This window comes from Idiomarina sp. 29L (assembly GCF_004123135.1).
Lineage (GTDB): Bacteria > Pseudomonadota > Gammaproteobacteria > Enterobacterales > Alteromonadaceae > Idiomarina.
This window is the reverse complement of record NZ_SDJS01000002.1, coordinates 403,701-516,717: the sequence shown is the minus strand read 5'-3', so window position 1 is coordinate 516,717 and position 113,017 is coordinate 403,701. Positions and strand designations below refer to the sequence as shown.

The 113,017-nt window shown below is 48.2% G+C and carries 120 protein-coding genes and 5 tRNA genes (2 of these 125 only partly in view); 82 read left to right on the top strand and 43 right to left on the bottom strand.

Features of this window, described 5'->3' with window-relative positions; genetic code table 11:
- The 3 genes from EST55_RS06160 to EST55_RS06145 form a co-directional block, all read right to left on the bottom strand.
- Window positions 1-940: the 5' portion of a protein-disulfide reductase DsbD domain-containing protein gene (locus EST55_RS06160; protein WP_129496840.1), read on the bottom strand. Its footprint begins 1,142 nt before the window's first position; the window shows 940 of its 2,082 coding nt (coding positions 1-940); it begins with the start codon at window positions 938-940; the stop codon falls past the left edge of the window.
- 49 nt (window positions 941-989) lie between these two features.
- Window positions 990-1,370, bottom strand: a complete 381-nt coding sequence (locus EST55_RS06155; RefSeq protein WP_129496839.1) for a hypothetical protein — start codon at window positions 1,368-1,370, stop codon at window positions 990-992.
- Between the two features lie 431 nt (window positions 1,371-1,801).
- Window positions 1,802-2,632, bottom strand: coding sequence for a hypothetical protein (locus EST55_RS06145; protein WP_129496838.1), 831 nt, complete (start codon window positions 2,630-2,632; stop codon window positions 1,802-1,804).
- 215 nt (window positions 2,633-2,847) lie between these two features.
- Between EST55_RS06145 and EST55_RS06140 the strand changes: the two genes are divergently transcribed.
- Window positions 2,848-4,386 carry a YifB family Mg chelatase-like AAA ATPase gene (locus tag EST55_RS06140; protein ID WP_129496837.1) on the top strand — a complete coding sequence of 513 codons (1,539 nt, stop codon included), beginning with the start codon at window positions 2,848-2,850 and terminating at the stop codon, window positions 4,384-4,386.
- 102 nt (window positions 4,387-4,488) lie between these two features.
- Here the strand turns inward: EST55_RS06140 and ltaE are convergent, their stop codons facing one another.
- On the bottom strand, window positions 4,489-5,502 hold the full coding sequence (ltaE, locus tag EST55_RS06135; protein WP_129497017.1) for a low-specificity L-threonine aldolase: 1,014 nt from the start codon (window positions 5,500-5,502) through the stop codon (window positions 4,489-4,491).
- 128 nt (window positions 5,503-5,630) lie between these two features.
- On the opposite strand from ltaE, the gene EST55_RS06130 reads away from it, so the two are divergent.
- The 5 genes from EST55_RS06130 (at window position 5,631) to EST55_RS06110 (ending at window position 9,312) form a co-directional block, all read left to right on the top strand.
- Window positions 5,631-6,596: a cysteine synthase family protein gene (locus EST55_RS06130; protein ID WP_126752235.1), complete on the top strand. Its 966-nt coding sequence runs from the start codon at window positions 5,631-5,633 to the stop codon at window positions 6,594-6,596.
- A gap of 29 nt (window positions 6,597-6,625) precedes the next feature.
- Entirely contained in the window at window positions 6,626-7,798 is a 1,173-nt protein-coding gene (locus EST55_RS06125; protein ID WP_129496836.1) for a cystathionine gamma-synthase, read from the top strand.
- A 200-nt stretch (window positions 7,799-7,998) separates the two neighbouring features.
- Window positions 7,999-8,217, top strand: coding sequence for a hypothetical protein (locus EST55_RS06120; RefSeq protein WP_053953218.1), 219 nt, complete (start codon window positions 7,999-8,001; stop codon window positions 8,215-8,217).
- A gap of 21 nt (window positions 8,218-8,238) precedes the next feature.
- Window positions 8,239-8,670, top strand: a complete 432-nt coding sequence (locus tag EST55_RS06115; protein WP_088769165.1) for a VOC family protein — start codon at window positions 8,239-8,241, stop codon at window positions 8,668-8,670.
- A gap of 33 nt (window positions 8,671-8,703) precedes the next feature.
- The gene (locus tag EST55_RS06110; protein WP_129496835.1) at window positions 8,704-9,312 is read left to right on the top strand and encodes a YjaG family protein; all 609 of its coding nucleotides are present in this window, start codon (window positions 8,704-8,706) and stop codon (window positions 9,310-9,312) included.
- On the opposite strand, the gene EST55_RS06105 is transcribed toward EST55_RS06110, so the two are convergent.
- Complete coding sequence (locus EST55_RS06105; protein WP_129496834.1) at window positions 9,278-9,562, bottom strand: DUF1145 domain-containing protein; 285 nt, start codon at window positions 9,560-9,562, stop codon at window positions 9,278-9,280. The two genes, EST55_RS06110 and EST55_RS06105, sit on opposite strands and share 35 nt — an antisense overlap.
- A complete protein-coding gene (rsmD, locus tag EST55_RS06100; RefSeq protein ID WP_240665258.1) occupies window positions 9,559-10,155 on the bottom strand; it encodes a 16S rRNA (guanine(966)-N(2))-methyltransferase RsmD in 597 nt (198 codons plus the stop codon). Before rsmD ends, EST55_RS06105 begins: the two co-directional genes overlap by 4 nt.
- A gap of 101 nt (window positions 10,156-10,256) precedes the next feature.
- Between rsmD and ftsY the strand changes: the two genes are divergently transcribed.
- The 5 genes from ftsY to EST55_RS06075 all read left to right on the top strand — a co-directional run bounded on the left by ftsY (window position 10,257) and on the right by EST55_RS06075 (window position 14,500).
- Window positions 10,257-11,564 (top strand): signal recognition particle-docking protein FtsY, encoded by a 1,308-nt coding sequence (gene ftsY, locus EST55_RS06095; RefSeq protein ID WP_129496832.1) that lies wholly within the window; start codon window positions 10,257-10,259, stop codon window positions 11,562-11,564.
- Window position 11,565: 1 nt separating this feature from the next.
- Window positions 11,566-12,243 carry a cell division ATP-binding protein FtsE gene (ftsE, locus tag EST55_RS06090; RefSeq protein ID WP_129496831.1) on the top strand — a complete coding sequence of 226 codons (678 nt, stop codon included), beginning with the start codon at window positions 11,566-11,568 and terminating at the stop codon, window positions 12,241-12,243.
- A complete protein-coding gene (gene ftsX / locus EST55_RS06085) occupies window positions 12,240-13,229 on the top strand; it encodes a permease-like cell division protein FtsX (protein ID WP_129496830.1) in 990 nt (329 codons plus the stop codon). The genes ftsE and ftsX overlap by 4 nt, the downstream gene beginning before the upstream one ends.
- Before the next feature lie 143 nt (window positions 13,230-13,372).
- Window positions 13,373-14,233: an RNA polymerase sigma factor RpoH gene (rpoH, locus tag EST55_RS06080; RefSeq protein ID WP_088769153.1), complete on the top strand. Its 861-nt coding sequence runs from the start codon at window positions 13,373-13,375 to the stop codon at window positions 14,231-14,233.
- A complete protein-coding gene (locus EST55_RS06075) occupies window positions 14,234-14,500 on the top strand; it encodes a YkgJ family cysteine cluster protein (RefSeq protein WP_129496829.1) in 267 nt (88 codons plus the stop codon).
- On the opposite strand, the gene EST55_RS06070 is transcribed toward EST55_RS06075, so the two are convergent.
- Genes EST55_RS06070 through gpmI form a run of 3 tightly spaced genes read right to left on the bottom strand, consistent with a single transcriptional unit; the run spans window position 14,448 to window position 17,883 of the window.
- The gene (locus EST55_RS06070; RefSeq protein ID WP_129496828.1) at window positions 14,448-15,203 is read right to left on the bottom strand and encodes a divergent polysaccharide deacetylase family protein; all 756 of its coding nucleotides are present in this window, start codon (window positions 15,201-15,203) and stop codon (window positions 14,448-14,450) included. The genes EST55_RS06075 and EST55_RS06070 overlap by 53 nt on opposite strands.
- Complete coding sequence (locus EST55_RS06065) at window positions 15,203-16,351, bottom strand: peptidoglycan DD-metalloendopeptidase family protein (protein ID WP_129496827.1); 1,149 nt, start codon at window positions 16,349-16,351, stop codon at window positions 15,203-15,205. Before EST55_RS06065 ends, EST55_RS06070 begins: the two co-directional genes overlap by 1 nt.
- A complete protein-coding gene (gpmI, locus tag EST55_RS06060) occupies window positions 16,348-17,883 on the bottom strand; it encodes a 2,3-bisphosphoglycerate-independent phosphoglycerate mutase (RefSeq protein WP_129496826.1) in 1,536 nt (511 codons plus the stop codon). Before gpmI ends, EST55_RS06065 begins: the two co-directional genes overlap by 4 nt.
- Window positions 17,884-18,048: 165 nt before the next feature.
- On the opposite strand from gpmI, the gene EST55_RS06055 reads away from it, so the two are divergent.
- Genes EST55_RS06055 through gpsA form a run of 3 tightly spaced genes read left to right on the top strand, consistent with a single transcriptional unit; the run spans window position 18,049 to window position 20,037 of the window.
- Complete coding sequence (locus tag EST55_RS06055; protein ID WP_100690943.1) at window positions 18,049-18,477, top strand: rhodanese-like domain-containing protein; 429 nt, start codon at window positions 18,049-18,051, stop codon at window positions 18,475-18,477.
- 42 nt (window positions 18,478-18,519) lie between these two features.
- Window positions 18,520-19,023, top strand: coding sequence for a protein-export chaperone SecB (gene secB, locus EST55_RS06050; RefSeq protein ID WP_088769143.1), 504 nt, complete (start codon window positions 18,520-18,522; stop codon window positions 19,021-19,023).
- Window positions 19,024-19,035: 12 nt separating this feature from the next.
- Window positions 19,036-20,037, top strand: coding sequence for an NAD(P)H-dependent glycerol-3-phosphate dehydrogenase (gene gpsA / locus EST55_RS06045; protein ID WP_100690942.1), 1,002 nt, complete (start codon window positions 19,036-19,038; stop codon window positions 20,035-20,037).
- A gap of 36 nt (window positions 20,038-20,073) precedes the next feature.
- On the opposite strand, the gene slmA is transcribed toward gpsA, so the two are convergent.
- Genes slmA through coaBC form a run of 3 tightly spaced genes read right to left on the bottom strand, consistent with a single transcriptional unit; the run spans window position 20,074 to window position 22,398 of the window.
- Window positions 20,074-20,664, bottom strand: coding sequence for a nucleoid occlusion factor SlmA (slmA, locus tag EST55_RS06040; RefSeq protein WP_053953203.1), 591 nt, complete (start codon window positions 20,662-20,664; stop codon window positions 20,074-20,076).
- 28 nt (window positions 20,665-20,692) lie between these two features.
- Window positions 20,693-21,148: a dUTP diphosphatase gene (dut, locus tag EST55_RS06035; RefSeq protein ID WP_100690941.1), complete on the bottom strand. Its 456-nt coding sequence runs from the start codon at window positions 21,146-21,148 to the stop codon at window positions 20,693-20,695.
- 11 nt (window positions 21,149-21,159) lie between these two features.
- Complete coding sequence (coaBC, locus tag EST55_RS06030) at window positions 21,160-22,398, bottom strand: bifunctional phosphopantothenoylcysteine decarboxylase/phosphopantothenate--cysteine ligase CoaBC (RefSeq protein ID WP_129496825.1); 1,239 nt, start codon at window positions 22,396-22,398, stop codon at window positions 21,160-21,162.
- A gap of 100 nt (window positions 22,399-22,498) precedes the next feature.
- Here coaBC and radC point away from each other — a divergent pair, with 100 nt between their 5' ends.
- The 3 genes from radC (at window position 22,499) to rpmG (ending at window position 23,759) form a co-directional block, all read left to right on the top strand.
- Entirely contained in the window at window positions 22,499-23,173 is a 675-nt protein-coding gene (radC, locus tag EST55_RS06025; protein ID WP_100690939.1) for a DNA repair protein RadC, read from the top strand.
- A 181-nt stretch (window positions 23,174-23,354) separates the two neighbouring features.
- Entirely contained in the window at window positions 23,355-23,591 is a 237-nt protein-coding gene (gene rpmB, locus EST55_RS06020; protein ID WP_053953199.1) for a 50S ribosomal protein L28, read from the top strand.
- A gap of 12 nt (window positions 23,592-23,603) precedes the next feature.
- Entirely contained in the window at window positions 23,604-23,759 is a 156-nt protein-coding gene (gene rpmG, locus EST55_RS06015) for a 50S ribosomal protein L33 (protein ID WP_008489399.1), read from the top strand.
- A gap of 65 nt (window positions 23,760-23,824) precedes the next feature.
- Here rpmG and EST55_RS06010 read toward each other — a convergent pair whose 3' ends face one another.
- Entirely contained in the window at window positions 23,825-24,442 is a 618-nt protein-coding gene (locus EST55_RS06010; RefSeq protein WP_088769133.1) for a 2OG-Fe(II) oxygenase, read from the bottom strand.
- Window positions 24,443-24,535: 93 nt separating this feature from the next.
- Between EST55_RS06010 and EST55_RS06005 the strand changes: the two genes are divergently transcribed.
- Both EST55_RS06005 and mutM read left to right on the top strand, forming a co-directional pair.
- Window positions 24,536-25,030 carry a hypothetical protein gene (locus EST55_RS06005; RefSeq protein ID WP_129496824.1) on the top strand — a complete coding sequence of 165 codons (495 nt, stop codon included), beginning with the start codon at window positions 24,536-24,538 and terminating at the stop codon, window positions 25,028-25,030.
- A 3-nt stretch (window positions 25,031-25,033) separates the two neighbouring features.
- A complete protein-coding gene (gene mutM / locus EST55_RS06000; RefSeq protein ID WP_129496823.1) occupies window positions 25,034-25,846 on the top strand; it encodes a bifunctional DNA-formamidopyrimidine glycosylase/DNA-(apurinic or apyrimidinic site) lyase in 813 nt (270 codons plus the stop codon).
- On the opposite strand, the gene bioH is transcribed toward mutM, so the two are convergent.
- The gene (gene bioH / locus EST55_RS05995) at window positions 25,843-26,610 is read right to left on the bottom strand and encodes a pimeloyl-ACP methyl ester esterase BioH (protein ID WP_129496822.1); all 768 of its coding nucleotides are present in this window, start codon (window positions 26,608-26,610) and stop codon (window positions 25,843-25,845) included. The two genes, mutM and bioH, sit on opposite strands and share 4 nt — an antisense overlap.
- A 41-nt stretch (window positions 26,611-26,651) precedes the next feature.
- On the opposite strand from bioH, the gene EST55_RS05990 reads away from it, so the two are divergent.
- From EST55_RS05990 to EST55_RS05980, 3 genes are all read left to right on the top strand, one after another.
- Entirely contained in the window at window positions 26,652-27,335 is a 684-nt protein-coding gene (locus tag EST55_RS05990) for a phosphoribosyltransferase family protein (protein ID WP_129496821.1), read from the top strand.
- Window positions 27,336-27,407: 72 nt separating this feature from the next.
- Window positions 27,408-27,986 carry a Fe-S biogenesis protein NfuA gene (nfuA, locus tag EST55_RS05985; RefSeq protein WP_129496820.1) on the top strand — a complete coding sequence of 193 codons (579 nt, stop codon included), beginning with the start codon at window positions 27,408-27,410 and terminating at the stop codon, window positions 27,984-27,986.
- A 118-nt stretch (window positions 27,987-28,104) separates the two neighbouring features.
- The gene (locus EST55_RS05980; protein ID WP_129496819.1) at window positions 28,105-29,493 is read left to right on the top strand and encodes a DUF4397 domain-containing protein; all 1,389 of its coding nucleotides are present in this window, start codon (window positions 28,105-28,107) and stop codon (window positions 29,491-29,493) included.
- Here the strand turns inward: EST55_RS05980 and EST55_RS05975 are convergent.
- A complete protein-coding gene (locus tag EST55_RS05975; protein WP_100690932.1) occupies window positions 29,471-30,787 on the bottom strand; it encodes an MATE family efflux transporter in 1,317 nt (438 codons plus the stop codon). The two genes, EST55_RS05980 and EST55_RS05975, sit on opposite strands and share 23 nt — an antisense overlap.
- Before the next feature lie 60 nt (window positions 30,788-30,847).
- Here EST55_RS05975 and EST55_RS05970 point away from each other — a divergent pair, with 60 nt between their 5' ends.
- On the top strand, window positions 30,848-31,930 hold the full coding sequence (locus EST55_RS05970) for a polysaccharide deacetylase family protein (RefSeq protein WP_129496818.1): 1,083 nt from the start codon (window positions 30,848-30,850) through the stop codon (window positions 31,928-31,930).
- A 13-nt stretch (window positions 31,931-31,943) separates the two neighbouring features.
- Here the strand turns inward: EST55_RS05970 and EST55_RS05965 are convergent, their stop codons facing one another.
- Genes EST55_RS05965 through EST55_RS05945 form a run of 5 tightly spaced genes read right to left on the bottom strand, consistent with a single transcriptional unit; the run spans window position 31,944 to window position 35,775 of the window.
- Window positions 31,944-32,558 (bottom strand): SCO family protein, encoded by a 615-nt coding sequence (locus tag EST55_RS05965; protein ID WP_129496817.1) that lies wholly within the window; start codon window positions 32,556-32,558, stop codon window positions 31,944-31,946.
- Window positions 32,559-32,566: 8 nt separating this feature from the next.
- A complete protein-coding gene (gene cyoE / locus EST55_RS05960) occupies window positions 32,567-33,463 on the bottom strand; it encodes a heme o synthase (RefSeq protein ID WP_100690929.1) in 897 nt (298 codons plus the stop codon).
- A 12-nt stretch (window positions 33,464-33,475) separates the two neighbouring features.
- Window positions 33,476-34,465: a COX15/CtaA family protein gene (locus tag EST55_RS05955; RefSeq protein WP_129496816.1), complete on the bottom strand. Its 990-nt coding sequence runs from the start codon at window positions 34,463-34,465 to the stop codon at window positions 33,476-33,478.
- A gap of 12 nt (window positions 34,466-34,477) precedes the next feature.
- Window positions 34,478-35,023, bottom strand: a complete 546-nt coding sequence (locus tag EST55_RS05950) for a hypothetical protein (RefSeq protein WP_129496815.1) — start codon at window positions 35,021-35,023, stop codon at window positions 34,478-34,480.
- Window positions 35,020-35,775 carry an SURF1 family protein gene (locus EST55_RS05945; protein WP_129496814.1) on the bottom strand — a complete coding sequence of 252 codons (756 nt, stop codon included), beginning with the start codon at window positions 35,773-35,775 and terminating at the stop codon, window positions 35,020-35,022. The genes EST55_RS05950 and EST55_RS05945 overlap by 4 nt, the downstream gene beginning before the upstream one ends.
- Between EST55_RS05945 and EST55_RS05940 the strand changes: the two genes are divergently transcribed.
- Entirely contained in the window at window positions 35,753-35,968 is a 216-nt protein-coding gene (locus EST55_RS05940; protein WP_074668897.1) for a DUF2909 domain-containing protein, read from the top strand. The two genes, EST55_RS05945 and EST55_RS05940, sit on opposite strands and share 23 nt — an antisense overlap.
- A 14-nt stretch (window positions 35,969-35,982) precedes the next feature.
- Here the strand turns inward: EST55_RS05940 and EST55_RS05935 are convergent, their stop codons facing one another.
- The 6 genes from EST55_RS05935 to lexA all read right to left on the bottom strand — a co-directional run bounded on the left by EST55_RS05935 (window position 35,983) and on the right by lexA (window position 41,508).
- A complete protein-coding gene (locus EST55_RS05935) occupies window positions 35,983-36,858 on the bottom strand; it encodes a cytochrome c oxidase subunit 3 (protein ID WP_053953185.1) in 876 nt (291 codons plus the stop codon).
- Window positions 36,859-36,869: 11 nt separating this feature from the next.
- Window positions 36,870-37,439: a cytochrome c oxidase assembly protein gene (locus tag EST55_RS05930; protein WP_053953184.1), complete on the bottom strand. Its 570-nt coding sequence runs from the start codon at window positions 37,437-37,439 to the stop codon at window positions 36,870-36,872.
- A 5-nt stretch (window positions 37,440-37,444) separates the two neighbouring features.
- Entirely contained in the window at window positions 37,445-39,031 is a 1,587-nt protein-coding gene (gene ctaD, locus EST55_RS05925; RefSeq protein WP_129496813.1) for a cytochrome c oxidase subunit I, read from the bottom strand.
- 10 nt (window positions 39,032-39,041) lie between these two features.
- The gene (coxB, locus tag EST55_RS05920) at window positions 39,042-40,163 is read right to left on the bottom strand and encodes a cytochrome c oxidase subunit II (RefSeq protein ID WP_129497016.1); all 1,122 of its coding nucleotides are present in this window, start codon (window positions 40,161-40,163) and stop codon (window positions 39,042-39,044) included.
- 299 nt (window positions 40,164-40,462) lie between these two features.
- Window positions 40,463-40,894 carry an SOS-response cell division inhibitor gene (locus EST55_RS05915; RefSeq protein WP_129496812.1) on the bottom strand — a complete coding sequence of 144 codons (432 nt, stop codon included), beginning with the start codon at window positions 40,892-40,894 and terminating at the stop codon, window positions 40,463-40,465.
- Window positions 40,891-41,508 (bottom strand): transcriptional repressor LexA, encoded by a 618-nt coding sequence (gene lexA / locus EST55_RS05910; protein ID WP_088769100.1) that lies wholly within the window; start codon window positions 41,506-41,508, stop codon window positions 40,891-40,893. Before lexA ends, EST55_RS05915 begins: the two co-directional genes overlap by 4 nt.
- Window positions 41,509-41,640: 132 nt before the next feature.
- On the opposite strand from lexA, the gene plsB reads away from it, so the two are divergent.
- Window positions 41,641-44,094, top strand: a complete 2,454-nt coding sequence (gene plsB / locus EST55_RS05905; RefSeq protein WP_129496811.1) for a glycerol-3-phosphate 1-O-acyltransferase PlsB — start codon at window positions 41,641-41,643, stop codon at window positions 44,092-44,094.
- A gap of 14 nt (window positions 44,095-44,108) precedes the next feature.
- Here the strand turns inward: plsB and ubiA are convergent, their stop codons facing one another.
- Together ubiA and EST55_RS05895 are read right to left on the bottom strand one after the other, a co-directional pair.
- Window positions 44,109-44,966 (bottom strand): 4-hydroxybenzoate octaprenyltransferase, encoded by an 858-nt coding sequence (ubiA, locus tag EST55_RS05900; RefSeq protein ID WP_129496810.1) that lies wholly within the window; start codon window positions 44,964-44,966, stop codon window positions 44,109-44,111.
- Window positions 44,963-45,547, bottom strand: a complete 585-nt coding sequence (locus tag EST55_RS05895) for a chorismate lyase (RefSeq protein ID WP_129496809.1) — start codon at window positions 45,545-45,547, stop codon at window positions 44,963-44,965. Before EST55_RS05895 ends, ubiA begins: the two co-directional genes overlap by 4 nt.
- A 76-nt stretch (window positions 45,548-45,623) precedes the next feature.
- On the opposite strand from EST55_RS05895, the gene EST55_RS05890 reads away from it, so the two are divergent.
- Window positions 45,624-46,022: a flagellar basal body-associated protein FliL gene (locus EST55_RS05890; RefSeq protein WP_088769095.1), complete on the top strand. Its 399-nt coding sequence runs from the start codon at window positions 45,624-45,626 to the stop codon at window positions 46,020-46,022.
- Here EST55_RS05890 and EST55_RS05885 read toward each other — a convergent pair.
- From EST55_RS05885 to EST55_RS05870, 4 genes are read right to left on the bottom strand one after another with little or no spacing between them, the layout of a single operon-like run.
- Window positions 46,016-46,861 (bottom strand): rhomboid family intramembrane serine protease, encoded by an 846-nt coding sequence (locus EST55_RS05885; RefSeq protein WP_129496808.1) that lies wholly within the window; start codon window positions 46,859-46,861, stop codon window positions 46,016-46,018. The two genes, EST55_RS05890 and EST55_RS05885, sit on opposite strands and share 7 nt — an antisense overlap.
- 3 nt (window positions 46,862-46,864) lie before the next feature.
- Entirely contained in the window at window positions 46,865-47,170 is a 306-nt protein-coding gene (gene glpE, locus EST55_RS05880) for a thiosulfate sulfurtransferase GlpE (RefSeq protein ID WP_129497015.1), read from the bottom strand.
- A gap of 36 nt (window positions 47,171-47,206) precedes the next feature.
- Window positions 47,207-48,232, bottom strand: a complete 1,026-nt coding sequence (gene tdh / locus EST55_RS05875; protein ID WP_053953175.1) for an L-threonine 3-dehydrogenase — start codon at window positions 48,230-48,232, stop codon at window positions 47,207-47,209.
- Window positions 48,233-48,243: 11 nt separating this feature from the next.
- Window positions 48,244-49,434, bottom strand: a complete 1,191-nt coding sequence (locus EST55_RS05870) for a glycine C-acetyltransferase (protein WP_058576628.1) — start codon at window positions 49,432-49,434, stop codon at window positions 48,244-48,246.
- 157 nt (window positions 49,435-49,591) lie between these two features.
- Between EST55_RS05870 and coaD the strand changes: the two genes are divergently transcribed.
- Entirely contained in the window at window positions 49,592-50,089 is a 498-nt protein-coding gene (coaD, locus tag EST55_RS05865) for a pantetheine-phosphate adenylyltransferase (RefSeq protein ID WP_088769089.1), read from the top strand.
- A 17-nt stretch (window positions 50,090-50,106) separates the two neighbouring features.
- Here coaD and EST55_RS05860 read toward each other — a convergent pair whose 3' ends face one another.
- Window positions 50,107-51,426 (bottom strand): sodium-dependent transporter, encoded by a 1,320-nt coding sequence (locus EST55_RS05860; RefSeq protein ID WP_129496807.1) that lies wholly within the window; start codon window positions 51,424-51,426, stop codon window positions 50,107-50,109.
- Between the two features lie 210 nt (window positions 51,427-51,636).
- On the opposite strand from EST55_RS05860, the gene pckA reads away from it, so the two are divergent.
- The 3 genes from pckA (at window position 51,637) to EST55_RS05845 (ending at window position 55,451) form a co-directional block, all read left to right on the top strand.
- A complete protein-coding gene (pckA, locus tag EST55_RS05855) occupies window positions 51,637-53,238 on the top strand; it encodes a phosphoenolpyruvate carboxykinase (ATP) (RefSeq protein ID WP_129496806.1) in 1,602 nt (533 codons plus the stop codon).
- A gap of 96 nt (window positions 53,239-53,334) precedes the next feature.
- Complete coding sequence (locus EST55_RS05850; RefSeq protein ID WP_129496805.1) at window positions 53,335-54,258, top strand: ATP-binding cassette domain-containing protein; 924 nt, start codon at window positions 53,335-53,337, stop codon at window positions 54,256-54,258.
- On the top strand, window positions 54,258-55,451 hold the full coding sequence (locus EST55_RS05845; RefSeq protein ID WP_129497014.1) for an ABC transporter permease: 1,194 nt from the start codon (window positions 54,258-54,260) through the stop codon (window positions 55,449-55,451). The genes EST55_RS05850 and EST55_RS05845 overlap by 1 nt, the downstream gene beginning before the upstream one ends.
- An 89-nt stretch (window positions 55,452-55,540) precedes the next feature.
- Here the strand turns inward: EST55_RS05845 and EST55_RS05840 are convergent, their stop codons facing one another.
- The 3 genes from EST55_RS05840 to fabR all read right to left on the bottom strand — a co-directional run bounded on the left by EST55_RS05840 (window position 55,541) and on the right by fabR (window position 58,968).
- Entirely contained in the window at window positions 55,541-56,122 is a 582-nt protein-coding gene (locus EST55_RS05840; protein WP_129496804.1) for a hypothetical protein, read from the bottom strand.
- Between the two features lie 184 nt (window positions 56,123-56,306).
- The gene (locus EST55_RS05835; protein WP_129496803.1) at window positions 56,307-58,325 is read right to left on the bottom strand and encodes a S9 family peptidase; all 2,019 of its coding nucleotides are present in this window, start codon (window positions 58,323-58,325) and stop codon (window positions 56,307-56,309) included.
- 31 nt (window positions 58,326-58,356) lie between these two features.
- Window positions 58,357-58,968: an HTH-type transcriptional repressor FabR gene (fabR, locus tag EST55_RS05830; protein WP_088769082.1), complete on the bottom strand. Its 612-nt coding sequence runs from the start codon at window positions 58,966-58,968 to the stop codon at window positions 58,357-58,359.
- A 152-nt stretch (window positions 58,969-59,120) separates the two neighbouring features.
- On the opposite strand from fabR, the gene EST55_RS05825 reads away from it, so the two are divergent.
- From EST55_RS05825 to EST55_RS05815, 3 genes are all read left to right on the top strand, one after another.
- On the top strand, window positions 59,121-60,260 hold the full coding sequence (locus tag EST55_RS05825) for a fatty acid desaturase (protein ID WP_129496802.1): 1,140 nt from the start codon (window positions 59,121-59,123) through the stop codon (window positions 60,258-60,260).
- A 106-nt stretch (window positions 60,261-60,366) separates the two neighbouring features.
- A complete protein-coding gene (locus tag EST55_RS05820) occupies window positions 60,367-60,678 on the top strand; it encodes a hypothetical protein (RefSeq protein ID WP_129496801.1) in 312 nt (103 codons plus the stop codon).
- Between the two features lie 19 nt (window positions 60,679-60,697).
- The gene (locus EST55_RS05815) at window positions 60,698-61,564 is read left to right on the top strand and encodes a putative metalloprotease CJM1_0395 family protein (protein WP_240665257.1); all 867 of its coding nucleotides are present in this window, start codon (window positions 60,698-60,700) and stop codon (window positions 61,562-61,564) included.
- A gap of 13 nt (window positions 61,565-61,577) precedes the next feature.
- Here the strand turns inward: EST55_RS05815 and EST55_RS05810 are convergent, their stop codons facing one another.
- The 3 genes from EST55_RS05810 to EST55_RS05800 form a co-directional block, all read right to left on the bottom strand.
- Window positions 61,578-63,905, bottom strand: coding sequence for a Tex family protein (locus EST55_RS05810; RefSeq protein WP_129496800.1), 2,328 nt, complete (start codon window positions 63,903-63,905; stop codon window positions 61,578-61,580).
- A 63-nt stretch (window positions 63,906-63,968) separates the two neighbouring features.
- Window positions 63,969-64,448 (bottom strand): transcription elongation factor GreB, encoded by a 480-nt coding sequence (gene greB / locus EST55_RS05805; protein ID WP_129496799.1) that lies wholly within the window; start codon window positions 64,446-64,448, stop codon window positions 63,969-63,971.
- A gap of 30 nt (window positions 64,449-64,478) precedes the next feature.
- Window positions 64,479-65,468, bottom strand: coding sequence for an integron integrase (locus EST55_RS05800; protein WP_129496798.1), 990 nt, complete (start codon window positions 65,466-65,468; stop codon window positions 64,479-64,481).
- 677 nt (window positions 65,469-66,145) lie between these two features.
- Between EST55_RS05800 and EST55_RS12310 the strand changes: the two genes are divergently transcribed.
- From EST55_RS12310 to envZ, 22 genes are all read left to right on the top strand, one after another.
- Entirely contained in the window at window positions 66,146-66,304 is a 159-nt protein-coding gene (locus tag EST55_RS12310) for a hypothetical protein (RefSeq protein ID WP_164976529.1), read from the top strand.
- Between the two features lie 85 nt (window positions 66,305-66,389).
- Window positions 66,390-66,704, top strand: coding sequence for an HNH endonuclease (locus EST55_RS05795; RefSeq protein WP_100690256.1), 315 nt, complete (start codon window positions 66,390-66,392; stop codon window positions 66,702-66,704).
- Between the two features lie 707 nt (window positions 66,705-67,411).
- Window positions 67,412-67,996 (top strand): potassium channel family protein, encoded by a 585-nt coding sequence (locus tag EST55_RS05790; protein ID WP_164976528.1) that lies wholly within the window; start codon window positions 67,412-67,414, stop codon window positions 67,994-67,996.
- 125 nt (window positions 67,997-68,121) lie between these two features.
- Window positions 68,122-68,433 (top strand): cupin, encoded by a 312-nt coding sequence (locus tag EST55_RS05785; protein WP_129496796.1) that lies wholly within the window; start codon window positions 68,122-68,124, stop codon window positions 68,431-68,433.
- A 41-nt stretch (window positions 68,434-68,474) separates the two neighbouring features.
- Entirely contained in the window at window positions 68,475-68,849 is a 375-nt protein-coding gene (locus EST55_RS05780) for a hypothetical protein (RefSeq protein WP_129496795.1), read from the top strand.
- Between the two features lie 95 nt (window positions 68,850-68,944).
- The gene (locus EST55_RS05775) at window positions 68,945-69,757 is read left to right on the top strand and encodes a hypothetical protein (RefSeq protein ID WP_129496794.1); all 813 of its coding nucleotides are present in this window, start codon (window positions 68,945-68,947) and stop codon (window positions 69,755-69,757) included.
- 24 nt (window positions 69,758-69,781) lie between these two features.
- Complete coding sequence (locus EST55_RS05770) at window positions 69,782-70,390, top strand: HAD family hydrolase (RefSeq protein WP_129496793.1); 609 nt, start codon at window positions 69,782-69,784, stop codon at window positions 70,388-70,390.
- 14 nt (window positions 70,391-70,404) lie between these two features.
- Complete coding sequence (locus EST55_RS12345) at window positions 70,405-70,599, top strand: hypothetical protein (protein ID WP_240665256.1); 195 nt, start codon at window positions 70,405-70,407, stop codon at window positions 70,597-70,599.
- Window positions 70,600-70,602: 3 nt separating this feature from the next.
- The gene (locus EST55_RS12340) at window positions 70,603-70,869 is read left to right on the top strand and encodes a GNAT family N-acetyltransferase (protein ID WP_276318894.1); all 267 of its coding nucleotides are present in this window, start codon (window positions 70,603-70,605) and stop codon (window positions 70,867-70,869) included.
- A 28-nt stretch (window positions 70,870-70,897) separates the two neighbouring features.
- Window positions 70,898-71,371: a GFA family protein gene (locus EST55_RS05760; protein ID WP_240665255.1), complete on the top strand. Its 474-nt coding sequence runs from the start codon at window positions 70,898-70,900 to the stop codon at window positions 71,369-71,371.
- A gap of 25 nt (window positions 71,372-71,396) precedes the next feature.
- Window positions 71,397-71,687 (top strand): hypothetical protein, encoded by a 291-nt coding sequence (locus EST55_RS05755; protein ID WP_129496792.1) that lies wholly within the window; start codon window positions 71,397-71,399, stop codon window positions 71,685-71,687.
- 17 nt (window positions 71,688-71,704) lie between these two features.
- Window positions 71,705-72,157, top strand: a complete 453-nt coding sequence (locus EST55_RS05750; protein WP_129496791.1) for an acyltransferase — start codon at window positions 71,705-71,707, stop codon at window positions 72,155-72,157.
- A 110-nt stretch (window positions 72,158-72,267) separates the two neighbouring features.
- Window positions 72,268-73,167 carry a lipid kinase gene (locus EST55_RS05745; protein WP_129496790.1) on the top strand — a complete coding sequence of 300 codons (900 nt, stop codon included), beginning with the start codon at window positions 72,268-72,270 and terminating at the stop codon, window positions 73,165-73,167.
- Between the two features lies 1 nt (window position 73,168).
- The gene (locus EST55_RS05740; protein WP_100690895.1) at window positions 73,169-73,609 is read left to right on the top strand and encodes a DUF2383 domain-containing protein; all 441 of its coding nucleotides are present in this window, start codon (window positions 73,169-73,171) and stop codon (window positions 73,607-73,609) included.
- Window positions 73,610-73,713: 104 nt separating this feature from the next.
- Window positions 73,714-74,898 carry a GGDEF domain-containing protein gene (locus EST55_RS05735; protein ID WP_129496789.1) on the top strand — a complete coding sequence of 395 codons (1,185 nt, stop codon included), beginning with the start codon at window positions 73,714-73,716 and terminating at the stop codon, window positions 74,896-74,898.
- Between the two features lie 15 nt (window positions 74,899-74,913).
- Complete coding sequence (locus EST55_RS05730) at window positions 74,914-75,579, top strand: YoaK family protein (RefSeq protein ID WP_129496788.1); 666 nt, start codon at window positions 74,914-74,916, stop codon at window positions 75,577-75,579.
- Window positions 75,580-75,704: 125 nt separating this feature from the next.
- The gene (locus EST55_RS05725; RefSeq protein ID WP_129496787.1) at window positions 75,705-76,718 is read left to right on the top strand and encodes an efflux RND transporter periplasmic adaptor subunit; all 1,014 of its coding nucleotides are present in this window, start codon (window positions 75,705-75,707) and stop codon (window positions 76,716-76,718) included.
- Window positions 76,711-79,935, top strand: coding sequence for an efflux RND transporter permease subunit (locus EST55_RS05720; RefSeq protein ID WP_129496786.1), 3,225 nt, complete (start codon window positions 76,711-76,713; stop codon window positions 79,933-79,935). Before EST55_RS05725 ends, EST55_RS05720 begins: the two co-directional genes overlap by 8 nt.
- Complete coding sequence (locus EST55_RS05715; RefSeq protein WP_240665254.1) at window positions 79,925-82,516, top strand: EAL domain-containing protein; 2,592 nt, start codon at window positions 79,925-79,927, stop codon at window positions 82,514-82,516. The genes EST55_RS05720 and EST55_RS05715 overlap by 11 nt, the downstream gene beginning before the upstream one ends.
- A complete protein-coding gene (locus tag EST55_RS05710) occupies window positions 82,516-82,938 on the top strand; it encodes a potassium channel family protein (protein WP_088769047.1) in 423 nt (140 codons plus the stop codon). The genes EST55_RS05715 and EST55_RS05710 overlap by 1 nt, the downstream gene beginning before the upstream one ends.
- 102 nt (window positions 82,939-83,040) lie before the next feature.
- A complete protein-coding gene (ompR, locus tag EST55_RS05705) occupies window positions 83,041-83,766 on the top strand; it encodes a two-component system response regulator OmpR (protein WP_157776086.1) in 726 nt (241 codons plus the stop codon).
- Window positions 83,766-85,091: a two-component system sensor histidine kinase EnvZ gene (gene envZ, locus EST55_RS05700; protein WP_129496785.1), complete on the top strand. Its 1,326-nt coding sequence runs from the start codon at window positions 83,766-83,768 to the stop codon at window positions 85,089-85,091. Before ompR ends, envZ begins: the two co-directional genes overlap by 1 nt.
- Here the strand turns inward: envZ and sthA are convergent.
- Window positions 85,072-86,490: a Si-specific NAD(P)(+) transhydrogenase gene (gene sthA, locus EST55_RS05695; protein ID WP_129497010.1), complete on the bottom strand. Its 1,419-nt coding sequence runs from the start codon at window positions 86,488-86,490 to the stop codon at window positions 85,072-85,074. The genes envZ and sthA overlap by 20 nt on opposite strands.
- 126 nt (window positions 86,491-86,616) lie before the next feature.
- On the opposite strand from sthA, the gene nudE reads away from it, so the two are divergent.
- Together nudE and cysQ are read left to right on the top strand one after the other, a co-directional pair.
- Window positions 86,617-87,177, top strand: coding sequence for an ADP compounds hydrolase NudE (nudE, locus tag EST55_RS05690; protein ID WP_088769043.1), 561 nt, complete (start codon window positions 86,617-86,619; stop codon window positions 87,175-87,177).
- Window positions 87,170-87,982: a 3'(2'),5'-bisphosphate nucleotidase CysQ gene (gene cysQ / locus EST55_RS05685; protein WP_129496784.1), complete on the top strand. Its 813-nt coding sequence runs from the start codon at window positions 87,170-87,172 to the stop codon at window positions 87,980-87,982. The genes nudE and cysQ overlap by 8 nt, the downstream gene beginning before the upstream one ends.
- Here the strand turns inward: cysQ and EST55_RS05680 are convergent.
- Both EST55_RS05680 and EST55_RS05675 read right to left on the bottom strand, forming a co-directional pair.
- Window positions 87,954-88,190, bottom strand: a complete 237-nt coding sequence (locus EST55_RS05680; protein ID WP_129496783.1) for a YheU family protein — start codon at window positions 88,188-88,190, stop codon at window positions 87,954-87,956. The two genes, cysQ and EST55_RS05680, sit on opposite strands and share 29 nt — an antisense overlap.
- 14 nt (window positions 88,191-88,204) lie before the next feature.
- Entirely contained in the window at window positions 88,205-90,118 is a 1,914-nt protein-coding gene (locus tag EST55_RS05675) for an ATP-binding cassette domain-containing protein (RefSeq protein WP_129496782.1), read from the bottom strand.
- 57 nt (window positions 90,119-90,175) lie between these two features.
- Between EST55_RS05675 and EST55_RS05670 the strand changes: the two genes are divergently transcribed.
- Window positions 90,176-90,379, top strand: a complete 204-nt coding sequence (locus EST55_RS05670; RefSeq protein WP_053953135.1) for a YheV family putative zinc ribbon protein — start codon at window positions 90,176-90,178, stop codon at window positions 90,377-90,379.
- On the opposite strand, the gene queG is transcribed toward EST55_RS05670, so the two are convergent.
- The gene (gene queG / locus EST55_RS05665) at window positions 90,376-91,503 is read right to left on the bottom strand and encodes a tRNA epoxyqueuosine(34) reductase QueG (RefSeq protein ID WP_088769035.1); all 1,128 of its coding nucleotides are present in this window, start codon (window positions 91,501-91,503) and stop codon (window positions 90,376-90,378) included. The two genes, EST55_RS05670 and queG, sit on opposite strands and share 4 nt — an antisense overlap.
- A 14-nt stretch (window positions 91,504-91,517) precedes the next feature.
- On the opposite strand from queG, the gene EST55_RS05660 reads away from it, so the two are divergent.
- The 24 genes from EST55_RS05660 to rpoC form a co-directional block, all read left to right on the top strand.
- The gene (locus tag EST55_RS05660) at window positions 91,518-93,050 is read left to right on the top strand and encodes an NAD(P)H-hydrate dehydratase (RefSeq protein WP_129496781.1); all 1,533 of its coding nucleotides are present in this window, start codon (window positions 91,518-91,520) and stop codon (window positions 93,048-93,050) included.
- A 1-nt stretch (window position 93,051) separates the two neighbouring features.
- Window positions 93,052-93,510, top strand: a complete 459-nt coding sequence (gene tsaE / locus EST55_RS05655) for a tRNA (adenosine(37)-N6)-threonylcarbamoyltransferase complex ATPase subunit type 1 TsaE (protein WP_088769031.1) — start codon at window positions 93,052-93,054, stop codon at window positions 93,508-93,510.
- Entirely contained in the window at window positions 93,507-94,817 is a 1,311-nt protein-coding gene (locus EST55_RS05650; RefSeq protein ID WP_129496780.1) for an N-acetylmuramoyl-L-alanine amidase, read from the top strand. The genes tsaE and EST55_RS05650 overlap by 4 nt, the downstream gene beginning before the upstream one ends.
- Window positions 94,817-96,595, top strand: coding sequence for a DNA mismatch repair endonuclease MutL (gene mutL / locus EST55_RS05645; RefSeq protein ID WP_129496779.1), 1,779 nt, complete (start codon window positions 94,817-94,819; stop codon window positions 96,593-96,595). The genes EST55_RS05650 and mutL overlap by 1 nt, the downstream gene beginning before the upstream one ends.
- The gene (gene miaA / locus EST55_RS05640) at window positions 96,582-97,532 is read left to right on the top strand and encodes a tRNA (adenosine(37)-N6)-dimethylallyltransferase MiaA (protein ID WP_129496778.1); all 951 of its coding nucleotides are present in this window, start codon (window positions 96,582-96,584) and stop codon (window positions 97,530-97,532) included. The genes mutL and miaA overlap by 14 nt, the downstream gene beginning before the upstream one ends.
- Window positions 97,533-97,709: 177 nt before the next feature.
- Entirely contained in the window at window positions 97,710-97,967 is a 258-nt protein-coding gene (gene hfq / locus EST55_RS05635) for an RNA chaperone Hfq (protein WP_053953128.1), read from the top strand.
- A 28-nt stretch (window positions 97,968-97,995) separates the two neighbouring features.
- A complete protein-coding gene (gene hflX, locus EST55_RS05630; protein WP_129496777.1) occupies window positions 97,996-99,288 on the top strand; it encodes a ribosome rescue GTPase HflX in 1,293 nt (430 codons plus the stop codon).
- Window positions 99,289-99,318: 30 nt separating this feature from the next.
- A complete protein-coding gene (gene hflK / locus EST55_RS05625) occupies window positions 99,319-100,470 on the top strand; it encodes an FtsH protease activity modulator HflK (RefSeq protein WP_129496776.1) in 1,152 nt (383 codons plus the stop codon).
- Complete coding sequence (gene hflC / locus EST55_RS05620) at window positions 100,470-101,363, top strand: protease modulator HflC (RefSeq protein WP_129496775.1); 894 nt, start codon at window positions 100,470-100,472, stop codon at window positions 101,361-101,363. The genes hflK and hflC overlap by 1 nt, the downstream gene beginning before the upstream one ends.
- A gap of 104 nt (window positions 101,364-101,467) precedes the next feature.
- Window positions 101,468-102,763, top strand: a complete 1,296-nt coding sequence (locus tag EST55_RS05615; protein ID WP_088769017.1) for an adenylosuccinate synthase — start codon at window positions 101,468-101,470, stop codon at window positions 102,761-102,763.
- A 133-nt stretch (window positions 102,764-102,896) separates the two neighbouring features.
- Window positions 102,897-102,972 (top strand) — tRNA-Thr (locus EST55_RS05610).
- Window positions 102,973-102,991: 19 nt separating this feature from the next.
- Window positions 102,992-103,076 (top strand) — tRNA-Tyr (locus EST55_RS05605).
- Between the two features lie 45 nt (window positions 103,077-103,121).
- Window positions 103,122-103,196: transfer RNA gene (locus tag EST55_RS05600), tRNA-Gly, on the top strand.
- A 12-nt stretch (window positions 103,197-103,208) separates the two neighbouring features.
- A tRNA-Thr gene (locus EST55_RS05595) sits at window positions 103,209-103,284 on the top strand.
- Window positions 103,285-103,372: 88 nt separating this feature from the next.
- On the top strand, window positions 103,373-104,557 hold the full coding sequence (gene tuf, locus EST55_RS05590; RefSeq protein ID WP_088769004.1) for an elongation factor Tu: 1,185 nt from the start codon (window positions 103,373-103,375) through the stop codon (window positions 104,555-104,557).
- Window positions 104,558-104,687: 130 nt separating this feature from the next.
- Window positions 104,688-104,764, top strand: a tRNA-Trp gene (locus EST55_RS05585).
- A gap of 45 nt (window positions 104,765-104,809) precedes the next feature.
- Window positions 104,810-105,190 carry a preprotein translocase subunit SecE gene (secE, locus tag EST55_RS05580; RefSeq protein WP_088769016.1) on the top strand — a complete coding sequence of 127 codons (381 nt, stop codon included), beginning with the start codon at window positions 104,810-104,812 and terminating at the stop codon, window positions 105,188-105,190.
- 3 nt (window positions 105,191-105,193) lie between these two features.
- A complete protein-coding gene (gene nusG, locus EST55_RS05575; RefSeq protein ID WP_088769014.1) occupies window positions 105,194-105,733 on the top strand; it encodes a transcription termination/antitermination protein NusG in 540 nt (179 codons plus the stop codon).
- Between the two features lie 137 nt (window positions 105,734-105,870).
- On the top strand, window positions 105,871-106,299 hold the full coding sequence (gene rplK, locus EST55_RS05570; protein WP_011233603.1) for a 50S ribosomal protein L11: 429 nt from the start codon (window positions 105,871-105,873) through the stop codon (window positions 106,297-106,299).
- 3 nt (window positions 106,300-106,302) lie between these two features.
- A complete protein-coding gene (rplA, locus tag EST55_RS05565) occupies window positions 106,303-106,998 on the top strand; it encodes a 50S ribosomal protein L1 (RefSeq protein WP_053953120.1) in 696 nt (231 codons plus the stop codon).
- A 248-nt stretch (window positions 106,999-107,246) separates the two neighbouring features.
- Window positions 107,247-107,765, top strand: a complete 519-nt coding sequence (gene rplJ, locus EST55_RS05560; RefSeq protein WP_088769013.1) for a 50S ribosomal protein L10 — start codon at window positions 107,247-107,249, stop codon at window positions 107,763-107,765.
- 53 nt (window positions 107,766-107,818) lie between these two features.
- The gene (gene rplL / locus EST55_RS05555) at window positions 107,819-108,196 is read left to right on the top strand and encodes a 50S ribosomal protein L7/L12 (RefSeq protein WP_053953118.1); all 378 of its coding nucleotides are present in this window, start codon (window positions 107,819-107,821) and stop codon (window positions 108,194-108,196) included.
- A 216-nt stretch (window positions 108,197-108,412) separates the two neighbouring features.
- Complete coding sequence (gene rpoB / locus EST55_RS05550) at window positions 108,413-112,441, top strand: DNA-directed RNA polymerase subunit beta (RefSeq protein WP_129496774.1); 4,029 nt, start codon at window positions 108,413-108,415, stop codon at window positions 112,439-112,441.
- 72 nt (window positions 112,442-112,513) lie between these two features.
- On the top strand, window positions 112,514-113,017 hold the start of the coding sequence (gene rpoC, locus EST55_RS05545; protein WP_129496773.1) for a DNA-directed RNA polymerase subunit beta'. It continues 3,732 nt past the right edge of the window; the window shows 504 of its 4,236 coding nt (coding positions 1-504); the start codon lies at window positions 112,514-112,516; its stop codon lies off the right edge, out of view.

Below are 113,017 nucleotides of genomic sequence, written 5' to 3'. Positions count from 1 at the left end.
AGGGCATAATGTTCAAAATAAGCCCACCCGCTAACGCCATAAGTAAAATGGCCCACAGCGGCGGTGTGTTATTAGCAATGGTGCCTGCGGTTAGCTGGATCTTATATTCGGCGGCGAAATTCTCGTCACTGACCGTCGCGGTAAGTTCTGAATCGCTCAAGTCCGGCAACTCAAGCCAGTGACTGACCTCAATATCTGCCGTTAGCGTATTTCCTTCCACCTGAATATCCGGTGATGAAAACTCTGCATCAGCCAGAGCGTCGTCGTTGCTGTGCATAAACAGTTGAGGATCTTGCCAGCCGTTGTCACGCTCTATGGTCAGTTGAACGCGCTGGTTGGCGTCAGACCAAATCGCTTGTTTCACAGCATTGCTGTTGTATTCGCGAGGCACTTTGCCCATCGCCTGGTTAAAGGCAAAGGCGCGATCGCTGTCGACGGTCAATGTGTCTAAATTAATACGCAGATCAATTGGGTAATCTGTTAACACACAAACGGTGGTACAGGACGACATGGTCAGTGTTCCGCTAATGTGCGCCTGTCGAGTATCCGGGCTCAGTTGTATCATTAACGGAAAGGTCAACGACCCCTGATACCCCACGGTATCAATGCCCTGAATGCTGTAGCGTGAAGGAACCGGCCAGTGCCATTCAATGTTTTCAATATTGGATGATTCGGACGCGTCAAAAGTCGGCGGTATGCCGCCCTCGCCCGGTGAACGCCAATAGGTTTTCCAGCCCTCGTCCAACTCAACATGCAGTAGGGCGGGTAGTAGATTCCGTTCAGCTTCATAGTGGCCGGTGAGCTCCAGCTTCACTGACACTGGCGGATGATCGTCATGACTCAGCCAACCGGTAGACGGCGTTTCTGCTAGGCTTTGCGCGCTGTAAAGCAGCAACGCAGCAATAAGCGATAGCAGCCACAACGGTAAAATTTTATTCATACATTACTCCTGAAGTTAGTATTCCAACGATAAGAATCCGTCGGAAGCGCTACTCCAGAAAACAACAAAATACGGCGTGGGGTCGCCTTTTAAAGGAAAAGAAAAAGAGTGGTGGAGCTAACGGCTTGCGAACAGCTGCATTCAACACCAGCGTCAGAAGAATAAAGAAAGACAGTGCCGCGTAAGTTATGTCGGACTGGAACTGCTGCAATAAATGCGCTGTTTTGTCGCAATCGGCTTTGACGCTTTCGTGTTTTGCATCTAAATCCGTATGGCTTCCTGCGAGCTGCTCAGCCGCTGGCGCGCTCTGATGCTTAGGGCAGCCTTCCAGCCAACCAAAGTTTTGCCCCCAACACAGCATAAAAACCAGTAATAGCAGTGGTGCTATATACCGACCTTTTCGACACTGTTGGTTCAGTTGGTGGAACATGGTTTTTGGTGATCCTTTGATTCTCTAATGTTCTATGTGACGATTATGAGCTTCTTTTACTGATGGAGCCAATAGTAAAAATGCTGCATACCCAAGCCATGAAGTAAATAAAACGAGCAGAGCCCACCCTAACTTCATCTCACCTCTGACTTTCTTTGAGAATAAGGTTAAAAGAAAAGGGAGAAAAACCAAACTAAACAGCACAGCTAGAATTAAAAGCTGCCAGACACTTATACCCATTCGTTCAGTCTTTTTAGAGGCTATTTTGTCAAATTGCCGGTCACAATAAAACCGATGTTTCAACACATCATCTAAAGCACGGCATGATAGATATGTAAATCAATCGCCTAGTTTGCGGAGACTTTTCAAATTAGTAGCCTATGCTCTGCAACTTCCGTTAACTGCTTTGTGATGAAAAGAATGAAACCTGATTATTCGTCATCGTCTGGTTTTTCATCACAGTCTGCACAAGGTCTTATTCTAACAACACCCGTTCTCCTGGAAATATGCAGTTGAAACTTGCTGATAAAAGAGTTGATAGTATCTGCGTGTGATAGCTCAGTCACACGAACGGATAAGTCTTCTAATTTTGACTTATCAAGAGGAACGGTATTTAAGTCTTTATCTACCACTTCTACTATATGGATTAAAACCTCATGAGGGTTTGAATTCATAGTTAACTCAATTAGCACGTAGCCACCATTCTCAAAGTTAACTCGATAACGATTTAATATATTTGTATTTACAAGGTCGAATGCTTGGGCTAGCTCGGATACTGACGTGACTGCACTTGTTAAGGAGCTGTTTAAGGTATTTCGCAAGTATTGTTGTGTTACGTTCTTACAATATGCACAATTTGTAAACTCCCAAGCATTTTTTATTACATTAGTTGGTATCGTCGTGGCGGCGGCATTACTTTTTAGAACTTGCAATGAAGCTTTTAGTGAAGATAGTCTGTTATTAACAGCTAGTGGCACTGCAGTTTCTGAAATTGACACAATATAGCGAGTTGGTTTTGAAGGGCTGTTCATAGCCTGTTTACTGACCATAAACGATTTCGCTCGAGTATTCGTCAAATCAATGACAGTGACTTGAAACTGCTGTCCAGACTCAAATGGCTCTATATTCTGTGTTCCCCATTGAGTAACCTTTGTTTCATACCCAGAAGTAACACAGTCATTGCACTCTAAATACTCTTGTTGGGCGGCATGAGCAAAACTTTGTAAGAATAAAAAAAGTAGCCCTGCGTATACAATTCGCATAGATAATTACCAACTAATTGTTAATTAAATGTAGGCTAGCACGCATATTTTACTTGGTCAATGCGCCCATGTGACTGGAGGTTTCTCCTTAATGTGAAGAGGAGCGTGACTGATTTAATATCGGAAATATCGTTCACTGATTAATGAGTTTAACTTACAGACCGAAACCTACTTTCAATATATAGTTATGCCGTTGTTCAGTCACGGAGAGACAGATGGCATTAGCGCGAGTTTATACCCGGGCCTTGATAGGCATTCATGCACCGGAAATTCGGGTTGAGGTTGATCTGGCAAGGGGAATGCCAGGATTTACTATGGTGGGTATGCCGGCTACCACGGTTAAGGAAGCGCGAGATCGGGTCAAAACTGCCTTAATGAACGCGGGCTTTGAATATCCGCCGGCAACACGTATTACGGTGAATTTAGCACCGGCCGATATACCCAAAACCGGTGCTCGGTATGACCTAGCCATAGCGGTGGGTATATTGGCTGCATCAGGGCAAATACCCGACACGATTTTAGAGCAGGCGGAATTTTACGGGGAATTGGCCTTAACCGGTGAACTGCGTGCTGTGAACGGACTCATTCCAGCACTGTTAGCCTGTCGTGAGAAAAAGCGTCAGGCGTTTGTGCCAATTGCTAATCAGCAGGAAGCGGGATTAGTTCGTGAGCAAAAAAGTTGGTTAGCTGCTGACTTGGTCAGTGTGTACGAGCATTTACATGAACATCAGGTGCTTCGAGAATCCAAGCCAATAGACTGGGGGCAGCAGGACTCGGTTAGTGCGGGTGATTTAGCTGATGTGGTCGGGCAAGAGCAGGCAAAACGCGCTTTGTTATTATCCGCTGCGGGCAAGCATCATTTATTGTTCGTTGGGCCGCCGGGTACGGGTAAAACTATGCTAGCGCAACGCTTGAGTGGGCTATTGCCATCATTGACTGAGAAGGAGGCGATGGAAATAGCCGCGGTGAAATCGGTGTGTTTTGACTATCATGGTACGGAGGCATTGACGCAGCGTGAAGTGCGCTCGCCTCATCACACCTGTTCTTCTGCTGCATTGGTCGGAGGGGGCTCTCCACCTAAACCTGGAGAGGTGAGTTTAGCAACTAGAAGTCTTTTGTTTCTTGATGAAGTCAGTGAGTTTTCGCGTCATACCTTAGACTGTTTGCGAGAACCTTTGGAAAGTGGCGAAATAAGTATCAGTCGAGCCGCTTACCAAGTGAGGTTCCCGGCCAACTTCCAACTTGTTTGCGCATTGAACCCTTCCCCCTGTGGTCAGTTCGACGGGTCGTTAGCTAATTGCCGCTCTACACCCGACCAAATTCTCAAATACCTAAATAAGCTGTCGGGTCCGCTGTTGGACCGTATCGACATTCAGGTCATGGTGCCGCGGGAAACTGAATCTATGCATTTGAATGGCGGCACTAAGCGCGGTAGCCAAATGACGACTGCGCAGGCAAAGAGCTTAGTCGAGAAAGCCCGACAGCGCCAATTAAAGCGGCAGGGCTGTTTGAACAGCGAGTTAAAACCCAAAGTATTGAAGCAGATATGCCTTTTGCCGGAGCAAAGCGAAGCGTTTTTAGCAAAAGCGGCTGAGAAGATGAAACTTTCCCACCGAGCCTATCACCGAACCCTTCGTTTAGCCCGAACCATCGCCGACTTAGCTGAAAGCGACACCTTAGAACAACAGCATTTAGCTGAAGCCCTCAACTATCGGGCCCTCGATCGGCTGATTGATCAGGTGCAAAGCTTGTAGCCTGATGCTATTGCATCAGGTGCGATCTACCCGCCGTCATCTATGTGTAAATAATAATCTGTGGTGGAATGTCCGACACCTCACCTGACGTAAAACGTCAGGCTACTGGAGCCACTGCTTAAACAGCTCGATAAAACGCTTGAGCTGCTCCCGGCTAACATCTAAATGACACACCAGACGTAATTTCTGCCCGCCGGGTAATTTAATATCATGCTCTGCCATAAGCTCCCGTAAGCCGTCTGCCGGTAAACTGTCTGGCAAATCAACAAAGGTCATATTAGTGCCGGAATAGCGAATTTTAGCTTCGGTACCTGCTAGCAGCTCCGAAAGTTGTTCAAACAGCCACTTAGCATTGTCGTGGTCGTCCTGAATGCGCTCAAACTGGTGTGTTAACGCGTAATCAATGGCAACAGCGACAAACCCCGCCTGGCGCATACCGCCGCCGACCATTTTGCGCCAGCGACGGGCGCGGGCAATCAGTTCTTTGGAGCCTGCCAGTAACGATCCGACCGGAGCGCCCAAACCTTTCGAACAACACAAAGACACACTGTCAAAAGGCGCAGCCAATTCCGCCATGCTGCGACCACTGGCAATAGCGGCATTCGGTAAGCGAGCGCCGTCTAAGTGCATGGACAAACCGTTCTGATCCGCCAAAATTCGGGCTTCATCAAAATAGGTCTGGTCAATTAACTGACCGGCGTGGGTATTCTCAAATGCTAGTAAACGAGTAATAGGAAAGTGCGGGTCGTCCGGCTTTATACGCTGCTTAATGGTCTCCAACGACAATGTACCATCAATCTCGACCTCAATGGTTTGTGGTACCACACCGCCTAAAACCGCAGCACCGCCGGCTTCATAACGATAAGTGTGATATTCCTGGCCGACAATATACTCTTCGCCGTTTCGACAATGGCTCATAATACCCAGCAAGTTACTTTGCGTACCGGAACTGCACAGCAGGGCATCTTCTTTACCCAGCAATTCAGCGACACGCTTTTCCAGCGCATTAATGGAAGGGTCTTCGCCATAAACATCATCGCCAACATTGGCTTCTGCAATAGCAGCACGCATGGCGGCGCTTGGAAGGGTAACGGTATCACTGCGTAAATCCAGCATAACAGCCTCATCTGGGTATTGGTTATAACAACTATCATCCGGTTCTAAGCTCATGGTTGTTTAGCGAGCTCAGTCAAGGGATAATGCCCCATTATTGAACCAAACACACGACAACAAAGCGACCCAATATGAAAGTTTTTAATACTGTACTGGAAATGGTCGGCAATACGCCAATGGTGAAAGTAACCAACATGGACACCGGCCCGTGCGAGCTGTATTTGAAATTAGAGCTGCAGAATCCGGGCGGCTCTATTAAAGACCGTATTGCTGTGGAAATGATTGAGCAAGCGGAAAAACAAGGCAAATTAAAGCCTGGCGACACCATTATTGAAGCAACAGCGGGAAATACCGGCTTAGGTTTGGCGCTTGTGGCTGCCAGTAAAGGCTATCCGCTGAAAATTGTTATGCCCGATAAAATGAGCCAGGAAAAAGTCAATAACCTTCGTGCAATGGGCGCTGAAGTCGTGCAAACGCGCTCTGACGTGCAAAAAGGCCACCCAGAATATTATCAGGACATGGCAGCACGCATGGCGGAAGAAAACGGTTACTACTATGTGAACCAGTTTGAGAACCCGGCAAACGTTGATGCTCACTATAAAACCACCGGACCTGAAATTTGGCAGCAAATGGATGGCAAGCTAGACGCCTTTGTTTGTGGTGTCGGCTCGGGCGGCACGTTGACAGGCATTGGCCGTTATTTGCGTGAGCAGAACAGTGACGTGGATCTGGTACTGGCTGACCCGGAAGGCTCTATTCTTGAGCCGCTTGTGAACCGCAACGAAGAAGTGGAAGCAGGCAGCTGGCTGGCAGAAGGTATCGGTGAAGACTTTGTACCGAAAATCTGTGACATCAAATTGGCGAACACGGCATTTGCTATATCGGACAAAGAAGGTCTGACAACCGCACGTAAATTACTGGAAAAAGAAGGTGTTATGGTGGGCTCTTCAAGTGGCTACTTAATTGCCGCAGCGCTGCGCTATTGCCAACAACAAACCGAACCAAAGCGCGTTGTGACTTTAGCTTGCGATACGGGTAACCGTTACTTGTCGAAGCTGTTCAACGACGACTGGATGCGTTCTCAGAACCTGCTGTAATGCTTGTTGTAGATTAAGGAACTTGAATCATGGCAAATGAAAAAACAATGAAATTCGCGACGCGCGCCATTCACGGTGGGCAGTCTCCTGAGCCGGTAACAGGCGCCGTTATGCCGCCAATTTTCACCAGCTCAACTTACGCACAGGAAAGCCCGGGCCAGCACAAAGGTTTTGAATATTCACGCTCACATAACCCAACGCGTTTTGCTTGGGAGCGTTCCGTTGCCTCACTAGAAGGTGGTAAGCAGGGTCTGGCTTTCGCGTCAGGCATGGCAGCAACGTCAACTATTTTAGAGCTGCTGGACAGTGGCGACCATGTTGTTGCAATGGATGACCTATACGGCGGTAGCTTCCGCTTATTTGATAAAGTCCGTGGACGCTCTGCTGGTCTGAAATTCTCTTATGTCGACTTAGCAGACTTAAGTGAAGTCGAAGCCAGCATACAGGACAACACCCGCATGATTTGGGTAGAAACGCCAAGTAACCCTATGCTGAAACTGGTCGACATTGAAGCGATTGTGAAGCTGGCGAAGAAAAAGAACCCGGATATTATTGTGGTGGTGGATAACACCTTTGCTACGCCGTTTAACCAGCGTCCGCTGGAAATGGGCGCAGATATGGTCATGCACTCGGCCACCAAATACCTTAACGGGCATTCTGATATGGTTGGTGGTATCGCAGTGGTTGGTGACAATGACGACTTAGTTGAACGCATGCTGTTTTTGCAAAACTCAGTAGGCGCGGTTGCTGGTCCGTTTGACTCATACCTGGCGCTGCGCGGTGTGAAGACGTTGGCATTGCGTATGCGTCACCACAACGAAGCGGCAATGGAATTGGCCAAATGGCTTGAACAACATCCGAAAGTGGAAAAAGTGATTTATCCGGGGCTTGAAAGCCACCCTCAGCACGAGTTGGCTAAAAAGCAAATGCAAGGCTTTGGCGGCATGATTTCTATTTTGCTGAAAGGCGATTTAGAAGCGGCGCGCAAATTCCTGGAGTCGGTAGAAGTGTTCGCCTTGGCGGAAAGCTTGGGCGGTGTCGAGTCGTTAATTGAGCACCCGGCTATTATGACGCATGCTTCGGTACCGAAAGAAAACCGTGAGAAGTTAGGCATTCTGGATAACTTCGTACGTGTATCGGTGGGTATTGAAGATCTGGATGATCTGAAAGCCGATTTAGACAAGGCACTCAACGCATTTTAATCGCCACGAACGATTAAAAATATAACGTTTAATAAATAAAACCGGCCCTACAGCCGGTTTTTTGCTTTTTAATTCAAGAATTTATACAAAATTTTACACTTTCGTCATAATTCAGTAGAGTTATCTCAGCCGAAAAAATGTCGGCAATAAAAAGAAAAAAACGCAAAAAGCGTTACACACATAACGAGAAGGAAAGACTTATGCTATTGAGCCTAATGGTACTCCAGGGACTCGTAGCCGCATTGTTGTTTTACGTATTAGTGGGCCAACATCAGAAGAAGCCTTTGTGGAATTTACTAGCCGTGCTGACCGCCGGTTTCATTCCACCATTAAATTGGGCGCTACTGGTATTGTCGATTGGTGTCAGAATGTGGCGCCGGTCTCCCGATACAGTTGCGGCAGCAAAACTCAGTCACTAACCGGTAAGGCAAGTTAGCAGTATGTCAGACACCACCAACGTACGACCTTTTCATTTAGCCATTCCTGTTAGTTCGTTGGACAATGCCCGAGCGTTTTACGGTGATGTGCTTGGGCTTCCTCAGGGGCGCAGCAGTGACGACTGGATAGACTGGAACTTCTTCGGTCACCAATTTGTCACTCACGTAGCACCCGACGTTGCAGGCTTAAAAAACCACAGCGGCGTTGATGGGCACTCCGTTCCCGTTCCTCACTTTGGCGTGGTACTATTGCGCGACGACTGGGAAGCATTGGCAGAGCGAGTTAAAGCGGCGGGTATCGAGTTCGTTATCGAGCCTTATATTCGCTTTAAAGGCAAGCCCGGCGAGCAGGGTACGATGTTCTTCTACGATTACTGCGGTAATGCGTTGGAATTCAAAACCTTTAACGACGACAGCCAAATCTTCGCAACCTAAACCCTTCAGCGAACGCACTTTCGGAGTTTCAACGTGAGTCAACTTAATACGTTTCAACGTATTCGCGAGCTGCCTCGCGAACAGCAAATTGTTCTGGCACTTTACTTGTGCGAGCGCATGGTACCTAACTACGACTTTTTCCATCACCTCACTGGCTTTGGCGACAGTAAACCGCTGCACGGCTCACTCAATGCGTGTTGGGACTGGGTAGTAAACCCGAAGAAAACCAAAGTGAATTTTGCCCGTTGGCAGGAAAAGGTCGACGAACAAACACCGAGCGAGCACGGACATGACATGTTGGGCGTGTACCCCGCTATGGACGCCTGCACGGCAATAAGCACCTTACTTCAGGGATTGATGGACGATAACGCCGCTAACTTATTAGATGTTGCAAAAATATCGCAGGCGAGTGTGGCGAAATTTATTGAATTAAACGACGCTGAGGACGTGGGTACTGAAAACTTAAAAGAGCACGTCGATAACCACGAGCTGATGGAGTACGAAATCGCCATTCAGCAGGCCATGCTCAATTTTCTGGAGCAACAGCCTGCAGTAAATAGCGCGCTAGTGAAACAGCTAAAAATGATGCTCAGTGACGAGGGCGTGTCTAACCTTGGTCTTGCTTTGGACGCTGAAGAATAGACAACCAGGCGAAAATACCAAACGCGAGAATTTGCCAACTGTCGCCTTTTTTCCACGGTAAATGCTGCTTCATGGTGGCAACGAATACGCCCAGAAGCAGCAGGTGCATAATGACCAAAACCGCCAACAAGACACTTAAAAGCCCTACCGACTGACTACTCAACTCACCGGTTGCACCGCCTAAAATCGCAAATAGGCCCAGCCAGATAAGTGCAAACACGATTTTTCCGGCAATAATAATAACGTTCATTTGATATCCTTTGTCAGTAAACGAAAACACACTTGGCCGTGTGTCTTCTCTTTTAAAAGCTGCCAACCTTGGGGCAGCTTAAGCTCGTATTCTTTTTCAGTTTCCAAATACACCTGGTTGTCCGGCGCCAACCATGAATGCTCATCGAGCAAAGCTATAGCTGACGTAGCGAGCCCCTGACGAAATGGGGGATCAATAAACACAATGTCATAGCGGCTGCTAGTTGGCGTTTTTAACCAGCTGAGTGCACTAGCGGTAACAACTTCCATACCGGTAGCTTGTAACAGTGATACATTGTCATTCAGTTGTTTGCTGACTTTATTTTCAGACTCAACCAATGTGACTTGGGCTGCACCACGCGAGCTTGCTTCAAAGCCCAGACTGCCGCTGCCGGCAAATAAATCCAACACGTTGGCATCGACAATGTCCCACTGTAGCCAGTTAAATAGAGTTTCACGCACTCGGTCCGTTGTAGGACGCAACCCGGGGCTGTCGGCTATGGGCAAGCGCCTGCCGCGCCACTGTCCACCGATGATGCGGTAGTCGCCGGTTGCTGGAATGGGTCGGGTCTTTCCCGCACGTTTTCTGGCCACAATGAGTTCCTTTATTCAGACCGTCGTCAGTTTATAAACAGCGTGGTAAACTAAAGCCATAAGTTTAACGATTCCTGCGTGTCAGTTCCAAGGAAACCTATATGTCGATGTTTTCGCTGTTTAAAAAGAAGCGTGATAAAAAAGAGTCTGAAGAAGAAAAGGTACAAGACGAAGCCGTTGTTGACGAGCAAGAGTCGTCTGACGGTGAGCAGCAAGCCGAGCCGGAAGCGTCCGATGAAGCGCAGCAAACAGAGGGAGAGCCTGAGAAAGAACCAGCAAAAGCTCCCGAAAAAGCGCCTGAAGAACTGCCAAGTGCTGCAGAAGATTGCGCACAAGTGACAGCTGAGTCTCATGCTCAGCAACAACCCGTGCCAGAAGAATCGGCAACAGAAGAGCTGAAAGAAGTCGAGACCCCGAAAGCCGAACCCGTCGACACAAAAACTCAGGAAAAAGGACAGAAGAAAGGTTTTTGGGCGCGCTTAACGCAGGGGTTGCGTAAAACATCCGGCTCTATTGGCTCGGGTCTTATCGGCGTATTCCGCGGTAAGAAAATTGATGATGATCTGTTTGAGGAGCTCGAAACCCAGTTGCTTATGGCTGACTTAGGCGTGGCAACCACCACGAAAATTATCGACAACCTGACACAGCAAGCGGATCGTAAGCAACTGAAAGACGCTGAAGCGCTTTATGAATTGTTGCAAGAACAGCTCGCGGACATTTTAAAGCCTGTCGATAAGCCATTAGAGATTCCGAACTCTGACTCGCCATACGTTATTCTCATGACAGGTGTAAACGGCGTGGGTAAAACCACTACCATTGGTAAGTTAGCAAAACAATTCAAAGCCGAAGGTAAGTCAGTCATGCTGGCAGCCGGTGATACGTTCAGGGCTGCTGCGGTAGAACAATTGCAAGTCTGGGGAGAGCGTAATGACATACCGGTGATTGCCCAGCATACCGGTGCTGACAGTGCTTCCGTTTTGTATGACGCTTTAGAAGCCGCGAAAGCGCGTGGCACAGACGTCCTTATTGCTGATACGGCAGGGCGTTTGCAGAACAAAGCGAACTTAATGGAAGAGCTTAAAAAGTTAGTTCGGGTGATGAAAAAGCTCGATCCGGAAGCGCCGCATGAAGTCATGCTGACACTGGACGCCGGCACAGGACAAAACGCCATTAGCCAGGCCAAATTGTTTACCGAAGCGGTAGGAGTGTCCGGCATTGTCATGACCAAACTCGACGGCACCGCCAAAGGTGGTGTTATATTTGCGGTTGCAGACCAGTTTGCCATTCCTATTCGTTACATTGGTGTCGGCGAAAGTCTGGAAGATTTACGCCCATTTGTAGCGAAAGACTTTATTGCGGCACTATTTGACCGTAATGTAGAGGCATCAGAAACCACAACGGCGAATTAATATGATCCGCTTTGAGCAAGTCAGTAAAACCTATCGGGGAGGTCATCAGGCGTTAAGCCATGTCGATTTCCACGTAAAACCGGGTGAAATGGCGTTCTTAACCGGCCACTCCGGGGCGGGGAAAAGTACCTTGCTGAAGCTCATTAGTTTGATGGAGCGTCCGACTGCGGGACGCGTGCTGATTAACGGCCATGACCTCAGAAACATTAAGCCATCACAAGTGCCTTATGTGCGCCGCGACATAGGCATGATTTTTCAGGATCACCGATTGCTCATGGACAAAACGGTTTTCGATAATGTTGCTTTACCGCTTATTATTGAAGGCTATAGCGTTCAGGAAGCGCGCAAGCGGGTACTGGCAGCACTGGAAAAAGTTGGTTTGGCCGACAAAGTGAAGCATTATCCACAAATGCTGTCCGGCGGTGAACAGCAGCGTGTTGGAATTGCCCGCGCCATTGTCACGAAACCCCCCTTACTGCTGGCCGATGAGCCTACCGGTAACCTGGACCCTAAGCTATCGATGGAAATTATCCGCTTGTTTGAGGAATTCAATAAAGTGGGGGTTGCGGTACTTATAGCAACGCACGACTTAGGCCTGATTGCGCGATTGCGTTACAGAACGCTGACGTTGAAAGACGGACGCATGATCAACGACGGTTTGGAGGATAACGAGCTATGAGTTTGTTATTTCGCAACCGCAGCGTTGAAAAAGGAGCGAGTAATCGCGGACGTTTACCCTGGTGGCGGCGCGCCATTATGGTACCGGTACATCATGTTCAGCAAGCAATTGCCAGCCTCGGTGAGCTGTGGCGTAACCCTTTCGCGTCGTTAATGACCATGGCCGTGCTGGGCTTAAGTTTAACATTGCCGTCGTCGTTATACGTACTGGTGAAAAATACCAGTAGCATTACTGACAGTTGGCAGCAGGCGTCTGAAGTTACGCTGTTTTTGAAAAAAGACCTACAAACTTCGGAAATTGAAACCTTCAAAACTCAGACGAGCCTGTCTGATAAAGTCGAATCTGTACGCTGGATACCCAAGGACGAAGGGCTGGAGCAGTTTAAAGAGCAGTCCGGCTTTGGCGAAACGCTTGATTATTTGACGATAAACCCGTTACCCGATGTTCTCGTGGTGATACCGGCAGACAATTATCGCACGGTAGAGCAGGCTGAAGCGTTGCTGCTTGAGCTCCAGAATAAGCGCGAAGTCGCGCATGCCAAACTGGACATTGAATGGCTAAACCGGTTGCAGGCAATACTGGACTTAATTGAAGACACCTTAGGTGCATTAGCGTTAGTGTTGTGTTTGTCGGTGGTGTTGATTGTCGGTAATACCATTCGCCTTAATATACTCTCGAAACGCGATGAAATTGTCATTATGAAATTGGTGGGGGCAACGAATGCCTTCATTCAACGCCCATTTTTGTATACCGGTGCCTGGTACGGGTTTATAGGTGGAATTTTTGCCTGGCTAGTGACCATTTTATTGATCTGGTGGATTGAAAGTGCCGTATTAAATGTCACAAATTTATACGACAATCAGTTTCAGTTAGATGGTCTGACATTTGGTGAATTAATCGCTATCTGGGTTATCGCAATTGGCCTTGGGCTGGCAGGCTCGTACCTTGCTGTAAGACGTCACATACAAAGCATCGAACCTGAATAAATTAGAGTTGCGAAAGCTATAGTCTTAGTTATACTAATTCTTCTGATCGCCAATGATCTCAACGGAACTTTTAGGGCGGAATAGGGTCTTAGACACTGACGATTAAGCGGTATTTTGTCGGTTTTTTTATTAGAGGTTGTTAAATGAGTACTGAATTAAGCACCATGGCATTATCGGTTCCCCAAGGGGGAGGACTGGACGGTTATATTCAGTCAGTCAACCGTATACCTATGCTAAGCGCTGAAAAAGAGAAAGACTTAGCAACTCGACTTTATGAAGAAGGCGACTTAGATGCAGCGCGTGAGCTCATCATGTCTCATTTACGTTTCGTTGTGCATGTTGCCCGTAGTTATTCTGGGTACGGTTTGCCGCAAGCCGACTTGATTCAGGAAGGCAACATTGGCTTGATGAAAGCTGTTAAGCGCTTCAATCCGTCTGTTGGTGTCCGTTTGGTTTCTTTTGCCGTTCACTGGATCAAAGCAGAAATTCATGAATATGTTTTGCGTAACTGGCGCGTCGTGAAAGTAGCGACCACCAAAGCGCAACGCAAATTATTCTTCAACCTGCGCAAAATGAAAAAGCGTTTGGGTTGGTTCAGCCAGAAAGAGGTTGAAACGGTTGCTGAAGAACTTGGCGTTAGCACCAAAGAAGTATTGGAAATGGAATCACGAATGAGTGCCCATGACCAAGCTTTTGAGTTAAGTTCAGATGACGATGACTCTAAGGAAGGTAGCACTTATTCTCCGGCAATGTATTTGGAAGATAAGCGCTCAGATTTAGCCGCTGAAATTGAAGCAGAAGACTACGAGTCTCATAACCAACAGAAGCTGCTGACAGCGATGAGTGAGCTTGACGAGCGCAGTCAGGACATTGTGCAGTCACGCTGGTTGTCAGAAGACAAAACCACATTACACGATCTGGCCGCGAAGTATGAAGTGTCTGCCGAGCGCGTTCGCCAACTTGAGCAGAACGCTATGAAGAAGCTTCGCGTTGCTATGAGCTAAATGCAGTGCCGCGTTGGTTGCGGCGCCTGCTGCATAGCTCCATCCATTAGTTCACCTATACCCGGCATGCCAAATGGTAAACCGGCCGGGGTTCGTTGTGTTCAACTCGATGAAAATAACTTGTGCCGGCTATTTGGTAAGCCAGAGCGTCCTGCTGTATGTGAAGCTTTTACGGCGGACTACGATATTTGCAAAGACACCCGCGATGAAGCGCTTATTTTGCTGACGTCACTGGAAGAGGCGACATCGAACGACTCGACACAGTGATGAGCTCAGACGCAAAAACCAACTCAATACCTTGCTCTTCCAGCTCCGGTAAATGCTCTTTTAGAAATGCCAGCGTTTCAGGGTAAGGGTGTCCAATGCCGATAGCCGAACCATGCTTCCTTGCGTGTTTTAGGAGCGTTGTGAATTGCTTGGTCAGGTAAGCGTCGTCTGTCTCGTTATCTAAAAAAACGTGTCGACGACTGGATTTAACGCCCAATGATCTAGCGGTCTCTTCGGCCACACTAAACTCTGTCGTGCGGCTATCCAGAAAGAATAACTGTCGAGAGGACAGGGTTTCCATGACGGCGTGCATAGGAATAGACAACTGCGTGAGTTTACTCCCCATATGGTTATTCATACCTTCGACGTAGGGGATGGATTCTAGCGCATCAGTAAGTTGCAGTTTTATTTGCTGTGCACTCATAACCGACGTGATTTCGCCGGGGCCAGACCAGATATTATCGACGGCTTCCATCGGCATGTGCAGCAAAATTTGCTTCTTTTGGTGATGTGCCCGTAGTGCAAACGAGCGAGCATAAGGTGTATAAGGTAGCACCGCGAAAGAGAGCTTACCGGGCAATAGAGCAGCGTCTAGATGACTTTTGTGGTTACCGATGTCGTCAATCACTATGGCTATTTTTGCGGCCTGAGTGCTACTGGCGACAAAAAACGCCAACGCTATTATCACCTGGAGGTATCTCATTAGCGTATCCAGTGACTTGGATTCTGAGGTTTACCCTGGTGACGAATTTCAAAGTACAGAGACGCCTTGTCGCGAGAGCCCGATTGACCCATAAGCGCTATTTCTTCGTCTTTCTTCACTTTTTCGCCAACGGTTCTAAGCAATGCTTGATTATGCCCGTACAGGCTCATGTAATTTTCGCCGTGGTCAACCACAATAACTAACCCAAAACCGCGTAACCAGTCCGCATAAACAATACGGCCATCGGCAATAGAGCGAACCTCTTGTCCATTACTGCCCTCTATAAGCACCCCTTTCCAGTCAACCGGGCCTTCGCGGCGTTGACCAAACACACGACGAACGTTGCCGTCACTGGGCCACTTTAATTGTGATTTAACGGGTTTTAAGCCAACCAGACGAACATCGGCCTGCCGCTCTAATGCGGCTTCAATGGCTGCTAATACTTGCTCTAATTGCTCGCGGCTTTGCTCTAACTGCTTAATTTTAGCTTTATCGCTACGCTGCTCGGCTTGCAGTTTTGCGAGAGTGTCTTCTTGAGCTCTCTGCTGGCTTTCTAACTGTTTCTTTTGTTCAGCTTGCCGTTCACGAAGTGCAACGACATCCGCCTTTTTGCTCGTCAGTTGTGCTTTGAGCTGCTCTATATCGTTTTGGTTCTGTTTTATTTGCTCGATTTCTTCAATACGAGCATCATTCATGTACTGATAGTAAGTCAGCAACCGTTCAAGCTTCGCAGGAGAACCTTGGTTAAGCAGCATCTTAAGAAAATCGTGATCACCATTGATGTAGGCTGAAGTAATTTGTTCTTCCAGCAAAGAAAGCTGCTGTTTCTGCTCCGCCTGTAAGCGCTCTAACTCTTGTTGTGCCTTGTCAATTTCCTTATTAATGCGGCGAAGCTCTGTTGAGGTTTTTTGAATAGCACCGGCGATTTCGGCGGTTTTTAGTTCTAAGCGTCGCAGCTGACTTTCAATATCAGACAGCTCTTCGTCACGGCTCTCAATGGCTTGCAGATGTTTATTTAATTCTGCGTTTAACGCTTCAATTTCAGCCTGAGTGGCCGCTTTGTCCTCTTCACTGTAAGACTGCGCAAACGCCTGGCCGTTAAGTATCAGCCAGGCGATTGACAGCATTAAAGCAAAGGCTTTTATCATGACTTTTTCAGCGTCATTAAGGTTTGTCCGGTCATTTCTTCCGGCTGCTCCATACCCATTAAATGTAAAATGGTGGGTGCTACGTCTGATAAGCGACCGTCGCGAGCCTGCGCGTTTCGGCCCACGTAAATGAAGGGAACCAACTCGTTGGTGTGCGCTGTATGTGCTTGCCCGGTTTCATTGTCGCTCATTTGCTCCGCATTACCGTGGTCAGCGGTAATCAAACACTCTCCACCAACCGCTTCCAGTGCGGAAACAACGCGGCCTACACTGTGATCAACGGCCTCACAGGCTTTAACTGCAGCGTCAAAATTACCGGTGTGACCGACCATGTCACCGTTCGGATAGTTACAAATGATGACATCAAAGGCTTGTGACTCAATGGCGTTGACGAGTTCATCGGTCAGTTGTTCAGAGCTCATCTCTGGCTGCAAGTCGTAGGTTTTAACCTTCGGTGATGGAATTAATACACGCTTTTCACCTTCAAACTCCTCTTCGCGTCCACCGCTGAAGAAGAACGTCACGTGAGCGTATTTCTCGGTTTCAGAAATTCGCAGCTGGGTTTTGCCATGCTTTTCCAACCACTCGCCGAGTACATTATTGAGTTGCTCAGGTGGAAACGCACAGGAGGTTTTCAGAGTATCTGCGTATTCGGTCAGCATGACGAAGTCAGAGGTGTTTGCACGCGGTCCGCGTTCAAAGCCGTCGAAATCTCCATTAATAAAGGCTTGTGTCATTTCGCGTGCGCGATCCGCGCGGAAGTTCATAAAGAAAATAGCGTCGCCGTCTTTGACCGGTGCGGATTGCGCAATAACCGTAGGCTTTACGAATTCGTCAGTTTCGCCGCGTTCGTAAGCGTCTTCCAGTGCATCTAACGCATTGGGACTGGTTGTACCAGAAACTCCGTGGTAAATCGCCTTGTAAGCTTCTTCTATGCGGTCCCAGCGGTTGTCCCTGTCCATTGCGTAAAAGCGGCCGCTGAGCGTAGCGAAACGGCCTTTCCCTAAACGGGCGAATAGGGCCTCAAATCGCTCAATTGTTGTTTTGGCTGACTTTGGTGGCGTGTCGCGACCGTCTAAAAATGCATGCACATAAACGTCGCTAGCGCCTTGTTCGACTGCCATTTCAACCATTGCAATCAAATGATCTTCGTGACTGTGTACGCCACCTGGTGACAGCAGCCCCATAATATGCACCGCGCCGGATGCATCTTTGGCTTTTGCCAATGCATTGCAAAGCACTGGGTTTTTAAAGAAACTGCGATCAGAAATTGCCTGACTAATGCGCGTAAAATCCTGATAGACGATACGGCCTGCACCTAAATTAACGTGGCCGACTTCTGAGTTGCCCATTTGTCCGTCAGGAAGTCCCACTGCGCCGCCCGAGCCATCGACTAAGCAATGTGGATATTGCTCCCAAAGACGGTCCATCACAGGTGTTTGAGCATTTGAAATGGCATTGTCCGGTGCGTCTTCTCGGTATCCCCAACCGTCAAGAATCAATAGAACCAAAGGTTTAATCGTACGACTCATAAAGGGCCTCTTCGTTTAGCTTTTGCAATGCATTGTTGAGAATTATTCTACTTTATTTCTGGCGCATCCGCATCCATTCAAGATTTTACTGGCAACTGAAATTTGTACAGGTATACTCTTTGCCCGCGAGATTTTTCTGACAACCCTCTGGTAGTGGTAGCTTATATGCAAGAACTGTTAGATTTCATTAGCCGAAACCCCATGATGAGTGGCCTGTGGGTGGTGTTATTGGTTGCGCTAATTATTACTTATGTGCGCTCTGCCATGTCACCTATTAAGAGCCTACAGCCACAAGAAGCGACGGTTTGGGTTAACCGTGGCGATGGCATTTTTGTTGACATTCGTAACCAGGATGAATTCAAAAAAGGCCACATTCACGGTTCAAAGCACTTAAGCATGGACAAAATTAAGCAAAAAAGCTTAACGTCTATTGAAAAATTCAAAGACGCCCCCATTGTGTTAGTCTGTGCAACAGGAATGACGGCAAAAGCAGCCGCATCTCAGTTAACCGCTGAGGGCTTTAAGCAAGTGGCGGTATTACAAGGTGGCATGAACGCCTGGCGTAATGACAAACTGCCGGTTTCGCAGAAATAATAACAACGAATTGAAAACTCATAGTGAATAGGAAGTAAAATCATGGCTGAAGAACAGCAAGCAAACGGCGCAGCAGCCGAAAACCAACAGCAACAAGCACAATTTGCTATCCAGCGTATCTATGCAAAAGATATTTCTTTTGAAACGCCAAATTCTCCAAATGTATTCCGCAAAGAGTGGAAGCCCGATCTGAAACTGGATTTAAACGTTAAGCACGAGAAAATCGAAGACGGCGTTTACGAAGTGGTACTGACGCTGACAGCGACCAATAAAGTTGAAGACGACGTTGCTTTCCTTTGTGAAGTGCATCAAGCCGGTATTTTCTCAATTGGTGAAGAAGTTCAGGAAGGTCAACTGGCACATATGCTGGGTTCTTTCTGTCCGAACATCTTGTTCCCATACGCACGTGAGTGTGTAGCGAGCTTGGTTAACCGTGCAACCTTCCCTCAGTTGAACTTAGCACCAGTTAACTTTGACGCTATCTTTGCGCGTCACATGCAGCAGCAAGCGGAGCAAGCTCAGGGTCAACAGACTGCTGACGCTTAAGCGAACGCGATAATGCAAACACCACAGGTGACGATATTAGGGGCGGGCTCTTATGGGACCGCCCTTGCTATTTGTTTTGCGCGAAAAGGCATCCCGACAATGTTGTGGGGCAGGGACTCTGAGAAAGTCGCGCTAATGAGGTCAGCCAGAGAAAACGCTGCCTACTTACCCGGCTGTCCATTTCCTGAATCTCTGCAAGTGACTGATGACTTAGAGTTGGCGCTAAAAGACGTCGACAACGTGGTTGTGGTCGTGCCAAGTCATTCATTTTCCAGCATGTTAAAGCAAGCGAAGCCGTTGCTGAAAGAGAATGCCCGAGTTGCCTGGGCAACCAAGGGTCTGGAACCTGATACTGGCCGACTTCTGTATGAAGTCGCTGAAGAAATTTTGGCCGACAAGCATCCGTTGGCGGTGTTGTCAGGGCCAACTTTCGCTATTGAAATGGCAAAAGGTCTGCCTACCGCTATTTCCATGTCATCGACCGACCAAACTTTTGTCGACGAACTGTCTGACATGCTGCATTGCGACCGTTCCTTCCGTGTTTACACCAACAATGACTTTATTGGTGTTCAATTAGGTGGGGTGGTGAAAAACGTGATTGCCATTGGCGCAGGTATGGCCGACGGCATAGGCTTTGGCGCGAATGCACGTACCGCACTGATTACTCGTGGCTTAGCTGAGTTAACTCGACTGGGTCTGAAGCTAGGAGCTAAAAGCGATACTTTCACCGGTATGGCAGGGCTGGGTGACCTTATCTTAACCTGTACCGACAACCAGTCGCGAAACCGACGCTTTGGTCTAGCGCTAGGTGAAGGCAAATCGGTCGACCAGGCGTTAAAAGACATTGGTCAGTCCGTAGAAGGGTATCGTAACACCAAAGAGGTGGTCGCACTGGCGTCTCGAAACGGTGTGGAAATGCCCATTGCTGAGCAAATTTACGCGGTCCTTTATGAAGGTAAAGAGCCGCAACAAGCCGCTATCGATTTGTTGAGCCGGGAGCGTAAAACGGAATAACCGTTCTACGCTTCAGGCTTCATTAGCAAGGTTCGCTTAGGCACCTGCTAATTGCTGTTCCATTACCTGCCACTGGGCTGCCAGATGTTCCGTGGGTAAGCGCTTAAAGTTAGAGCGAACAAACTGACTGATTTTACCGTCGGCATAGCTTAGTAGCATATTTGCCAGAACGGCCTCATCGACAATAAACTTCTGTTGTTCCCGCATCGCTTTTTCACGCAGAACCTGCTTAATTGAGCTTTCAATACGGTTAAACAAGTCTTCCATGCGACTGCGCAGGCGGTCATGTTCACCCATGAGTGCGTCGCCTGTCATAACGCGGGTTATGCCTGGGTTACGCTCAGCAAAAGTCAGCAATAGCTGCAAAATCATGTAGCAACGAGACAGCGTATTTTTTTCTTCATTCATAATGAGGTTAATACGCGTCAGCAGGGTGTCCTCTACAAATTCGATAAGGCCTTCAAACATTCGTGCCTTAGAAGGGAAGTGGCGGTACAATGCTGCTTCAGAGACACCAAGGTTGGCGGCTAACTTTGCGGTTGTAATGCGCTGACCCGGGCTGGTTTCCAGCATTGCGGCCAACGCCTGGAGTATTTCTTCACGACGGTTACGTTTTTGTTCTGCCATGAGTGGTTATTTCCTTATGTATGGACAGTTAAGAACGACCAGAGTGACCGAAACCACCTTCGCCACGGTCTGATTCTTCAAATTCGTCGACAATGTTCATGCTGGCTTGTATCACTGGCAAAATCACCAACTGGGCAATGCGGTCGCCCGGCTCAATGGTGTATGCCTTATTGCTGCGGTTCCAGCAGGATACTTTCAATTCGCCCTGGTAGTCCGAATCGATAAGACCCACCAAATTGCCTAAAACTAAACCGTGTTTATGACCGAGGCCTGAGCGTGGCAGAATGGTGGCGGCATAGCCCGGATCACCAATATACATGGCAATGCCAGTGCCAATGAGCTGGGTTTCGCCCGGCTCTATGGTCAGAGGCTCGTCTAAACAAGCACGTAAATCCATGCCGGCAGAGCCGCTGGTCTCATATTTAGGAAGAGGGATAGACTGACCGATACGTTCGTCGAGAATTTTAACGTCCACTTGCGTCATGAGTTGTTCACTTAGCTCCTGTTGGATGTATCAAAATAGCGCTTTGCAATAGCATCGATAATGGCAACAGCCATATCATGCTTGCTCATGGTCGGAAGTGACTGCTCACTGTCCTTGCTTAATATCAACGCACTGTTCTGGTCACTATTGAACCCCTGATGAGACTCACTGACGTCATTGGCGATGATCATTTGCAGTTGCTTACGCTGTAATTTGCTTAAGGCATTTTCTTTTAAATTCTGGGTTTCCGCGGCAAAGCCCACGGTAAAAGGACCGTTGGCAGACTGTGCCACGGTTTTCAAAATGTCAGGGTTTTGCACCAGTGACAGTTTGGGCGGTTCACTGTTTTGTTCTTTCTTAATTTTGTGTTCGGCGACATGCTCTACGCGATAGTCGGAGACCGCAGCACAGCCGATAAAAACATCACAGTTTGCAAGCTGTTGTTGTACTGCTGTCAGCATTTGCTCAGCGGTTTCAACATCAATACGCTGCACGCCTTTCGGTGTGGCAAGCTGGGTGGGGCCGGACACCAATACAACCTTTGCTCCGGCATTAGCCGCTGCCTGAGCTAACGCATAACCCATCTTGCCTGAACTGTGGTTACTGATATACCGCACGGGATCGATAGCTTCGCGCGTCGGACCCGCTGTAATGACAAAAGTTTTACCCTGCCAGGTGCCGGAAGCTGTAGAACCGCTGTCCGGCAACTTATCGTCTAGCAATGCCTTAACAATATCGGTGGGGTCGGTCATGCGGCCATAGCCAATATCGCCACAGGCTTGTTCGCCGCTTTCCGGACCAATAAAGGTAATGCCGCGCTCTCGCAGAGTAGACACATTCGTTTGTACTGCAGTGGCCGCCCACATTTGCTGATTCATTGCCGGCGCAACGCAAACAGGCGCTTTGCTGGCTAAAACCAGCGTACTGAGTAAGTCATCGGCAAAACCGTGAGTAACGCGTGCCAGGGTATTTGCTGTGGCCGGAGCAATAAGAATAAGATCGGCCCATCGTGCTAGCTCGATATGGCCCATTGCGGCTTCTGCTGTGGGATCAAGCAAGTCATCGCTGACCGTAAAACCAGACACAGCCTGTAAGCTAAGTGGGGTTACAAACGCTTTGGCACTTTCGGTCATAACACAGCGTACGACGGCACCTTGTTCACGCAACCGGCGCACCAGGTCAGGTGTTTTATAGGCTGCGATGCCGCCAGTGATACCCAAAAGAATGTTTTTGTTCTGCAGTTGTGTCATGCGAACCCCTCAATGTTAACTCGTGTAAAGATAACACGAGACCCGGAAACACGGTAGATGCTCGTTATACTTATCCGCAGTTCAAACGAAGGAGAGTATAATGAGTGTCAAGGAGTGGCCGGTTGCAGAGCGTCCGCGTGAAAAGTTGCAGTTACAGGGGGCGCAGTTTCTCAGTGATGCGGAGTTATTAGCGGTATTATTGGGCAGTGGCCGACAAGGGCAGGATGTGGTGACCTTTTCCCGCAAGTTACTGCACCATTTTAATGGTATTGGACCGCTGTTAGTCGCTAGCCGTGAGCAACTGCTTGAATGTGATGGTATTGGGCCAGCCCGGGTGAATCAATTGCAGGTTGTTATGGAGTTGTCGCGGCGGTATTTAAAGTGGCAACTGGAGCGCACGGACGGCTTTACTGAGCCAAGTATGGTTAAGGACTATCTCATTTCGAAGCTTAGACACCAAAGTCGGGAGTTGTTTGTCTTGCTCTTGCTTGACAGCCAGCACCGGCTGTTGCACTACGAAGAACTGTTCCAGGGGACCATCAATGCGGCGCCAGTGTACCCGCGTGAAGTGATTAAACTGGTGATGAAATACAATGCAGCCGCGGTTATCTTAGCGCACAATCACCCGTCGGGCGTGGCAGAGCCAAGCCAAGCGGATCAGCGCGTGACTGAACGAGTGAAAAAAGCCCTGAGCTTAATTGATGTTTCTTTACTCGATCATTTTGTTATTGGTGCTGGCGCACCCATTTCATTCGCCGAGCGTGGATTGTTGTAGTTTTATACTGGCAGTTTGGTGAAAAATCACGTAAAATCCGCCCGAACGATCGTTAAGGATCATATTTCCGTCGTATTAGCTTGATTAGAAGGGCAGTTTGCTGTATAAAATGCGCCCTCGGATTTATAGGCAAGGTCACGTTGGGCGACAGGCGAGCTTGCAGCAATTTTGGAGTAAAGACATGTCACAAGTATGCCAAGTTACAGGTAAGCGTCCGGTAGTCGGTAACAACCGCTCGCACGCACGCAATGCGACTAAACGTCGCTTTTTGCCGAACCTTCAATCGCACCGCTTTTGGGTAGAAAGCGAGAAGCGTTGGGTTAAGCTGCGCATTTCTACTAAAGGTATGCGTATCATCGATAAAAACGGTATCGACTCGGTATTAGCGGATCTCCGCGGCCGTGGTATCAAGGTGTAAGGAAAAGATATTATGCGCGATAAGATTCGTTTGGTGTCGTCTGCGGGTACTGGTTACTTCTACACGACAGACAAAAATAAACGCACCATGCCAGAAAAAATGGAAATCAAAAAGTACGACCCAGTGGTTCGTAAACACGTGATTTTCAAAGAAGCTAAAATCAAGTAATTGGTTTTATCGCTTACAAAAAACCCAGCTTCGGCTGGGTTTTTTATTGTCTATTGCTCAACTATTTAGCGCGGTGGGTCAATAATGCCGGAAACACTGGCATTAATACGGAACCAGCCGGTGACACTAAACCTGTCACGTTTTGATGGCAGTACTTCATGCACAAATCGGTCACTTAAAAACACGACTAAGCGGCCTTGTTGGGGTAATACAGTCTCCAACACTTCGCCTTTCGCGCCGTATATCACCAGCTGTCCGCCATCGTCTTCCTGCCACTGCGGGTTTAAATAAAAGACTGTGGTTAGCACTCGATTACTACGCCCTTTAAAGGCGTCTAAGTGCTTTTTATAAAACGCGCCATTAGGGTAGTGTGCCAAGTGGCATTCGTAATCGAACAAGCCCATAAACAGCGACCGGTTAAACTCAACACGCAGCTCTTCCATTATCGCTAAATAATCAGCGTGTTCAGGTTGCTCTGGGGTTAACCAGTAAATACGGTCGTTACGAACCATCGTGTTAATGGTTTGTGACTGCTGGCGACCTATGCCGGCCATATTCCAATATTGTGCCGGCAGTTGCTGCGAATAGTCATACAAGGCTTGCGATTGCTGCTGTGGCAGGAAATTATCGACAATGCAGTATCCGGTGTCGGCAACGGCGTCGATGATAGTAGGTAGCAGCATAGTAGTATGACCATATTCATTTTTTGTCGCGCGAAATATAGGGTATTCTTAACATAGCGACAAGCAAAAAATAACACACTTAGGTGCTCTTTTATGAAGGTTAACGAAAAACGCAAACTGTTTGGCGTAACAATGCGTAAACGCTCCTGGAATAACGTTCTGGTCTACGTCATTCTTATTATTATGTTTGTGTTTTGGTACGTTGCGCCCCCCATGAAAGAAGTTGATGAGACAGTGTCGGAGCCTAGCAGCGAAATTGGTCTGATTCCTGACGACGGTACCTTGGCGACCATAGAAATGCCGGATTTGATGTTGAAACGAGACAACGGTGAATGGCAATGTGCGAACGAATGCAGGCTGACTAACCAGCAAATTAGCGGAGTCGTCACTCACTGGTTATCGATAAAAATGACACCGGTCGATGTGCAGGCTACCGACAAAATTACCGATGTTTTACTGTCGTTCAATGACGGCAATACGGCTCGAGTAGAACTTTATGCGTCACCGTATCTTATTTTAAGGTTACCGAACCAGCAGCAAAACTTTAAAATTGAGAATTTACACGTAAGTCAGTTATTAGGACGTTAATACATGCCTGAATTACCAGAAGTTGAAGTCAGTCGGTTAGGCATATCGCCACACATAGAAGGTCACCAAATACATCACGTTAATGTCCGTGACAGCCGTTTGCGCTGGCCGGTACCCGAGACAGTGAAAGAGGTTGAAGGACAAGCGTTGTTAAGCGTTAAGCGGCGTGCCAAGTACCTGTTGTTAGAGACCCATGCCGGTACGTTAATCTTACATTTAGGTATGTCGGGCAAGTTGCGAGTGGTGCCAGTAGACACGCCGTTTTACAAGCACGATCACATCAGTATTGAATTCGATGACGGCCAAAGTTTGCGTTTGAACGATCCGCGCCGTTTTGGTGCGTTACTTTTTACCAAAGAGCAACCCGAGATTCATGATTTACTAAAGCACTTAGGCCCTGAGCCCCTGACAGATGCGTTCCACGCAGATTATTTGTTCGAACAGTCCCGTAAACGCACACAGCCGGTTAAAACCTTTATTATGGATAACCGAGTGGTGGTTGGCGTCGGTAATATCTACGCGAACGAAGCCTTGTTCAAAGCCGGCATTAATCCCAAACGCGCCGCCGGCAAAATCAGTAAACAGCGTTATGAGAAGCTGGTTCCTATTATTAAAGAAACCTTAGCTCAGGCAATAGAGCAGGGCGGTACGACCCTTCGTGACTTCACCCAAGTAGACGGCGCGCCGGGCTACTTTGCGCAAAAGCTTCAGGTGTACGGCCGTGGCGGAAAATTGTGCATGGTGTGCAGTCGTCGACTGAAAGAAATTCGGCTGGGGCAACGCAGCACTGTGTATTGCACGACCTGCCAGCGTTAATCCTGCGAGAACTCCGAAAGCACGCGGCAAAAATCGTCTGGCTCTGATAAAAATGGCGCATGCGAGCTTTTATTAAAAGTCACTGATTTTGACTGCGGTGCCAGCTCGTCAATTTTTGTAATCGCGCGTTCAGGCACCAAACTGTCGAGGCGACCATAAAGCCGTAGAAAAGGTACCTCTATATTGGCGAGTTGCTCGCGAAGGTCGCATTCTTGTAACAGCTTCAGTGTTTCTTTAAGCACTTTCTGGTCGGGGGTTGGCTTACTAAAAATAAGCTCTCTGACTAATTTTATTTGTGCTTTAGCATCGCTGCTTCCCATAGCTTGTATTGCTAAAAAACGCTCTATGGTTTTCCGGAAATCGGAGTCGAGCTGCTGTTGAAATTGCTCAAGCACACGAGGCTTTATACCCGGCCAGCTGTCAGACTCGACAAAGTGTGGTGAAGACGCCACCGTGGTGAGCGATAGAACTCTATCTGGATGTTTTAGGGTAAACTGTGTCGCGACTAGCCCACCCAAGGACCAACCCATAACATGAAATCTTTCGGGTAATGCAGGTGCCAATGCGTCGACCAAGTCGTCTAAACTCACCGATGCTTCGAACGACCAGGATGAGTCACCAAAACCGGGCAAATCAACACAGTACACCGTGTACTTTTCACTTAAGGAAGGAATAATAGGTTGCCATATATTCGAGTTCATTCCCCAGCCATGGATTACAACTAAAGGCGTTCCTGCCCCGTGGCACTGAATAGATAGGCTCACTATACTTCCTCTATTTGAATAGCAAATGGTTAACGGCACTTATGCTAGCGTTTTTACGAGATATCGCCAACCAGTTTGGTGGTGGCAAGTGTTGGAGTTGTGGTACCAATAGAGCCAGTGGCAGCGGCTTCTGTAATTATTGCGAATGGGCGTTGCCGCGTTGGTATCCGGCTTGCTGTCAGCATTTAGCGGATTTGCGTCACGCGTTAACCGATCGGCCTTGTCGATACTGGTTCGCAAGTCTACGTTGGGAACCCCAAACCCGGCAACTGATGCAGTGTTACAAGTTTCAGCATCGAGCGGAGTTAGCCTCGGTATTTGCAAGGTTGCTGGCCGCCCATATTGTGTTGTGCTATCAAAATAAACCCCTGCCCGACGGCATTATCGCTATGCCGATGACGGAAAAGTCTTGGCATAAACGCGGTTTTCATCAAACGGCGTTAGTTGCCCGGGAGGTGGCTAGCTTGCTAAGTATTCCTTATTTATCCAATGGCTTGAGGATCGTAAGAGCGAAGCCATTGCAACATTTAACCAGCCAGCGAGATCGTTGGCATAATAGTTATAGAAGTCAGTTGGCGCTCGCTAACGTTAAGGGGCAATCGATTGCGGTCATCGATGATGTCATAACAACCGGGGCGACCATGATGGCAGCGGCTGATGCGCTTTACAGAAAAGGTGCTGAACACGTCGACGGTTGGGCCATTGCTTATAATCAGGGTGACTAGAAACTGAGTGGGATGTCAGGTACACTATACCCTAGTAATTTACTCAGGTATAAGCCGTGAGGTAATCAGTTTATGATACGTATTTCAGAAGCCGCGCAGTCACATTTTCAAAAGCTATTGGCCGACCAACCCGACGGCACAAATATTCGTGTATTTGTGGTGAACCCAGGTATGCCAAACGCAGAGTGTGGAGTTTCTTATTGCCCGCCTGACTCAGTAGAGCCAGACGACGAGCGCTTGCCGTTTAATGGTTTCGATGCTGTCGTTGATTCTGGCAGTGCGCCATTTCTGGAAGATGCGGCCATTGACTTTGAAGAGCAGGAATTAGGCTCTCAGTTGACGTTGAAAGCGCCTAACGCGAAAGCACGTAAAGTGGCTGACGACGCACCACTGATTGACCGTGTTGAGTATGTGATTCAAGTGGAAATCAATCCACAGTTGGCCAATCACGGTGGTCAGGTCATGGTGACAGAAATTACCGACAGCGGTGTTGCGGTGCTTCAGTTTGGCGGCGGTTGTAATGGCTGCAGCATGATAGATGTCACACTGAAGAACGGCATTGAAAAGGAGTTGTTAGAACGCTTCCCGGATGAAATAACCGGTGTTCGCGATGTTACCGAACATGAGCACGGTGAACACTCGTACTACTAGGGGTATAGCGTTAGACAACTTTGCGTTGTCTTTACAATATCGTGTTAAATAAATGTGATCCCTTGCAGGTCTGTCCCTCGTAGAGATATTTGCCCTAATCAAAACGAGGAAATTAACCATGCAAGGGATCAAAACGTTGGGGATTATCTCAATCCCTCTGTTATTTCTCACCGGTTGTGACTGGTTTGACAGTGACAACGATGACAATACTACCACACCTCCGCCCGCAGCTGAATCCAGTTACGTGCGAGTTCACCATACCTCTGCCGATGCCCCGGATGTCAATGTTTTGGCAGGTGGCTCAGCACTCATTGAAGGCCTGGCGTACCAAGACTCTTCTGCAGTATTGGAAGTTGATGCCGGCGACTACGATGTGTCTGTTGAAGGTATTTTGGCTGACGGTGAAACCGTAGAAGCCATTGCGCCAACATCGCTGACGTTAGCAGCTGACATGCGTTATGAAGTATTCGCTATTGGTCAGCTAGGCGACGAGTCACTTGAGCCATTAGTTGTTGAGACAGCAGTGTCTGAAATTGCGGCTGGCGAAAGCCGTATTCACGTCGTTCATGCGGCTTATGGTGCGCCAACGGTCGATGTTTACCTTACTGCTCCTGATGCAGCATTAGCGGACGAAGAGGCGGATTTAACACTCGCTTTTGGTGAAGACAGTGGTCAGCTGGATGTACCGGCGGGCGATTACCGTGTTCGTTTAACGGCGGCCGGTGAAAGCACCGCGGTTTATGACTCAGGTACGTTAGCGTTAGCCGACGGTGGTGATTATGTCATCGCTGCTACCAATAATACCGCTGCCAACACCGAAGACTCACCGGTTGCGCTTCAAGTCACTGACGGTACTGATACCTTGGTTGTTTATGACGCCGATACTGGTGCAGATGTACGTGTTGTGCATGCAGTGGCTGACGCACCGAACGTTGATGTGACGCTAAATGACGCGGCAGAACCTCAAATTGCTGACTTACCATTTTTATCAGCAACAGGCTATTTGAATCTGCCGGCCGATGAATATTCAGTCGATGTAGCGGCTGCTGGTGGATCGCCGGAAGTTATCACTGATGAGCCATTGGCCGTGGAAAACGCTATGAGCTATTCGGTGTATGCGGTTGGCGAACTGTCGACTATCGGTTTGCAAGTGATTGCAGAAAACCGTCGTCGTGTTGCGACTGAAGCACAAGTGCAGCTGATTCATGCCGCACCAAATGCGGGCAACGTCGATATCTACGTGACACCAACGACCGATATCAGTGGTGCAGAGCCACAGTTCAGTGATATTCCGTTTGACGCTGAAGCCTTAGTCAGCACGGGGAATGTGTCGTTACCGCCAGGTGACTATGTTGTAACCGTGACGGCAACAGGCACTACAGACATTGCTATTCAAACCGGTGTATTAACACTGGAAGCGGGTGGCTTGTACACTGCAGCGGCAGTTGACGCCGATGGTGGTGGTTTACCTCCTCAGCTATTACTTATGGACGACCTGGCAAATTAATTCGCCATAACCAAATAGCCTGGGTAATACCACGCATTAACAGAAAGCCGCTGAGAGCCAACCACAAACCGTGGTTCTCCAGCGGCAATCCTAACCACCACAGTGGTAGAAACCCAATTAAAGCGGACAGCAGCATGGTATTGCGCATCCCTTTGCTCATAGACAAGCCAATAAACACCCCGTCAAACCAATAGCTCCAGTGAGCGATAACCGGCATAAGAATTATCCATGGAAGATAGTTCATGGCGGTATTCACCACTTCAGGAATGTCTGTAATGAGACGAACAATTTGCTCACCGGCAATGGCAAACACTAAGGTGTAGCTTACGGCAAATAATGATGACCAAAGCAGGGTTATTTTGCACCAATAGCGGATTTTATCGGGCTTTTTTTGCCCTTTAGCGGCACCCGCTAGCGCCTCGACCGCATAGGCAATGCCGTCCAATCCCAAAGATATCAGCATTAAAAACTGCATAAGAACCGCATTAACGGCAACCAGAGTGCTGCCATAGCGGGTGGCGTAGCCAGTCATGGTGGCCATACAAAGCTGTAAAACCAAACTCCGAACAAAGATATTACCGTTAACACCAAGGAAGCGCCGTAACGCCTGCCCGCTTATTGCAAAGTGGGGCAGTGACCATTGCAGTGCACGAGCGGTCCAGTAAAAGCCGACAATGGCGGTGACCCATTCAGCAATCAGCGATGCCCAGGCCGCACCTCTTACATTCAAGTCGAGACCGATAATCAGCACTACGTCCATCACCACGTTAACGGCGTTGGTGATAATAACCAGCAACATGGCTTTGCGGCTATTTTGGCGGCCCAGTAGCACACCCAAAGCCACCAACGTCATAAGAGCGGCAGGGGCTGACCATAAGCGAATACGAATGTACTCGCGTGCGTAGGGCTCTAATTCAGCCGAGGGCGCGACAACCCACATCGCAGCGTCGTTAATCCAGGGGCTGGCAAAGGCAATGGCCAAGCCCAAGATGACCGCAATAATGACCCCGTTGTTAAAGTGCTGGCGCTGTGCACTTAAGTCTTCAGCTCCGAAAGACTGCGCGATATACCCCGTGGTCGCCATACGCAGGAACACCGCCAGCAAATAAATAAAGCTGACGACCATGGCACCGACGGCAACCGCCGATAAGTAGATAGCATCGGGTAAATGACCTATGATGGCCGTATCAACCAAGCCGAGAAGCGGCGCGGCGATATTGGACACAATCATTGGTAGGGCGATGGCAAATACATGCCTGTGATCAACGGTTGGAAACCCCAAAAACGTTCGCATAAACTTTTCGTGACTTTTTAAAGTATTAATTCAAGTACTTATACTGTATCAGGAGTGACTATGAAGGTGTTGAACAAATTACTGGCGGGCAGTTGCGCAGTATTAAGCTTGGGCTGCTCATCAGAAAGCCTGGCGGCCAATGATAGTGTCGTTGTTTTGCAGTACCACCACGTTAGCGACAGTACGCCGGCGGTCACTTCTATTGATCCTGACACGTTTAAAGCGCACTTGGACTACTTAAAAGACAATAATTTTAGCGTCATTGATATTAAGCAGGCCCAAGAAGCTATTGAGGGTAACGGGGAGTTACCTGAAAAAGCGGTTGTTATTACGTTCGATGACGGTTACCAAAATGTGTATGAAAACGCGGCTGACTTGCTAGAGCAATACGAAATGCCGTATACCGTCTTTGTGAACCCAGACTTAATGGCTAAGCACCAGGGTCACTATATGGGCTGGGAAGAGCTGAAAGACATTGAAGCTCGGGGAGCCCGTATTGCTAACCACGGTCAGACTCACGCACACTTAATTCGCCGTGAGCCCGATGAAACCAAAGAGCAGTGGGTTGAGCGTATGCATTACGATGTAGTCAGCGCACAAGAGGCTATCGACGAAAACTTAGGAGAGCAGGAAAAGTATTTCGCGTACCCATATGGAGAGTACGATAACGAACTCAGAGTGCTGCTCGATGACTGGGGCTTTCTGGCGTTTGCTCAGCACTCCGGGCCCTGGTCGGAGTGGAGCGAAGAAACTGCGATTACTCGTTTCCCGGCATCGGGTATTTATGCCAACTTAGACACCCTAAAGACGAAACTGCGTTCCAAGGCGATGCCGGTGGTCAGTTACAAGCCTGAAGAGCCATTGCTCGATTATGAAAACACGCAACCGACACTGGAGGTTACTCTAACGGGTGATGAAGCGTTAAAAGATGTGCGCACGAATCAGCTACGGTGTTTCTCAGGTGGCCAGGTTTTAGAACCTGAATGGCACAGTGACACGCGTTTTTCTGTAGAAGTAACTACTAACTTACCGATAGGCCGTTCGCGGGTTAACTGCACGGCGCCGAGTGCATCCGAGTCACGTTATTATTGGTATTCAATAGCGCTAATTCGACCTGACGCACAAGGTAGCTGGCCAGACTAACAGGATCTAAACGTTAGTCAGCAATAATAGCAAAGTCGCGCTTTAACTGTTCCATGTCGACCACCGGTACTTCTCCGCGCTTGTGGTCGGCATTAAAAATGGCCTTTCGGTGTCCGTTGGGATTCACCAAAATAATGGCGGCGCTGTGATTTACCAGGTAATTTTCTTCACCTTCCTCCGGTATGGAGTACATAAGCCCTAAGTCACGTACGAAGGGAAACAGCGACTTATGCTCAGCGCGCACACCGACAAAGTCTTCGCCAAAATAGCCAACGTATTCTTGCAGCCGTTTTATATTGTCACGCTGAGGATCGACTGAAATCATCCATACCTTGACAGGCGCTTCTGTGGCTTTTTGCAGCTCAGGAAGGGCTTGCTTTAAGTCCGACATGGTTGTGGGGCAAATATCCGGACAGAACGTGTAGCCAGTGAATAATAACGTCCACTGACCTTTTAATGCGTCGTTTGAAACCTCACCGTCATGAGTGCTGGTTAAGGTAAAAGCCTTCAGTGCGCGAGGCGGTTCGTAAATAAGGGCTTCAGGTTTCGCCTGCGGTAAGTTGCTATACACCAGCCAGCCGGCAATTAACGCAATGACAGCAACAATAACGGTAATGAAACGACTCATAAAGGACCCTATACGTAGTGATCAACCAGCAATATGACGAACAGCAACATGAGGTGCCAAATAGAGAAGGCAAACATGTTAAAGGCTGTTTTCTTATTGGGCGCGTATTTCAACTTCCACGCATAAGCCAGGAATATAGCGTTCAGCGCTGTAACACCCACCAGATAAATCATACCGGTCATGCCAATAAGGAATGGCATAAGGCAAACTACGCCCAGCAAAATGGTATAAAGGAAAATACAGGTTTTAGTGAACTCGATACCATGGGTTACCGGTAACATGGGTATTTTGGCACGTGCGTAGTCTTTTGCGCGATGTACCGCCAGTGCCCAGAAGTGCGGCGGCGTCCAGGTGAAAATAATCATGACCAATAAAATAGGAAACGCTGATATTTCATTGGTAACCGAGGTCCAGCCGAGTAGCGGTGGTGCTGCGCCGGCTAAGCCGCCAATAACAATGTTTTGCGGGGTCGCTCGCTTCAGAAACATGGTGTAAATAAAGGCGTAACCGACCATAGACGCAAACGTCAGCCAGGCGGTTAACGGATTCACCCAAGCGTACAAGGTGACAAAACCGATAACACCGATAGTGGTCGCAAAAGTAACGACTTTAGCGGGCGATAAATTCCCCTGAGGCAGTGGACGGCGAAGCGTTCGCGCCATTTTGGCGTCTATGTGGCGATCGACTAAGTGGTTAACCGCAGCGGCAGCGGCAGACATCAAACCAATACCGGTTAAAGCAGGCACTAATACCGACAGCGAAACAAGCTGCTCAGTGGCCAGGCACATGCCAACAACGGCAGTGAGCAGTAATAACGCGACGACACGAGGTTTGGTTAACTCAAGGTAGTCTCGCCAATGTGCGTTGCGCGCTTTTGTTATTTGTTTTGTGGCAACGGATTGCATAACTACGACTCCTTACGCTTTTCTGGACAGGTTGTAATTCAACCCGACCAAAGACAGCAGCAATAATGCCCCGACGGCATTGTGAGCGACCGCATTCCAAAGCGGCAATTGAAAGACTACGTTACTAATACCCAGAGCAATTTGCAAAACTAATAACAAGCCTATAACAGATAGCTTATTTCGGAAAAACTGTGATTTGGCCTTACGCCAGCATTTGAACAGTAAGGTACACAGAACTAAGAAGGTCACAACAGCGCCAATACGATGAACAACATGCATGGTCATGCGGTCATCATAGTCGTGAGCACCAAACTGGTAGGTGTCGGCTTCCGGAATGCTATAGGCACCAGCAAAGTCTAAGTTGGATACCCAGTCGCCTTCGCAAAACGGTAACTCGGTGCAGGCAACGGCGGCGTAGTTCGCTGCGACCCAACCGCCCAGCGCGATTTGGCCAATAACGACTAACATCGCAAAAAAGGCTAAGCCTCGGTAACGCCTTAGCTCAGGATCGCCTCCCGCCAACCTGAAGTCGGACAACCTAAGTGACAGCAGGTAAAGCAGTGATATGACCGAGAACCCTCCCAATAGATGCCCCATGACGATCAGCGGTTGCAGGTTCATGGTGACTGTCCACATACCGAGAGCGGCCTGGAATATAACCAGTCCCAGCAGCAGCGTGGGTAACTTAACCGGTGGCGGGTAGTGGCTTGGCTTGCGGCTGCGTATCCAAGAGGCGATCGCAATCACCAGAATAAGAAGGCCGAGTGTGCCAGCGAAGTACCGATGAATCATTTCATTCCACGCTTTATCCTGCTCAACAGGGGCGTCCGGAAAGCGAAGTTCGGCCTGTACAATATGCTCTTGCTGCGACGGCACTTTTAAAAAACCATAGCAACCAGGCCAGTCGGGGCAGCCAAGCCCCGCTTCGGTCAACCGGGTAAAGGCGCCAAGAACAATAACCACAAAGGCAAAAAAAACGCTAATTTTAACAAGAGTTCTCATCAGTAACGTTCCTTATCCAATTCGGCTCAGCTTCAGCAATTTTCTGAGGTCGGCTAACACGTTTTTGCCCTCTTTGATCATCGCCTCTTTGTCGTTGTGTGTCGGGTAATACAGCATAACGTTGTGCATAGGGTCGATGATAAACAGTGTATTGGCGGGTAAGTCCTGAAGCTCACGAATAATTGCTGGCGCCGTTACCGGTGTTACTTGCGGAGCGTCACGCTCATAATCTGAGAGTTGGTCGTTGTTATCGTGAAAGGTCACTGGCGTTAAACGGTCGGTATCTTTGCCAATAGCAACGTCTACCTGGTTCATCACGTAAAGGGCGTTTTTACAGGTCTGTTCGCAGCTTTCCGGAGGGATATAGCCCAGCTTCCAGCCCTCAGGTAGCGTATCGACTTCGGAGCTTAACGTAATCGGCGGCTGTAATAACGTGCCTTTGTTGGTGCCTGCTTCATACCAGTTCTGTGACAAAATAAGCCAGGCGGCTAAGACCGGTAACAGGAACAGTAGAAATACAGTTAATATGGCCTTTTTTGAGCGATTTGGGGAGCTCATTGGGTCTCCTCTTCTTTTTTTGATTGTTTGTTAAGTTTTATAACAGCAATTACGAAAATCACCAAGCATGCGACCGCAAGAGAGAACCATTGTGTCGCATATCCATAATGTTTTTCTGGTTTCATGACTTGTGGTTCCCAATCTCGTTGCCAGCCGATATTTTCGGGCGTTTCAAGCAATAGTAAGTGAGAGCTGATTGTCGCGTTGAACTCCCGAGCAAGCGCTTTGGGCGCCGCCTCCTGAATACGAACGGAGTCATTATCTGTGGCATATTCGAAGGCGTTTCGGGTGAGCTCGTTCTGACTGGGGAAATACACATAGGCGGTGAGTGTTAACTTGCCTTTAGGCAATTCGACCTCGGGAATATCGCTGCGAAACGTGGGAGCTGGTAACCAGCCCAAATTAACCAGCTGTACTGGCAGCTCGGGCGAATCTGGTTGAAAAAAGCCCAACACATTGTAGCCAACTGTGCTGTCCAGGATTTTATTGTCGAGCAATAACACCGGTGTTGGCTGAAACTGGCCGCTGACTGACACATAAGTAAACCGGTGCTGATCTTCGTTTAAGTCCTTTATCGAGCTTAAGGGCTTCGCTTCACTGGTTTGTTGCGACTCGTAGTCGTCAAACAGCTGCTGCTTTTCCTCGGCTCTATCTAGCTGCCAAAAGCCAAGCTTGACCAACACCCCAATTGCCAGCAAAGTAATGATTGTTGCAACAAGGGGAATTTGTATGTTGGTCGTTTTTAAGGTCATTATTGTTCTACTGCTCGTGTATATGGTGGTGAATTTGTTTCGCGCATTATTTTCGATGCTACGTAACGATCCCAACAAGCCACCAATGTCTTATTATCTGGGGAAACGAGTGGGAATAGCCGCTATTATTTTAATTGCCCTAATAGCGGCCGCTTACGGCGGCTTTTTGCCGTTAAATCCACGCCCCTATTAAACGGGGCGCTTTTCTTACAGTACGTAAACCACTACAAATAAGCATAACCAAACCACGTCAACAAAATGCCAGTACCAGCTGGTGGCCTGGAATGCGAAGTGATTGTCTGGCGTAAAGTGCCCCTTCAGTACTCGCAGGAACATAATAATGAGCATGACGGTACCTAACGTCACGTGCAAACCGTGGAAGCCGGTAAGCATGTAGAAGGTATTACCGTAAATGCCTGAGTCCAGTGTTAAACCCAACTCTTCGTAGGCATGTATGTATTCCGCACCTTGCAAATACAGGAATATCATACCGAGGATAATGGTTACGCCGAGCATTGCGGTTAGCTGCTTGCGTTTACCTTGCTCAAGCCCTGTGTGTGCAAAGTGACAGGTTACCGAACTGACTAACAGTATAATAGTGTTGATAGCCGGCAAGCCGTACCAACCCATAGCCTGTGTCTCAGTTCCGCCCGGGGTGTTCACTAATGGCCAATGTGCGACAAACTCGGGCCAGAGTACTTCATTGGTCATGGCGTTGTTACTGTCGCCGCCTAACCACTGAACCGCAATAACGCGGGCATAAAACAAGGCACCAAAGAAGGCGGCGAAGAACATAACCTCAGAGAAAATAAACCAGCTCATGCCTTGTTTGTAAGAAACGCCTAACTGGTCGCTGTACAAACCTTTCATGGACTCGTTAATTTGATCGCGGAACCAGCCAAATAGCATAACCGCCATAACAATAAGGCCGGCAATAAGTACTGTGCTGCCGTAGCCGTCTTGTTCTTTCGACATATCAATAACGGTGTGGCCTGCGCCCCACGCAATAAGTCCCAGGCCAACCGCGCCGACTATCGGCCAAGGGCTGGAAGCAGGAACATAATAACTTTGTTGTTCTGCCATAACGTCTTTCCTTATTCTGTTTTTAATAACTGAGCCATTTGCTCAGCGGACGTATTGGCTGTCATATCGTACAGCGTGTATGACAGGGTAAAGGTTGTAATGTGGTCTGGAATGTCCGGGTCGACATAAAATTGCATCGGCATTTCGGTATCTGAGTTAGCTGCCAGCGGCTGCTGATTAAAGCAGAAGCATTCCACTTTATTCAAATAGAGAGAGGCCTCAGCCGGCGCTACAGATGGAATTGCCTGGGCAACCATATCGGACTCGGTTGGGTTTGCTGCCAGGAAATTAACGACTTTGGTTTCGCCTGGATGAACACGAACCTCTTTTACTGACGGCTCGAATTTCCAGGGAATGCCTTTAGCATTACGCGTAAGGAATTGAACCTTGATAGTACGTGATTCGTCTACCTCGACCATTTCATAAGTCGCAGCTTCATTACTGGTACGGCCGTTGAAGCCAGTCACTTCACAGAACACGTCATACAACGGCACCAGCGCGAACCCAAACGCAAACATCCCAGCGACTGTCAGTAACAGTCGCTTAACCAGAATGCTGTTATTCGGACGTTCTTCAGACATAGGTCCTAATCCACTTTCGGTGGTTTTTCAAAGGTGTGATACGGAGCCGGAGAAGGTACTGTCCATTCCAGGCCTTCCGCGCCTTCCCACGGCTTAGCTTCTGCTTTTTCGCCGCCTTTCACACATTTGATTACTACCCACAAGAAAATCAGCTGCGACAGACCGAACGCAAAACCACCAATACTGGTAATTTGGTTCACATCCGCAAACTGAGTCGCATAGTCAGGAATACGACGAGGCATACCGGCCAGTCCCGCAAAATGCATTGGGAAGAACAGTACGTTCACTGAAATGACCGACGCCCAAAAATGGGTTTTCGCCAATGTCGAGTCGTACATGTGACCTGTCCACTTAGGTAGCCAGTAATAAGCTGCCGCCATAATCGAGAAAATCGCACCGGACACCAATACATAGTGGAAGTGTGCAACCACAAAATAGGTATCGTGATACTGGAAATCAACAGGTGTAATTGCCAGCATTAGCCCAGAGAACCCGCCGATGGTGAAGAGAATGACGAAGGCCAGTGCGAACAGCATAGGCGTTTCGAACGTCATCGAGCCTTTCCACATGGTGGCGACCCAGTTAAAGACTTTCACCCCGGTTGGCACTGCTATGAGCATGGTGCAGTACATAAAGAACAGCTCAGCGAAGACCGGCATGCCTGTTGTAAACATGTGGTGAGCCCACACCAGGAACGACAGTAATGCAATGGCCGCGGTTGCGTACACCATCGAGGAGTAGCCAAACAGCCGTTTTCGGGTAAATGCAGGAATAATGGCTGAGATAATACCGAAGGACGGCAGAATCATAATGTAGACTTCAGGATGCCCGAAGAACCAGAAAATGTGCTGGAACATAACAGGGTCACCGCCGCCTGCGGCATCAAAGAAGCTGGTACCGAAGTACTTATCGGTCAATACCATGGTGACTGCCCCTGCCAAGACCGGCATCACAGCAATTAGCAAGAATGCGGTAATTAACCAAGTCCAAACAAACAGCGGCATTTTCATGTAATTCATGCCTGGCGCGCGCATGTTCATTATGGTCACAATGACGTTAATAGCACCCATAATGGATGAAATACCCATAATGTGAACCGAAAATACGAACAGTGCGGTAGAGTCTGAACTGTAAGTGGTTGAAAGCGGTGCGTAGAATGTCCAACCGAAGGCAGGACCGCCACCTTCCATAAACAAAGAGCCCAGCAGAATAATGAAAGCAAATGGAAGAATCCAGAAGCTCCAGTTATTCATACGGGGCAATGCCATATCCGGTGCCCCAATCATCATGGGGATCATCCAGTTAGCCAAGCCGGTAAAGGCAGGCATGACGGCACCAAAGACCATGATTAGACCGTGTACCGTGGTCATTTGGTTAAAGAACTGGGGTTCAATTAACTGAAGACCCGGTTGGAATAGCTCTGCGCGGATAACCATTGCCATGGCGCCGCCAGTTAAAAACATAATAAAACTGAACCATAAGTACATTGAACCAATGTCTTTATGGTTGGTTGTAAATAGCCAGCGACCAATACCAGACGGCTTATGATCGTGGTGTGCGTCGTGATGTGTTGCTTCGACTGCTGTGCTCATCACCGTCTCCTTATTGATTCATGACTTCGTTGATATCGGCTGCCTGTACCAGGTCGCCGGTGTCGTTACCCCAGGCATTACGCTCGTAGGTGATAACCGCGGCGAGCTCTTGCATGCTTAACTGTTGTCCGAATGCCTGCATGGCCGTTCCGGATACACCATTAACAACAATGTCGATGTGTTTTGATTTCGCTTCAGGGTCAACGGCAACGCCACTTCCCGCGAGTGCAGGGAATACACCGTTAACACCTTGACCGTTAGGTTGGTGACAAGCTGCACAGGTACTGTTATATACTTTTTCACCCAAATCCATGAGCTCTTCTTTCGACATTTCCATAGAGAGTAGCTCTTGTTCTCGCTGACGAGCGGCCTCTTGTTTAGCTTCAATGTCGGTTATCCATTTTTCGTATTCGGCCGGCTCTTTTGCAATAACCACAACCGGCATGAAACCGTGATCTTTACCACAAAGCTCAGCGCACTGGCCGCGATAAATCCCGGGTTCATCGACTTTGGTCCAAGTCTCGTTAATAAAGCCAGGATTAGCGTCCTTTTTAACGGCAAAGTCAGGTACCCACCAACTATGAATAACGTCGTCCGAAGTCACTAGGAAACGAACTTTTCTGTCGGTAGGAATAACCAATGGACGATCAACTTCCAGAAGGTAGTTTTCGCTTTTAGTGAACTTATTATTGATCTGCTCTTGCTGTGTCGCTAAGCGGCTGAAAAACTCAACGTCATTCTCGAAATACTTGTAGTGCCACTTCCACTGAGAACCTGTTACCTGGATGGTGACATCGGCTTCTGAGGTGTCTTCCATAGCAATAAGTGTTGTCGTTGCCGGAATAGCCATACCTACAAGAATAAGGAGTGGAATAATGGTCCAGGCAATTTCAACTTTTACGTTCTCGTGGAAATTCGCTGGTTTGGGGTTTTTCGATTTGCGATGGCGAATCATCGAAATGAACATTAAACCGAACACAACCACACCAATAGCACAACAGATATAAAATATCGTCATGTGCAGGTCGTAAACTCGGTTACTGACTTCGGTAACACCTTTGGTCAGGTTGAGTTGATTTTCCGCGCTAGCAGGTAAGCTCAACATAGCCAATAGTGCCCACAGAGGCTTCATTTTCACGTGACTTCTCCTCTTATTCTTCAATGAGACCGAAAGACTAATTCCGATCAAAATTCGAAGAACAAAGAGGTAAGCAGAAAAAGGAACAGCATCTCCCCAGAAATCACTTTCTCCACAGACTCTTTGTTATAATTATCGTTGTTATAATATTTTTATAGTCGGGTAGTACATTTATTAACTAATTTACAAAGAAAGATCCAGATCAAATCAAACAAATGGTTAATAAATGAGCGGATCTGTTAAAAAAAGGCTGCCGAAGCAGCCTATCAAGGAAGAAACACACTAACGAGGATTTAGTGGAGGTGGGATGTTAGTGTGTTTTTATCAAACAGGAAGTATTGAGTGTGACTTAACTTACTGGCCATTTTGGCGCGCTGCCAAGTGCGGCTTGACACAGAGTCAAGGTAGGCAATAACCATGCTGCTGTTTCCGGCCAGCAATGCTTGCTCTAATGCCCATTCGCAACGCTCCGCAGAATGGCTGCGTAACCAACGAATTTGGTGCTCCGCAACGCCTGATTCAATAAGTTCAGCAATGACATTTTTGTCCCCACCGATAACAGTGACCCACTCACTTGGCTTTTGTTGTAAAGCATTTTGAACAGCGGGTGATAATGCGTCCGATTCTGTCGATTCCGTATGAGCTTCCGGCTCAAATTTAATATCCGTAGGTGCAGCTTTCCACAAACCAGGGTGGTGTAATTTCGTGTTTTGTTGAGTCTTCATAATGCAGCTCCGTTTCTGATAACACCAACCGCCAGACCTTCAATAGCGAATACTTGTGACGCTAAGTCTACGGTGATGGTGGAGAAATCTGGGTTTTCCGGATGTAATAAGACAGTGCGTCCTTTGCGCTCAAAGCGCTTTACCGTCACTTCGTCTTCTACCCGAGCAACAATGACTTGGCCGTTTCTCGCTTGCTCCGTTTTATGCACAGCGAGTAGATCGCCGTCGAGAATGCCGATGTCTCTCATGCTCATGCCGTTTACTTTTAGTAAAAAGCTGGCGGCAGGCTGGAATAATGATTCGTCGACTTTGTAATGCCCTTCAACATGCTGTTCAGCCAGCAATGGCTCACCGGCAGCGACCTGACCAATCAGTGGCAGCCCTTCAGCGATATCAAAGTCGTCACCAACTAACCGAATACCACGCGACATGCCCGGCATAATTTCGATAACACCTTTACGCGCCAATGCCTTTAAATGCTCTTCTGCTGCGTTGGCAGAACGAAAGCCAAGCTTCGACGCGATTTCCGCGCGCGTTGGTGGCATACCGGTCGCGTGCAGGTTGTCTTTAATCAGCTCTAATATTTCAGACTGTCTCGGTGTTAAAGGGCGCATATTCGAACCTGTGTTTATGTACAGTGATACTGTGAGTATATACAGGTATTTTCATTTCGCAAGTCATTTCATCAACGACTTTTATTTTTTAAGTTGGTATCCTATAGCTCTGTTTAAAACAGAGGTCGATGTATGAGCAAAAAAAGCCCTTTTTATGCGGTGTTGAAGTATCCATTACGCTGGCTAACACGGTTCGAAGAAATTTGGGACGGCGATGAAACCGATCACAACAGCACGGTACAAAAGCCGGTGGCTTACGTTATGCGCTCGACATCTTCAGCGGATCTTTCCATATTGCAGCGTGCGGCGAAAAAGCGCGGCCTGCCTGATCCGCTCGAGCCACTTGAAGTGAATGGCAAGGAATACAGTCGGGTCATGTACCTGGAAGAGTTTGCCAATGAAACTTCTGAAGAGGCCGTGAAGGAATTTCATCAATTATTAAAGCTGCATAAAGACGATACTAAGCTCGATTTGCAGCTGATACCTGCCGGTGTGTTCTGGGGACGTCAGGCGGGTCAGGAAGCGACAGCCGGTAAAGCCATGACAGGCGACCTCGACAATCCGGGGGCGCTTCGTAAATTCTGGTTGGTACTCTTCTCAGGTCGTCATGTGTTACTGCGTTTATCACGTAGTGTCAGTCTTGGAAAAATGGCGCATGACTACGGCGCTGATATGCGCATAGCCCATAAATTGGCGCGTGTTGCCCGCGTTCACTTTGTTCGTATGCGCCATGCGGTTGCCGGACCGAAGTTGAGTCATCGCAAAGAGCTCATGGCGCAGTTAATTAACACACCAGCGCTTAAAAAGGCCGTGGCAGACGAAGCGAAAGGTAAGAAAATAAGTGAAGAAGAGGCTCGCAAGAAAGCACTTTCTTACATCGATGAAATTGCCGCCAATTACAGCTCAACGCTGGTACGCCTGCTGGACCGCTTTATGACCTGGATGTGGAATCGCATTTATAACGGGATCCATGTAAAAGGCGGGGAGCGCATACGTCGTTTGGCCCAACAAGGGCACGAAATTATTTATGTGCCGTGCCACCGTAGTCACATGGACTACTTACTACTGAGTTATGTCATTTATAAAGAAGGCCTGGTACCACCGCACATCGCCGCCGGTGTTAATCTGAATTTCTTCCCGGTTGGCGGTATCTTCCGCCGTGGTGGCGCATTCTTTATACGCCGCAGCTTCCGCGGCAACAAGCTTTATTCTGCCGTATTCCGTGAGTACTTGTGCTGGCTATTCCAAAAAGGTTACCCCGTCGAATACTTTAGCGAAGGTGGACGCTCACGAACAGGCCGCTTACTGCCACCGAAAACTGGCATGCTGGCGATGACTGTGCAAGGAATGCTGCGCGACCAGCAACGTCCGGTATCGCTAGTCCCAGTTTACCTGGGCTATGAACACATTATGGAAGTCGCTACTTACCTGAAAGAGCTCAAAGGTAAGGACAAAGAAAAGGAATCGGTTTTCCAAATTCTGAAAACGATTACCAAGCTACGTAATTTCGGTCAGGGCTTTGTCACCTTTGGCCAGCCTATCGACTTGAAGCACACGCTCGATTGCAACGCGCCGGACTGGCATAAGTCAGTGACCCGGGGCGCCGAGGAGCCATTAAGACCGAACTGGTTAACGCCAGTGGTCAATGGGTTGGCCGAACGTGTGATGCAGGGTATTAATGATTCGGCAGCGGCAAACAGCGTGAACTTAACCGCTTTGGCATTACTCAGCTCCGAACACCATGCCTTGACCAAAGAAGAGCTTTTAGCGCAGTTGGATGTGTATTTGGGCGTGTTGAAAGAAGTGCCGTACAGTAAAGACATCAGTGTGCCTAAAGAGACGTCGGAAGAGTTATGGCAACAGGCCTTGCGCACCGACAAATTTAAAGTTGAATCGGACACTATGGGCGAAGTTATTTCGCTTGAACGTATGTCGGCTATAGCCATGACGTACTATCGTAACAACATACTGCACATGATGGTGGTGCCAGGCATGGTTGCCTCTATTATTATGGCGAAAAAGCGTGTGTCCGTTGGTGAAATCGTTGAGCGAACGCAAGCTATTTACCCTATGTTGAAAGCAGAGCTTTACCTGAGCCATTCAAAGGATGATATTCCGTTATGGGTGGAAGCGCTATGTGAAGAGCTGGCTCGTCAGCAGTTAATCACCCGTGACGGCAGCGACTGCGTCATTGCAAAGCGCGAAAGCGCCGAATGGTACCGCCTGCGTCTGCTGGCGAACAGTGCCAGTGAAACCCTGCAGCGTTATTGTATTGTGCTAGAACTTTTACAACAGGCACAACCAATAATGCGAGCAGAGCTTGAGAAACAGTCCATTACTCTGGCAGAGCGATTGAGCGCCATTCATGGCATCGACGCGCCGGAATTTTATGATAAGAAAGTCATGGCGACACTCATTGCCAGCTTGAAGCAGCAGGGGCTTGTTGAGATCGACGACGATGGTCAACAAATTGCTGCAGAGCCCGTTGGCGCGCTAAGCGACCAAGTCGATGAACTGATTGACGGACCTGTTCTGCAAACCATCAGACAATCGGTGCAGCAGTTCGTCAATCAGCCGAGTGAATAGCGTTTCGTTTAAACTTAGTACCAGTAATGTAATGCCAGGCCTATAGCGAAAACCATACCGACGTAGTGGTTGTGCAAAAAGGCCTGGAAGCATTTCATTGGTTCGCGGTGGCGTATCATCCACTGCTGATACATAAACAATAGGACACTTACGCCAAGCGCTGTCCAGGCTATCCAGTCAGCGGTAAGTATATAAAGCACCCATGCCAATAAACCGATGACCACCAACTGCAGTAAGGCAATAATCAACTTGTCGAAGCGGCCAAATAAAATAGCCGTACTTTGCAGACCAATTTTCAAGTCGTCTTCTCGGTCGGCCATAGCGTATTCGGTGTCGTAAGCGACGGTCCAGATGATATTGGCAATAAACAGCAGTGCGGCGATAAACCATTCGTTCGATTCAAGCGCCGTAAATGCCATGAGTATGCCGAAACTAAAAGCAACGCCTAACACCACCTGCGGCAAATGCGTCCAGCGTTTGCAGAACGGGTATAACGCTGCAACGCCGGCCGCGAGGAAACTCAGCATAACGGTATTGGTATTGAGCTGAAGCACTAACCCAAAAGCGATAGCGAGCAAAATAAAGAAGCCAATAATCGCTTCCGTTGCGGATATTTTCCCCGCTGGAATGGGGCGCTGTTTAGTTCGTCTGACATGACCGTCGAAGTTACGATCAGCAAAGTCATTGATTACGCAGCCGGCGGAACGCATAACAAAGGTACCCAGCAGAAATATCACCACAATTTTCAATGGCGGATTACCGGTTCCGGCAATAAGCAACGCCCATATTGTTGGCCACGCCAACAAATAAGTTCCGATAGGGCGGTCAGCCCGCATTAACTGCCAAAATGCCTGAAGTTTTTGTGCTATCACTTTGTTACCTCTAGCGAACCTTCATAAATGGGTGACGACGTTAAAAATATCTCGCTGACTAACAGTTGCTCCCCTGCGGTCGAGAATATTCGGCGGCGACCTAATAAGGGTTTCGAATGGTTAAACCACTGCTGGTTCAGTTTGCCTATAACATGGGACTCCGTCACAGTCGCTATTTCAATCGGTCCTGAGGTTAAGTCGTCTCGTTGAAATAACGAGTCGCCCAGTGAACGGTTACCCAGTTCCGAAAGTTGCAACTGCTCGTTGTTTTCAGCGCTTTTCGCGAAAATACTGCGAGCAAATACCCAGGGTTTATTGTCACAGTATAGCAGCACCTCGCGCACCACTGCCGGCTGACTCTGCTTTAAGCGACGGCACTCTTCGTCATGAGGTAGCATTTCCTGTTGCCCTAATAAACGAACCTCGAAATGCTCGCAATTATTCTTCAGGCGCTGAGTTAAAGAGCCCTCGAAGCACAGCCAGTCATGCTGTGTCGGGGTGAGTTTGACCTTGTCAGGAGACTGCCATTTAAGCGGTTCACTGACAGGAAATGTTGGTGCTGGGTATAACTCTGTTGTCATTTGTATTGGCGTTATCAAGCTCTATCGCTATGATAGCAAAGAGGAAACAATTGAACAGCGAAAGCTGGGTGGCTATATGAAACTGATTCGGACGTTAGGTTTAATTTTAACAATGTGCTTGCTGAGTACCGGCGCAAATGCTCAAAGTGACGTTGCGTACTACGGCTTTGAACCTGACATAACAACCAATTATTTAAAAGAAGGTAATGATTACCGCCTTGGCTTTGTGCGGGTGGCTGTGGAAGTCATGGTTCCCGACCCAAGTTATGTGAGTGTGGTGGAGCATCATGCGCCGCTGTTAAGAAATGAATTTATCAGTATTTTGAGCACAGCAACAGAACGGCAGGTGCGCACCATGACCGGGCGCGACCAACTGCGACTCAAATGCCTTGAGCGCGCCAAAGAGCTGATGACTCAGGAAACCGGTAACCCGGTCATTAAAGAAGTCATTTTCACTAAGTATATTTATCAGTAACGAATTTTAGGTGTGGGATTCAGCGCCCGCACCACAAAACCCGCTAAACAACCTGACAGCAGTCCGGCTAAATGCGCTTCGTTAGCCACATTGACCCAAAGCACACCGGTATAACCCAGTGCCAGCCAAAGCAGCATAAAGACAATGAGCCCCGGCGGCAGATACAGCGGTGTCGCCCGGCGGAAGCTATACACCCAACAGAAGCCAAGCAAACCATAAACCACACCCGACATACCGCCAAAGTTTGGACCATTCATGAGGTACTGAATAACATTCGCGGTAATACCGGAGAATAAGAACAATGCCAGCAGCCAAGACGTGCCGAGCGTCTTTTCAATACGACCGCCCAGGTACCACCACCAAAAAATATTGAACACAATATGAAGCAGTGTGAAATGCATAAAGACCGGGGTGACAAAGCGCCAGGGCTGGTTAAAGGGCAGAGCGTTAAAGAACCGGCTAATTTTTAAAGTTTCGAGCGTTGCTTCCGGCCACATATTTAAAACAATGAAAATCAACACCGACAGCGCAGCAACAACGCGGGTTAGCCAGCCGCTTTGTGCCAGTAACGACAAAGAAATAGGCGCTGAGCGACGAGAAAAGCGAGAGGTGCTTTGTGCCGATGACGACTGTTGTGTTGGAGCCTGGTCCAGTAACTCCGGGTTTGCCTTACATTGTTGAACTAAGTCCTTGGCGAGCGCCTCGTAGCTGCTTTGGTGCAACCACAGTTCCAGCTGTTCGCCTTTTTCCGTGACACTCACCGGTATGCCGTGCTGACGCAGATATTGGTAAAGCTTTCGCATCCATTCCGGGTCTTTACTGCTCAGCAATCGGCGCATGGTTTATTCCTTGTTAACGTGCTCGGGGTATGACATGGACCAGGCGGTGAAGCCGCCGTTCATACTACTGACATTAGTAAAGCCTTGGGCCGCAATATATTCCGCGGCGCCTTGACTACTAATGCCGTGATAGCAAACCACGATGATGGGTGCGTCTTTGTCGACAGATTCCAAAAACACGCCCAAATTACTGTTGTCGATGCGCTGCGCACCCGGAATGTGACCCATAGCAAAAGACTGTGGGTCGCGAATGTCGGCAAACACCGCGTCACCGGCTTGCCAGTGATCTGCTGCGGTGTTTAGCTCCATCAATTCGTAGGTGCGTTCGTTTGAACTCATAGACGTTTAGTCCCAGTTCAGAATGACTTTACCCGACTGACCTGAAATCATGGTTTCAAAGCCCTTTTCGAAGTCGTCGACTGACATTTCATGAGTCAGGATAGGCGAAATGTCTAAACCCGACTGTAACAAGCTGGCCATTTTGTACCAGGTCTCGAACATTTCACGACCGTAAATGCCTTTGATGACCAGACCTTTGAAAATCACTTCGTTCCAGTCGATAGCGACATTTTCTGGTGGAATGCCCAACATGGCAATTTTGCCGCCGTGATTCATCGTCGCCAGCATTTGCGAAAACGCTGAAGGGACACCTGACATTTCCAGACCAACGTCAAAGCCTTCTTTCATGCCCAACTCTGTCATGACGTCAGACAGCTTTTCTTTGCTGACATCGACCGCACGGGTGACACCCATTTTACGGGCTAAGTCCAAGCGGTATTCGTTAACGTCGGTAATAACTACATGGCGTGCGCCAACGTGACGAGCAACCGCTGCCGCCATAATGCCAATGGGGCCTGCACCGGTAATTAAAACGTCTTCACCGACTAAGTCGAATGCCAGCGCTGTGTGCACGGCATTACCGAATGGGTCAAAAATAGACGCCATTTCATCGGTTACGTCGTCCGGCAGTTTAAACGCGTTCTCAGCGGGCAACGCTAAATACTCAGCAAACGCGCCCGGGCGGTTAACGCCAACGCCGTAGGTGTTGCGACATAAATGACGGCGACCGGCACGGCAGTTACGGCAGTGGCCGCAAGTAATATGGCCTTCGCCAGAAACGCGGTCACCAATTTCAAAGCCACGTACGCCATCACCCATGGCGGCCACTTCGCCCACGTATTCGTGACCAACCACCATAGGTACTGGAATGGTTTTTTGCGACCAGTCGTCCCATTTGTAAATGTGTACGTCGGTACCGCAAATTGCCGTTTTCTTAATTTTAATCAGAATATCGTTATAGCCGCATTCCGGTTTCTCGACATCGGTCATCCAAATGCCGGGTTTGGAATGCAGTTTCGCCAAAGCTTTCATTTCAATACTCCTTAAATCACACCCAGCTCTTTACCAATGCGGGTAAAGGCTTCAATGGTGCGATCCAATTGTTCGCGTGTGTGAGCCGCCGACATTTGCGTGCGGATACGAGCTTTGCCTTTAGGAACGACAGGGAAGGAGAATCCGATCACGTAGATATCTTCTTCCAGTAGTTTGTCTGCCATTTCCGATGCTAAGCGCGCGTCGCCAACCATCACTGGAATAATGGCGTGATCAGCACCGCTCAGAGTAAAGCCGGCCGCGGTCATCTTCTCGCGGAAATACTGAGCGTTTTCCCACAGCTGAGCGCGCAGTTCATGACCATTTTCCAGCATTTCCAGCACGCGAATAGACGCCTGAACAATGGCTGGTGCTACCGAGTTAGAGAACAGGTACGGGCGTGAACGCTGACGTAGCCAATCAATGACTTCTTTTTTACCGGAGGTGTAACCGCCTGACGCACCACCTAATGCTTTGCCTAAGGTGCCCGTGATAATATCAACACGACCCAGTACGTCACAGTATTCGTGTGTACCTTTACCATTCTCGCCTAAGAAGCCAGTGGCGTGGCAGTCGTCCATCATAACCAGTGCGTTGTACTTGTCAGCCAAGTCACAAATGCCTTTTAAATCTGCAATAACACCGTCCATAGAGAACACGCCGTCGGTCGCAATCAGCTTATGACGGGCGCCGTCAGCGTCAGCCTGCTTAAGCTGTGCTTCTAAGTCTTCAAGGTTGTTGTTTTTGTAACGGTAGCGTTTTGCTTTGCTTAAACGGATGCCGTCAATGATGCTGGCGTGGTTCAGCTCGTCACTGATAATGGCGTCTTCCGGGCCCATTAGCGTTTCGAACAAGCCGCCGTTCGCATCAAAGCACGACGAATATAAAATGGTGTCTTCGGTGCCTAAAAAGTCACTCAGCTTTTGTTCCAGCGTTTTGTGAATGTCCTGAGTACCGCAAATAAAACGGACTGAAGCCGTACCAAAACCATGCTCGTCCAGACCCTTTTTTGCTGCGGCAATAAGGTCAGGGTGGTTCGCCAAACCTAAGTAGTTATTGGCGCAGAAGTTAAGCACACGGTGGTCATTAACAGTAATTTCAGAACTTTGATCAGAGGTAATGATACGCTCTTTTTTGTATAGCCCTTCGGCTTTGGTTTCAGCCAGTTGATCGGCCAGTTGCTGGTAAAACGCTGAACTCATGTTCGACTCCATGTTTTGAAAAATTCGTTACCCTCTAGTTTACTGATGTTAGCCCCAACTCGCATCCTTAATTTCAATTTCAGACTTTTGTTTGGTGTCCAATTGCGTGTACTCTTTAGGGAAATTTGAGCGAGAATTTGTCGGTTTAGGAGAGTTTATGCATCGCCGAGCGATTTACCCAGGCACGTTTGATCCTATTACCAATGGGCACGCAGACCTTATTGAGCGCGCTGCGGCGCTGTTCAATGAAGTGGTCGTTGGTATAGCCGAAAGCCCCAGTAAAAAGCCATTATTCACGTTAGAAGAGCGGGTGTTACTCGCTCAGCAGGTGACCGAAAAGCTCGATAACGTCACCGTAGTCGGCTTTTCGGGTCTGTTGGTGGACTTTGCTCACGAATACGATGCAACGGTGCTTATTCGCGGGTTGCGTGCGGTGTCCGACTTTGAGTATGAATTCCAGCTGGCCAACATGAACCGCCGCCTGGATCCGAATTTAGAAAGCGTCTTTCTAACGCCAGCCGAGGAAAACTCGTTCATTTCGTCGTCGCTGGTGAAGGAAGTGGCGCTGCACGGCGGAGATGTATCTGGCTTTACCGACGCACGAGTAGCGTCGGCCTTAGAGCAAAAGTTCGCGGGGAAACGTCCGGGTCAGTAATATCTGACCCGAAATAACTAACTTAACGCGACGTGGTAAAACACGATACTCATGAGCACCGGGCATAAGTAACGAATGTGCCAGCGCAATAATGTTAGCCCGAAACTGCCCGCAGCAATGGCTTTTAGGTGATTGCTGCGGCGCCATAACCAACCCACTACCAGTAAGTAGAATAAGCCTGACAGTGGTAACTGGAACTGTGTGACGGCGGTGACAACCCAACCAAACAGTGGCTCGAAGAATAAAATCAATAAGAGTGAGAACACACCAATCAGCACCAGTGATGCCGCAGTAGCAACCGGACGGCTCAAATTGCGCTCCTCAATGCAGTAAGACACCGGGACTTCTGCCTGAGCAATGGTCGATGTTAGTGCGGCAATACTCAGTAGACTAAAGAAGGCAAAAGCGACAAAGGGACCGGCAACGCCCATGCTGTTGAACAGCTCTGGCAGTACTGCAAATATGAGTTGTCCTTCGCCGACCAACTCGGTCCCTTCACCAACGGAAACACCTAAATGAATACCTGCGTAAAGTGCCGGAATAATCAGTAAGCCAGCTAAAAACGCGATGAACGTATCGAGTGCCGCAACTGACAGGCTCAAACGGCCCAAGTTCGCGCCGGGCTTTAAGTACGAGCCGTAAATCATCATGCCGCCCAGACCAATCGACAGCGAGAAGAACGCCTGCCCCATAGCCGCAACCAGAATGCTGGTGTTGGTTATTTGCGTGAAGTCTGGCACTAAATAACGCTCTAAGCCGACGCTGGCACCGGGCAGAGTCATCATGTAAATAATCAGGCCGACGAGCAGAACCACTAATGTTGGCATTAAACGCTTGGACCAACGCTCAATGCCTTTTTCCACGCCCTGGAAGACGACTAACGCTGTGGCGGTTAAAAACAGCCCCGTGAAGATTAAGTCGCGGGGCATGGAGCTGTTCAGCAGGAATTCGGACACGGATGCTAAGCCAACGCCTTTAGCCAAGAAACCGAGGGCGTGAACCACCATCCAACCGGCGACGACGTGATAAAAGCTCAGCATTAAGCACGAGCCCAGTACGTTCAAATAGCCCATTAGCTTGCCGACAGGACGAGCCTTTCCTCCGGAAAGCTGAGTCAGTGACTTAACCGGGTTAGCTTGTGCACTGTGACCTATGAGCAGTTCGCTATAAAGGGCAGGAATAGCCAGAATAAAAATGACGCACAGGTACACGAGTAAAAAAGCGCCACCACCATGGTTGGCGACTTGCGTCGGAAAGCCCCAAATGTTGCCGAGTCCGACGGCAGAACCCGCGGCCGCTAAAATAAAGCCAATGCGGCTATGAAATGAATCACGCATAAATGTCCAAAAAGCTTACTGCCCCTACTTAAGTCAGGCGGGCATTCTAACGAACTGAGAAAATTTTGCCCTATCTTTTTTTAGTCAATCGGGTTACTATTCGCGCCCTGAATTTCAGCCAGTTGCCCAATTACTGAACAGGACGTTTCAAGTAAGCGCAGCTGACCTAAACGTTAACGTACAAGACCGTAATCTCAGGAGCCTTACGTCATGCCAAATCTGGATCTGAGCCGCTACGGCATCACCGATGTCGAAGAAATCGTCCACAACCCGTCCTACGACCTGCTGTTTGAAGAAGAAACTCGCGATGACCTGCAGGGTTACGAAAAAGGCACGGTGACGGACTTAGGAGCGGTTGCTGTTGATACCGGAATATTCACCGGCCGTTCACCAAAAGACAAATACATTGTTCGCGACGATACGACGCGTGACACCGTTTGGTGGGCTGACCAGGGTAAGAACGACAACAAACCCTTGTCGACTGAAACCTGGAAAGAACTGAAAGGCTTAGTCACTGAGCAGCTGTCGAACAAACGCTTGTTTGTGGTCGACACCTATTGCGGTGCTAACGAAGACACACGCTTAGCGGTTCGCTTCATTACTGAAGTGGCATGGCAGGCACATTTCGTGAAAAACATGTTCATTCGTCCAAGCGAAGAAGAGCTGGAAACCTTCGAGCCAGATTTCGTGGTCATGAACGGTGCGAAATGCATTAACCCGAAGTGGCAAGAACAAGAGCTGAACTCTGAAAACTTCGTGGCATTTAACTTAACGGAGAAAATCCAGTTAATTGGCGGCACCTGGTACGGCGGCGAAATGAAGAAGGGTATGTTCTCAATGATGAACTACTTCCTGCCGCTAAAAGGAATTGCGTCAATGCACTGTTCAGCAAACGTGGGTAAAGAAGGCGACGTTGCTATTTTCTTTGGCTTGTCAGGTACTGGCAAAACCACGTTGTCGACTGATCCGAAACGCGCACTGATTGGTGACGACGAGCACGGTTGGGACGACGACGGTGTCTTCAACTTTGAAGGCGGTTGTTATGCGAAAACCATCAACCTGTCGAAAGAAGCGGAACCGGATATTTACAACGCGATTCGTCGCGACGCTTTATTAGAAAATGTTGCGGTCGATGAAAACGGTATTGTCGACTTTGATGACAACTCGAAAACTGAGAACACTCGTGTTTCTTACCCGATTTACCACATCGACAACATTGTTAAGCCAGTGTCTAAAGCGGGTCATGCGAAAAAGGTTATCTTCCTGACGGCAGATGCGTTTGGCGTATTACCGCCGGTCTCTAAGCTGACTAAAGAGCAGGCGCAGTACCACTTCCTGTCTGGCTTTACCGCGAAACTGGCGGGTACTGAGCGCGGTGTGACTGAACCAACTCCGACCTTCTCAAGCTGTTTTGGTGCAGCATTCTTAAGCCTGCATCCAACTCAGTATGCGGAAGTACTGGTAAAACGTATGGAAGCAGCTGGCGCAGAAGCCTACCTGGTTAACACTGGTTGGAACGGTACTGGCAAGCGTATTTCTATTAAAGCGACCCGCGCTATCATCGACTCTATTTTAGATGGTTCTATTGAAGACGCTGAGTTTGTTGAATTGCCTTACTTTAACTTGGCTATGCCAACTCAGTTAGCTGGCGTTGAAGACAGCAGCATTTTAGACCCGCGTAAAACCTATGAAGACGATGGCGAGTGGGACGTTCGTGCGAAAGACTTAGCGGAACGTTTCGTGGCCAACTTCGAGAAGTTTACCGACACCGAAAACGGTAAAGCCTTAGTGGCAGCTGGTCCTAAGCTGTAAGTCACAGTTTGAAACAAATTAAAGGGCTCGTAACACTTGTTACGGGCCCTTTGTGTTTCTAAGATAGGTGCTCTTTAAAATTAACAGAAAAACAACATGCGCCTTTCAGTTAATCATGTCACTAAGCGCTATCGCACGGTTACGGCGGTAGATGCAATATCACTCGATATTCAGCCCGGAAAAATTCAAGCTCTGCTTGGCCCCAACGGTGCGGGCAAATCTTCTTTAGTTCGTATGCTGGTTGGCCTGACGCACCCCGACGAAGGGGAAATTGTGGTTGAGACTAACGGACAAACCATAGAGCTGACTTATCATGACTTCGCTTATTTACCCGAAGACCGAGGTTTGTATCAGGATCGTTCGATTCTCGATAACCTGAATTACATTGCCGGTCTGCGCGGATTGAAGCTGAGCGACATACGTGGCGACATTGACAGCTGGCTAGCACGGTTTGAGCTGACGGATCGTAAAGACGAGCCGTTGCGTCAGATGTCCAAAGGCAATCAGCAAAAAGTGCAACTTATAGCCACTTTACTGCATGACCCACAGCTGGTGATTCTGGACGAGCCATTTTCAGGCCTGGATCCGGTGAATCAGGAACACGTGCTGACGGTACTGACTGAGCTGCGCGAGCGCGGCAAAACCGTAGTGCTGAGTGCGCACCAGATGGCATTGGTAGAACGTTTAGCTGACACTATGCTGTTAATGGATAAAGGTCGTGCCGTTGCACAGGGAAGCCTTCAGGAAATTCGTGATACCTTGCTACCCGAGCCGGTTTACCGGGTGACCACCAACGCTCAACTTGCAATGGAAAGCTGGGAAGCAGTTGAGCAAGTAGAGTCGGTTCGTAAAGTAAACGACGAGCAGGTTGAACTGACGTTTAATAAGGATACCGATATTGAGCAGTTGTGGCCAGAGCTAGCACAGCAGGTGTCGATAAAGGCTTTTGCACCTATCCAGCCAGGGTTACATGACTTGTACCTGAACACAATACGTAAGCAAACTGGGGAGGTGCAGTGATGAAAGTTAGTTACTTACAACAGCTGAAAGCCATTGCCTGGTGGGAGTTCAAACGCTTTTTTAAGTGGAAGCAGGAGCTGTTCTCAGTTGCGCTTTTAGTGCTGATCTTTGCCGTGAGTGCTGGTTGGGGCGCTATTACCCAAGTTTTTTCCGACCAATATCAGGGCGCTATTTTCTATCAGGAGGGCAAGCCTCAGGCGTGGGAATTCAAAGCACCAAAAGACTTAATCCTTCGAAGAGCCGGCACCATGGAAATGGAAAAGTGGCAAACGCAGCTACCAGAAGACTTAGATACCTTGATTGTGATTACACCCGAGTTAACCGCTAAGGTGTGGGTGAAAAAGTCACAAAGCTGGCAGCAGGATTTACGCAGGGAGCTGCAAGAGCAGTTGCAGACTCTTCGTATTCAGCAACTGAAACTGACGCCGGAAGAGCGCACAGTTATTGATGAGAAACCGGACATAACCTTCGCTATTGAAGAAAGCGAAGACGCGTCGATAGACGATGCCAGCGACGCTTCCGCTACTATGTTACTGATGGTCATCATGGTGGGCGTTTTCACCGGCTTTGGATTGATGATGATGTCGATTACTGCCGAAAAGCAGCAACGTGTGACGGAACAATTACTGACGATAGTGACGCCCACCCAGTGGATGGATGGAAAAATTATAGGTATTACGCTGCACAGTATTAAATCAATGACCTTTATTGGGCTTATGATTCTTGGCGTGAGTATGGTGATTGCCGCTTTTTCAGAAGACGGTGGTTCGGGTCTGGACTGGGGCGTGGGAGCGACTCTGCTCAGTATTATATTTGTGGTGCTGGGAACAGTGTTAATCAATGCGATGCTGGCTGGCTTTTCGGCAACCATTGATGACCCGAATCACTCCTCCCGCAGTACCGTAATGCTAGTTCCGCTGTTACCGGTGTTTTTAAGCTTCAGTGTAATTGGCGAGCCAGACTCCACTATCGCAACGGTGATGAGCATTATTCCGGTCAGTTCATTCGCAATGATGCCTGCTCGTTTACTGCAAACAGATGTTGCAGTATGGGAGTGGTTGCTGAGTTTAGCGCTACTGGGCGCCTTTGTTTACTGGATGCGTAGTGTTGCTGGGCGGCTATTTGCCATGGGTATTCAGTATTACGGGAAAGAACCGGGCTGGAAGGAAATTTGGCAGGCCATAAAAGGTTAGAGAATAAGGTCTGGGTACCTTATCAAGGTTCCAGACCCTCTCAATTTAGAACGACGATGTGAAGTTTTTAAAGAATAAAGACCATTATCTTAGGGAATTTGGCAGCAAATGCCACAGCCGCAACAACCAACTCCTCCACAGCATTTCAATTTATTCGGACTCCCGTCCTGACAGGGAATACTGCAACATGATTGTGTTGATAGCATATTCGTTGATGAGCATTCTTCTATGCTATTCGCCTTAATTTCCTTGTCGTAAGTAGAAATAGTCGTTTTACCTGATAGCACATCATCACTATCACTTCCAATTGAAAAGCTAGAGCTTGAGTTATAACCCTGCATCGTTTCAATGGAATCGATGTTATCCCAACTATCCTTCTCTTTTTTATAAGCTTTCAGATATAGCTTGGGAATCTGCTTTCCTTGATGTGTCAGTTCACTGACTAGAATCTCTATTTTATAATCTTCCATGCTATTGGGATGGGTTATGTATAATGTCATTGGATGACCCAATACAGGAATTGCTTTTAAATCACTGAATTCATCTCCTTTAATATTAATATCAAATGATACTTCGACAGCGGTAAGCCCTTCTTTATCGTTACCGGGGAAAGCATCAAATGATAAAAGAGCGGAAATTAAAAAGATCGTTGATAGAAGTAGTGTTTTCACTTTCCCTCCGAAACAAATATTAGTTTAATTAATCTTGCGGTCTTAAATGTTAAAATTCGATTAAAATCTATACAAAGTTTCTAAAAAGTCAACATTTAGTAACTTTTCAGTATAATTAAAAGAATGATAGAGAAGCGAATCTTTTGGGGGAGGGAGAGGCCTGAGGAAGCTCAGGCCTAACTTTTTACTTCAGTTGCTCTGCGTGTGGCAGTTCAAACGGAGGCTTCTCTTCTGATTTCTCCATTAAGAACGTATCCATCCAACGCATGAAACGCATGCTGTAGTCTAACTGTGCAGCCACTTTACGGTTACCATGGCCTTCGCCCGGGTAGAACACCAAGCGTACTGGCACGTTACCGTGAGTTTTCAGGTAACGGTACAGCTCCATCGACTGTGACGGATGTACGCGCGTGTCTTCTTTACCGTGCATAATCAGAATTGGCGTGCGCGCTTTCTCTGCATGGAAAATAGGGCTGCGTTCTAAGTACCATTGCCACTTGTCCCACGGGTAGCTACGTGCGTGAACGGCGTGCATTTCTTTAGGGATATCGGTAGTACCGAATTTTGACAAGTTATTGCTAATACCGACAAACATTACGCTGGCGGCAAAGTGCTCAGTCTGCGCCGTTGCGCCCCAGGCCGAAGCGTAACCACCGTAAGAACCGCCGGTAATACCCACGCGAGACTCATCAGCAATGCCCATGGCCACTAAGTGCTCTTTGGCATCAACAATGTCGTCGAACTCTTTACCCGCGTAGTCATTCTGGCCAAGCTTTGAGAACTCAACGCCACGTCCGGTGCTGCCACGGTAGTTCGGGAAGAACAGCGCATAGCCTTTAGATGCGGCATGCTTAACCGGCGACGCATAGCGATCTAACCAGCCATTGCTGTAATGCGACTCCGGACCACCATGAATGACCATAACGGTTGGGTAGCTTTTACCTTCTTCGTATCCCAGTGGGTAAACCAAAATGCCTTCCAGCTCTAAACCATCGCGCGCTTCATAGGTAATGGTTTCCTGACGCGGCATATCAATCTCTGACAACCAAGGGTTTGAGTCTGTTAAGCGCTCCAACCCACCGTTGGCGTATTTAAAAGCTTCGCTTGGGTGAGAAGGGCGGTGTGCGGTTAATACAAACTCAGATTTGCCCGCTTCGCCGTCAATGCTGGTCACAATGGCTTCACCAGGCTCAACCAAAATGCGGCTTTCCAGGAATTTCAGCGTTAACGCCTGAACTTCTGACTCAGTGCCACGGTGTCCCAACCAGACTAACTCTTCACCGGTGCGCCAGGTAAAGTCTTTTACCGAGCCTTTGTAGTTCGGCAATACGTTGCGATGCTCTTGTTCGCGAGTGTCGTAAACAAACAAAGAACCCGCCGACGGATCGTTATAGTCTGCCGCGCGAATCATGGCTAAGTAGCGACCGTCCGGCGAGAACTCAGCACGACCCAACTTGCCTTCAGACTCATAAGTAGCCGCCACTTCGCCATCTAAACCAATCAGCTGGTACTGGCTACTCATGTACGCATCGTCAATAAGCGGGGTCGGTGCCGTGCGAACTAAAAGCTGTTCGTTGTTCGGGTGGAATGCCACAGAATAAACTTGCTGATCATCCGGCGTTACGGCTTTCGCTTCAGCGTCTTCCTGACCTAAAACGACGTGATAAACTTGGGTGTAGGTTAAATCTTCTTCATACACTTCGGCTTTAAAGCCCTTTTTCGACAGCTTCTCTTTGTCGCTGTCTTTCGGGCCAGATGACAAGAACACTAACTGTGTCCCGTCTTCGCTCAAGTCGTAGCTGCCAATATTGCCATCGAACTCAAACACCGACTGCACACCACCGCCTTTAACTGGCATGCGGTACAGCTCCTGGTAGTCGTCGCCGTCTTCTTTCGCAGTGAAGTACAAGTACTCACCTTGTGGACCAAAACTGACTCGGCCGAACTTTTCAGTTTTACTGAGGTAAGAAGTTTCCTCGCCTGCTGAGTTAATAAGTACTAACTCACTGTAGTCTGAGCCGTCATCGTCTTCATAAGGCGTACGTGGAATGGACCGGATAACTGCCGTGAACTCGCCCGTTGGCGACAAGTCCGCCATGCGCACCGCTTCTGTTGTTACGGTATCCATTAGCGTCATTTCACGAGCGTCGGCATCGACCGCCCAAGCCGCTAACGCAATACCCCCTGCTACACGTAAAAGCATAGTTGTCTCCGTTGTTGTTCTATTATTAATTTTATTTCATAAACCGTTTTGTTGCTTCGGCGCCACGCGCAACTAAGCGCACTTGCGCTATCGTTGTTTCTGTAATGCGCTCGCGCTCTTCTTCGTTTACGTCGAAACAGTCAGCACCGGCACTGAATACAATTTTGGCAATGGTGTCCGACTGTAATTCGGCTAACTCACGGGTAAACGACTGCTCATTCACTAAATACTCTTCCAGCTCGGCTTTAAAATGCTCAATTTCACGCACAACCGCTAAGCGAAAGCTGCGCGAACGACCTGAGCGTTCCTGCAGTAGCAGCCTGAATATAGCGGTGTTTTCCGCCACAAACTGCATAAAGGTTTCTACCGATACCCGGATAATAGAGCCGCCAGTTTCTATGCGTTGACGTGCCTGGCGCAATAATTGACGCAGCGCTAAACCACACTCATCAACCAAAGTAAGTCCTAACTCATCCATGTCGCGGAAGTGCCGGTAAAAAGAGGTTGGCGCAATGCCTGCCTCACGCGCCACTTCACGCAAGCTTAAGCTGGAAAAGCCCGCCTCAGCACTGAGCTGATTCATCGCCGCATTTATTAGTGCGCGGCGCGTCTTTTCTTTCTGTTTTGCTCGAACCCCAGCCATATTTGTTGCCATCCTTCGCTGTTACTGAATGAATAGTAACACAGGTCTTTACACATTTTCCGCTTGTAATTTGAACGCAAAACCCGTACATTCAGCGAACAGGTGTACGCTGTTTTGTCACCTGACTTTTTTGATTGTTTTAGGTTATATACATGCAAAAGAATTTTGAAAAACCCCCTCTTATTTGGCTTAACACCCTCGTGTTCTCCATTACATTCGCTATAGCCGCCATTGGTGCTCCTTTATACGCGTTCACCGTCGGCATTGGCGCAGAATTTTGGTGGGTTATGTTTGGTACCGCGTGTTTTGCGGGTATTTCCATTACCGCGGGCTACCATCGTTTGTGGGCGCACCGTACGTACGACGCCAATCCGGTATTGCGCTTTTTATTTGCTATTGGCGGCGCTGTAGCGCTGCAAAACAGTGCTTTGCACTGGTCGTCTGATCACCGTGTGCATCACACGCACGTTGATGACAACGACAAAGACCCGTACTCAGCAAAACGCGGCTTTTGGTATTCGCATATTGGCTGGATGCTGCGCGAGTATCAGGCGAGTCGTTATTCCGACTACGACAATGTCAAAGATTTACAGAAAGATCCTATCGTTATGTGGCAGCACAAGTATTACCTGCCGCTGACGCTGTTCGTAAACTTCGGTTGGCCAATTGCCGCCGGCTTTATGCTGGGCGATGTTTGGGCTGGCTTATTGGTTATTGGCGTATTGCGCCTGGTGCTGAACCATCACACCACGTTCTTTATTAACTCGCTGGCGCATATTTGGGGCAAGCAGCCTTATACCGACAAAAACACCGCGCGCGACAATGGCGTGCTGGCGTTTATGACCTTCGGGGAGGGTTATCATAACTATCACCACATTTTTGCCAGTGACTATCGTAACGGCATTCGTTGGTGGCAGTTTGACCCGACCAAATGGCTTATTCGTGCCAGTAGTTGGTTCGGTTTAGCGCGTAACCTTAAACGCAGCTCGCCGTATCAGGTCGAGCGCGCGAAGTTGCAAATGCAGTTAAAAGTCGCTCGTAAGAAAGCCATGAGCGCACCAGAGTCATTGTTCGAAAAAGCGCACGAGCATTACGAACAGCTGGGTACGCAGTTACGTGAATACTACAAAGCACGCAAAAAGCTGTTGGACTCTAAAGCTCAGGACATAAAAGAGCACTTAAACCATGACATTGATGCACTGAAAAAGCAGGTTGATGACATGCGTGAATCTCTTGCTGAGCAGAAGCGTCATTGGAAAGCCTTATTGAACCAAATTCAGCAGCACGCGTAATAGAATTTAGCCCTTCAGCACTTGAAAATGAACAAAATATAATCAATACTGGAGGGTAAATTCTTCGAAGTCAGCACAATTGTGTTTTTGTGCAAGTGAGGTGAGTATGGAAATTGGTGCAGCAATGAATTCGGGCCTTCAGGGTATGCAACGTGCAAACCAGCAAGTGTCTGAAGCGAGCCAGGAAATTGCCTCTGCGGCGGGTCGTAACGACGTTCAGCAGCAAGACAACGCCAATGTGAATGGTGGTCAGGCTGCAACGGAAACGGCGAGTGAAACGGCGCAAAGCGTCAATGCCGCCAGTATAACTGATTCTCTGGTGTCGCTAAACGAAGGGCAGACCAACTTTGAAGCCAACACTCGGACAGTGGAAACCGCTGACGAAATGTTGGGCACTCTTATTGATACCAGTGCTTAAGTAGCTGAATGTTCTAGTCATGAATATCACCACAGCGCTACCGGCTATTCCTGTTACATCGGCTCCTCCCATGGAGTCGATGCAGACGGACAATGCCGCGAAAGCGTTGGTCAGTGAACCTACCGCAACTGAAAAGCAGAACAACAGCGCCGATAGCGCAGCTCCCACTTATTCTCCTAACGGTAAAGTTGCCAAAAAAGGCAAAGACTCAGCCGAGGGTGAGGCTAAAGGTGCTGAATCAAAGGGGGCTGAGTCTGAAGAAGCGAAAGGCGAAGAAAAAGCTGACGCAACTGAAGAAAAGAAACCGAACGGTCAACAACTGGATGAGCAAGAGCTCGAAAAAGTTGATGAGCTAAAAAGCCGTGATCAGGAAGTGCGCGTGCATGAACAAGCGCATGCGGCTGTGGGCGGACAGTACGCCGGTTCACCTTCTTACGAATACGAACGTGGTCCCGATGGTAAGTCTTATGCTGTTGGCGGTGAGGTTCAAATTGACGTTAGTCCGGTTCAGGGCGACCCTCAAGCAACCATTCAGAAAATGCAGGTGGTACGTCGAGCGGCGTTAGCACCGGCTCAGCCGTCTGCTGCCGACCGTTCCATTGCTGCGGATGCTGCTAATAAAGCCACGCAAGCTCGTGCAGAGTTGGCAAAACAGCAAGTGCAAGATGAAGAGGGCGAGCAATCGCCTGATATCAGCATTAACGCACCCTTTAAGAAAAGCTTAGAAGGTGAAGGCGAAGCTTCGAACAGTGAATCACCTGACGCTGCAGCACCGGCTGAGCAAGGCAAGAAAACCCTATCTGCGCCAGAGCGCGGCGCTATGGTTGCTTCTTTCTACGACAATAAAGTTCGTCCATCCGTGGACTCATTCAGCGCTACTGCTTAATCCTTTCTCCTATTTATTTCTGTTTCGCTTTTGCGAAAGCGTCGGCTAAGGCATTACCCATAGCGGCATTTTGTGGCTGCTTGTTTTGCTGACCACGATCACGCTGAGGCTTGCCTTTATTTGAACTGCTGCCCTGCGGTTTAGACTTAGCGGCCGGTTTTGCAGAGACTTCATCGTTTAAACGCATGGTTAAACCAATGCGGTTACGCTCAATATCCACTTCCAGCACTTTTACTTTCACAATATCGCCGGCTTTCACCACTTCGCGTGGGTCGCTGACAAACTTGTCTGCCAAAGCGGAAATGTGAACCAAACCGTCCTGATGCACGCCAACATCCACAAAGGCACCAAAGTTAGCCACGTTGGTTACAACACCCTCTAATTGCATACCGGGCTTAAGATCGCTGACCTTCTCAACACCTTCTTTGAATTCTGCCGTTTTGAATTCAGGGCGTGGGTCACGGCCTGGCTTTTCAAGCTCTGACAAAATATCCGTTACCGTTGGCAGACCAAAACGCTCGTCGGTGTAGTCTGCGGCGTTAAGGCTTTTTACCAATGAGTGGTTGCCAATCAGCTCTTGTACCGGCAAGTCATTTGCCTTCGCCATGCGCTCGACCACCGAATAGGCTTCTGGGTGAACGGCTGACGCATCTAATGGCTGTTCGCCGCTGTTAATGCGGAGGAAACCCGCAGCCTGTTCGAACGCCTTCGGTCCCATGCGTGGCACATCTAATAACTGTTTGCGGTTAGCAAAAGCGCCATTGGCGTCACGGTAATCGACAATGTTTTTGGCCAGAGTTTTTGACAGGCCCGACACGCGCTGAAGCAACGCAGACGAGGCCATGTTCGCATCCACACCCACCGCGTTTACACAGTCCTCAACTACGGCATCCAGGCTTTGTGCCAGTTGCGACTGGCTGACGTCGTGCTGATACTGGCCGACACCAATAGACTTAGGTTCAATTTTAACCAACTCGGCTAACGGATCCTGCAAGCGGCGGGCGATAGACACCGCGCCACGCAGTGAAACATCCATATCTGGAAATTCTTGTGCTGCCAATTCCGATGCAGAGTAAACCGATGCACCGGCTTCGTTCACAATGACTTTAGTGGCTTTAATCTCGCTGTGCTGCTTGAGCATGTCACCGACCATTTTGTCGGTCTCGCGCGAGTGGGTACCGTTGCCAATGCTGATAAGCTCAACCTTGTACTGTTTGCACAAGGTCGCCAGCGTGCGCATGGCTTTGTCCATTTGGTTTTGCGGCTGGAACGGGAATACCGTGTTAGTAGCAACCGCTTTACCGGTTTCGTCCACCACCGCAACCTTAACACCGGTACGAACGCCCGGGTCTAAGCCCATGGTCGTTTTTGCACCCGCAGGTGCCGCCATCAGCAAGTCTTTTAAGTTGCTGGCAAACACCTGAATGGCGGCTTCTTCAGCGCGCTCACGCACCCGGGCCATTAACTCGGTTTCCATGTGCAGTGACAGCTTCACCCGCCAGGTCCACTGAATCACCTGACGCAACCAGTCATCGGCAGCGCGGCCCTGGTGCTCAAAGTTCAGGAAGTCGGCAATCATCACTTCGCAGTGCGAGCCAGTAGCTTTGTCTTCACTGCCCGGGTCAGCGTCCATAGACAGCTGTAAAAAGCCTTCGTTACGGCCACGCAGCAAGGCCAAGGTGCGGTGCGACGGAATGGTTTTAAACAACTCAGAGAACTCAAAGTAGTCGCGGAATTTCGCGCCTTCTTTTTCTTTGCCTGGCGCAACCGTGCTGGTTAAGTGCGCGTTCTGCCACAAGTGAGAACGCAAACGCTTCAGCAGCTCCGCTTGCTCGGCAAAGCGCTCCATTAAAATGGCGCGGGCACCGTCTAGTACCGCTTTGGCGTCAGCAAAACCTTTGTCGGCGTCAACGTAGTCAGCGGCCGCTTGCTCCGGGTTTTGTGTTGGGTCTTTCCACAGTAGGTCTGCCAGCGGCTCAATACCGGCTTCAATGGCAATTTGGCCTTTGGTGCGGCGCTTAGGCTTGTAAGGCAGGTATAAATCTTCCAGCTCGGTTTTCGAGTCGGCGGTTTTAATGCTCTGAGCCAGCTCTTCGGTCAGCTTGCCTTGCTCGTCAATCGACTTCAGTATCACCTGACGGCGGTCGTCCAGCTCGCGCAGGTAGTTCAAGCGCTGATGCAGCTGGCGTAATTGCGTGTCGTCTAAACCGCCGGTGACCTCTTTACGGTAACGGGCAATAAAAGGCACCGTCGAGCCTTCGTCCAGCAACTGGATAACAGCGGCAATCTGACGCTCGTCGACCTTCAGTTCATTAGCAAGTAATTGCGGTATCTGGCTCATAGTACATCTCTTGGTTTTAAAACGTTACGACAAATAATGGGGACGAATACTATCACGAATTGACTACGCGGGCTGTTGGTAACTTATCTTATTAATAAACCAGGTCTTAGTACCCTGCGGCGTGCGAACCTCGGCTTCGTCGTCTACCTCTTTCTTCAGCAGCGCACGCGCCATGGGCGAGTCAATCGACACCGCGTCTTTGCGATCATAAATTTCATCCGGCCCGACAATTTGGAAGGCGCGAATGTTCTCGTCTTCGTCCTCAATTTCCACCCAGGCACCAAAAAACACCTTACCGTCCTGTTGTGGCGAATAATACACAACCTTCACCTGCTCCAGACGCTTGGTTAAATAGCGAATACGACCATCAATTTTGCGCAGCTTCTGCTTATTGTATTTATAATCCGCGTTCTCTGACCGGTCGCCCAGGCTTGCCGCCCACGACACCTTCTCTACGGTCTCGCGCCGCTCCACCCGCCAAAGGTGCTCGAGCTCCTTCTGTAACATTTCGTAGCCCGGCCTAGTAATTAAGTTGGTTTTCATACGCTGATTCGTTGTGCCTGCGTTGAATGATTAGGGGATTTTACCGGGGTATGAAGAGGAGGGGAACGATAGATTGTCTAACGGGCTAGACGTTCCAGCGTAATGTTGACCGATAACATGCGTGTATATTTGGGTGGTCTTAACATCGTTGTGGCCCAGCAGCTCCTGAACAGTACGAATATCGCAACCGCTTTGCAGCAAGTGCGTAGCGAAAGAGTGACGAAAAGTGTGACAATTAACTTTTTTAAAGACCTTCGCTTGAATGACTGCTGGTTTAAGAGCCTTTCTAATGACGCTACTGTGAAGATGATGTCGACAAAGAACGCCAGTGTATGGATGTGCGCACAAAGAAGACGATGGAAAGATGAACATCCAACCTGGTTGCTTGAAAGCGTTGGGATATTTTCTATCAAGTGCACCGGGTAGTGATGGGCCGACACCGCTACTGTTATCATTAGCTTGTACCTTTAATGCTGTACTTATCGCCTCTTTAATCTGAGGAATTAAGCGTTCGCTTAACAAAGTTTGCCGATCCTTCTTGCCTTTCCCATCACGAATGGTAATAGAAAGATTTTCTAGGTTCACATCCTGAATTCGTAAATTTAGCGCCTCGCTTATTCTAAGGCCGCTGCCGTAAAGTAATTCAATGACTAAGCGGTTACGTCCAGATAATTGGCTAAGAATACTCATCACTTCGTTGGGCGATAAAACAACTGGCAATTGTCTCTGCTTGGTTGCTAGGCTGAAATTTAAATCCCCTAGCGTTATACCAAGCGCTTTCTGATAGAGGTAGACCAAAGCATTAAGCGCCGTTTTCTGAGTATTTATGGCGACATGGCGTTCGTTAGCTAGCCAACTTAGAAATTCTCGAACTTCATTCCTACCCAGTTTTTTAGGATGCTGCTTTTTATGAAAATAAATGTACTGACGAATCCAGCCTAAGTATGATTTTTCAGTCTTTAAACTGTAACCACGCAAGCGCATATCAGCACGTAGCTGTTCAATAAATGGACTAGGCATAAATTCTCATCCTTGAGTTTTGAAATTAGTCATTAACTTTAACCTAACTTGAGGCTCACTCTTGTAAGCAATAGTGCATAGTTTGTTGTTGTATTACGTATTTAACTCGTTTAATGTCAGTTACATAATAAAAACGTAAAGTTAGATATTGTGCACTCGTTGGAATGGAAGTGAGCGTGCTCGAATTGTATTGCTTATTTTTGGTGGGGTTTCTGAAAAATAAAGCAGACTCTCAAAGGGTTATGAAGAAAAAGCAACAATTTGATGAGCGCGTAAAATGCGCATGCACAATATACAAATGTTAAAAAATAAAGGGGTGCCGGCGCGTGGAAGAGTTTATACAAGCACTTGAGAAGAATATTCGTGATGGGAACTGGTACGGGGCGATATTTCTTTGTCTCACGTTGCCCGACATATGCGGGAAAATAGAATTCCCTGGGAAGTCATCTTCAAGGCGATATCCTGAGTGGTTTGAGCGGTACGTCCAGCCAAAGTATACGCGGCAGGTAGGTCCTCCATCGATGGGCAATGTTCATACATTCCTGTCAGGAAATGATTGCTATGCGTTGCGATGCGCGCTCTTGCACGAAGGTGTTGAGAATATTGGTGCCCAGCGAGCACAAGAAGCACTTGAAAGCTTTCATTTCACAATCCCGCCTGAAAATGGGTGTGTTCATATGAATCAAGTTGGTTCGGTACTGCAACTGCAGATAAATGAGTTTGCCAAAGATGTTATTGCAGGCATTCAGAGCTGGCTCTACGACATCAGTGCTGATGAGCAAAAGCAGTCGGAGCTAGCCGGCCTTATGAAGGTGTATGATTCGTACAGTTTTTAACAAGTGGCTGTTGTCGGACGCACCCACGCTGGCGCTCCGGTGCGCCGCAAAGCCAAGCGTTAAGCGGTAAAGGTACTTTTGAGTAATGGCAAATAACTGGAACATACCGGACTGGCTGGAAAAAGAAGTTCGAGAGCGAGACACGGAGTGTGTCTATTGCCGCAAAGAATTTACCTCTGTGAAAGTGCTACGGAAGTCTGCGGCGAGCTGGGAGCACATCATTAACGATGCCAGCATCATTACGAGAGAAAATATTGCCTTGTGTTGCTGCGGCTGCAATGCCAGCAAAGGTCAAAAGCAGCTATCCGCATGGTTGCAAACCAAGTATTGCCAAGATCGTGGTATCACTCCGGAAACCGTAGCACCGATCATAAAACAGGCTATTGAGCGTGGCCTGTAAGTCAGCGCTTAACAAGGCGCTTAAGTTCGTTCCCGGCCTGACGGCCGTCCACCGGATGCCCTTGACAGGGCACCGCTTAGCTTGGCGTTAGGCGGCAAGGACCGTTCAATGATTGTCCGCGAAATATTAGACTTCTTGTATACCTACGTACTCACTGCATGGTACTTCTACGCTGCACTGGTCGTTATAGTTCTAGCCATTGCTGTTCTGACGAGGCGTACTAAGCCGTCAATTGCGTCAAGCATTCCCGTTCTCGGAGATCATGTTAGTACTGTTCCATTCTTTATTGCAGATATCTGGCAAGGCCTCGCAAAAGGCCATGGCTTAGTGGCCCTGCATCAAGAAGCTATCAGACTTGAGGTCCAAATCGTTGACTCATTAACCGGACTAATAAAATTTAGGCATCAGATTGTGGAAGTTCCAATCAGAGATGTCGCATCGATTGCCATTAGATCCTACTTGTTTGGAACCTACACACTGCTTTGGTTGCAGGGAACGAGGATGGATACTTTCCAAAGCTTTCCAAGGTTGCGTGGCGGGCGATGCAGACTGCGAATCGCGCGTCGCGACCGACAGAACTGCGCAGCCTTCGTAGAGCACTTCGCAACCGTCAAGGCGTCTGGGCAAGTGGTGGCTGCCGCCTAACAAGTCGGCTTAACTCGAGCGTTAGGCGCTTAGTGTTTATTGCAAGATATACAAAGGAAAATATGTCAGAGTTCCAATCTAAAATAGAAAAAGGCGTAATGTGGCTTTTTAAGTTTAGAATCTTTGCCTCGCTTTTTGAATGGATGGGGAAAGATGCTAAGAATCAAAATACGTTTCTAGTTTGGTTCAATATATTTAATACAAGTCTAATATTTACAGCTTTCATCAGCCCTTGGATATTCATTGTGTGGGGTTTGGTTGTGCCAACTATATTGTTTAGAAGCAGCCCGTTAGCTCCGCTAGCTAATTTAATTGTAATGGTTCGCGAACGAACTATTGGGTTTGCAGGCATAATGATTACTGTATTTTTTATGATGCTCCATTATATTTGTTTGTTTGCGTGCTTCTATATGATTTTCGGTGTGGTCGAAGGAAGCAATAGTCAGGCAATAACGGGTCTCTGGGATCACGTATACTTTAGCGTCGTAACTTTTACTACATTGGGTTATGGAAATTTTGTTCCGGCTAATACTGCCGCCGAAGTAATTGCAGCATTTGAGGCTGTTGTCGGTTTTTCAGTATTCGCATTTTTAATTGGTGTGGTGTCGGCAGTTGCACTTCAAGAAGAAAGCAATGACGGGGAGTAACTTGGTCAAGTATAAGCATCAAGTTCCCTCGCCTAACAAGCGTATGTTGTCGGACTGGCTTTCTGCTGCGCTCCAAACCAGCCGCAAATACGGGCGTTATAAACTATTCATAATTTGGAACTATCGTGGAAATAATTAGAAGTAAAGAATTCAAATCTGAGCGCGCTTGGGGTGCAAAAAGCATCGCAAATATGAACGGAATTACAACGCGCTTGCATTGGACTGATAAGCCCTATAAATGGCATGTAAATGATGGCGAAGAAGTATTTGTTGTTTTGGATGGCGTTGTCGAAATGCTCTTTAAAGAAAATGGGGTTGAGCAATCAGCGATGTTAGAAACAGGAGATATTTTTTATGCGTCTATTGGAACTGAACATGTTGCGCATCCTCGCGGAGAAGCACGAATTTTGGTTGTAGAATCCGAAGGAAGCGTATAACAAGCGCTTAAGCGCGCGTTATATAAACAGGAAGCAAGCCGGTGAAGATTAAAAATATCTGTATTGTTTTCGCGTTAGCTTTATTAGTATCTGCTTGCACGTCGGGACGTTTGGAGTATTTCACCGCCGAGGGCGAACGAAAGTATGCATGCGAAACGGAATACACTTGGCAGCCGAGTGTCGATAAATACGCAGTTGAATATGTTCTGGCGCATTGCGCTCAAGAGGCGGTATCCAGAGGATACACGGTCGAAGATACCGCGCTTCTCGAAAAGGATTTGTCGGTTCCGCCCCCTCCCGAAGGAAGAGCGTGGAGCCATGAGCTGGCAAAGCAGCATCATGCAAAAGGGATGCTGACGGATAAGGAATATGGGTATCTCATCGCCTATTTAGATCTCGGTCATGATAGTGATTGAGAGTGCGGTGAGCAGTTCATAAGAAGTTGCAAATGTTCACGCCCTCAGAGCCGGACAACAGCTGTGCTTGGGCGTTAGATTGTGGAAGGTGAAGCATGAAGAAGCACACACTATTTCGGTTCTATTTTCTTGGGACCTGTATTCGATACCTGCAGGATCTGACGCCGCCAGCTCGGATCAATGGTAATGGTTTTGTGAGATCTAACATCGAAATGCTATTCAAGTATTTCGATGCTCTAGAGTTATCTGTTACCAGTAGATTAGCACGGGGAGAGTTAAGTGAAGTACTCGAACACTTAGAAGAAATTGATAGGGAAGACTCTGGTTTTGAATTCTCTGAATCTGAAACAATTAAAATCAATTCGTCTGTGTCAGCTATCAGGAAAACAATGGATGCAGAGTTAAATGAACGATACGCTTTTGTTCCTACTCCTAAAAGATTAGCTCTTCATAAGCTTCTTGATTCTGTTCATGAAATTTTTTGCCCGGATGCGTTTGACTCACTGCCAGAGATAGCTAGGTACGATTTTTCATACGCTGGCAAGTGTATCGCTTTTGAACTTCCAACTGCGGCAGCTTTTCATGTATTAAGAGCAACAGAATCTGTACTCAGAAGTTACTATGAAGCTATGATTAAACAAAAACGAATAAAGTCTAGAAATTGGGGGCCAATCGTCAATGATCTCAGGGCGCGCAGAGCAACTTCCAAGCATGAAGTTCTAAATAATCACTTAGATAATATACGGGCTTCATTCAGAAACCCAACTCAACACCCAGATAAAATTTATGACATTCACGAAGTCCAAGATTTATACTCATTGTGCGTGGATGTTGTGAACAGGATGGTCGCCGTGACGAGAAAAGCTAATAAACCAATGACGTCGAACGCTGGCGCAGCGACTGATTGAGACGTTAGAACCTTTGAGGTACAGATGAACCTTGCTCTCTTCGATTTTGACGGAACAATCACAACACGAGATACATATACGAAGTTTGTCTTTTCCTCGACCAAATTCGTGCGGCTGGTTATTGGCGCCTTACTTCTTTTTCCTGCAATCACCTTATACAAAGCGCGGCTTCTTTCAGCTCCTAAAATCCGACCTCTGATATCACGAGTTGCTTTCATGGGCGTCCCTGAGAAACAACTTGATGCTAGTGCTGAACGTTTTGTTTCCGAATATTTACCCTCTGTGATTCGGAGCGATATGCTGCAGAAAATAGCTAAGCATAAAGAGAACGGCGATCACGTGGTCATTGTGTCTGCATCTATCTCTCCTTATTTAAAAATTTGGTGTAAACGCCACGAGGTAGATTTAATTTGCAGTGAACTTGAAGTGCGTAATGGCCGACTTACCGGTGCTTACCTAAATGGCGATTGCAGTAACGAGAGAAAGGTGGCGCGAATAAAAGAACGTATCAATTTATCTCTTTATAGCAAAGTTTTTGCGTATGGAGATTCTGAAGAGGATTATCCTATGCTAAATCTAGCCAATACGAGTTTTTATCGGGGCGAACTCTTTGAAGTTGCACCGGTTGAATGACGGCAAACACCAACATGATAAAAATCAGAGAATTTAACGAATCAGACGCGCGTGATTTATGGGGTATTTTTTATCACGCCATTCGCAATGTGAACTCACGTGACTACACGCAAGCGCAAGTCGAAGCATGGGCGTTGGATGATTTCTCTCCTGAGGTATGGCAGCGAAAAATGAATGCTATTTCTCCTTTTGTTGCGGAAATTGACTGAGAAATTGTCGGTTATACCGACCTTCAGGAAGATGGGTTAATTGATCATTTCTTTTGTCACCATGAGCATCAGGGTCAAGGTATCGGGCGTCACTTGATGGAGCACGTGCTAAGAGTGGGTGAGTTACAAGGAATTACTCGGTTTTACTCTGAGGTGAGCATTACGGCTCGTCCGTTTTATGAGAAATTCGGCTTTAAGGTCGCAAAAGAGCAAATGGTAGAAATTAGAGGGCAGAAGCTGCGTAACTTTGTGATGGAAAGGCTCAGCTAAACCTGTTTACTACTCTCAAAATTGGAAGATGTCGTATTGGATGCAGTGGCTAACCAAGCCAATTGATAGGCGGGTTTATTTAACAGGTAATGTCATGGTGAATAAATATTACGGTTCGTGTCTTTGCGGTCGTGTCAGCTACGAGGTGAGTGGTGACTTCGGCGCATTTTATTTGTGTCATTGTAGCCGCTGCCAAAAAGGTACTGGCTCTGCTCATGCGGCTAACTTGTTTGCTAAAGCAGGGCGGTTGACCTGGCTTAAAGGCGAGGTGGACGTAACCCATTACCAACACCCGGGCTCGCTGCATACTAAGAGCTTTTGTCAGTCTTGCGGCTCTGCGCTTCCTACATTCGCTGAGTCCATTAATTGTGTTGTGGTGCCTGCTGGTAGCCTCGATACGCCGATACCAGTTACGCCTACGGCTAAGATCTTTGTTGCTGACTGCGCCGCCTGGTCAGTTGATTTGAGTAATGTGCCGAGTTACGACGCGTTACCTGGGTAAGGACCACGACTAAAGGAATAAAACCATGAGAGCAATATTACAACAAAAAACCGCCTTTGCCTGGGTCTTACTGACGACCTGCTGTCTTTTATTTATCCCGCTGGTTGCCATGCGGTTTAGCAACGATGTTCACTGGGCTCTCTCCGATTTCGTGATAATGGGTGCGTTATTGTTAGTGGTTGGCTCTTCGCTAATACTTCTCGCTCGAAAGCTGTCCAAAAAACAATTCCAGCTTGCAGCTATTGTTGTCTTTCTGGGCTTTCTTTATGTTTGGGCTGAGCTGGCTGTCGGTGTCTTTTTCTCGTTCGGCAGCTGATACTTAGGAAGCTGGTTATGCAAAATACCATGTCATTATCGCGTTACGTTAGGAAAAGGAATGGGGTGTCGTTAGGCGCAAAAGGGTCTATGCGGAATATGCTGCATCGCTCTTTGGGCGCCAGCTCGTTTCCTGTTTTTTGGCATTATTGGAACCCAATATGGGGCTATTATTTATCGCGTCTTGTGATGAGACCAATGGGCTCATTCGCGCCGGGTTGGCTGGCTGTTTTTATAACCTTTCTTGTGAGTGGTTTTGTACATGATGTCGCCGTTTCTCTTGTGAAATGGAAACTTGTTGTATTTTTTACTCCCTGGTTCGGCCTAATGGGTCTGTTGGTTATTGCTTCAAAGGCGCTATCAGTCTCTTACGGCTCCTTTCGGTGGGGTATTCGCGCAAGCATCAATGTACTTGTTATTAGTACGACGCTAACAGTCGTTTATGCTGCAGAATACCTACTTTATCACTAGATTGAGCCAGCCTCACCACCCTCAATAGCGTAAAAATTCCGTCAGTGCTTTGAAGCTCCTCTGCAAAGCCCTTATAGTGAAATCAACACTTACTAAAAACGGACTGAACAATGCAGCATGCGCTGTTAGTGGTGAACCCGAAAAGTCGTGATGGTCACGCTGACGAGCTTGACGACGCTATTGCCTTATTTAGAAGCGCTGGCGTTGAAGTAGACGTGTGTGTTACGGAAAGTCCCTCGGATATGGTGTCCTGCATTGAAAATTACGATAAGGAAAACGGTGTCATTATAGTCGCCGGTGGTGACGGGACCATTAGTGCAGCGTTAGAGCCAGCCCATAAATACAATCAGACCTTGGCGATTTTGCCAATGGGCACGGCGAATGACTTAGCCCGCTCGTTAGGCGTCCCGCAGGATGTTGTGCAAGCAGCCCGGGTTATTGCGAACGACAAGCGTGAGCGCATTAACCTTGCGAAGGTGAACAGCCACTATTTTGTGAATGTGGCGCATATTGGGCTGGGTGTAGAGGTCACGCATGAGCTTACCTCGGACATGAAAAAGTACCTTGGAGTGTTCGCGTATCTCGGCGCCTTTATTCGAGTTATTAAGCGCAATAAAAGCTTCAGGGTTACTATAACCGCCGACGGCGACGAAGAGCGCTTAAGAGCAATTCACTTGGCGGTGGGTAATGGTCGCTTTTACGGTGGCGGCAATATTGTGGACGAAGACTCGACGCTGTTAGACGGACAGCTGAACTTATTTTGTTTGAAGCCTCAGCGCTGGTGGCAGTTGCTGTTACTGGGTTTTAATTTGAGAAATGGCAACTTGCGGGTGGCCGAGCGTGTGGTGTGTAAGAAAGTCAAAAAAATGAGTGTTAATACGTCAAAACCTAAGCAAATTCATGCCGATGGTGAACATAAAACCGATACGCCCGCTGAATTTGAGGTGATACCGAAAGCAATAGAGGTTATTGTGGGCGATATGCCAAATTCAACGAAGAGCAAGGAATAATATGCCGATTTTACGCACAGATGATCAGGCCGATAGCATCGAAATTCTAAAGCTGATTGTTGAGACCAAGGACTACTACCGCGAAATAGCGAGTGTGCTGGAAGACGGTGAGTTGGCGAATAAATTGGAAGCCATCGCTGACGAACGAGCGTCTTTTATTAAACCGTTTGAGAATGTTGTAAAAGAGCTGGGTGAGTTGCCGGCCAAACCGGACCCCGACAAAACGTTGATGCAGGTTATTCAAGGTGAACTGACAAAGTTGTTCTCGGTCGATGCGAAAAACGCGATTTTAGATAAGTGCTTGCAGGAAGATGAAGCGCTGGAAACGGCCGTAAAAAACACCCAGTTGGGCCAACAGTCTGCGGAATACCAAACGTTGCTTGATGAACTGACTAAGAATATTAGCGATACGAAAAAGACGGTTCATGCGTTGAAAGGGTAATGTTTTTGTTTGTAAAACGTTAAAAAAATACTGCAAAGCGACGAAAAAAAGGTCAAAATTAGCCATTACTCGTTCAATTTAAACTGCTTTAGCAGGGAAAGCATTTGTCACAACAACAAGAACAAAATGACATACATTGGCTGACGGGTCAGTTTTGCGATAGGCAAAAAGAGCTAAATTACCGATATTTTATTGCCCCCAACGTTCGCTCTGACGCGCGGTTGGCGTTAATTTTGGCGTCGGCTATTTTTGCCATGTTCGGCATTACCGACTACAATCTTCTCGGGCTTACCCAAGAGTATTACTTGCTGCTGGCCATGCGCATTACGGTGGTGAGCTCGTGTTTAGCGATAGCGTTTATTATTGGTAAGGCCGGTGGTTATGCTAAAAAAGCCTGGCTACACGCACTTCCGCTTTGGATTTTTGCCATCGGTATTGTCCTCATTGTTCCGCTTCGTCCAGAAAGTCTTTCCAGCCAAGTGACCTCTATTGTGGTTGCGATAGTGGCTTTTTATCTGTTGATACCCAACTTATTGACGGTTGCGGCGCTGGCAAGTGTGTTTGTAAGTATTACCTTTTTATGGGCTTCAATAATTTATGCTGGCGTTGACGCAGAAGGCGCTGTTCGGATAGGTCTGTTAATTGCAATGGCCAATATCGTCGGCTATTCGTCACTTCGGCGTTTAGAGCGGCTACAGCGAAAGCAATATGCGTTACTGAATGAAGAACGCGATCAAAACCGGGACTTGCTTCAGGAAATTAAGCATCGCAAGTCGCTGGAGGCTCAGCTCCGTATGGTGGCAGAACGTGACACGCTGACCGGTGTGGACAGCCGAAGTCACTTTATGAAGCGGGCGGAAGCTCTGCTGCAACGGTCTCGGTTGGAAGGTGCGTCGTTTTGTTTGTTCATGATAGACGTCGATCATTTCAAGAAAATTAATGACACTTGGGGTCACACTCGTGGCGACGTCATTCTGACCAAAATAGCTGAAGTATGTCAGCACTCACTTCGCCCAACCGACATTATTGGCCGCTTTGGTGGTGAGGAATTTGTTGTCGGTTTGCCCCATACAAGCCCTGCTGATGCCACTGTCGTGGCCGAGCGCTTAAAGCACAATGTCGAAGCACTCTCTTTAGACAATGAATTTAAAGACCTGCAACTGAGCGTGACCATAGGCGTTGCTGTTGCCACTCCGGAAGACGACCTCGATGCACTCATTACCCGCGCCGACAACAGACTGTATGAAGGCAAGCGTGACGGGCGGAATAGGGTCGTGGCTTCATCCTAGAAAGGACAAAAAGCATTGATATCTAAACTGCCTAAATGGATTGAGTACGGAGCGTTTGTGCTGGCCTTTGTTGCCGGGTGCATTAACGCCATTGGTTTGCTTGGCTTTGAGCACCAGGCGGTGTCTCATGTTTCAGGTACCGCCACGTTATTTGGTACCAGCATGTTGACCAACTCATTCGGGGATATTTTGCATTTAGCGGGAGTGCTGTTCTCGTTTTTTGTTGGCGCAGGCCTTTCGGGTTTTTTACTTCACGGAACACGACTAAAGCTTGGCCGGCATTACGATACGGCGCTGGCGCTAGAGTCACTGCTGATATTTGGGTCTTTTTACTTGCTGTCCGAAGGGTCTATTTACGGACATTATACTGCTTCATTGGCTTGCGGCATGCAGAACGCCTTGGCGACGACCTATAGTGGCGCCATTGTGCGAACCACCCACCTGACCGGTATATTTACTGATTTAGGTATCATGTTTGGCGCCATCATGCGTGGCGAAGTCTTTGATAAAAGAAAAGCGATATTGTTTGGGCTCATTATTGCCGGCTTTATCAGTGGCGGAACGTCGGGCGCCTATTTGTTCACACAGCTGCAGTTCCAAGCCCTGCTTGTGCCGGGGGTTATCTGTCTGATGCTGGCAGCTTTGTATCGTTTGCACTACAAACGTATCCGCGAAATTTGAGCCTTCTGGTAACTTGCCTAACTTCCTGTTCCATCAACAAATTTGACCTATCTGAAGCCTCTATTACACTTGATGCAAGTAGTGTTACTATCGAAGAAACTCAACAACACATTGCGGTGAATGTCATGAAAACGGATATTTTTAAGTCGGCGCTATCAGCGTTTCTGCTGGCCGGTCTACTAGGGTCACCGGCTTTGGCCCAAGAGCCCTTCACCGTAAAAAAACAGACAATCAATGAAGCGTTAAGTCTGGAAGGCGTGGTTGAAGCTATCAATCAAAGTACTGTGTCTGCCCAAACCTCAGGAACTGTTGTTGAGCTTCCGGTGGATGTTGACGACGCGGTAGCTGCCAACCAGCTCATTGTGCGCCTGGATGCCACAGAACAAAAAGCACGACTCAATAGAGCAGAAGCGAATTTAGAAAGCGCTCAGGCGACATTGAGCGATGCGCAAAAACGGTTTAAGCGCATTAGTGAACTGTATGAACAGAATGTCGCTTCAGAAGCTGAAAAAGATGAGGCAGAAACGCAACTGGAAACCAGGAAAGCTAGCGTTTCTGACGCAAAAGCAGCGGTAGAAGAAGCTCAAAAGCAGTTGAGCTACACCGAAGTGCGAGCGCCATACGCCGGTATTGTTACGGAGCGTTTTGTTGAATTAGGCGAGTCAGTTCAACCGGGTCAGCCGCTGATGTCAGGGCTTTCACTGGAACAGCTAAGAGTGGTTACCGAGTTACCTCAGCAATACGCAAGTTACGTGCGCGATAACCGCAAAGCAGACGTTGTTACTGATGATGGTCGAGAATTGTCGATAGCCTCTATGACCTTTTACCCCTACGCGAGTGAACAGTCACACACATTTCGGCTGCGTTTGAATTTACACGATCCCGAAGGCGCTTTATTCCCCGGCATGTTGGTAAAAGTAAAAGTGGCCGTTGGTGAACGTAATGCCCTGCTCATACCCAAAACTGCGTTATTGGTAGAAGGCGAATTGCGTGGCGTGTATGTTTTGGGGGAAAACGATACGCCTCAGCTACGGCAGGTGCGCGTTGGTGAACGCAAAAACGGTCAAGTAGAAATATTGGCTGGCTTAGCCGAAGGCGAGCAGGTTCTCGCGTCTGTGAAGGCTATGCTCGATGAGTAACAGCGATAAAAAGCTGGGGCCGTCTGGCATTATCGCCGATATTTTCCAGCGTTCGGAACTCACTCCACTCATATGCCTGCTTGGCATTGTTATGGGCATAGTGGCTGTGCTCATTACCCCGAAAGAAGAAGAGCCTCAAATTGATGTCACCATGGCTGACATTATGGTGGGCTTTCCTGGCGCTTCCATGCAGGAGGTTGAGCAGCTTATCGCCATACCGGGCGAGCAAATTCTCAGCGAAATGCCGAAAGTAGAGCACGTTTACTCGGTGTCTCGTGCTGGTCAGGCGGTACTGACGGTTCAGTTTGAGGTGGGCGTGCCTAGACAGGAAGCGCTAGTAACGCTTTACAATAAAACGCAGTCGAATGTCGACTGGTTCCCTCCGGGGCTAGGGGTGATGCAGCCAGTGGTAAAACCCCGCAGCATTGATGACGTGCCGATAATGACGCTCACACTTTACGACAAAGATCAGGTAAAAAGCGCGGAGCAATTAACGGCGTTGGCGCACCGGCTGGAAATTGCGTTAAAACAAATTCCGGGTACGCGTGACATTAAAACGCACGGTGCTGTACGTCAGCATGTCAATGTTGAAGTGGATAGCAGTAAGCTGTCGGGTTACGGCTTAACGGTGTTAGACATAAAACAAGCCATCGATGCGTCAAATACTGCGGGGCCGGAAACGCGGGTAACGCAAAATGGGTTGTCGGTGCCTTTTCAGGCCGGTGGCTTCCTGCAATCAGTCGATGATATGAAGTCTTTAGTGGTCGGTACTGCGAAGGGGCGCCCCATTTATCTGACCGATGTTGCTGCAGTTAAAGACAGCGGTAGCCAGCCGGCACAGTCTGTTTTAATGGGTGGTGTAGATAACGACTCTCAGGTGTATCCGGCGGTGACGTTGGCGGTGTCTAAAAAGCCGGGCGAAAATGCCATTGATATAACCAATGCCGTTCGCCAGCGGCTGGCTGAGTTAAAGAACGAACTGCTCCCGCCAGATATAGAGGTATCTGTCACGCGCGACTACGGTAAAACAGCGACCGATAAGTTTAACCAGTTAGTGTCAGATCTTATTTCTGCGACGGTGTCGGTGATATTGCTGGTGTTGCTGAGCATGGGCTGGCGCCAGGCAGTTATTGTTGGCATTGCGGTCATGGTGACCTTGCTGTTTACCCTGGTGTTCAGTTGGGCATGGGGCTTTACCTTAAACCGGGTTTCATTGTTCGCACTCATTTTCTCAATTGGCATTTTAGTCGATGACGGCATTGTTATTACTGAGAATATTCACCGACGAGTACGTAACTCCAAAAAAGCCTTGACTGAAACTATTCCCAAAGCCGTTGATGAGGTGGGGTCGCCAACGATTATGGCAACGCTGACGATCATGGCGGCGTTAATTCCTATGGCCTTTGTCAGTGGGTTAATGGGCCCTTATATGAGCCCAATTCCGATTAATGCATCTGCCGGCATGGTGTTTTCTCAGTTAATGGCCTTTATTGTGGCGCCTTGGCTGGCGCTGCGGCTGTTAAACAAAGAGCGCGGCAAAGACAGTGAAGATGAAAGTGACTCGGCAGCCGGCACGTCAGATAAACTCAAAGCGGTTTTCGAGAAGCTATTAAGACCTCTGTTAGGTGACAAGCGCAGGGGAAGGCGAGCTCTGTTTGGTGCCGGTGTTTTTGCGTTATTAATTTTGGTGATGCTGTTACCGGTGTATAAAGGTGTCATTCTCAAGATGCTGCCCTTTGATAATAAGTCAGAGCTGCAAATTGTGGTTGATATGCCCGACGACGCTGCTATGGAAGAAACGCAGCGACTGCAGGTTGCGTTAGGTAATTATTTAACCACTGTAGACGAAGTGGAAAGCTGGCAAGCGTATGCGGGCACGGCATCGCCCATTAACTTTAATGGCTTGGTGCGTCAGTACTATCTGCGGAGTCAGCCTAATCAGGGTGACATTCAGGTGAACCTTAAAAATAAAGAGGAGCGTGAGCGAGCATCGCACGAGATTGCCCGTGATATACGCTCGTCGTTAACCGACATAGCTCAGCCTTTTGAAGCGGCAATAAAAGTGGTTGAAGTGCCGCCGGGACCGCCCGTGTTAGCACCAATAGTGGCTGAAATTTATGGCGGGAATGCAGAGCAGCAAATTGATTTAGCTGAAACGATTCTGGCTAAAATGTCTGACGTTAGAGGGCTTGTCGACAAAGATTCAACCGTAACCGATGACGTTGCTCGCTGGTTCCTGATGATTGATCGGCAACGTGCCGCACAACTGGGCATTTCCCAACAGCAGGTGACTCAGTCATTAACGCTGCTTATTAATGCGCAGCCAGCAGGCTATTTACATAAAGATACGGCGAAGTATGCGGTACCTATATTGGTACAGTTAAATGAAGGCGCTAAAGCACAGAAGCAGCAGATATTGTCGCTCAATGCTCGCTCACAAAACGGTGCTATGGTGCCAATATCGTCGTTTGCTTCTTTGGAAACGGAAAAATGGCAGGGCAGTCGTTACCACAAAGACTTGCAGCCGGTGACTTATGTGCAGGCAAATATGGCGGGCGAAACCGACTCACCCATATACGGCATGTTTGAGCTGGTTTCGTTAATTGATGAATTGGAGCAGCCGCCGGAGCAGTTCTTTATCAATCAACCTTCCGCAAATGGGCCTGTTGCTATTAAGTGGGACGGTGAGTGGCAAATTACCTACGAAACCTTCCGAGATATGGGAATTGCTTACAGCGTGGGTATTTTCATGATATTTGTACTGCTGGTTGCTCAATTCCGTTCGTATTTGATGCCGTTAATTATTATGTCACCAATACCCTTAACTCTGGTGGGTATATTGCCGGGTCATTGGTTACTGGGGAAAGAATTCACTGCCACTTCTATGATAGGTATGATCGCCTTAGCCGGTATTATTGTGCGAAATTCCATTTTGCTGGTGGTGTTTATTCGTCAGCTTATCGATGAAGGTTACTCACTGGAAGACGCAGTGGTGCTTTCCGGCGCTGTACGTTTAAAACCAATAGTATTAACGGCAGTATCGGCTATGATAGGTGCATACTTCATTTTGTCTGACCCTATATTCAATGGTTTAGCCATTTCGTTGATGTTTGGTCTAGCGGCATCGACGCTCTTAACCGTTCTGGTCGTTCCGCTGCTGTATTATGGACTTTATGACTATTTAGCGGACAGTAAAGGGCAGAAACGTGACCGTTAATTATTTGCGATTATTCATTTTGCGTTATATCCGATATCTGCTGATACCGTTTGCGGTTGTCAGTGCATCGGTAATGGCACAAGAGACTGCGTTGAAAGTCGGTGTCTACCACAACCCGCCAAAAATCATGTTCGGTGAAGATGGCGAACTAAGCGGGATTCACGGTGACTTATTAACGCTCATTGCAGAGCGTCACGGTTGGCAGCTTATTCCGGTTGAGTGTGAGTGGGATGAGTGTTTGCATAAGTTGAAAAGCGGCGACATCGATGTCATGCCGGACGTTGCCAAAACACCGGCACGCGATGAGTGGATGTCGTTTCATACTGAGTACGCGCTGCTCAGCTGGTCACAAATTTATGCCGATGAAAAAGAAGGCATTACCAGCCTTCTCGACCTCGATAACAAAAAGGTTGCCGTGCTGAGAGGCTCGGTTCAGCAAGCATATCTGCGCGATATTATCGCTAGTTTTGAGTTATCGACTGAACTGCTGCCTGTGAACTCTTTTACTGAAGGTTTTGAAGCCGTTAATAACCAAGAAGCTGATGCGGTAGCAACAAATCAGTTTTTCGGAAATCAGCAAGTCGCCACACGCAAAATTGAAATGACGCCCATTATGTTTTTGCCCAATAAGTTGTATTTTGCTATGCGTCAAGGTAACGAGGGCGAGGTACTGGATACGATCGATCGTGATATTCGCCAGCTAAAAGCCGATAAGCACTCTGAGTATTACCAAATTATAAAAAACTGGAGCTCGCAACAACAACGCATCCAAATTCCAGTTTATGTTTGGTGGCTACTCGGGTTATTAGCACTGGGGTTATGTATTGGTCTGTTATTTAACTACGAATTGCGCAAAAAGGTCCGTGAGAAAACGTCTGAGTTAAAAGAGAATAAACAGCGACTGGATATTATTTTAAGTAGCGTCGATGCGTATATTTTCATTAAAAACACTGAACTACGTTACGAGTACGTAAACCAGCGAGTGGTTGATCTGTTTGGTATGGACGCGTCCGATATTATCGGAAAGGATGACTACGACTTATTTGATAAAACCACAGCCGACGAGCTGGTCGAATTGGACAAGAAAGTGCTTTCTACCCGTGAGCGTTCTGCGCAGGCCGAGGTGAATTATCTACCTGGCGATAAAACGCCACACCATTATTGGTCGGTGAAGGTTCCTTTATACAACGCCAATGATGAGTTGGTCGGTGTTTGTGGTATTTCCACTGATGTCTCCGAATACAAGCAAATGAAAGAAGAACTGGACTCGTTGGCGTACTTTGATCCGCTTACGGGGCTTGGCAACAGACGCTTTATGCTGGACAGGCTACGCCAGGGATTAAAGCGTTATACAAAAGAGCACAGTGAAGGCGCGTTAATTCTGCTCGATATTGATCACTTCAAGCACTTGAATGACAGACGGGGTCACGGAGTGGGTGACGAACTGTTGATTCAATTTGGACAACGTTTGGAACAAGAGTTACGGCAGCAAGATGACGCGGGGCGTCTGAATTCTGATGAGTTTATGGTGTTTTTACAGCAACCCCGTAATGGCAATTATGTCATGGTGGAAGAGCTGAGAGAACGCCTCACGACCTTGTTGAATAAGTTGACTGCACCTTATGTACTGGATGGGGAAGAAGAGCAAGTGTCCGTCAGCATGGGCGTTGTGCTGTTGTCAGATGCCGCTTCCGAGAAAGAGATATTACAAGCCGTTGACTTGGCATTAACTCAGGCAAAAGAAGCGAGCGGGCCGCACTTGCAGTTCTTTAATGCTGGTTTGCAGAGACGGTTTGCGCACCAGCAGGCATTGTTGTCTGCGTTAAGAAAAGCGATAACTGAGGAAGCGCTGCAAGTCTATTATCAACCTCAGTACGAACGTATGAGCGGCTCGAATCAAATAACGTGTATGGGTTACGAAGCGTTAGTGCGCTGGCATGACGACGAATTAGGTTGGATATCGCCGGGTGAGTTTATTCCGCTGGCGGAAAGTGAGGGGTTAATGCGCAGTGTGCATAAGCTCGTAGTAAAAAAGGTACTAGCGGATACACCAACGTTGCATACCTTGAGCCCTGAAAAACCAGTACGAGTAGCTATTAACGTGAGTGCTAGCCAGTTTAAGCACAGTAAGTTCGTTGATGACATGAACCAACAAATGAAAGTTGCCGGGGTATCAGGGTCTGCCATTGAGTTGGAAATTACGGAGAGTTTACTCATTGATGATATTGAGCAAACGGCTAAAACCATGCACGAGCTGAAAGAGTCTGGCATCACATTCGCTTTGGATGACTTTGGAACAGGCTATGCGTCGCTGGGTTACTTAAAAGAACTGCCGTTGAATCGCCTTAAAATCGATCAGTCGTTTGTGCAGGATCTCACACAAGACAGCAACGATACAGCAATAGTACAAACGATTTTAGCCTTAGGCCGGAGTCTTGAAATTGAGGTTATTGCCGAAGGTATTGAAACCGACGAGCAGTTAGCAACACTTGAAAAGCTTGGCTGTTCGCAATTCCAGGGATATTATTTTTCTCGCCCCGAGCCCTTGCATGCATTAACGAATGCAAAGGAAACGACATAATGTTGGTGTCTTTTCTGTGTAACTCAATAGTTGTGGGCTTAGCGGTACTGTTCCATTACGAGGCGTTAAATCGTATTGGTTGGCTAATCACTCATATACGAGTTTTCACGCAAATTCGCATCATGTTTGGTGTCTTCCTGGCGCTTATTGCACATACTATTGAAGTTGCTATTTTTGCGGTCGCTTATTACCTGATGCATCATCGAGATGGTTTTGGTGATTTAACCGGTAACTTTGACGGCAGTTTTTTGGACTCGCTGTATTTTTCTTTTACGGTATTCACGACGGTTGGTTTCGGGGATATTGAGCCAACCGGAGCGTTACGTTTTTTAACGGGTATTGAGAGTCTAACGGGGCTTGTACTTATTACCTGGACCGCCTCATTTCTGTACGTAGAAATGCAACGCTACTGGCATCGGTAGCGAAAAGATAATTGAAACATTTGTTAACAGAAGCTGGCTTCTCTCGGTATGTAAAGCGGTGTATCTTTATGGGTAGGCATGGCAGCTTGAGATACTAAAATTATGATGCAGGAAACATTAAAAGTTCTGGTAGTTGATGACGACGCACGGCTTCGTAGCTTGCTTGAACGCTATTTAACGGAGCAAAACTTTACCGTTCGCGTGGCGCAGGACTCTGAGCAGATGGACCGCTTGCTGACGCGTGAAAACTTTCATTTGATGGTGCTTGATCTCATGCTGCCGGGTGAAGATGGGCTGTCGATTTGTAAGCGCTTGCGGAACGAAGGCAATAACATACCCGTCATTATGCTGACCGCCAAAGGCGACGAAGTGGATCGTATTATTGGTCTGGAGCTCGGTGCGGATGACTACCTGGCTAAGCCGTTTAACCCGCGTGAGTTATTGGCCCGTATTAGAGCGGTACTGCGCCGTCGAGGCTCAGAAGCGCCTGGCGCTCCGTCACAGGAAGATCAAGAAATAGAATTTGGCGAGTTTCGCCTTAATCTTGGTACCCGCGAAATGTTCCATGGTGACACGCCTATGCCGTTAACCAGTGGTGAGTTTGCGGTACTTAAAGCCTTAGTGACCCATGCCCGCCAGCCATTGTCCCGAGACAAACTCATGCATTTGGCGCGGGGTCGTGATTACAGCGCTCTTGAGCGTTCTATCGATGTACAGGTGTCACGCTTACGCCGTATGTTAGAAGAAGATCCTACTAAGCCTCGTTATATTCAAACCGTGTGGGGACTTGGCTATGTGTTTGTGCCCGACGGTAAACTGAAAAGCTAATGAAGCTGTTTCCGAAATCAGCGTTTGCCAGAACGGTTGCGCTGCTTGCACTGATTTTGCTGATAAACCAGGTCGTTTCTTACGTCATGGTGAGTAACTATGTGGTTAAGCCCTCCATTGAGCAAATTAATGAGCTTATTGCCAAGCATATTCGCACCATGTTTATTCCTCGCCAGCACTCACCTGAAACCGAGCGTGAGCTTATCGAGCGCTACCGGGAAGAAACAGGTATAGAGATATTCAGCGACTCAGAAGCCAGAGAAAATGGTCTGACTAACTCTACTTATTACGGCTATTTGTCTGACGATATGAGCGCGATGCTAGGTGGTGAGGCTGTTGTCCGTGTGTCGCAGGGAAGCGAATTTTTTATTTGGGTGAAGCCACCCAAAGCGCCTGACTTTTGGATACGGGTGCCGTTAGAAAGCATGCAAAAAGGACAATTTTCCCCGCTGATTATGTATTTGCTGCTTATTGGCGTGTCGAGTGTATTGGGCGGCATGCTGTTTGCGAACTGGTTAAACCGTCCGTTAAAGGCGTTGGAAGAGTCCGCGCGAAAAGTTGGGCGAGGTGAATTTCCTAAGCAGTTGGAAGAGAAAGGCGCAAGCGAAGTTATGGCGGTAACTCGTGCGTTTAACCACATGTCCAAAGGCATTCGCGAGCTGGAAAACGACCGTAACTTACTCATGGCGGGCGTTTCACATGACTTACGTACACCATTGACGCGTATTCGGCTAGCGGCAGAAATGATGCCCGAAGACGACACGCTGGCGCAGGGCATTGTTGAAGACATCGACGACATGAATGACATTATCGATCAATTTATTGACTATGTTCGCCTTGACCAACAAGAGAAGAGCAGTCGAGAGTCACTCAATGAGCTGATAGAGCAAACCGTTGCCAACGTGCCCGACAACTGGGAAAAACATTTTGAATTGGCGTTGGGTAACTTACCGTTAGTTTGGTTGCGGCCTTTGTCCATGAAACGCGTTATTGTGAACTTACTGGAAAACGCAGAACGTTACGGTAAGCAAAATGTACTGGTCAGCTCCGGTTACGATAAAAAACAAAAAAGTGTGTGGTTCAGCGTCAGCGATGACGGTCCTGGTATTCCCGAAGAGCAACAAGCGAAATTGTTCCAGCCCTTTATGCAGGGCGATAAAGCTCGTGGTGGCGTAGGCTCCGGGCTGGGATTGGCAATTATTAAGCGTATTGTCGACCGTCACGACGGTTGCATAACATTAAAAAACCGCCCGGAAGGCGGTTTGTGTGTGCGAATAGAGCTACCGCTTCAGGCCGTCTCCAAACCTACAAAGCAAGACGATTAATACCGTTCAAGGCGGCGACTCGATACGCTTCGGCCATGGTTGGGTAGTTGAATGTGGTATTCACAAAATAGTCGATGGTGTTGCCGCCGTTTTTCTGCTCCATAATAGCCTGGCCAATGTGAACAATTTCGGATGCCCGCTCGCCAAAGCAGTGCAAACCTAATAGCTCTCGAGTTTCACGGTGAAACAGCAGTTTCAAGCAGCCAACGTCTGCGCCGGAAATTTGTGCACGCGCCAAGTGTTTGAACTGAGCACGTCCCACCTCGTAAGGCACCTTCATTTCGGTCAATTCTTCTTCCGTTTTACCAACGGAGCTGATTTCTGGAATGGTATAGATGCCGGTCGGTATATCGCTGACTAAGGCTTTGTCACTTTCGCCATTAATAATGGATGAAGCGCAAATACGTCCTTGATCATAGGCCGCGCTAGCTAGGCTCGGGTAGCCAATAATGTCGCCCACCGCGTAAATGTTGTCGACTGAGGTTTGGTAATTTTCATTGACCTCCAGCTGACCACGATAGTTTGGCTCCAGCCCGACAACGTCGCAGCTCAAGTCTTCGATATTACCCGAGCGCCCGTTAGCGAATAATAAGCAGTCCGCCGCCATGGTTTTACCCGACTTGGTTTTTAGTACCACTTTGTCGTCATAGCCGGTAATACTTTCATATTCTTCGTTATGGCGAATAACCACACCGCTGTTGCGTAGGTGGTAACTGAGGGCGTCTGATATTTCCGCATCCAGAAATGACAGTAAGCGGTCGCGTTGGTTGATCAGGTCGACTTTAACGCCCATGCCACGGAAGATACTGGCGTACTCACTACCAATGACACCCGCACCGTAAATCAAAATGGTTTTTGGCTCGTGTGACAGCGACAAGACTTTGTCGGAGTCGTAAATACGCGGGTGGTCAAAGTCAATGTCTCCCGGATGGTATGGGCGGGAGCCTGATGCAATCACGACGTGCTTGGTAATCAGGTCATCAACGGAGCCGTCGAGTTTTGTCACACGAATACGGTTTTTGTCTAAGAATGACGCCGTACCATGTACGACAGTGACATCGTTGCGGTCATAAAAAGAGCTGCGCAGTTTTACCTGCTTGCGAATAACGGACTCTGCATAGTGCAGAATGTGGCTAAAGGTCATACCGCTTTGCCAACCGGGGCCCGAAAACAGCGGGTTGTTGTTGTATTCAATCAGTCGGCTAACCGAGTGCCGTAATGCCTTTGATGGAATCGTTCCCCAGTGCGTACAACCGCCCCCAAGCGCTTTATGACGTTCAACAATGGCAACGTTATAACCACTTTTGGCAAGTTGCATTGCAGCGCCTTCACCGCCGGGACCTGTACCAATTACCACTACATCAAATTCGGTTTCTGTCTCGGGCTTTCGCGTTGTCATAATGATCACTTCTTTATTCGCTACAATGGCTTGAATACTAGCACTCATTCTAAAAACCGTAAATTCAGACTGTTTTCTGTACGCAGAGTCGTTATAGTAAAGAGAGACAATGACTTGGATGGTTGTATGACAAAGAAGCAAGTCCCTCAAATTTTATCCCGTCGTGTGGTAGCTCAAAGTCGGCTGCTACGCATTGAAGCGGTCGATTTAAAGTTCAGCAACGGTGAGCAGCGTCAGTTTGAACGCATGAAAGGCAGTGGTCGTGGCGCCGTTATGATTGTTCCCTGTCTGGACGACAAAACATTGCTGCTTATTCGCGAATACGCGGCTGGCTCTCACGACTACCAATTGGGTTTCCCAAAAGGTTTGATTGACCCCGGCGAAACGCCGGAAGAAGCGGCGCAGCGAGAGTTAAAAGAAGAAGTTGGTTATGGCAGTCATAACCTCGAGTTTCTAACCGAAGTATCGATGGCACCACAGTTCTTCTCCGCAAAAATGCACATATTTGTAGCAACCGATCTTTATCCTGAGAGCTTGCCCGGTGATGAGCCTGAGCCTCTGGAAAAGGTCACCTGGGCGGTAGATGACGCCGATAATTTATTAACTCAGCCAGACTTCACCGAAGCGCGCAGTGTCGCGGCATTATTGATGTTGCTAAGAAAACGAGGTCAGTCTGCCGATGCTTGATACACTAAAAGCGATTGCCAAAGAGGCCGGCGATGTCATCATGACCATGTACGAACGCCGCGACTACAAAACGTCTGAAAAGCGTGACGATTCGCCCGTTACTACGGCTGACATTGTTGCCAGTGAATTAATTGAAGATCGCTTGCGGCAGCACTTCCCGCACATTCCGGTATTGTCGGAAGAAAGCGACCATGAAAACTACAATGAACGCCGCAAGTGGCAATCTTACTTTCTTATCGACCCCATAGACGGGACTCAGGAGTTTATTGCGCGATCGGGCGATTTCGCGGTGAATATCGCCTATGTTTCGAATAATGAACCCGAAATGGGCGTTATTTTCTGGCCAGTCGGTGAGGCGTTGTATTATGCAGAGAAAGGTCAGGGGGCGTTTAAGGAAGACGCCGTTGAACGGCAGAAGATTTCAGTCCGTAAGCTGCAAAATCCAGAGTCTGATCCGCTCATTATTGCCATCAGTCGCCGTCAGGCGCGGGAACCGGTGTTAAGCCGCATGCAAACCCAACGTGATCTTCAGCCACTGCCAACGGGCAGTTGTTCCTTAAAGTCCTGCTTTATCGCTGAGGGCAAAGCGGACTGTTTTTTACGGTTGGGACCAACAGGGGAGTGGGATACAGCGGCCTCGCAAGTGATTGTCGGCGAAGCCGGCGGACGCATTGTGAATGAGAACTTTGAGCCAATTACCTACAACCGGACGGTCAGTTTATTGAACCCAAACTTCTTAGTGTTGGGTGATCAAAGTGTGCCGTGGGAAGAGGTCTTTATTGCTCGTCGTCCGCGTTTCCGGTAACACGGTCTTTGGGCACTACGTCGACACTTTCATGTAGTTCTGAGAACACAATAACGGCTTCCCCGCTTTTCACTTGCTCTCTGAGTTGCTCAACTTTGGTGTCAAACGACATTTCCTGATCGCCGTAGTCTGTACCTTCACGTAGTACCACGGACTCAAGCAGGTTGTTCAAGGTTTCAGTGTCCACTTCTTGCCATGGAATAATCATAAACACTCTCCTGTTTAGTCGTTCTCTGACTGAAGCGCTTCGGTCAGCTCTGCCAGTGACTCTTCCGCTTCCATCCAGGTTTCTTCCAGTTCACTCAGCTCTTTTTGAGCGGCGCTTTGCTTGTCTAATAATGTTTGTAAGTCTGCTTTGCGGTCGTCGTTATACAGGCTGTTGTCAGACAATTTGTCGTGCAGTTCAGCGAGCTCGTTTTCTAAAACCTGTATGCGCTTTTCGGCTTTTTCAATGGTTTGACGCAGCGGTTTCGTCTTTTGGCGCATTTCCGCTTCTTTGCGTTTTTGTTCTTTGCGATTGTCTCGCTGGCGACTTGGTGCGGTTTGCTCTGCTCGTTTGTCATTAGCGGCACGCTCCTGCAGCCAGGCATGGTATGCATCTAAATCGCCATCGAAGGTCTCCGCCTTTTTATCGGCTACCAGACAAAACTCATCGACCGTTGTGCGCAGCAGGTGACGGTCGTGCGATACCACAATTAACGCGCCTTCGTACTCTTGCAAGGCCGCAACCAGAGCGTCGCGCAGCCCTAAATCTAAATGGTTGGTGGGCTCATCAAGCAGCAATAAGTTTGGCCGTTGATAAATAATGAGAGCCAGCGCTAAACGCGCTTTTTCACCGCCGGACATGGGCTCAACCGGACGTGTAGCATGATCACCGGAAAACCCAAAGCTACCTAAAAAGTCACGCAGTGCTTGCTCGCTGGCGCGGCTGTCCATGCGCTGTAAATGCAACAGCGCGGACGCGGACATATCCAGTGTTTCCAACTGATGCTGAGCGAAATAACCAATCCGCAAGCCAGGGTTGGCAATGCGCTCACCGGACTTCGGCTCAAGTTCACCAGCTAGTAGCTTAATTAACGTCGATTTACCCGCACCATTGCGGCCAAGAAGCCCTAGGCGGGTACCCGGCACCAAGTTCAGTTTGATGTGCTCAAGAATGGTGGTATTGCCGTAACCGGCCTGTGCGTCCCGCAGTGTCAGTAATGGGTTCGGCAGCTTTTCCGGCTCTAAAAAGTGAAAGTCGATACCACTTTCCGCACGCAGCGGTGCTTGTGTTGGTAGTTTTTCAATGGCTTTCAGGCGGCTTTGAGCCTGCTTAGCCTTGCTTGCTTTATAGCGAAAGCGGTCAACGTACTTCTGCAGGTGTTGGCGCATGACCTGCGCCTTTTCAAATTCACTTTGCTGCTGGGCCAAGTGCTCGGCGCGCTGACGTTCAAATTGCGAGTAATTGCCTTTGTATGTGTTCAGCTTCTTATGCTCAATATGGACTATGTCAGTGGTCACAGAATCGAGGAAGTCGCGGTCGTGCGAAATAAGAATCAGCGTCCCTTCGTATTGCTTGAGCCAGCCTTCCAGCCAGAAAATAGCGTCGACGTCCAGGTGGTTAGTAGGCTCATCAAGCAGCATTAAATCAGCGCGGGCTATCAGTGCTTGAGCCAAGTTTAAACGCATACGCCAGCCACCGGAAAAGGCTTTTACAGGCTGCTGCAACTGCGACTGAGTAAAGCCTAGGCCTGCCATCAGTGACGCGGTTCGCGCTTGTATATCGTAAGCGCCAATGGCGGCTAATTTGTCGTGGCAGTGTGCAATTTGCTCGCCGTTATTGGCGGCTTCTGCGTCGGCTAATTGTGATTCTAAGGCTCGATATTCGGTGTCACCGTCCATGACATAATCAATCGCGGCTTTTTCCAGTGCCGGTGTGTCCTGTGCCACGCTGGCGATGCGCCACTCTGAGGGTACGTGCAAGTCGCCGGTGTCGGCGTGGAGTTCGCCTTTCAGCATTGAGAACAACGATGACTTCCCACAACCGTTGCGGCCGACTAAGCCGACTTTGTGTCCCGGAAATACTTGTAAGTCGCTGTCCTCAAATAAAACATCGCCACCACGCATGAGGCTGATGCTTTGCGCTCGAATCATAAATCACTCTGCGTTATCATTAACTACGTTGCAGCCAATTCTAACACAGGAGTTGTCGTGGCTAGACAAAAGAAACGATTTATCGCTGGTGCCGTTTGCCCGAAATGCGAGGCCATGGACACGCTCATGTTGTTCATTGAAAACGATATAGAACAAGTGGAATGTGTGCAGTGCAAACACCGCTTTAGTGAACCAAAAGAGCAGGGCGGTGGCAGTGAGCGTCAATTTGACCAAGTTATTGGCGTATTTAAGCCAGACTAAGCGTCTCGTGGCAGGCCCTTTTCTACTGCGCGAACCAATCGTTTCAGCTGTTTGGTGACCTCAGCAACGCCAGTGCGCTGACGCTCCAGCGCCCAGTCGATGTGTTCTTGCACCATGTCGGTGACGCCTTCGGTTTTATTCTCGAGTGCTTCTATAATGGTGGCGTCTGAAGGCGCATTACCTAAAGCAACAGCCAAGTTTCGCAACCAACATTCATAGCCTATGCGGCGAATAGGCGAGCCTTGTAAGTTGTCCAAAAACTGCTGCTCTGTCCAAGCCCATAACTCGAGTAACTGCGGTGAATGCAGCTCCTGACGAGGACTAAAGTCGTCTTCGTCGGTGAGTTGAGCGTAGCGGTTCCAGGGACAAATGAGCTGGCAGTCGTCACAGCCGTAAATACGATTACCAATAAGCGGGCGAAACTCTTCAGGAATGGCGCCGCGTAGCTCAATGGTTAAATAAGAAATACAGCGTCGCGCATCCAACTCATAAGGCGCGACAATGGCTTGAGTGGGGCAAATGGTCATACAGGCAGTACAGGTGCCGCAACCTTCTTCAACGGGTTCATCAACGGGCAGCGGCAGGTTGATAAGCAGCTCGCCTAAGAAAAACCAGGAACCGCTGTCTCTGTCTAAAATGAGTGTGTGTTTTCCGGTCCAGCCTAAACCGGCTTTTTCGGCAAGAGGCCTTTCCATAATAGGCGCAGAATCGACAAAAGGTCGAAAGTCGGTACCGTCAAACTCAGCTTTTATCCGATCGCCGAGTTGTTTTAAGCGTTTACGCATAAGCTTGTGGTAATCACGACCCAATGCATAGCGGGAAATATACCCTTTACTGCCGTCTTTTAGCGTCTTGGCGAAACCTGCTTCAACGGGCAGATAGTTCATACGCACAGAAATGGCTCTGACCGAGCCGGGGTGTAACTCTGCCGGACGCGCCCGCAGCATGCCGTGGCGCTCCATAAAGTCCATTTCGCCATGATAGCCATTGTCCAGCCACTGCTGTAAAGTGGCTTCATGTTGACTAAGATCTAAGTCAGTAATACCCACTTTTTGAAAACCCAGCTCTGCGCCCCAACGCTTAATATCATTGGCCAGTTGCTGGTAGTTAATGGAATTGGACATGGTCAGGAGTAGCTATGACGGCAATTGATAACGTCAGTTTAGCACAACGCGTGTACACCGTGGAACAGGTGCAACAAGGCGAAGAGGCGGCCGCTGAAGCCTGCTCAATTAGCATGATGCAGCTGATGTCTGCAGCGGGCACTGCCGTGTTTAAGCAACTGCAAAACGACCTGAAAGCACCGGCCAAAATAGCCGTATGTTGCGGTGAGGGCAATAATGGCGGTGACGGCTATATTATCGCCCGCCTGGCGCGGGAAGCCGGCTATCAGGTCGACGTGTTTGCCCTGTCACCGGACAAGACGCTTTCTTCGAAAACGGACAATAATGCAGAGCGCGCGCGCTTAGCCTGGCGTGAAAACGGTGGCCAGGAAAAAGTCGTTCATGACTGCGCCCCCCAGAATTATGACCTGATTGTTGACGCACTATTTGGTGTAGGGCTCAACCGCGCTTTAGAAGGAGTGGCGGCTGAGCTTGTGCAAAACTTAAATGACGCTTCTGCAAAAGTGTTGGCGGTGGATGTGCCGTCGGGATTGAATGCGGATACAGGTTCGGTACCGGGAGTCGCTGTTCACGCCTACAAAACGGTGTGCTTAGTTGCATATAAACGAGGGCTGTTGACCGGAAAAGCGAAGAATCATGTAGGGCAGTTGGTGCTGGAAGACCTAAGTATTGGGGAGACGTTTGCGAAGCAAAACACCGCTGGCTATATCAGAATGGCGGCTGAACATGTTAGGAATTGGCTACCTCTGCGACGCCCCTGTGAGCACAAAGGCGATAACGGTCATGCTCTTATTGTTGGTGGCCAACCGGGTATGTCCGGGGCGGTTGTGCTGGCAATGAAAGCCGCGCTGCGCTGCGGTGCAGGTAAAGTGTCGGTCGCTTGTCACCCCGAGGTTCAGCCAGTTGTTGCCGCCGCACAGCCTGAAGCTATGGTACGCGCGGTCAATTCTCAGAAAGACCTCCAGGCATTAATGGAACAAGCCAGTGTCATCGCTTTAGGTCCGGGTCTTGGGCAGAGTGAATGGTCGCACAAGATGTTTGAGTGGGTGACAAATTATTGCCAGCAGTCTGATAAGACATTAGTTATTGATGCCGATGGATTGAATATTTTGTCTTCTCAGCAATCCAAAATGAAGTGTGGGAAACACGTCATACTGACCCCACACCCGGGTGAAGCGGCTCGATTATTAAATACTGATGCAAATAAGGTAGAATCTGACCGCTTTGCAGCATTGAGCGCTTTGCGCGATACATACGAAGCGCAAATTTTATTAAAAGGCGCGGGCTCGCTAGTGACCAATGACAACGGGCAGTTTATTCTGGATGTTGGTAGTCCGGCAATGGCCAGTGGCGGTATGGGTGACTTGTTGACTGGCGTGATAAGCGGCCTGGCTGCACAGGGTATGACTGAAGCGGATGCGGCTGTTGCCGCCGGTGTATGGCATGCCAGAGCCGGAGAATTAGCGGGTAATGAAGGTGAGCGCGGAACCTTAGCGTCGGACTTGTTGCCTTATATACGTCAATTAGTGAATGGAAAAATAACGTAAAATGAGTGAGGTTTTCGAGCAAACATTGTCGAACGAAGAAGCCACATTGGCATTGGCGAAACGCTTTGCAAATAGTATAAAAGAGCCCGTTGTCGTTTATCTGGAAGGCGAATTGGGGGCGGGTAAAACAGCATTTTGCCGTGGGGTTATTCAGGCGATGGGTCATGAAGGTGCGGTAAAGAGTCCAACCTATACCCTGGTAGAGCCATACCAGTTAAGCGGTTGGCGCATTCATCATTTCGACCTTTACCGCCTGGCCGATCCGGAAGAGCTCGAATACATGGGCATTCGTGACTACTTTGCCGACGACACGCTCAACTTTATTGAATGGCCGGAAAAAGGCGCAGGCTGGCTTCCGGACGCAGACATTGAAATTGCCTTAAGCTATTATGAGCAAGGCAGAAAAATAACTATAAATGCGCTAACTAACGCCGGAAAAAATATCGTTACATCATTATGATAAAAAAGTTTTGGGTTGTGCTTGTCGCCTTATGCTCGTTCAGTGTGTGGGCAGACAACAGTATTGAAAGTGTCCGGGTGTGGCCATCGCCGGACAAAACTCGTGTGGTTTTCGATTTATCGGAAACCCCTGATTACTCCTATTTCATGCTGAATCAGCAGAAACCCTATCGGTTAGTCATAGACTTTGAGAATACCCGGTTGAAAGCGGGGTTAACCAACCTGGGTGAAGATTCTTTATTGGTGCGAAAAGTGCGTACCAGTAGCCCTAAGAATAATCGCAGCAGCCGGATAGTCATTGAGCTGAATTCGAAAACAGAACCTAATCTATTTGTGCTTCCCGCGAACGACTCATACAAAGATCGCTTAGTCGTCGATCTCCCCGGTAAGTCAGTTGAACGTAGCGGCCCGGCAAAGTCGATTGATGAGTTGAAAGATCGCAAAGTAACTATCGCGATTGATGCCGGTCATGGTGGTGATGACCCGGGCTCGATTGGTCCTAGAGGCACTTACGAAAAGAATGTCGTGATTCGCATCGCAAGAGCGTTGGCAAAAATGATTAATGATGACCCAGGCATGCAAGCGTATCTCGTTCGCACGGGCGATTACTATATCGGCTTGAACGAGCGGCCGCAAAAGGCCTGGGACGCTAAAGCCGACTTCTTTGTCTCGATTCACGCGGATGCCTTCAGAACACCCCAGCCACGCGGTGGTTCGGTTTGGGTACTGTCTAAACGTCGGGCTGACTCAGAAATTGGGCGTTGGCTTGAGAACCGAGAGCAAGAGTCAGAGCTGCTGGGTGGTGTGACGGACATTTTAAGTAAAAACAGCCACGAGCCGTACTTGGCCGAAACGCTTCTGGATATGTCGATGGACAGTTCTATTGCAGGTGCTTACAGCGCGGCTCGACATATTATTGACGAAATGTCCGCCATCACGGAGATGCATAAAACCAGACCTCAGGCCGCGAGTCTTGCTGTACTGAAATCACCGGATAAGCCGTCGTTGTTGGTCGAAACGGGATTTATTTCTAACCCGGATGAAGAACGCCTACTGACCAGTAACGCGCACCAGCAAAAGATGGCGCGCGCGCTTTACAACGGTATTCGTCGGTATTTTGTCAGTAATCCGATAGACAACACCTATTTGGCGAATCAAAACAGCTTTACTTACACCGTCAAATCGGGCGATTCGTTGTCGGTTTTGGCTCAGCGCTACAACACGACAGTGAAAGCAATTAAAGCTGAAAATAGCTTACGAAGTAACGTCCTTAAAATTGGGCAAAAACTGACAATTCCGAGCCGTTAATGCCAATTCAACAGTTACCCATAGAACTCGCTAACCAAATTGCTGCCGGTGAGGTCGTTGAGCGTCCTTCATCGGTGGTGAAAGAATTAGTCGAAAATGCGTTAGACGCTGGCGCCGATGAACTGGTTTTAGATATAGAGAAAGGCGGCAGTAAGCGTATTCGCATTCGCGATAATGGTTGGGGAATTGTTCGTGACGAGTTGACGCTGGCGTTGAGTCGTCATGCGACCAGTAAGATTCAGTCGTTAGAAGACTTAGAGCGCATTGGCAGTTTAGGCTTCCGGGGGGAAGCGTTGGCAAGTATTAGCTCAGTGTCGCGGCTGCGTTTAACCTCTAAGCCAGCGGAGCAAAGCGAGGCTTGGCAGGCGTGGACAGAAGGCCGCGACATGCAGGTTAATGTTGAGCCTGCCGCTCATCCTAACGGCACCACGGTCGATATTCAGGATTTGTTTTTTAACACTCCCGCCCGCCGTAAGTTTTTGCGCACAGAAAAAACCGAATTTAGCCATATTGACGAAGTCATAAAACGTATTGCGTTAAGTCGATTTGATGTGGCATTTCAGTTGACTCATAACGGCAAAACCTTGCGGCGGTATCCTAAAGCAGAGTCTCAAAAGCAACAGCTGCAGCGTGTCGCAAAAATTTGTGGCGGTCAGTTTGCTGAGCAGGCGTATCAGTTACAAAGTCCGGAAGGTGACTACCAGTTAAAGGGCTGGATGGTGGCGCCTGAACATTGCCGGTATCAGGGTGATGTGCAGCACTTCTTCGTTAATGGCCGTATGATGCGCGACAAGCTTTTAGCGCACGCTGTACGTCAGGCTTACGAAAAGTACCTGCCTGCTGACCGGGTGCCAACGTATATTCTTTATTTCGAACTGCCAGCCGAACAAGTGGATGTGAATGTGCATCCGGCTAAACATGAAGTGCGTTTTCATTACCAGCGTCAAGTGCACGACTTTATCCTGACTCAGGTTGAACGTGTATTACGCTCTTTAACCGAGGTGCCAACGAATAGTGCATCCGAGGGAGAACCAGCTGCTTTTCGCGACGACAGTTATGAAAGTGCGCGCGGTCATCAGTACCAGCCGGCCGATACGTCGGCAATGCGCGAAAGCAGTCGTTATTCTGTCGCCCCGCGAAGAGCGATGGGTTCCTTGCTGCCTAATGCCGTAAAAAGTGGGGTAGGAAACGCGTCGAGTCAGGCTGTATCGCCTTCCTTCGTAGCGAGTTCCGCAAGCCCTCATAAAACAAGCTCTTCGGCTGAAAGCTGGCGCTTACTGTCACTGTTTAATGGGTATCAGGCATTAATAAAAAACGCCAACTCATTGGCCTGGCTGAACATACAACAGGTACATTCCGTTTGCGCGCAGACGAGGCTGACCCAGCAAGTTGAGGGAGGGCTGTCCGGACAGCCGTTATTAGTGCCTGTGACGGTATCGGCAAAGGAATTCAAAACGCCGGTAAGTCAATGGCCGGAACAGCAGTTGAACCAACTGGGTGTTATGTACTACCGCCAAAAAGACACAATCGTCATAGAGCAAATGCCGGAAATGCTCCGTAGAGGCAATGTTGCACTGTTATTTAAGCAGCTACTGGAGCAGGTGTCAGAGAGCTCAGACGGTCAAGTCATAAAGTGGCTGACAGCCTTTGTAGCTAAAAATGAATACAGTACTACTGAGGCTGAGCATTGGCTAAATCAGTGGCAAGACCAACTGCACGCGTCTGCTACCTACCTCCAGCCTATCGATGTACCAGAGGGATATCATGCAAACCACTAATGCGGTGATTACCATTTACGGACCAACAGCCGCAGGAAAGACAGCTTTGTCTCTCGCGCTGTGCGAGAAACTCGACTGCGAAATTATTTCAGTCGACTCGGCGCTTATTTATCAAGGAATGGATATCGGTACGGCAAAGCCAACCGCTGAGGAGCGTTCTAAAGTAACGCACCACCTTATCGACATCTGCGACCCGTCAGAAACATACTCAGCCGCCGATTTTCAGCGCGATGCACTGCGTTTAATTGATGATATTCAGACACGCGGAAAAGTTCCGTTGCTGGTCGGTGGGACTATGTTGTACTTCAAAGCTTTACTCGAAGGGTTGTCGCAGCTACCTGAGTCCAATGCTACCGTTCGTGAAGCCCTTACTGAAAGAATGGAAGCCGACGGGCTTGCTGCTTTGCACAATAGGCTTAAAGATATTGACCCGGTAAGCGCTGAACGGATTCATCCGAATGATCCTCAGCGAATCCTGCGCGCACTGGAGGTGTATGAGGTGAGCGGAAAAACGCTGACGGAGCTCACTAAAGAACGCTTTGGTCAATTGGATAAGCCCGTTTACCAGTTCGCAATTACGCCTAAAGAGCGTGCCGTATTGCATCAGCGTATTGAGCAGCGCTTTGATCAAATGCTGTCAGAACCTTTTGAGGATGAAGTCAGAAAGCTGTTTGAGCGCGGCGATTTACATAAAGACTTGCCCTCAATTCGCAGTGTCGGTTATCGCCAAATGTGGCAATACTTACAAGGTGAGTTGACGTACGACGAAATGAGAGAGCGCGGCATTATTGCCACCCGACAACTTGCGAAACGCCAGCTAACGTGGCTGAACGGCTGGCCAGGCGTGACTTGGCTGGAAACAGGCGACCCACATATGAACGATAAAGTCGAGGCCGTTTTAGCTCAGCCTGCGCAAAAATTTCCTGGCCAGGATTGAAATTTTCGCAACCGCCCACAGATCCGATTAGCGAATAAATGAGTAATTTTTAACGTTTTTCTGGTTGCAAAAATTCTTTACTGGTCTAGTGTGTTTACAGGTGGTAGCAAATTGGCGGTGTTATCACTTTTTGTGTTTCGCATTGGATAATTAATAACGATAAAAAAGGAATCCAAGATGGCCAAGGGGCAAACTCTACAAGACCCGTTTTTAAATGCATTGCGCCGAGAGCGCATTCCGGTATCCATTTATTTGGTGAATGGTATTAAGCTGCAGGGTCAAATTGAATCATTTGATCAATTTGTCGTATTGCTGAAAAACACTGTTAGCCAAATGGTTTATAAGCACGCTATTTCGACTGTCGTCCCGGCCAGAATCCCTCAGAATTACTTACCTCAGCAAGCAGCTGAAGGCGTGGCTGAGTTCGACGATTAACTTTAAGAAAAGAGAGGTCTGATACAACTTGTTCGATAGGTATGAAGGTGGCGACTACGCAATTTTGGTTCATGTGGACTTTCCCACTGAAGTAAACCGAGAAGATCTCTCTGAACTTAAACTTTTAGCAAACTCTTCTGGTGTTGAGACGCGCGGTGTCATTACAACAAGCCGCGGTTCGCCAACGCCGAAATACTTTGTTGGTAGTGGTAAAGCGGAAGAAATAGCCGAGCAGGTGAAAGCGCTCGATGCCAACATTGTCATCTTTAACCATGCGTTGTCTCCAACGCAAGAGCGTAACCTCGAAGTAATTTGTAAGTGCCGGGTTTTGGATAGAACCGGGCTTATTCTCGATATATTTGCCCAGCGTGCACGTACTCATGAAGGTAAACTTCAGGTTGAGCTGGCGCAGTTGCGGCATATTTCAACACGCTTGGTTCGAGGTTGGACCCACCTGGAGAGACAAAAAGGCGGTATCGGCTTGCGTGGCCCCGGCGAAACGCAGTTAGAAACTGACCGACGCTTAATCCGCGGACGCATTAAGAATATTCTGCGGCGTCTTGAAAAAGTTCAAAAGCAACGCGAGCAAGGACGGCGCGCGAGGCAAAAAGCGGAAATTCCGACAGTGTCACTGGTTGGCTATACTAACGCGGGTAAATCAACTCTGTTTAACCAGTTAACAGAAGCCGGTGTTTATGCCGCTGACCAATTGTTTGCGACGTTGGATCCCACGCTTCGTAAGCTCACTATCGAAGATGTTGGCGACTTAATTCTGGCGGACACGGTCGGTTTTATTCGACACTTACCGCATGACTTGGTCGCTGCTTTTAAGGCGACGCTGCAAGAAACGCAAGAAGCTGATTTGCTGTTACATGTGGTGGACGTTGCTGATGAGCAGCAGCAAAGCAACATTGATCAGGTAACCGAAGTTCTCGACGAAATTGACGCCGGAGATGTGCCACAGCTGATTATTTGTAATAAAATAGACCAAGTCGACGGGGCGAAGCCACGTATTGATTATGAAGATGATAAGCCTGTACGGGTTTGGGTCTCAGCTCAGGAAGGCATTGGTGTCGAACTGATTTTAGAAGCATTAACCCAGTTGTTGGGGCCTCAAATGATGGACGCGACCATAAAAATACCGCCGTCCATGGGCAAATTACGTGGTACATTGTACGAACTAAACAGTGTTACCTCTGAAGATGTTGACGAAAATGGGCAACTGGCGTTGCATGTACGTTTATCATCGGTAGACTGGCAGCGCCTTAAAAAACGATTTGATAAAAACTTGGATGAATTAATTGTCCAAAAGCATAATTAATATAAGTTAAACCATAAATTGGAGCAGTCCATGGCTTGGAATCAACCGGGGAACGGCGGTAACAACAACGACCGTGACCCATGGAAAAATCAGGGCGGCAAAGATCAGGGACCACCTGATCTGGATGAAGCGGTCCGTAAACTCTTTGCAAAGTTTGGCTTTGGCGGCAATAAAGGTGGAGGCTCTGGCGGCAGCTCAGGCATTCCAAGTAAGGGTATTGGCATCATTGCTATTATCGCCATTATTGTTTGGTTCATTGCAGGCTTTTACACCGTAAAAGAAGCTGATCGCGGCGTTGTGCTTCGATTTGGTCAGTTTCACACAATGGTTGAGTCGGGTCTGCATTGGCGTCCTGTTTTTGTCGATACCGTTGAGCATGTCGACGTTAACAATGTACGTTCGGACAAAACCGAAGGTTACATGCTGACTCAGGATGAGAACGTGGTTCGTGTCGAGCTTGATGTCCAGTACCGTGTTGTCGATCCCCGTGCGTACTTGTTCAATGTTCAGGACGCAGATGGTGTATTGTCGCGAGCGACTGACAGTGCGCTACGTTACGTCGTTGGTCACACGACAATGGATGAAGTATTGACGCGTGGTCGTGAGCAAGTGCGTGCAGACACTTTAGATATGCTTGAGTCGACAATGAATCCATATTCTATTGGCTTGCAAATTGTCGACCTTAACTTGTTGCCAGCACGTCCACCGGAAGCAGTTAAAGATGCTTTTGATGACGCTATCGCTGCACAAGAGGATGAAGAACGCTATATCCGAGAAGCTGAAGCGTATGCACGTGAAGTTGAGCCGTTAGCACGTGGTCAAGTTCGCCGTATGCTGCAAGAAGCGCAAGCGTATCGTGAACAAATCATTCTGGAAGCGCAGGGTGAGGTCGCTCGCTTTAACGAGTTACTACCTCAGTATGAGCGTGCACCGGAAGTCACTCGTGAACGTATTTACCTGGACACACTGCAGGACATTTACGCGAAGACGCCAAAAGTCTTGGTTGACGTGGAAGGTGGCAACAATATGATGTACCTGCCACTTGAGAAGTTGTTAGAGCGCCAAGGTAGAAATACAGAAACCTTCTCACCTCCGCGAGTTCCAGAGCAAGGCGCAGGAATGCCTTTTAACTCTGAACCGCAAAATACTCGCAACAGCAACCGTAGCGGAGGTCGAAACTAATGAAAAACCTAATCGCAATAATCGTTGTGGTCCTGGTCGCGCTGGGTTTGTCCTCCGTCTACGTAGTGAAAGAGGGCGAGCGAGCCATTTTGATTCAATTCGGTAAAGTTGAACGTGACGCCCAGACGGGTGAAGCGATGGTGTTTGAGCCAGGTTTACATTTTAAAATACCGTTCATTGAGCAGGTCAAAAAGCTGGATGCGCGTTTGCAAACTCTGGACGGAGATCCAGACCGTTTTGTCACCAGTGAGAAAAAAGATTTAATTGTCGATACGTACGTTATGTGGCGTATTAACGATTTCTCGACGTTCTACCTAAGTACAAATGGCGGTAATATTTTGCAAGCCGAAGCACTGCTTACTCGTCGAATCAACAGCGGGTTACGTAGTGAGTTCGGTAATCGCACGATCTCAGATATTGTGTCTGGTGAACGTGACGAGCTGATGCGAGAAGCTTTATTGCAAGGCGCGCAAAGTGCTTCAGACCTTGGTATTGAAGTGTTAGACGTTCGTGTCATGCAAATTAACCTGCCTGATGAGGTGAGTCAGTCTATTTATCAACGCATGCGCGCGGAACGTCAGGCGGTTGCGACCGAGCACCGTTCAGAAGGTAAAGAGCAAGCTGAATTTATCCGAGCTGACGTGGATGCACGTGTGACCGTTATGCTTGCAGATGCTAAACGCCAATCACGCGAATTGCGTGGTGAAGGTGATGCAGAGGCCGCACGTATTTATGCCGAAGCATACGAAAAAGACGCTGAATTCTTTGCATTCATTCGCAGTATGGAAGCCTACACCAACTCGTTTGGTAAAGGTAACGACATGCTCGTTCTCGATGCAAACAGTGACTTCTTCCGCTATCTGCAAAATATGATGGGCGAGAAGCAAGAGTAAAAGTCCAACCAGTGCCCAATGGCTCCATTGGGCACTTTTCCTTCATGTACAAACTCCCCGATACAAGGTAAGATCGCCACGCTTTTTTTTTACGCGGGGCAATCATGAGTCAGAACGTTGTTATTTTAGGCACCCAATGGGGTGATGAAGGTAAAGGTAAAATCGTCGATCTGTTGACCGACAAGGCGAGCTTAGTCGTTCGTTATCAAGGCGGTCATAACGCAGGTCATACATTAGTCATTGACGGCGAGAAAACGGTTTTACACCTTATTCCTTCAGGAATTCTTCGTTCAAATGTTCAGTGCGTTATTGGTAATGGTGTTGTTCTATCGCCAGAAGCACTGATTGAAGAAATTGATATGCTCGAAGCGCGTGACGTTCCTGTTAAAGAGCGTTTGCGAGTGAGCGAAGCTTGCCCTTTAATTCTGCCTTTCCATATCGCCCTTGATCAGGCTCGCGAAAAAGCTCGTGGTAAAGAAGCTATCGGCACCACTGGCCGCGGAATTGGTCCTGCGTATGAAGACAAAGTGGCGCGTCGTGGCTTACGAGTCGGTGACTTATTCAACGCCGAGCGGTTTGAAGGTAAGCTAAAAGAGTTGGTGGATTACCATAACTTTGCGCTGACTGAGTACTATAAGACCGATGCTATCGACTATGATGCAGTATTAAAGCAGTGCAAAGAGTTTGCGAAATTACTGAAACCAATGGTTGCTGATGTACCGGCAATGTTGGATCAGGCTCGTAAGAATGGCGATAAAGTCATGTTCGAAGGCGCTCAAGGGACATTGCTTGATATCGATCACGGTACTTACCCTTATGTGACATCATCCAACACAACTGCCGGCGGTGTTGCAACGGGAGCGGGCTTTGGTCCGCGTTATATTGAATATGTACTAGGTATCGTAAAAGCTTACACGACTCGTGTTGGCAGTGGTCCGTTTCCAACTGAACTCGACTGCGATGTTGGTCAGCACTTAGGTGTTAAAGGCCATGAGTTTGGGGCAACAACGGGGCGTAAACGTCGAACAGGCTGGTTAGATGCTGTGGCTATGCGACGTGCGGTACAAATTAACTCAGTTAGTGGCTTTTGTTTAACCAAACTGGATGTGCTGGATGGTTTAGACGAATTGAAAATCTGCACCGGTTATAAGCTGGCTGATGGAACAATCAGTGAATACCCACCAATGGCCGCAGAAGACTATGATGTCGTAGAGCCGGTCTATGAGACGTTAGAAGGGTGGCAGGAAAGCACCGTTGGCTTGACTGAGCATAACCAGTTACCGCCACAAGCGTTAGCGTATATATCAAGAATAGAAGCGTTAACTGGCGTGCCAGTTGATATCATCTCAACAGGCCCGGATCGTAACGAAACGATTGTATTGCGTCATCCATTCGAATAATCTAATTTCTCGGTCAGTTTTTGCTCGAAGGAGTTAAAAACTGACCACTTGATCGTGTTTTTATAAATTTTTTGCGCAAAGCTATTGCACTATCAAATTTAGTACCATAGAATGCGCTCCACCTAACCGGGGTGCCGGCATAGCTCAGCTGGTAGAGCAACTGACTTGTAATCAGTAGGTCGGGAGTTCGACTCTCTCTGCCGGCACCAATTCAAATTGCAAAATGCGGGAGGGGTTCCCGAGTGGCCAAAGGGATCAGACTGTAAATCTGACGGCTCCGCCTTCGCAGGTTCGAATCCTGCCCCCTCCACCACGCAATTTCCTTGGTTTTGAGGTGGCCTCACAATATTGTGAATTTGCGGGTGTCGTATAGTGGCTATTACCTCAGCCTTCCAAGCTGATGACGCGGGTTCGATTCCCGCCACCCGCTCCAAATTCAAGTCGTGCTGATATAGCTCAGTTGGTAGAGCGCACCCTTGGTAAGGGTGAGGTCGGCGGTTCAAATCCGCCTATCAGCACCATTCCTTATACAGGCCATTCTAACGAAACCTTGGTAGGCAAACGTAAGTTTAGGTAAAACACCAAAAGAATTTTGTTAGAGAGGCTGCAATGTCTAAAGAAAAATTTGAACGTTCGAAGCCGCACGTAAACGTCGGCACCATTGGTCACGTTGACCACGGTAAAACTACACTAACTGCTGCTATCACAACTGTTTTGGCAAAAGTTTATGGTGGTGCGGCGAAAGACTTCGCAGCCATCGATAACGCGCCAGAAGAGAAAGAGCGTGGTATCACTATTTCAACGTCACACGTTGAATATGACACACCAACTCGCCACTACGCGCACGTAGACTGCCCAGGGCACGCTGACTATGTCAAAAACATGATCACCGGTGCTGCACAGATGGACGGCGCAATCCTTGTTGTAGCGGCAACTGACGGTCCAATGCCACAGACTCGTGAGCACATCCTGTTGTCACGTCAGGTTGGCGTTCCTTACATCGTTGTCTTCATGAACAAATGTGACATGGTTGACGATGAAGAGCTGTTAGAGCTGGTAGAAATGGAAGTTCGTGAGTTGTTGTCAGAGTATGACTTCCCGGGCGACGACCTGCCAGTAATCCAGGGCTCAGCACTGAAAGCGCTGGAAGGCGACGAAGAGTGGGCGAAGAAAATTGTTGAGCTAGCAGACGCGCTTGACAACTACATCCCAGAGCCAGAGCGTGACATCGATAAGCCATTCATCATGCCAATCGAAGACGTATTCTCGATTTCAGGTCGTGGTACAGTTGTTACCGGTCGTGTCGAGCGCGGTATCGTCAACACTGGCGACGAGTGTGAAATCGTTGGTATGAAAGAAACGCAAAAAACCACTGTTACAGGTGTTGAAATGTTCCGTAAGCTGCTTGACGAAGGTCGTGCAGGTGAGAACATCGGCGCCTTGTTGCGTGGTACTAAGCGTGACGAAGTTGAGCGTGGCCAGGTATTGGCGAAGCCAGGTACAATTACTCCGCATACTAAGTTCGAAGCGGAAGTTTACGTACTGAGCAAAGACGAAGGTGGCCGTCACACGCCATTCTTCAAAGGCTATCGTCCACAGTTCTACTTCCGTACAACTGACGTAACAGGCGCAGTAGAATTGCCGGAAGGCGTAGAAATGGTTATGCCAGGCGACAACCTGAAATTCGTTGTAGAGCTGATTGCTCCAATCGCAATGGACGAAGGTTTGCGTTTCGCAATCCGTGAAGGTGGTCGTACTGTAGGTGCAGGTGTTGTATCTAAGATCATCGACTAATACGGTTTCAGTATCGTATAAGAGCCCGGCTTTATGCCGGGCTTTTTTATGGCTTGCGCGAAGCGCTGTCTTAGGTATAATACCGCGTCCAATCCTACACCAAGTAAGATAAGCGTGAAGGACATTATTTAGGGGCGTAGTTCCAATTGGCAGAACAGCGGTCTCCAAAACCGACGGTTGGGGGTTCGAATCCCTCCGCCCCTGCCAGATTTTAAGTTAAAAGCGAAGACCGGTCGCAATTAGGATTAAAGAATGAGCGCAAATAACGAGACGCAGAGCAGTTCATTAAACAGCTTGAAATGGATCATCACAATCGCCTTGCTAGTTGTAGCTATCGGCGGAAATCATTACTACGCAGAAGAAATCTCAGTACTTTACCGCGCTATCGGTGTTGTCGTATTGGTGGCATTGGCAGGTTTTTTTGCCTCCACAACGATTAAAGGTAGAAAGTTTTTGTCTTTCGCTAAAGAAAGTCGTACTGAGGTTCGCAAAGTCGTTTGGCCTTCGCGTCAGGAAGCAACCCAGACCACACTCATTGTTGTTGTAGCGACCGTTATTGTTGCTTTAATCCTCTGGGGTTTAGATGGAATACTTGTGCGTGTCGTAGGCTTCTTAACCGGACTGGAGATTTAAACTATGAGCGATAAGAAACGTTGGTACGTCGTACAGGCTTTTTCTGGTTACGAAGCTCGTGTTGCGGAATCTCTGAAAGAACATATCAAGCTGCATAATATGGAAGACAAATTCGGCGAAATCTTAGTGCCGAAGGAAGAAGTCGTTGAAATGCGTGGCGGCGTGCGTCGTAAAAGTGAACGTAAATTTTTTCCAGGTTATGTCTTGGTTGAAATGGTCATGGACGAAGATTCATGGCACTTAATTAAGAGCGTTCCGCGTGTACTTGGCTTTATTGGAGGTACAAGCGACCGTCCTACACCAATTTCTAAGAAAGAAGCAGACGCTATTCTTGATCGTTTACAAGACTCAGCAGACAAGCCGAAGCCCAAGACATTGTTCGAGCCGGGCGAAGTGGTTCGTGTTACAGATGGTCCGTTTGCTGACTTTAACGGTACAGTGGAAGAAGTTGATTACGAGAAAAGCCGTGTGACCGTTTCGGTTTCAATTTTCGGTCGCGCCACTCCGGTTGATTTAGAGTTCGGCCAAATCGAAAAGTCGTGATCAAAAAATCATCAATCTAGCATTGATCAACGGCGCGAATTAACTTATAATTCGCGTCCTTTTTTAACGGGAAGCCGATTGAGTAACTTCGCTCTGAAAAGTTACGAGGCGTTAAACCCACAACAGAGGTAATAATCATGGCGAAGAAAGTATCAGCCATTATCAAATTGCAGGTAGCTGCCGGTTCAGCTAACCCGTCGCCGCCAGTTGGTCCAGCCTTGGGTCAGCACGGTGTAAACATCATGGAATTCTGTAAAGCATTCAACGCGCAAACAGACAGCCTGGAAAAAGGCGCGCCTGTTCCTGTTGAAATTACAGTATTTGAAGATCGTTCATTCACGTTCATCACTAAAACACCTCCTGCATCTTTCTTGCTTAAGAAAGCAGCGGGTATTAAAAGTGGTTCTGGCGAGCCGAATACCAAGAAAGTTGGTACGGTAACTCGCGCGCAATTAGAAGAAATTGCGAAAACTAAAGAACCCGATCTGACTGCTGCCGACATGGACGCAGCTGTACGCACTATCGCCGGCTCTGCTCGTGCGATGGGCTTGAACGTGGAGGGCTAATCGATGGCTAAATTAACAAAACGCGCTCGCATGATCGCAGAGAAAGTTGAAGCCCGCGATTACGACGTGAATGAAGCAATTGCACTGTTGAAAGAACTAGCAACAGCAAAATTCACTGAAAGCGTTGATGTTGCAGTAAACCTTGGCATCGATGCTCGTAAATCTGACCAAAACGTTCGTGGCGCGACTGTATTACCAAACGGTACTGGTCGTGACGTTCGCGTTGCAGTCTTTACTTCTGGCGACAATGCAGACAAAGCGAAAGAAGCGGGTGCTGACATTGTTGGTATGGAAGACTTAGCTGAACAAGTTAAGAAAGGTGAAATGAACTTCGACGTTGTCGTAGCATCACCTGACGCAATGCGTGTTGTTGGTCAATTAGGTCAAATCTTAGGTCCTCGTGGCCTGATGCCTAACCCGAAAACAGGTACAGTAACTCCTGACGTTGCAACAGCCGTTAAAAATGCTAAAGCGGGTCAGGTTCGTTATCGCAACGACAAAAACGGTATTGTTCACGCAACAATCGGTCGTGTTGATTTCGATGACGCGAAATTGAAAGAAAACCTTGATGCATTATTAGGCGCGCTTAAGAAAGCTAAGCCTTCTTCTGCAAAGGGTGTTTACTTTAAGCGCATCAGCTTGTCTACAACGATGGGCGCTGGTGTGAGTATTGACCAGGGTACAGTCAGCGCTGGTTAATTAAGGTTTATGGGTTGGAGCTGCCGTTTGTAATGCTCAAAAGGCGACAAGCAAGGCTCCCGTCCAAGACCGTAGGTGTACCGCGAGAATTTCAGTAGTATCGAATAGCGGCACTTAATTTCCTACGCAGATGGTGATATCCGACTCAGGCTCTCTGGGTAGAGAATCACCGTGACAACGCGGTGGAGGTAACTCCACCTAATTGTAACGCGGAGCTTCGGCTCCAAATTGAAAACGAGGTGATATCAGTGGCAATTGGTTTAGCCGGAAAGAAAGCCATCGTTAAGGAAGTTAACGACGTTGCTTCGAATGCGCTAGCCGTCACCGTTGCTGAATATCGAGGCATCGAAGTTGCCGATATGACTGAGCTTCGTAAAAAAGCACGTGAGCAAGGCGTATTTCTGAAAGTTGTTCGAAATACTCTTGCAAAACGCGCTTTTGAAGGTACTCAGTTCGACGACATGAGTGATGTACTTAAAGGACCTCTTGTTTATGGCTTTTCTATGGACGCACCGGGCGCATCAGCTCGCTTGTTCAAAGACTTTGGCAAAGAAAACAAGAACCTTCAGGTAATGGCTCTGTCAATCGGTAATGGCATCATGGGTCCTGAAAAATTGGACGCGGTTGCTTCACTTCCGACTCGTGACGAAGCATTGGCTAAATTGCTCGCCACCTTCAAAGAACCTGTTAGCAAGTTCGTTAAAACAGTTAACGAAGTACCTAGCAAGTTCGTTAGAACGTTGGCAGCAATTAAAGACGCTAAATAATACGTTGGTTTTTTAACCATTTTTTGTAATTATCAACCCAGGAGTTTAGAGTAATGGCTCTGACTAAAGACGATATCTTAAACGCGATCGCTGAAATGCCAGTAATGGAACTGGTTGAACTGATCGAAGCAGCTGAAGAAAAATTCGGCGTTGACGCATCTGCAGCAGTTGCAGTAGCAGCTGGTCCAGCAGCAGGCGGCGAAGCAGCAGCTGAAGAGAAAACTGAATTTGACGTAATGCTGAAAGGCGCTGGTAGCAACAAAGTTGCTGCTATCAAAGCTGTTCGCGGCGCAACTGGCCTAGGCTTGAAAGAAGCTAAAGCTATGGTTGAGTCTGCACCAGTTGCAGTCAAAGAAGGTGTTAGCAAAGACGAAGCTGAAGAGCTGAAAAAGCAGCTTGAAGAAGCTGGTGCGGAAGTTGAAGTTAAGTAAGTCGACTTTTGTACAAAATATGGCTCTTTAGAGCCTTGGGCTGGTGGTTAAATAACCACCAGCCTTTTTGCGCTGTATTGCTTGTATCATTTTTGCCCGAGGTTGGGATACAAGTTTTGCAAAAACAACACGGGATCGACAGATAAAAGATTCATCTGTCTTAACCATCGAACCACTCGTTGGTTAGGGTCATCAATCAGCTAGCTGAGGAACCCCATGGCGTACTCCTACTCTGAGAAAAAACGTATTCGTAAGGACTTTGGTAAACGACCGCAGGTCTTAGAAGTGCCTTATTTGCTGTCTATGCAGCTTGATTCATTTAAGAAATTTATTGAAGTCGATCCAGACGCCAATAACGGCTTGGAAGCGGCTTTTCGTTCGGTTTTTCCTATTGCCAGCTACTCAGGTAATGCGGAACTGCAGTACGTCAGTTATCACATGGGTGAGCCGGCATTTGACGTTGAAGAATGTCAAATTCGTGGTATTACCTACTCAGCACCTCTGCGTGTGAAACTGCGTCTGGTCCTGTTTGATAAAGAAGCAGCAGCCGGAACGGTTAAAGACATTAAAGAGCAAGAAGTGTACATGGGCGAAATTCCGTTAATGACAGAAAACGGAACTTTCGTTATCAATGGTACAGAACGAGTAATCGTTTCTCAGCTTCACCGTTCTCCGGGTGTCTTCTTTGACCATGATAAAGGTAAATCACACTCATCAGGTAAAGTTCTGTATAACGCACGAGTTATCCCTTATCGTGGCTCGTGGTTAGACTTTGAGTTTGATCCTAAAGACAACGTGTTTGTTCGTATCGACCGTCGCCGTAAGTTGCCGGCGTCTATTATTCTTCGTGCGCTTGAATACAGCACTGAAGAAATTCTCGATATGTTCTTCGAAACCACCTACTTTGAAATCTTGAAAACCAAAGTCAAGATGGAGTTGGTACCGGAGCGTCTTCGTGGTGAAACTGCCAAGTTCGACATTAAAGGTACCGATGGCGAAGTATTGGTTGAAAAAGGCCGTCGTATTACCGCACGTCATATTCGTCAGTTAGAAAAACTCGACATTAAAGAAATGGACGTGCCGACTGAATACATGGTCGGAAAAGTATTAGCAAAAGACTACGCCGATAAGAAAACAGGCGAAGTCATCGGCCATGCAAACGACTTATTAACGCTTGAGTTAATTGCGGAGTTAAGTGAAGCCGGAATTAAGAAAATTGAAACGCTATTCGTGAATGACTTGGACCACGGTCCATACATGAGCGAAACGTTGCGCGTGGATTCAACCACTAACCGTTTGGAAGCGTTGGTTGAAATCTATCGTATGATGCGTCCGGGTGAACCACCGACGCGTGAAGCAGCAGAAGCGTTATTCGATAACCTATTCTTTAGCGACGAGCGTTATGACTTGTCGACCGTTGGTCGCATGAAGTTTAATCGCCGTTTAGGTCGTGATGACCTAAGTGGAGATAATACGCTGTCTAAAGAAGACATTATCGATGTTATGAAAAAGCTTATCGAGATCCGAAATGGTCTTGATGAAGTTGATGATATTGACCACTTGGGTAACCGTCGAATCCGTTCTGTAGGTGAGATGGCAGAAAACCAATTCCGTGTTGGCCTTGTTCGTGTTGAGCGCGCTGTTAAAGAGCGTTTGTCGCTAGGCGACCTGGACAATACCATGCCACAGGATCTTATCAATGCGAAGCCTATTAGTGCCGCAGTGAAAGAGTTCTTCGGTTCAAGTCAGTTATCGCAGTTCATGGATCAAAACAACCCACTGTCAGAAGTGACGCACAAACGTCGTATTTCTGCGTTAGGTCCGGGTGGTTTGACGCGTGAGCGAGCAGGTTTTGAAGTTCGAGACGTACACCCGACTCACTACGGTCGTTTGTGTCCAATCGAAACCCCGGAAGGTCCGAACATCGGTCTGATTAACTCATTGTCGAGTTTCTCCAGAACGAACGAGTACGGTTTCCTGGAAACACCTTACCGTCGTATTGAAGACGGTGTAGTCACGGACGAAGTTGACTACTTGTCAGCGATTGAAGAAGGCAACTATGTTATCGCTCAGGCGAACGTAGCGCTTAACGACAAAGGTGAGTTAACCGAAGACTTAGTGCCTTGCCGACACAAAAACGAATTTACATTGATGAGTAAAGAGCAAGTTCAGTATATGGACGTTGCTCCTCAGCAAATTGTGTCAATTGCAGCAAGCATGATCCCATTCCTTGAACACGATGATGCGAACCGTGCATTGATGGGCTCAAACATGCAACGTCAGGCAGTACCAACGTTACGTGCAGACAAGCCGTTAGTCGGTACTGGTATCGAACGCACTATCGCAGTTGACTCGGGCGTTACCGTTGTCGCGAAACGTGGTGGTGTCGTCGACTATGTCGATGCAAGCCGTATCGTTGTTAAGGTAAATGAAGAAGAGATGGTGCCGGGCGAAGCGGGCATCGACATTTACAACTTAACTAAGTACACACGCTCTAACCAAAACACGTGTATTAACCAAAAACCAACGGTTAATCCAGGTGAGCCGGTAACGCGTGGCGATGTATTGGCAGATGGTCCATCGACAGACTTAGGTGAATTGGCGCTGGGTCAAAACCTACGTGTCGCGTTCATGCCGTGGAATGGTTACAACTTTGAGGATTCAATCCTTATTTCTGAGCGCGTAGCGCAAGAAGATCGTTTAACCACTATCCACATTCAAGAGCTGAACTGTGTTGCCCGTGATACCAAACTGGGTGCTGAAGAAATCACTTCAGATATTCCAAACGTCGGTGAATCAGCGCTTGGTAAGCTTGATGAGGCTGGTGTTGTCTATGTTGGTGCCGAAGTTAAAGGCGGCGACATCCTCGTTGGTAAAGTAACGCCAAAAGGCGAAACGCAGCTGACGCCAGAAGAGAAGCTTTTGAGAGCAATCTTTGGTGAGAAGGCGTCGGACGTTAAAGACAGTTCGTTACGCGTTCCTAACGGTGTGAACGGTACCGTTATTGACGTACAAGTCTTTACTCGCGATGGCGTTGAAAAAGATAAACGCGCAGTTGCTATCGAAGAGATGCAACTGGCGAAGGTTAAGAAAGACCTGACCGAAGAGTTTAAAATTCTTGAAGAAGGTATTTATAACCGTGCACGCAACTTGTTGCTTGCGAATGGTTTCGACGAAGCGAAGCTAGCGAGTATTGATCGTAAAAACTGGCTAACTCAGGACTTAGGTTCTGAAGATGCGCAAGCACAGTTAGAGCAGATTGCAGAGCAATACCAGCAAATCAGCGATGATTTCGATACGAAGTACGAAAACAAGCGCCGTAAAATCACTCAAGGTGATGATTTAGCGCCTGGCGTACTGAAGATTGTAAAAGTTTACTTGGCGGTTAAGCGTAGCATTCAGCCGGGTGACAAGTTAGCAGGTCGTCACGGTAACAAAGGTGTTATCTCTACTATCATTCCTGTTGAGGATATGCCTCACGATGATGAAGGTAACCCGGTCGATATCGTATTGAACCCTCTGGGTGTACCATCGCGGATGAACATCGGTCAGGTGTTGGAAACACACTTGGGTATGGCGGCTCGCGGTATTGGTAGCAAAATAGACAAGATGCTGAAGCAACAGCGCGCAATGAAAGATCTGCGTGACTTCTTACAGCAAGTCTATGACTTAGGTGAATGCCGTCAGAAAGTCGACATCAGTGAGTTCTCTGATGACGAAGTGATGCGCTTAGCAGGTAACCTGAAAGCAGGCCTGCCAACCGCAACACCGGTATTTGATGGTGCGGTTGAAGAAGAAATTAAAGAGCTTCTGAAACTGGCGGATTTACCTGAGTCAGGTCAGATACCACTGTTTGACGGCCGTACGGGTGAGAAGTTTGAGCGTGATGTAACCGTCGGTTACATGTACATGCTGAAATTGAACCACTTGGTCGATGACAAGATGCACGCTCGTTCTACCGGCTCTTATAGCTTGGTAACTCAGCAGCCATTAGGTGGTAAAGCACAGTTTGGTGGTCAGCGCTTCGGTGAAATGGAAGTCTGGGCATTAGAAGCATATGGTGCTGCATACACCTTGCAGGAAATGTTGACGGTTAAATCGGATGACGTAAACGGTCGTACGAAGATGTACAAAAACATCGTCGACAACAACCTGCAAATGGAAGCGGGTATGCCAGAGTCGTTCAACGTATTGTTGAAAGAAATTCGCTCTCTGGGCATCAATATCGAGCTGGAACAGAACTAAGCGTCTGTTGCTGGAATTACTGGGGGAGTGATGTTCACTCCCCATAGGTTGAACTCCGACAGGAGATAAATCGTGAAAGACTTGTTGAAGCTTTTAAAGCCGACGAATCAAGCAGACGAATTTGACGGAATTCGTATTGCTTTGTCTTCGCCAGATATGATCCGTAGTTGGTCGTATGGTGAAGTCAAAAAGCCAGAAACTATTAACTATCGTACGTTCAAACCAGAGCGTGACGGGTTATTCTGTGCGCGTATTTTTGGTCCAGTAAAAGACTACGAATGTTTGTGTGGTAAGTACAAACGTTTGAAACACCGCGGTGTTATTTGTGAGAAGTGTGGCGTTGAAGTCACCTTAACCAAAGTGCGTCGTGAGCGTATGGGTCACATTGAGCTAGCAAGCCCAGTGGCACATATCTGGTTCTTGAAGTCATTGCCATCTCGTATCGGCCTTATGCTGGATATGACCTTGCGTGATATTGAGCGGGTGCTTTACTTTGAATCTTATGTTGTTACCGAAGGCGGTTTAACGTCTTTAGAACAAGGTCAGATTCTGACAGAAGAAGAATACCTAGACGCA

Excerpts from the sequence above, each read along its gene's own strand:
- EST55_RS06155 (WP_129496839.1), bottom strand. The coding sequence starts at position 1,370 with ATGTTCCACCAACTGAACCAACAGTGTCGAAAAGGTCGGTATATAGCA.
- EST55_RS06145 (WP_129496838.1), bottom strand. The coding sequence starts at position 2,632 with ATGCGAATTGTATACGCAGGGCTACTTTTTTTATTCTTACAAAGTTTT.
- EST55_RS06140 (WP_129496837.1), top strand. The coding sequence starts at position 2,848 with ATGGCATTAGCGCGAGTTTATACCCGGGCCTTGATAGGCATTCATGCA.
- ltaE (WP_129497017.1), bottom strand. The coding sequence starts at position 5,502 with ATGCTGGATTTACGCAGTGATACCGTTACCCTTCCAAGCGCCGCCATG.
- EST55_RS06130 (WP_126752235.1), top strand. The coding sequence starts at position 5,631 with ATGAAAGTTTTTAATACTGTACTGGAAATGGTCGGCAATACGCCAATG.
- EST55_RS06125 (WP_129496836.1), top strand. The coding sequence starts at position 6,626 with ATGGCAAATGAAAAAACAATGAAATTCGCGACGCGCGCCATTCACGGT.
- EST55_RS06120 (WP_053953218.1), top strand. The coding sequence starts at position 7,999 with ATGCTATTGAGCCTAATGGTACTCCAGGGACTCGTAGCCGCATTGTTG.
- EST55_RS06115 (WP_088769165.1), top strand. The coding sequence starts at position 8,239 with ATGTCAGACACCACCAACGTACGACCTTTTCATTTAGCCATTCCTGTT.
- EST55_RS06105 (WP_129496834.1), bottom strand. The coding sequence starts at position 9,562 with ATGAACGTTATTATTATTGCCGGAAAAATCGTGTTTGCACTTATCTGG.
- ftsY (WP_129496832.1), top strand. The coding sequence starts at position 10,257 with ATGTCGATGTTTTCGCTGTTTAAAAAGAAGCGTGATAAAAAAGAGTCT.
- ftsE (WP_129496831.1), top strand. The coding sequence starts at position 11,566 with ATGATCCGCTTTGAGCAAGTCAGTAAAACCTATCGGGGAGGTCATCAG.
- ftsX (WP_129496830.1), top strand. The coding sequence starts at position 12,240 with ATGAGTTTGTTATTTCGCAACCGCAGCGTTGAAAAAGGAGCGAGTAAT.
- rpoH (WP_088769153.1), top strand. The coding sequence starts at position 13,373 with ATGAGTACTGAATTAAGCACCATGGCATTATCGGTTCCCCAAGGGGGA.
- EST55_RS06075 (WP_129496829.1), top strand. The coding sequence starts at position 14,234 with ATGCAGTGCCGCGTTGGTTGCGGCGCCTGCTGCATAGCTCCATCCATT.
- EST55_RS06070 (WP_129496828.1), bottom strand. The coding sequence starts at position 15,203 with ATGAGATACCTCCAGGTGATAATAGCGTTGGCGTTTTTTGTCGCCAGT.
- EST55_RS06065 (WP_129496827.1), bottom strand. The coding sequence starts at position 16,351 with ATGATAAAAGCCTTTGCTTTAATGCTGTCAATCGCCTGGCTGATACTT.
- gpmI (WP_129496826.1), bottom strand. The coding sequence starts at position 17,883 with ATGAGTCGTACGATTAAACCTTTGGTTCTATTGATTCTTGACGGTTGG.
- EST55_RS06055 (WP_100690943.1), top strand. The coding sequence starts at position 18,049 with ATGCAAGAACTGTTAGATTTCATTAGCCGAAACCCCATGATGAGTGGC.
- secB (WP_088769143.1), top strand. The coding sequence starts at position 18,520 with ATGGCTGAAGAACAGCAAGCAAACGGCGCAGCAGCCGAAAACCAACAG.
- gpsA (WP_100690942.1), top strand. The coding sequence starts at position 19,036 with ATGCAAACACCACAGGTGACGATATTAGGGGCGGGCTCTTATGGGACC.
- slmA (WP_053953203.1), bottom strand. The coding sequence starts at position 20,664 with ATGGCAGAACAAAAACGTAACCGTCGTGAAGAAATACTCCAGGCGTTG.
- dut (WP_100690941.1), bottom strand. The coding sequence starts at position 21,148 with ATGACGCAAGTGGACGTTAAAATTCTCGACGAACGTATCGGTCAGTCT.
- coaBC (WP_129496825.1), bottom strand. The coding sequence starts at position 22,398 with ATGACACAACTGCAGAACAAAAACATTCTTTTGGGTATCACTGGCGGC.
- radC (WP_100690939.1), top strand. The coding sequence starts at position 22,499 with ATGAGTGTCAAGGAGTGGCCGGTTGCAGAGCGTCCGCGTGAAAAGTTG.
- rpmB (WP_053953199.1), top strand. The coding sequence starts at position 23,355 with ATGTCACAAGTATGCCAAGTTACAGGTAAGCGTCCGGTAGTCGGTAAC.
- rpmG (WP_008489399.1), top strand. The coding sequence starts at position 23,604 with ATGCGCGATAAGATTCGTTTGGTGTCGTCTGCGGGTACTGGTTACTTC.
- EST55_RS06010 (WP_088769133.1), bottom strand. The coding sequence starts at position 24,442 with ATGCTGCTACCTACTATCATCGACGCCGTTGCCGACACCGGATACTGC.
- EST55_RS06005 (WP_129496824.1), top strand. The coding sequence starts at position 24,536 with ATGAAGGTTAACGAAAAACGCAAACTGTTTGGCGTAACAATGCGTAAA.
- mutM (WP_129496823.1), top strand. The coding sequence starts at position 25,034 with ATGCCTGAATTACCAGAAGTTGAAGTCAGTCGGTTAGGCATATCGCCA.
- EST55_RS05990 (WP_129496821.1), top strand. The coding sequence starts at position 26,652 with ATGCTAGCGTTTTTACGAGATATCGCCAACCAGTTTGGTGGTGGCAAG.
- nfuA (WP_129496820.1), top strand. The coding sequence starts at position 27,408 with ATGATACGTATTTCAGAAGCCGCGCAGTCACATTTTCAAAAGCTATTG.
- EST55_RS05980 (WP_129496819.1), top strand. The coding sequence starts at position 28,105 with ATGCAAGGGATCAAAACGTTGGGGATTATCTCAATCCCTCTGTTATTT.
- EST55_RS05975 (WP_100690932.1), bottom strand. The coding sequence starts at position 30,787 with ATGCGAACGTTTTTGGGGTTTCCAACCGTTGATCACAGGCATGTATTT.
- EST55_RS05970 (WP_129496818.1), top strand. The coding sequence starts at position 30,848 with ATGAAGGTGTTGAACAAATTACTGGCGGGCAGTTGCGCAGTATTAAGC.
- EST55_RS05965 (WP_129496817.1), bottom strand. The coding sequence starts at position 32,558 with ATGAGTCGTTTCATTACCGTTATTGTTGCTGTCATTGCGTTAATTGCC.
- cyoE (WP_100690929.1), bottom strand. The coding sequence starts at position 33,463 with ATGCAATCCGTTGCCACAAAACAAATAACAAAAGCGCGCAACGCACAT.
- EST55_RS05955 (WP_129496816.1), bottom strand. The coding sequence starts at position 34,465 with ATGAGAACTCTTGTTAAAATTAGCGTTTTTTTTGCCTTTGTGGTTATT.
- EST55_RS05950 (WP_129496815.1), bottom strand. The coding sequence starts at position 35,023 with ATGAGCTCCCCAAATCGCTCAAAAAAGGCCATATTAACTGTATTTCTA.
- EST55_RS05940 (WP_074668897.1), top strand. The coding sequence starts at position 35,753 with ATGTTGGTCGTTTTTAAGGTCATTATTGTTCTACTGCTCGTGTATATG.
- EST55_RS05945 (WP_129496814.1), bottom strand. The coding sequence starts at position 35,775 with ATGACCTTAAAAACGACCAACATACAAATTCCCCTTGTTGCAACAATC.
- EST55_RS05935 (WP_053953185.1), bottom strand. The coding sequence starts at position 36,858 with ATGGCAGAACAACAAAGTTATTATGTTCCTGCTTCCAGCCCTTGGCCG.
- EST55_RS05930 (WP_053953184.1), bottom strand. The coding sequence starts at position 37,439 with ATGTCTGAAGAACGTCCGAATAACAGCATTCTGGTTAAGCGACTGTTA.
- ctaD (WP_129496813.1), bottom strand. The coding sequence starts at position 39,031 with ATGAGCACAGCAGTCGAAGCAACACATCACGACGCACACCACGATCAT.
- coxB (WP_129497016.1), bottom strand. The coding sequence starts at position 40,163 with ATGAAGCCTCTGTGGGCACTATTGGCTATGTTGAGCTTACCTGCTAGC.
- EST55_RS05915 (WP_129496812.1), bottom strand. The coding sequence starts at position 40,894 with ATGAAGACTCAACAAAACACGAAATTACACCACCCTGGTTTGTGGAAA.
- lexA (WP_088769100.1), bottom strand. The coding sequence starts at position 41,508 with ATGCGCCCTTTAACACCGAGACAGTCTGAAATATTAGAGCTGATTAAA.
- plsB (WP_129496811.1), top strand. The coding sequence starts at position 41,641 with ATGAGCAAAAAAAGCCCTTTTTATGCGGTGTTGAAGTATCCATTACGC.
- EST55_RS05895 (WP_129496809.1), bottom strand. The coding sequence starts at position 45,547 with ATGACAACAGAGTTATACCCAGCACCAACATTTCCTGTCAGTGAACCG.
- EST55_RS05890 (WP_088769095.1), top strand. The coding sequence starts at position 45,624 with ATGAAACTGATTCGGACGTTAGGTTTAATTTTAACAATGTGCTTGCTG.
- EST55_RS05885 (WP_129496808.1), bottom strand. The coding sequence starts at position 46,861 with ATGCGCCGATTGCTGAGCAGTAAAGACCCGGAATGGATGCGAAAGCTT.
- glpE (WP_129497015.1), bottom strand. The coding sequence starts at position 47,170 with ATGGAGCTAAACACCGCAGCAGATCACTGGCAAGCCGGTGACGCGGTG.
- tdh (WP_053953175.1), bottom strand. The coding sequence starts at position 48,232 with ATGAAAGCTTTGGCGAAACTGCATTCCAAACCCGGCATTTGGATGACC.
- EST55_RS05870 (WP_058576628.1), bottom strand. The coding sequence starts at position 49,434 with ATGAGTTCAGCGTTTTACCAGCAACTGGCCGATCAACTGGCTGAAACC.
- coaD (WP_088769089.1), top strand. The coding sequence starts at position 49,592 with ATGCATCGCCGAGCGATTTACCCAGGCACGTTTGATCCTATTACCAAT.
- EST55_RS05860 (WP_129496807.1), bottom strand. The coding sequence starts at position 51,426 with ATGCGTGATTCATTTCATAGCCGCATTGGCTTTATTTTAGCGGCCGCG.
- pckA (WP_129496806.1), top strand. The coding sequence starts at position 51,637 with ATGCCAAATCTGGATCTGAGCCGCTACGGCATCACCGATGTCGAAGAA.
- EST55_RS05850 (WP_129496805.1), top strand. The coding sequence starts at position 53,335 with ATGCGCCTTTCAGTTAATCATGTCACTAAGCGCTATCGCACGGTTACG.
- EST55_RS05845 (WP_129497014.1), top strand. The coding sequence starts at position 54,258 with ATGAAAGTTAGTTACTTACAACAGCTGAAAGCCATTGCCTGGTGGGAG.
- EST55_RS05835 (WP_129496803.1), bottom strand. The coding sequence starts at position 58,325 with ATGCTTTTACGTGTAGCAGGGGGTATTGCGTTAGCGGCTTGGGCGGTC.
- fabR (WP_088769082.1), bottom strand. The coding sequence starts at position 58,968 with ATGGCTGGGGTTCGAGCAAAACAGAAAGAAAAGACGCGCCGCGCACTA.
- EST55_RS05825 (WP_129496802.1), top strand. The coding sequence starts at position 59,121 with ATGCAAAAGAATTTTGAAAAACCCCCTCTTATTTGGCTTAACACCCTC.
- EST55_RS05820 (WP_129496801.1), top strand. The coding sequence starts at position 60,367 with ATGGAAATTGGTGCAGCAATGAATTCGGGCCTTCAGGGTATGCAACGT.
- EST55_RS05815 (WP_240665257.1), top strand. The coding sequence starts at position 60,698 with ATGAATATCACCACAGCGCTACCGGCTATTCCTGTTACATCGGCTCCT.
- EST55_RS05810 (WP_129496800.1), bottom strand. The coding sequence starts at position 63,905 with ATGAGCCAGATACCGCAATTACTTGCTAATGAACTGAAGGTCGACGAG.
- greB (WP_129496799.1), bottom strand. The coding sequence starts at position 64,448 with ATGAAAACCAACTTAATTACTAGGCCGGGCTACGAAATGTTACAGAAG.
- EST55_RS05800 (WP_129496798.1), bottom strand. The coding sequence starts at position 65,468 with ATGCCTAGTCCATTTATTGAACAGCTACGTGCTGATATGCGCTTGCGT.
- EST55_RS12310 (WP_164976529.1), top strand. The coding sequence starts at position 66,146 with ATGAATCAAGTTGGTTCGGTACTGCAACTGCAGATAAATGAGTTTGCC.
- EST55_RS05795 (WP_100690256.1), top strand. The coding sequence starts at position 66,390 with ATGGCAAATAACTGGAACATACCGGACTGGCTGGAAAAAGAAGTTCGA.
- EST55_RS05790 (WP_164976528.1), top strand. The coding sequence starts at position 67,412 with ATGTCAGAGTTCCAATCTAAAATAGAAAAAGGCGTAATGTGGCTTTTT.
- EST55_RS05775 (WP_129496794.1), top strand. The coding sequence starts at position 68,945 with ATGAAGAAGCACACACTATTTCGGTTCTATTTTCTTGGGACCTGTATT.
- EST55_RS05770 (WP_129496793.1), top strand. The coding sequence starts at position 69,782 with ATGAACCTTGCTCTCTTCGATTTTGACGGAACAATCACAACACGAGAT.
- EST55_RS12345 (WP_240665256.1), top strand. The coding sequence starts at position 70,405 with ATGATAAAAATCAGAGAATTTAACGAATCAGACGCGCGTGATTTATGG.
- EST55_RS05760 (WP_240665255.1), top strand. The coding sequence starts at position 70,898 with ATGTCGTATTGGATGCAGTGGCTAACCAAGCCAATTGATAGGCGGGTT.
- EST55_RS05755 (WP_129496792.1), top strand. The coding sequence starts at position 71,397 with ATGAGAGCAATATTACAACAAAAAACCGCCTTTGCCTGGGTCTTACTG.
- EST55_RS05750 (WP_129496791.1), top strand. The coding sequence starts at position 71,705 with ATGCAAAATACCATGTCATTATCGCGTTACGTTAGGAAAAGGAATGGG.
- EST55_RS05745 (WP_129496790.1), top strand. The coding sequence starts at position 72,268 with ATGCAGCATGCGCTGTTAGTGGTGAACCCGAAAAGTCGTGATGGTCAC.
- EST55_RS05740 (WP_100690895.1), top strand. The coding sequence starts at position 73,169 with ATGCCGATTTTACGCACAGATGATCAGGCCGATAGCATCGAAATTCTA.
- EST55_RS05725 (WP_129496787.1), top strand. The coding sequence starts at position 75,705 with ATGAAAACGGATATTTTTAAGTCGGCGCTATCAGCGTTTCTGCTGGCC.
- EST55_RS05720 (WP_129496786.1), top strand. The coding sequence starts at position 76,711 with ATGAGTAACAGCGATAAAAAGCTGGGGCCGTCTGGCATTATCGCCGAT.
- EST55_RS05710 (WP_088769047.1), top strand. The coding sequence starts at position 82,516 with ATGTTGGTGTCTTTTCTGTGTAACTCAATAGTTGTGGGCTTAGCGGTA.
- ompR (WP_157776086.1), top strand. The coding sequence starts at position 83,041 with ATGATGCAGGAAACATTAAAAGTTCTGGTAGTTGATGACGACGCACGG.
- envZ (WP_129496785.1), top strand. The coding sequence starts at position 83,766 with ATGAAGCTGTTTCCGAAATCAGCGTTTGCCAGAACGGTTGCGCTGCTT.
- sthA (WP_129497010.1), bottom strand. The coding sequence starts at position 86,490 with ATGACAACGCGAAAGCCCGAGACAGAAACCGAATTTGATGTAGTGGTA.
- nudE (WP_088769043.1), top strand. The coding sequence starts at position 86,617 with ATGACAAAGAAGCAAGTCCCTCAAATTTTATCCCGTCGTGTGGTAGCT.
- cysQ (WP_129496784.1), top strand. The coding sequence starts at position 87,170 with ATGCTTGATACACTAAAAGCGATTGCCAAAGAGGCCGGCGATGTCATC.
- EST55_RS05680 (WP_129496783.1), bottom strand. The coding sequence starts at position 88,190 with ATGATTATTCCATGGCAAGAAGTGGACACTGAAACCTTGAACAACCTG.
- EST55_RS05675 (WP_129496782.1), bottom strand. The coding sequence starts at position 90,118 with ATGATTCGAGCGCAAAGCATCAGCCTCATGCGTGGTGGCGATGTTTTA.
- queG (WP_088769035.1), bottom strand. The coding sequence starts at position 91,503 with ATGTCCAATTCCATTAACTACCAGCAACTGGCCAATGATATTAAGCGT.
- EST55_RS05660 (WP_129496781.1), top strand. The coding sequence starts at position 91,518 with ATGACGGCAATTGATAACGTCAGTTTAGCACAACGCGTGTACACCGTG.
- tsaE (WP_088769031.1), top strand. The coding sequence starts at position 93,052 with ATGAGTGAGGTTTTCGAGCAAACATTGTCGAACGAAGAAGCCACATTG.
- EST55_RS05650 (WP_129496780.1), top strand. The coding sequence starts at position 93,507 with ATGATAAAAAAGTTTTGGGTTGTGCTTGTCGCCTTATGCTCGTTCAGT.
- mutL (WP_129496779.1), top strand. The coding sequence starts at position 94,817 with ATGCCAATTCAACAGTTACCCATAGAACTCGCTAACCAAATTGCTGCC.
- miaA (WP_129496778.1), top strand. The coding sequence starts at position 96,582 with ATGCAAACCACTAATGCGGTGATTACCATTTACGGACCAACAGCCGCA.
- hfq (WP_053953128.1), top strand. The coding sequence starts at position 97,710 with ATGGCCAAGGGGCAAACTCTACAAGACCCGTTTTTAAATGCATTGCGC.
- hflK (WP_129496776.1), top strand. The coding sequence starts at position 99,319 with ATGGCTTGGAATCAACCGGGGAACGGCGGTAACAACAACGACCGTGAC.
- hflC (WP_129496775.1), top strand. The coding sequence starts at position 100,470 with ATGAAAAACCTAATCGCAATAATCGTTGTGGTCCTGGTCGCGCTGGGT.
- EST55_RS05615 (WP_088769017.1), top strand. The coding sequence starts at position 101,468 with ATGAGTCAGAACGTTGTTATTTTAGGCACCCAATGGGGTGATGAAGGT.
- tuf (WP_088769004.1), top strand. The coding sequence starts at position 103,373 with ATGTCTAAAGAAAAATTTGAACGTTCGAAGCCGCACGTAAACGTCGGC.
- secE (WP_088769016.1), top strand. The coding sequence starts at position 104,810 with ATGAGCGCAAATAACGAGACGCAGAGCAGTTCATTAAACAGCTTGAAA.
- nusG (WP_088769014.1), top strand. The coding sequence starts at position 105,194 with ATGAGCGATAAGAAACGTTGGTACGTCGTACAGGCTTTTTCTGGTTAC.
- rplK (WP_011233603.1), top strand. The coding sequence starts at position 105,871 with ATGGCGAAGAAAGTATCAGCCATTATCAAATTGCAGGTAGCTGCCGGT.
- rplA (WP_053953120.1), top strand. The coding sequence starts at position 106,303 with ATGGCTAAATTAACAAAACGCGCTCGCATGATCGCAGAGAAAGTTGAA.
- rplL (WP_053953118.1), top strand. The coding sequence starts at position 107,819 with ATGGCTCTGACTAAAGACGATATCTTAAACGCGATCGCTGAAATGCCA.
- rpoB (WP_129496774.1), top strand. The coding sequence starts at position 108,413 with ATGGCGTACTCCTACTCTGAGAAAAAACGTATTCGTAAGGACTTTGGT.